The sequence below is a fragment of the uncultured Maribacter sp. genome (genome assembly GCF_947500405.1).
Lineage (GTDB): Bacteria > Bacteroidota > Bacteroidia > Flavobacteriales > Flavobacteriaceae > Maribacter_B.
The window spans coordinates 1-93,831 of record NZ_CANMRY010000012.1 but is presented as its reverse complement, the minus strand read 5'-3'; the positions used below and the strand labels follow the sequence as shown (position 1 = coordinate 93,831).

The 93,831-nt window shown below is 31.1% G+C and carries 92 protein-coding genes; 53 read left to right on the top strand and 39 right to left on the bottom strand.

Features of this window, described 5'->3' with window-relative positions; all coding sequences use genetic code 11:
- From Q0945_RS14930 to Q0945_RS14900, 7 genes are all read left to right on the top strand, one after another.
- On the top strand, positions 1 to 729 hold a 729-nt coding region (locus Q0945_RS14930), incomplete at its 5' end, for a hypothetical protein (protein ID WP_299436049.1).
- A gap of 32 nt (positions 730 to 761) precedes the next feature.
- On the top strand, positions 762 to 2,783 hold the full coding sequence (locus Q0945_RS14925; protein ID WP_299436046.1) for a gliding motility-associated C-terminal domain-containing protein: 2,022 nt from the start codon (positions 762 to 764) through the stop codon (positions 2,781 to 2,783).
- A gap of 60 nt (positions 2,784 to 2,843) precedes the next feature.
- Positions 2,844 to 3,746 carry a type IX secretion system membrane protein PorP/SprF gene (locus Q0945_RS14920; RefSeq protein ID WP_299436054.1) on the top strand — a complete coding sequence of 301 codons (903 nt, stop codon included), beginning with the start codon at positions 2,844 to 2,846 and terminating at the stop codon, positions 3,744 to 3,746.
- Positions 3,747 to 3,793: 47 nt separating this feature from the next.
- The gene (gene idi / locus Q0945_RS14915) at positions 3,794 to 4,327 is read left to right on the top strand and encodes an isopentenyl-diphosphate Delta-isomerase (protein WP_299436043.1); all 534 of its coding nucleotides are present in this window, start codon (positions 3,794 to 3,796) and stop codon (positions 4,325 to 4,327) included.
- Positions 4,324 to 4,731, top strand: coding sequence for a 6-carboxytetrahydropterin synthase (locus tag Q0945_RS14910; protein ID WP_299436040.1), 408 nt, complete (start codon positions 4,324 to 4,326; stop codon positions 4,729 to 4,731). The genes idi and Q0945_RS14910 overlap by 4 nt, the downstream gene beginning before the upstream one ends.
- 84 nt (positions 4,732 to 4,815) lie before the next feature.
- Positions 4,816 to 5,784: a type I phosphomannose isomerase catalytic subunit gene (locus Q0945_RS14905; protein ID WP_299436037.1), complete on the top strand. Its 969-nt coding sequence runs from the start codon at positions 4,816 to 4,818 to the stop codon at positions 5,782 to 5,784.
- 58 nt (positions 5,785 to 5,842) lie between these two features.
- On the top strand, positions 5,843 to 6,112 hold the full coding sequence (locus Q0945_RS14900) for a hypothetical protein (RefSeq protein WP_121069366.1): 270 nt from the start codon (positions 5,843 to 5,845) through the stop codon (positions 6,110 to 6,112).
- Positions 6,113 to 6,170: 58 nt separating this feature from the next.
- Here Q0945_RS14900 and Q0945_RS14895 read toward each other — a convergent pair whose 3' ends face one another.
- The 3 genes from Q0945_RS14895 to Q0945_RS14885 all read right to left on the bottom strand — a co-directional run bounded on the left by Q0945_RS14895 (position 6,171) and on the right by Q0945_RS14885 (position 9,113).
- Entirely contained in the window at positions 6,171 to 6,872 is a 702-nt protein-coding gene (locus Q0945_RS14895) for a DUF4369 domain-containing protein (protein ID WP_299436030.1), read from the bottom strand.
- Between the two features lie 90 nt (positions 6,873 to 6,962).
- Positions 6,963 to 8,279 (bottom strand): DUF819 family protein, encoded by a 1,317-nt coding sequence (locus tag Q0945_RS14890; RefSeq protein WP_299436027.1) that lies wholly within the window; start codon positions 8,277 to 8,279, stop codon positions 6,963 to 6,965.
- 36 nt (positions 8,280 to 8,315) lie between these two features.
- Positions 8,316 to 9,113, bottom strand: a complete 798-nt coding sequence (locus Q0945_RS14885) for an HAD family hydrolase (protein ID WP_299436024.1) — start codon at positions 9,111 to 9,113, stop codon at positions 8,316 to 8,318.
- 115 nt (positions 9,114 to 9,228) lie between these two features.
- Between Q0945_RS14885 and Q0945_RS14880 the strand changes: the two genes are divergently transcribed.
- Positions 9,229 to 9,999 (top strand): S1/P1 nuclease, encoded by a 771-nt coding sequence (locus Q0945_RS14880; RefSeq protein ID WP_299436021.1) that lies wholly within the window; start codon positions 9,229 to 9,231, stop codon positions 9,997 to 9,999.
- Between the two features lie 132 nt (positions 10,000 to 10,131).
- Here the strand turns inward: Q0945_RS14880 and Q0945_RS14875 are convergent, their stop codons facing one another.
- Complete coding sequence (locus tag Q0945_RS14875) at positions 10,132 to 11,004, bottom strand: AraC family transcriptional regulator (RefSeq protein WP_298487262.1); 873 nt, start codon at positions 11,002 to 11,004, stop codon at positions 10,132 to 10,134.
- 211 nt (positions 11,005 to 11,215) lie between these two features.
- Between Q0945_RS14875 and Q0945_RS14870 the strand changes: the two genes are divergently transcribed.
- Together Q0945_RS14870 and Q0945_RS14865 are read left to right on the top strand one after the other, a co-directional pair.
- Positions 11,216 to 11,800, top strand: coding sequence for a hypothetical protein (locus Q0945_RS14870; RefSeq protein WP_299436017.1), 585 nt, complete (start codon positions 11,216 to 11,218; stop codon positions 11,798 to 11,800).
- Between the two features lie 391 nt (positions 11,801 to 12,191).
- Positions 12,192 to 12,776: a hypothetical protein gene (locus tag Q0945_RS14865; RefSeq protein WP_299436015.1), complete on the top strand. Its 585-nt coding sequence runs from the start codon at positions 12,192 to 12,194 to the stop codon at positions 12,774 to 12,776.
- A 68-nt stretch (positions 12,777 to 12,844) separates the two neighbouring features.
- Here Q0945_RS14865 and Q0945_RS14860 read toward each other — a convergent pair whose 3' ends face one another.
- Together Q0945_RS14860 and htpG are read right to left on the bottom strand one after the other, a co-directional pair.
- Positions 12,845 to 13,477: an MOSC domain-containing protein gene (locus Q0945_RS14860; RefSeq protein WP_299436012.1), complete on the bottom strand. Its 633-nt coding sequence runs from the start codon at positions 13,475 to 13,477 to the stop codon at positions 12,845 to 12,847.
- A gap of 92 nt (positions 13,478 to 13,569) precedes the next feature.
- On the bottom strand, positions 13,570 to 15,456 hold the full coding sequence (gene htpG / locus Q0945_RS14855) for a molecular chaperone HtpG (RefSeq protein WP_299436009.1): 1,887 nt from the start codon (positions 15,454 to 15,456) through the stop codon (positions 13,570 to 13,572).
- Positions 15,457 to 15,713: 257 nt separating this feature from the next.
- Here htpG and Q0945_RS14850 point away from each other — a divergent pair, with 257 nt between their 5' ends.
- On the top strand, positions 15,714 to 16,721 hold the full coding sequence (locus Q0945_RS14850; protein WP_299436006.1) for a beta-ketoacyl-ACP synthase III: 1,008 nt from the start codon (positions 15,714 to 15,716) through the stop codon (positions 16,719 to 16,721).
- 93 nt (positions 16,722 to 16,814) lie between these two features.
- Here Q0945_RS14850 and Q0945_RS14845 read toward each other — a convergent pair whose 3' ends face one another.
- Positions 16,815 to 19,259, bottom strand: a complete 2,445-nt coding sequence (locus Q0945_RS14845) for an outer membrane beta-barrel family protein (protein WP_299436003.1) — start codon at positions 19,257 to 19,259, stop codon at positions 16,815 to 16,817.
- Positions 19,260 to 19,620: 361 nt separating this feature from the next.
- On the opposite strand from Q0945_RS14845, the gene Q0945_RS14840 reads away from it, so the two are divergent.
- Positions 19,621 to 19,980 (top strand): CoA-binding protein, encoded by a 360-nt coding sequence (locus Q0945_RS14840; RefSeq protein WP_299436000.1) that lies wholly within the window; start codon positions 19,621 to 19,623, stop codon positions 19,978 to 19,980.
- On the opposite strand, the gene Q0945_RS14835 is transcribed toward Q0945_RS14840, so the two are convergent.
- The gene (locus Q0945_RS14835; RefSeq protein ID WP_299435997.1) at positions 19,977 to 21,437 is read right to left on the bottom strand and encodes a sodium:solute symporter; all 1,461 of its coding nucleotides are present in this window, start codon (positions 21,435 to 21,437) and stop codon (positions 19,977 to 19,979) included. The genes Q0945_RS14840 and Q0945_RS14835 overlap by 4 nt on opposite strands.
- Before the next feature lie 58 nt (positions 21,438 to 21,495).
- Between Q0945_RS14835 and recR the strand changes: the two genes are divergently transcribed.
- The 11 genes from recR (at position 21,496) to ftsY (ending at position 29,249) form a co-directional block, all read left to right on the top strand.
- A complete protein-coding gene (gene recR / locus Q0945_RS14830) occupies positions 21,496 to 22,116 on the top strand; it encodes a recombination mediator RecR (RefSeq protein ID WP_299435994.1) in 621 nt (206 codons plus the stop codon).
- 90 nt (positions 22,117 to 22,206) lie between these two features.
- The gene (locus Q0945_RS14825; protein ID WP_299435990.1) at positions 22,207 to 23,565 is read left to right on the top strand and encodes a dihydrolipoamide acetyltransferase family protein; all 1,359 of its coding nucleotides are present in this window, start codon (positions 22,207 to 22,209) and stop codon (positions 23,563 to 23,565) included.
- A gap of 75 nt (positions 23,566 to 23,640) precedes the next feature.
- On the top strand, positions 23,641 to 24,417 hold the full coding sequence (locus Q0945_RS14820) for a 3'-5' exonuclease (RefSeq protein ID WP_299435987.1): 777 nt from the start codon (positions 23,641 to 23,643) through the stop codon (positions 24,415 to 24,417).
- A gap of 3 nt (positions 24,418 to 24,420) precedes the next feature.
- Positions 24,421 to 25,326 (top strand): carboxypeptidase-like regulatory domain-containing protein, encoded by a 906-nt coding sequence (locus Q0945_RS14815; protein ID WP_299435984.1) that lies wholly within the window; start codon positions 24,421 to 24,423, stop codon positions 25,324 to 25,326.
- A 5-nt stretch (positions 25,327 to 25,331) separates the two neighbouring features.
- Entirely contained in the window at positions 25,332 to 25,943 is a 612-nt protein-coding gene (locus Q0945_RS14810; protein WP_299435981.1) for a fumarylacetoacetate hydrolase family protein, read from the top strand.
- Between the two features lie 5 nt (positions 25,944 to 25,948).
- Positions 25,949 to 26,287 carry an Hpt domain-containing protein gene (locus tag Q0945_RS14805; protein WP_298487235.1) on the top strand — a complete coding sequence of 113 codons (339 nt, stop codon included), beginning with the start codon at positions 25,949 to 25,951 and terminating at the stop codon, positions 26,285 to 26,287.
- Entirely contained in the window at positions 26,287 to 27,537 is a 1,251-nt protein-coding gene (locus Q0945_RS14800) for a competence/damage-inducible protein A (RefSeq protein WP_299435978.1), read from the top strand. Before Q0945_RS14805 ends, Q0945_RS14800 begins: the two co-directional genes overlap by 1 nt.
- Positions 27,538 to 27,606: 69 nt before the next feature.
- Positions 27,607 to 27,843, top strand: a complete 237-nt coding sequence (rpmB, locus tag Q0945_RS14795) for a 50S ribosomal protein L28 (protein ID WP_121069345.1) — start codon at positions 27,607 to 27,609, stop codon at positions 27,841 to 27,843.
- A gap of 18 nt (positions 27,844 to 27,861) precedes the next feature.
- The gene (gene rpmG / locus Q0945_RS14790) at positions 27,862 to 28,044 is read left to right on the top strand and encodes a 50S ribosomal protein L33 (protein ID WP_099574372.1); all 183 of its coding nucleotides are present in this window, start codon (positions 27,862 to 27,864) and stop codon (positions 28,042 to 28,044) included.
- A gap of 6 nt (positions 28,045 to 28,050) precedes the next feature.
- Positions 28,051 to 28,203 (top strand): DUF4295 domain-containing protein, encoded by a 153-nt coding sequence (locus Q0945_RS14785; RefSeq protein WP_299435974.1) that lies wholly within the window; start codon positions 28,051 to 28,053, stop codon positions 28,201 to 28,203.
- 86 nt (positions 28,204 to 28,289) lie between these two features.
- Entirely contained in the window at positions 28,290 to 29,249 is a 960-nt protein-coding gene (gene ftsY, locus Q0945_RS14780) for a signal recognition particle-docking protein FtsY (protein WP_299435971.1), read from the top strand.
- A gap of 96 nt (positions 29,250 to 29,345) precedes the next feature.
- On the opposite strand, the gene Q0945_RS14775 is transcribed toward ftsY, so the two are convergent.
- Positions 29,346 to 30,446, bottom strand: coding sequence for a serine hydrolase (locus Q0945_RS14775; protein WP_299435968.1), 1,101 nt, complete (start codon positions 30,444 to 30,446; stop codon positions 29,346 to 29,348).
- A 131-nt stretch (positions 30,447 to 30,577) separates the two neighbouring features.
- On the opposite strand from Q0945_RS14775, the gene rimO reads away from it, so the two are divergent.
- Positions 30,578 to 31,903, top strand: a complete 1,326-nt coding sequence (rimO, locus tag Q0945_RS14770; RefSeq protein ID WP_299435965.1) for a 30S ribosomal protein S12 methylthiotransferase RimO — start codon at positions 30,578 to 30,580, stop codon at positions 31,901 to 31,903.
- 20 nt (positions 31,904 to 31,923) lie between these two features.
- On the opposite strand, the gene Q0945_RS14765 is transcribed toward rimO, so the two are convergent.
- Positions 31,924 to 34,377 carry a M14 family zinc carboxypeptidase gene (locus Q0945_RS14765; RefSeq protein ID WP_299435962.1) on the bottom strand — a complete coding sequence of 818 codons (2,454 nt, stop codon included), beginning with the start codon at positions 34,375 to 34,377 and terminating at the stop codon, positions 31,924 to 31,926.
- 169 nt (positions 34,378 to 34,546) lie between these two features.
- On the opposite strand from Q0945_RS14765, the gene bshC reads away from it, so the two are divergent.
- From bshC to Q0945_RS14750, 3 genes are all read left to right on the top strand, one after another.
- Positions 34,547 to 36,151: a bacillithiol biosynthesis cysteine-adding enzyme BshC gene (bshC, locus tag Q0945_RS14760; protein WP_299435959.1), complete on the top strand. Its 1,605-nt coding sequence runs from the start codon at positions 34,547 to 34,549 to the stop codon at positions 36,149 to 36,151.
- 9 nt (positions 36,152 to 36,160) lie between these two features.
- Positions 36,161 to 37,540, top strand: a complete 1,380-nt coding sequence (locus tag Q0945_RS14755) for a glycosyltransferase family 39 protein (protein WP_299435957.1) — start codon at positions 36,161 to 36,163, stop codon at positions 37,538 to 37,540.
- A gap of 74 nt (positions 37,541 to 37,614) precedes the next feature.
- A complete protein-coding gene (locus Q0945_RS14750) occupies positions 37,615 to 38,985 on the top strand; it encodes an aminotransferase class V-fold PLP-dependent enzyme (protein ID WP_299435955.1) in 1,371 nt (456 codons plus the stop codon).
- A gap of 1 nt (position 38,986) precedes the next feature.
- On the opposite strand, the gene Q0945_RS14745 is transcribed toward Q0945_RS14750, so the two are convergent.
- Positions 38,987 to 39,532: a pyridoxamine 5'-phosphate oxidase family protein gene (locus tag Q0945_RS14745; RefSeq protein WP_299435952.1), complete on the bottom strand. Its 546-nt coding sequence runs from the start codon at positions 39,530 to 39,532 to the stop codon at positions 38,987 to 38,989.
- 290 nt (positions 39,533 to 39,822) lie between these two features.
- On the opposite strand from Q0945_RS14745, the gene guaA reads away from it, so the two are divergent.
- Genes guaA through Q0945_RS14730 form a run of 3 tightly spaced genes read left to right on the top strand, consistent with a single transcriptional unit; the run spans position 39,823 to position 44,073 of the window.
- Positions 39,823 to 41,355, top strand: a complete 1,533-nt coding sequence (gene guaA / locus Q0945_RS14740; protein ID WP_299435950.1) for a glutamine-hydrolyzing GMP synthase — start codon at positions 39,823 to 39,825, stop codon at positions 41,353 to 41,355.
- Between the two features lie 2 nt (positions 41,356 to 41,357).
- Entirely contained in the window at positions 41,358 to 43,523 is a 2,166-nt protein-coding gene (locus Q0945_RS14735) for a LysM peptidoglycan-binding domain-containing protein (protein ID WP_299435948.1), read from the top strand.
- Positions 43,524 to 43,548: 25 nt separating this feature from the next.
- Positions 43,549 to 44,073 carry a DUF922 domain-containing protein gene (locus Q0945_RS14730; protein ID WP_299435946.1) on the top strand — a complete coding sequence of 175 codons (525 nt, stop codon included), beginning with the start codon at positions 43,549 to 43,551 and terminating at the stop codon, positions 44,071 to 44,073.
- A gap of 2 nt (positions 44,074 to 44,075) precedes the next feature.
- Here Q0945_RS14730 and Q0945_RS14725 read toward each other — a convergent pair whose 3' ends face one another.
- Genes Q0945_RS14725 through Q0945_RS14710 form a run of 4 tightly spaced genes read right to left on the bottom strand, consistent with a single transcriptional unit; the run spans position 44,076 to position 46,686 of the window.
- Positions 44,076 to 45,302 (bottom strand): PQQ-binding-like beta-propeller repeat protein, encoded by a 1,227-nt coding sequence (locus Q0945_RS14725; RefSeq protein WP_299435944.1) that lies wholly within the window; start codon positions 45,300 to 45,302, stop codon positions 44,076 to 44,078.
- Between the two features lie 49 nt (positions 45,303 to 45,351).
- Positions 45,352 to 45,873, bottom strand: coding sequence for a hypothetical protein (locus tag Q0945_RS14720; protein WP_299435942.1), 522 nt, complete (start codon positions 45,871 to 45,873; stop codon positions 45,352 to 45,354).
- 11 nt (positions 45,874 to 45,884) lie between these two features.
- Positions 45,885 to 46,151 carry a hypothetical protein gene (locus Q0945_RS14715; protein ID WP_299435940.1) on the bottom strand — a complete coding sequence of 89 codons (267 nt, stop codon included), beginning with the start codon at positions 46,149 to 46,151 and terminating at the stop codon, positions 45,885 to 45,887.
- A 25-nt stretch (positions 46,152 to 46,176) separates the two neighbouring features.
- The gene (locus Q0945_RS14710) at positions 46,177 to 46,686 is read right to left on the bottom strand and encodes a hypothetical protein (RefSeq protein WP_299435938.1); all 510 of its coding nucleotides are present in this window, start codon (positions 46,684 to 46,686) and stop codon (positions 46,177 to 46,179) included.
- A gap of 256 nt (positions 46,687 to 46,942) precedes the next feature.
- Here Q0945_RS14710 and Q0945_RS14705 point away from each other — a divergent pair, with 256 nt between their 5' ends.
- Positions 46,943 to 49,009, top strand: coding sequence for a tetratricopeptide repeat protein (locus Q0945_RS14705; protein ID WP_299435936.1), 2,067 nt, complete (start codon positions 46,943 to 46,945; stop codon positions 49,007 to 49,009).
- A 4-nt stretch (positions 49,010 to 49,013) separates the two neighbouring features.
- Positions 49,014 to 49,766 carry a response regulator transcription factor gene (locus Q0945_RS14700; protein ID WP_299435934.1) on the top strand — a complete coding sequence of 251 codons (753 nt, stop codon included), beginning with the start codon at positions 49,014 to 49,016 and terminating at the stop codon, positions 49,764 to 49,766.
- A gap of 88 nt (positions 49,767 to 49,854) precedes the next feature.
- Here Q0945_RS14700 and Q0945_RS14695 read toward each other — a convergent pair whose 3' ends face one another.
- Positions 49,855 to 50,055 (bottom strand): hypothetical protein, encoded by a 201-nt coding sequence (locus Q0945_RS14695; RefSeq protein WP_299435932.1) that lies wholly within the window; start codon positions 50,053 to 50,055, stop codon positions 49,855 to 49,857.
- Positions 50,056 to 50,069: 14 nt separating this feature from the next.
- Positions 50,070 to 50,936 (bottom strand): TIM barrel protein, encoded by an 867-nt coding sequence (locus tag Q0945_RS14690; RefSeq protein WP_299435930.1) that lies wholly within the window; start codon positions 50,934 to 50,936, stop codon positions 50,070 to 50,072.
- A gap of 94 nt (positions 50,937 to 51,030) precedes the next feature.
- On the opposite strand from Q0945_RS14690, the gene Q0945_RS14685 reads away from it, so the two are divergent.
- The 3 genes from Q0945_RS14685 (at position 51,031) to yidC (ending at position 54,896) form a co-directional block, all read left to right on the top strand.
- Positions 51,031 to 51,273, top strand: coding sequence for a DUF3820 family protein (locus tag Q0945_RS14685; protein ID WP_299435928.1), 243 nt, complete (start codon positions 51,031 to 51,033; stop codon positions 51,271 to 51,273).
- A 54-nt stretch (positions 51,274 to 51,327) separates the two neighbouring features.
- Positions 51,328 to 52,944 (top strand): CTP synthase, encoded by a 1,617-nt coding sequence (locus Q0945_RS14680; RefSeq protein WP_299435926.1) that lies wholly within the window; start codon positions 51,328 to 51,330, stop codon positions 52,942 to 52,944.
- Positions 52,945 to 53,033: 89 nt separating this feature from the next.
- Positions 53,034 to 54,896 (top strand): membrane protein insertase YidC, encoded by a 1,863-nt coding sequence (gene yidC, locus Q0945_RS14675; protein ID WP_299435924.1) that lies wholly within the window; start codon positions 53,034 to 53,036, stop codon positions 54,894 to 54,896.
- 328 nt (positions 54,897 to 55,224) lie between these two features.
- Here yidC and Q0945_RS14670 read toward each other — a convergent pair whose 3' ends face one another.
- Complete coding sequence (locus tag Q0945_RS14670; RefSeq protein ID WP_299435922.1) at positions 55,225 to 57,216, bottom strand: fasciclin domain-containing protein; 1,992 nt, start codon at positions 57,214 to 57,216, stop codon at positions 55,225 to 55,227.
- 232 nt (positions 57,217 to 57,448) lie between these two features.
- On the opposite strand from Q0945_RS14670, the gene mnmA reads away from it, so the two are divergent.
- A complete protein-coding gene (gene mnmA / locus Q0945_RS14665; RefSeq protein ID WP_299435919.1) occupies positions 57,449 to 58,639 on the top strand; it encodes a tRNA 2-thiouridine(34) synthase MnmA in 1,191 nt (396 codons plus the stop codon).
- A 23-nt stretch (positions 58,640 to 58,662) separates the two neighbouring features.
- Positions 58,663 to 59,604, top strand: a complete 942-nt coding sequence (locus Q0945_RS14660) for a nitronate monooxygenase (protein ID WP_299435916.1) — start codon at positions 58,663 to 58,665, stop codon at positions 59,602 to 59,604.
- Here Q0945_RS14660 and Q0945_RS14655 read toward each other — a convergent pair.
- From Q0945_RS14655 to Q0945_RS14615, 9 genes are all read right to left on the bottom strand, one after another.
- Positions 59,601 to 60,845 carry a GAF domain-containing sensor histidine kinase gene (locus tag Q0945_RS14655; protein ID WP_299435913.1) on the bottom strand — a complete coding sequence of 415 codons (1,245 nt, stop codon included), beginning with the start codon at positions 60,843 to 60,845 and terminating at the stop codon, positions 59,601 to 59,603. The two genes, Q0945_RS14660 and Q0945_RS14655, sit on opposite strands and share 4 nt — an antisense overlap.
- 212 nt (positions 60,846 to 61,057) lie before the next feature.
- Positions 61,058 to 62,257 carry a GAF domain-containing sensor histidine kinase gene (locus Q0945_RS14650; protein ID WP_299435910.1) on the bottom strand — a complete coding sequence of 400 codons (1,200 nt, stop codon included), beginning with the start codon at positions 62,255 to 62,257 and terminating at the stop codon, positions 61,058 to 61,060.
- 140 nt (positions 62,258 to 62,397) lie between these two features.
- Positions 62,398 to 63,429, bottom strand: coding sequence for an ACR3 family arsenite efflux transporter (arsB, locus tag Q0945_RS14645; RefSeq protein WP_299435907.1), 1,032 nt, complete (start codon positions 63,427 to 63,429; stop codon positions 62,398 to 62,400).
- A gap of 2 nt (positions 63,430 to 63,431) precedes the next feature.
- The gene (locus Q0945_RS14640) at positions 63,432 to 64,043 is read right to left on the bottom strand and encodes a protein-tyrosine-phosphatase (RefSeq protein WP_299435904.1); all 612 of its coding nucleotides are present in this window, start codon (positions 64,041 to 64,043) and stop codon (positions 63,432 to 63,434) included.
- A gap of 20 nt (positions 64,044 to 64,063) precedes the next feature.
- On the bottom strand, positions 64,064 to 64,534 hold the full coding sequence (locus Q0945_RS14635) for a DUF6428 family protein (protein ID WP_299435901.1): 471 nt from the start codon (positions 64,532 to 64,534) through the stop codon (positions 64,064 to 64,066).
- 47 nt (positions 64,535 to 64,581) lie between these two features.
- Positions 64,582 to 64,914, bottom strand: a complete 333-nt coding sequence (locus tag Q0945_RS14630; protein ID WP_299435898.1) for a metalloregulator ArsR/SmtB family transcription factor — start codon at positions 64,912 to 64,914, stop codon at positions 64,582 to 64,584.
- Positions 64,915 to 64,988: 74 nt separating this feature from the next.
- A complete protein-coding gene (locus Q0945_RS14625; protein WP_299435895.1) occupies positions 64,989 to 65,441 on the bottom strand; it encodes a MepB family protein in 453 nt (150 codons plus the stop codon).
- A gap of 15 nt (positions 65,442 to 65,456) precedes the next feature.
- Entirely contained in the window at positions 65,457 to 66,167 is a 711-nt protein-coding gene (locus Q0945_RS14620; RefSeq protein ID WP_299435892.1) for a YafY family protein, read from the bottom strand.
- 52 nt (positions 66,168 to 66,219) lie between these two features.
- A complete protein-coding gene (locus Q0945_RS14615) occupies positions 66,220 to 66,594 on the bottom strand; it encodes a VOC family protein (protein ID WP_299435889.1) in 375 nt (124 codons plus the stop codon).
- A 145-nt stretch (positions 66,595 to 66,739) separates the two neighbouring features.
- Between Q0945_RS14615 and Q0945_RS14610 the strand changes: the two genes are divergently transcribed.
- Both Q0945_RS14610 and Q0945_RS14605 read left to right on the top strand, forming a co-directional pair.
- Complete coding sequence (locus Q0945_RS14610) at positions 66,740 to 67,207, top strand: hypothetical protein (protein WP_299435886.1); 468 nt, start codon at positions 66,740 to 66,742, stop codon at positions 67,205 to 67,207.
- A 27-nt stretch (positions 67,208 to 67,234) separates the two neighbouring features.
- Complete coding sequence (locus tag Q0945_RS14605) at positions 67,235 to 67,840, top strand: trimeric intracellular cation channel family protein (RefSeq protein WP_299435883.1); 606 nt, start codon at positions 67,235 to 67,237, stop codon at positions 67,838 to 67,840.
- 10 nt (positions 67,841 to 67,850) lie between these two features.
- Here Q0945_RS14605 and Q0945_RS14600 read toward each other — a convergent pair whose 3' ends face one another.
- On the bottom strand, positions 67,851 to 68,561 hold the full coding sequence (locus tag Q0945_RS14600; RefSeq protein ID WP_299435880.1) for a peptidylprolyl isomerase: 711 nt from the start codon (positions 68,559 to 68,561) through the stop codon (positions 67,851 to 67,853).
- On the opposite strand from Q0945_RS14600, the gene Q0945_RS14595 reads away from it, so the two are divergent.
- Positions 68,560 to 69,201 carry a CoA pyrophosphatase gene (locus Q0945_RS14595; protein ID WP_299435877.1) on the top strand — a complete coding sequence of 214 codons (642 nt, stop codon included), beginning with the start codon at positions 68,560 to 68,562 and terminating at the stop codon, positions 69,199 to 69,201. The two genes, Q0945_RS14600 and Q0945_RS14595, sit on opposite strands and share 2 nt — an antisense overlap.
- 26 nt (positions 69,202 to 69,227) lie before the next feature.
- The gene (locus tag Q0945_RS14590; protein WP_299435874.1) at positions 69,228 to 70,025 is read left to right on the top strand and encodes a lysophospholipid acyltransferase family protein; all 798 of its coding nucleotides are present in this window, start codon (positions 69,228 to 69,230) and stop codon (positions 70,023 to 70,025) included.
- Here Q0945_RS14590 and Q0945_RS14585 read toward each other — a convergent pair.
- Entirely contained in the window at positions 70,022 to 70,672 is a 651-nt protein-coding gene (locus Q0945_RS14585; RefSeq protein WP_299435871.1) for a hypothetical protein, read from the bottom strand. The two genes, Q0945_RS14590 and Q0945_RS14585, sit on opposite strands and share 4 nt — an antisense overlap.
- A 3-nt stretch (positions 70,673 to 70,675) precedes the next feature.
- Positions 70,676 to 71,170, bottom strand: coding sequence for a sigma-70 family RNA polymerase sigma factor (locus Q0945_RS14580; RefSeq protein WP_299435868.1), 495 nt, complete (start codon positions 71,168 to 71,170; stop codon positions 70,676 to 70,678).
- Positions 71,171 to 71,365: 195 nt separating this feature from the next.
- Here Q0945_RS14580 and Q0945_RS14575 point away from each other — a divergent pair, with 195 nt between their 5' ends.
- Together Q0945_RS14575 and Q0945_RS14570 are read left to right on the top strand one after the other, a co-directional pair.
- Positions 71,366 to 72,658 (top strand): NAD(P)/FAD-dependent oxidoreductase, encoded by a 1,293-nt coding sequence (locus Q0945_RS14575; RefSeq protein WP_299435865.1) that lies wholly within the window; start codon positions 71,366 to 71,368, stop codon positions 72,656 to 72,658.
- 83 nt (positions 72,659 to 72,741) lie between these two features.
- Positions 72,742 to 73,218: a hypothetical protein gene (locus Q0945_RS14570; protein ID WP_299435862.1), complete on the top strand. Its 477-nt coding sequence runs from the start codon at positions 72,742 to 72,744 to the stop codon at positions 73,216 to 73,218.
- Here Q0945_RS14570 and xerD read toward each other — a convergent pair.
- Positions 73,215 to 74,111, bottom strand: a complete 897-nt coding sequence (xerD, locus tag Q0945_RS14565; RefSeq protein ID WP_299435859.1) for a site-specific tyrosine recombinase XerD — start codon at positions 74,109 to 74,111, stop codon at positions 73,215 to 73,217. The two genes, Q0945_RS14570 and xerD, sit on opposite strands and share 4 nt — an antisense overlap.
- Positions 74,112 to 74,289: 178 nt before the next feature.
- On the opposite strand from xerD, the gene Q0945_RS14560 reads away from it, so the two are divergent.
- From Q0945_RS14560 to Q0945_RS14540, 5 genes are all read left to right on the top strand, one after another.
- Positions 74,290 to 74,889, top strand: coding sequence for a porin family protein (locus tag Q0945_RS14560; protein ID WP_299435856.1), 600 nt, complete (start codon positions 74,290 to 74,292; stop codon positions 74,887 to 74,889).
- 176 nt (positions 74,890 to 75,065) lie between these two features.
- Positions 75,066 to 75,590, top strand: coding sequence for a hypothetical protein (locus tag Q0945_RS14555; protein ID WP_299435853.1), 525 nt, complete (start codon positions 75,066 to 75,068; stop codon positions 75,588 to 75,590).
- Positions 75,591 to 75,660: 70 nt separating this feature from the next.
- On the top strand, positions 75,661 to 76,074 hold the full coding sequence (aroQ, locus tag Q0945_RS14550; RefSeq protein WP_298487146.1) for a type II 3-dehydroquinate dehydratase: 414 nt from the start codon (positions 75,661 to 75,663) through the stop codon (positions 76,072 to 76,074).
- The gene (locus Q0945_RS14545) at positions 76,075 to 76,797 is read left to right on the top strand and encodes a diphthine--ammonia ligase (RefSeq protein WP_299435849.1); all 723 of its coding nucleotides are present in this window, start codon (positions 76,075 to 76,077) and stop codon (positions 76,795 to 76,797) included.
- A gap of 20 nt (positions 76,798 to 76,817) precedes the next feature.
- On the top strand, positions 76,818 to 77,264 hold the full coding sequence (locus tag Q0945_RS14540; RefSeq protein WP_299435846.1) for a GNAT family N-acetyltransferase: 447 nt from the start codon (positions 76,818 to 76,820) through the stop codon (positions 77,262 to 77,264).
- Between the two features lie 9 nt (positions 77,265 to 77,273).
- On the opposite strand, the gene Q0945_RS14535 is transcribed toward Q0945_RS14540, so the two are convergent.
- From Q0945_RS14535 to Q0945_RS14520, 4 genes are all read right to left on the bottom strand, one after another.
- Positions 77,274 to 77,558, bottom strand: a complete 285-nt coding sequence (locus tag Q0945_RS14535) for a DUF3817 domain-containing protein (protein WP_299435843.1) — start codon at positions 77,556 to 77,558, stop codon at positions 77,274 to 77,276.
- Between the two features lie 64 nt (positions 77,559 to 77,622).
- A complete protein-coding gene (lpdA, locus tag Q0945_RS14530; RefSeq protein ID WP_299435840.1) occupies positions 77,623 to 79,014 on the bottom strand; it encodes a dihydrolipoyl dehydrogenase in 1,392 nt (463 codons plus the stop codon).
- 176 nt (positions 79,015 to 79,190) lie between these two features.
- Entirely contained in the window at positions 79,191 to 79,670 is a 480-nt protein-coding gene (gene msrB / locus Q0945_RS14525; protein WP_299435837.1) for a peptide-methionine (R)-S-oxide reductase MsrB, read from the bottom strand.
- A 154-nt stretch (positions 79,671 to 79,824) separates the two neighbouring features.
- Positions 79,825 to 80,397 carry a collagen-like protein gene (locus tag Q0945_RS14520; RefSeq protein ID WP_299435834.1) on the bottom strand — a complete coding sequence of 191 codons (573 nt, stop codon included), beginning with the start codon at positions 80,395 to 80,397 and terminating at the stop codon, positions 79,825 to 79,827.
- Between the two features lie 163 nt (positions 80,398 to 80,560).
- On the opposite strand from Q0945_RS14520, the gene glgB reads away from it, so the two are divergent.
- The 4 genes from glgB (at position 80,561) to Q0945_RS14500 (ending at position 87,263) form a co-directional block, all read left to right on the top strand.
- A complete protein-coding gene (glgB, locus tag Q0945_RS14515; RefSeq protein WP_299435831.1) occupies positions 80,561 to 82,456 on the top strand; it encodes a 1,4-alpha-glucan branching protein GlgB in 1,896 nt (631 codons plus the stop codon).
- 99 nt (positions 82,457 to 82,555) lie between these two features.
- Positions 82,556 to 84,955 carry a glycoside hydrolase family 31 protein gene (locus tag Q0945_RS14510; protein ID WP_299435828.1) on the top strand — a complete coding sequence of 800 codons (2,400 nt, stop codon included), beginning with the start codon at positions 82,556 to 82,558 and terminating at the stop codon, positions 84,953 to 84,955.
- A gap of 38 nt (positions 84,956 to 84,993) precedes the next feature.
- The gene (locus tag Q0945_RS14505) at positions 84,994 to 85,803 is read left to right on the top strand and encodes a M48 family metallopeptidase (RefSeq protein ID WP_299435826.1); all 810 of its coding nucleotides are present in this window, start codon (positions 84,994 to 84,996) and stop codon (positions 85,801 to 85,803) included.
- A gap of 71 nt (positions 85,804 to 85,874) precedes the next feature.
- A complete protein-coding gene (locus tag Q0945_RS14500) occupies positions 85,875 to 87,263 on the top strand; it encodes an MFS transporter (protein ID WP_299435824.1) in 1,389 nt (462 codons plus the stop codon).
- A 49-nt stretch (positions 87,264 to 87,312) separates the two neighbouring features.
- On the opposite strand, the gene Q0945_RS14495 is transcribed toward Q0945_RS14500, so the two are convergent.
- Genes Q0945_RS14495 through Q0945_RS14480 form a run of 4 tightly spaced genes read right to left on the bottom strand, consistent with a single transcriptional unit; the run spans position 87,313 to position 90,256 of the window.
- On the bottom strand, positions 87,313 to 88,038 hold the full coding sequence (locus Q0945_RS14495) for a head GIN domain-containing protein (protein WP_299435822.1): 726 nt from the start codon (positions 88,036 to 88,038) through the stop codon (positions 87,313 to 87,315).
- Positions 88,039 to 88,060: 22 nt separating this feature from the next.
- Positions 88,061 to 89,161, bottom strand: coding sequence for a hypothetical protein (locus tag Q0945_RS14490; RefSeq protein WP_299436051.1), 1,101 nt, complete (start codon positions 89,159 to 89,161; stop codon positions 88,061 to 88,063).
- A complete protein-coding gene (locus Q0945_RS14485) occupies positions 89,142 to 89,702 on the bottom strand; it encodes a hypothetical protein (RefSeq protein WP_299435820.1) in 561 nt (186 codons plus the stop codon). The genes Q0945_RS14490 and Q0945_RS14485 overlap by 20 nt, the downstream gene beginning before the upstream one ends.
- A 2-nt stretch (positions 89,703 to 89,704) precedes the next feature.
- Positions 89,705 to 90,256 carry an RNA polymerase sigma factor gene (locus Q0945_RS14480; protein ID WP_299435818.1) on the bottom strand — a complete coding sequence of 184 codons (552 nt, stop codon included), beginning with the start codon at positions 90,254 to 90,256 and terminating at the stop codon, positions 89,705 to 89,707.
- Between the two features lie 261 nt (positions 90,257 to 90,517).
- Here Q0945_RS14480 and Q0945_RS14475 point away from each other — a divergent pair.
- On the top strand, positions 90,518 to 93,831 hold a 3,314-nt coding region (locus tag Q0945_RS14475; RefSeq protein ID WP_299435816.1), incomplete at its 3' end, for a galactose oxidase-like domain-containing protein.

Genomic DNA, 93,831 nt, shown 5'->3' with positions numbered 1-93,831 from the left:
AGTGAATTAGCAATATCTTTAGAAGATGATGCAGAAGTTCCAGTAACTGTAGATTTAAGTGCATTAGCAGTAGACACAGATGATCAAACATTATCAACAAATGGAAACCCTGGTCATATAGCGATATCAGAAGGTAACAATATTACTCTTAATGTTAATGATGCCGATTCAAATATTGGAAATGAATACAATACAGCTTTTGGAATAGTTGGTAATAATTTAAGATTATCAGATGGTGGTGGAGACAGAGATGTACCATTAGCTTCTTTAGGTTCGGACGATCAATTTGATGATGAAGTAGAATTAAGAGCTCCTATTGATGTAGATGATGCAGGAAAATCTGCAGCACAAGGATTTACAACAGAAACTAATGTTCAAGAAGTTATACAGGCAATAGCACCAATTACTTCTAAAGCAGCTAGAATATTTTATCCACCATCAATTGCAGTAGATGCATCAACAAATGGTACAGGAAGAACAATTAATTTATATACACAATATACAGCGCAATATGGAAGCCCTATGGTAGTGAGTGGTACAGGAGCAAGCCAAGCACCAGCAGCAATACCAACTTATGCGAATACAGAGTTGTATTACTATATAACGTATTATGATACTAGTGTTTTTGCTAATGTATCTGTAAATGAATTTGGTGTAATGACTTATGATGTTATAAACCAACCAGCAGATTATAATTCATTAATTAATGTTGTATTTGTTGTAAAATAATACAATTTACAAACATAAAGTCCCAACTAAGTTTGAAAGAAACCTACACATATAAAAAAATATTCCTCAGTTTTACATTGGTATTACTGGGGATTGTAGCATCTAATGCACAATATGTATTACAAGCTCCTAATACTACCGATGAAACTAATTATCGCTGGTATGAGGCTTCGGATACAAGTACGGTATTAGGAACAGATTCTTTTTTAGAAGTAACAGAAAGAGGGGTTTATTTTGCAACCTATGATGGTACTATTTGTGGATCTAACGCAACAGGTTATTTTATTGTAACCAACTGTAACTCTCCTTTTAATGAGGTTACTTTAGATGTTTCTAATAATGTTTCGCCAAATGCTACAATAAGTTGGAGTCCGCCATTACCAGGAGATCAAAATAGACCAACAGTAATTGCAACACAGACAGTAGAAAAATATACAGCAATAATTACAAAAGCAGGTAATGATAGCGCATTACCAAATTTTACAGTAGTGTGTATTAATGAAGCAGCCAATTTAGTAGATGATGTTGTAAGTACAGATGAAGACCAATCGGTAATAGTTCCTATCTATGATAATGATTCGGACTTACCAACAACAGGAAATTTAACAATAAGTACAGAACCTACTAACGGAACTGTTGCCATAAATAATAATGGCACGCCTAATGATCCATTGGATGATATAGTTACCTATACACCCAATGCAGATTATAATGGACCAGATACTTTTAACTATACGGTTTGTAACACTTTTGGAGATTGTAGCACAGCAACTGTAGATATAACAGTGCTGCCAATAGTAGATGCAATAGATGATTCTATTGCTACAGAAGAAAATACACCAGTAGCTATTGCTATACTAGATAATGATAATGATTTACCTAGTATTGGTACATTAACTATTGCTACACCGCCAACGAATGGCACTGTAGTAATAAATGATAATGGTACGCCTAACGATCCATCAGACGATACGGTAACCTATACTCCAAATGCAGATTATGTTGGTAATGATACTTTTGATTATACGCTGTGTGATAACGCAGGAAATTGTAGTACAGCTACAGTTACAGTATTAGTAACAGATGCTACCGATTTAGATGCCGATAACGATGGAATTTTAGACAGTTTTGAAGATTTAAATGTTGATGGCGATAATGATCCGGCAACAAACCCAACAGATACGGATAATGATGGTTTTGCAGATTATTTAGATATAGATGCAGATAATGACGGTATTCCAGATAATTTAGAAGCACAAACTACAGCAGATTATATTGCGCCTAGTGGTGTAGATGCAAATGCAAATGGTGTAGATGATGCGTATGAACAAAACGGAAATCTAGGTATTATACCAGAAGATACGGATGGCGATTTAATCCCAGATTATGTAGATGAAGATAGTGATAATGATAATGTCCCAGATTATATAGAGGGTAATGATCACGATCATGATGGTATACCAGATGTAGTATTAATTGGTTCTGATAAAGATGATGATGGTTTAGATGATGGTTTTGAAGGAGCATCTACCATAGATTTAGATGTAAATGATGAATTAGATGATCCATATAATGATTTACCAAATACAGATGGCGATGCAGAGTCTGATTATAGAGATACTGATGATGATGATGATGGTATAGAAACTATAGACGAAGATTTAAATGGTGATGGAGACTATGCCAATGATGATAGTGATGGCGATGGTACCCCTAATTACTTACAACCAGATTTAATAGTTAATGAAAATGAAGTAGAAGTATTTAATGTACTTACACCAAATGGCGATGGAGTGCACGATGTGTTAACTATTTCTGGGTTAGAAAATTTCCCAAATAATTCTATTCGAATTTATAATAGATGGGGTGTATTAGTGTACAGTACAAATGCATATAATACCGAAGGAAATATTTTTGATGGTACATCATCAGGTAGAGTTACTGTTAATGTAGATAATAAACTACCAGTAGGTACTTACTTCTACATATTAGATTATGAACAAGCCACTGGAAATATGAAATCTCTGTCAGGTTACATATATATAAACAGATAAATGATATTTATGAAAAATATCCATAAAGAAATTAAAATTCCTCTCTGGATTGTTAGGGGTATGGTGGTGTTAGTATTTTTGGTTACAGGAATGTTACAATCACAACAAGATGCGCAGTATACACAGTATATGTATAATACGGTAAGTGTAAATCCGGCTTATGCAGGATCTAGAGGGCAAATGAGTATTGCGGCTTTGTATAGAGCACAGTGGGTTGGTCTAGAAGGGGCACCTACTACACAAACTTTAAATGCACATTCTCCTATTGGATATAGAGGAGTAGGTTTGGGGGTATCTATTGTAAATGATAAGATAGGACCAACCTCAGAAACCAATTTTGATGTAGATTTTTCATATACCGTATGGACATCTACAGAAGGCAGGTTAAGTTTTGGACTTAAAGCAAGTGCAAATTTATTAGATGTTCGTTTTTCAGAATTAAATCAATTTACTACAGATCCTAATTTACAACAAAATATAGATAATAGATTTTCACCTAATATTGGTGCAGGAGTATACTATCATACCCAAAAGTTTTATGCAGGTTTATCTGTTCCACGTTTTTTACAAACCTCTCATTTTGATGAGTCTACCTTATCAACAGCAAAGGAGCAAATGAATTTTTATTTAATTACAGGATATGTTTGGGACTTAAATCCCAATTTAAAATTTAAACCAACAATACTAGCAAAATTAGTGCAAGGAGCTCCATTACAAGTAGATTTATCGGCAAATTTTATGCTAGTAGATAAGTTTATTGTAGGTGCTGCATACCGTTGGGATGCTGCTTTTAGTGGTATGTTAGGATTTAATTTGTCTAACAAATTTCTTATAGGATTGGCGTACGATCGTGAGGTAACTGAGTTGGGAAATGCAGCCTTTAATGATGGCTCTTTTGAAGTTATTTTAAGGTACGACTTTATTCATACAAAGGATAATTTAAAATCTCCAAGATTCTTTTAAAAAGCATATTCTCTTTATATATTCTGTAAAGATGTTATTTTTACAAAATGAAAGAGGAAGAAGTTATATTAGTGAATACTAATGATGAGCCAATTGGTACTATGCCAAAAATGGAAGCGCATGAAAAAGCGGTTTTACATAGAGCATTTTCTGTTTTTATTATGAATAAAAATGGAGAAACAATGCTCCAACAACGTGCCGCGCATAAATACCACTCTCCTTTGCTATGGACAAACACATGTTGTAGTCACCAAAGAGTAGGAGAAAGTAATATACAAGCAGGAAAAAGAAGATTACAAGAAGAAATGGGGTTTTCTGCAGAACTACAAGAAGTAACTTCTTTTATATACAAAGCACCTTTTGATAATGGTTTAACAGAACATGAACTTGATCATGTTATGATAGGTAGTTATAATGGAGAACCAAAAATAAATCTTGATGAAGTAGAAAGCTGGAAATGGATGAAGCCAGTTGATATTAAAAAAGATATTGCAATTAACCCAGAAATTTATACGGTGTGGTTTAAGATTATTTTTGAGAAATTTTACACGCATATAAATCAAAATAGAGAAGGACTATGAAAGTTAAAGTGAGTAGAAAAGCACATTTTAATGCTGCACATAGACTTTATAGAAAAGATTGGGACAATGCAAAAAATGCCGAAGTATTTGGTAAGTGTAATAACCCTAATTTTCATGGTCATAATTATGAATTGGTGGTAAGTGTATATGGAGAAATTGACCCAGAAACAGGATTTGTAATGGATATGAAGGTTCTAAAAAGCCTTATAAAATTACACATTGAAGACGCTTTAGACCACAAAAATTTAAATATTGAAATTGCCGCTTTTAAGGAGGTAAACCCAACCGCAGAGAATATAGCTGTTTTTATTTGGAAAACTTTAAGACCTTTTATAGATAAGGATAAAGATTTAGAGGTGGTTTTATATGAAACGCCTAGAAATTACGTTACTTTTTGTGGATAGTATTAAAATTTTAATTTAAAGTTCTCAATACTATTTTGTAAGAAAAATCGTTCATTTTAAGACAAAATAAATATAATTGTAATTATGAAACTTTACCCTTTAAAATTCCAGCCAATATTAAAAGAACGTCTTTGGGGCGGAACAAAGCTAAAAGATGTTTTAGGGAAACCTAGTGAGAGCGAAATTACTGGAGAAAGCTGGGAACTTTCTGGGGTGCCTGGAGATATCTCACAAGTGTCTAATGGAGAGTTACAGGGAGTTTCTTTGCAAGAGTTAATTAACGATTACCCAGAAGAGTTATTAGGTAAGAGTGTTGTGCAACGTTTTGGTAAAGAATTTCCTATTCTTATTAAGTTTATAGATGCTAAACAAGATTTGTCTATACAATTACATCCAAATGATGCTTTGGCAAAAGAACGCCATAATTCCTTCGGGAAAACAGAAATGTGGTATGTTATGGATGCAGATAAAGAAGCTAACTTAATTGTTGGTTTTAATAAAGATGTAACCAAAGAGGAGTATAGCAAAAGCTTAGAAGATAATACTTTATTAGATTTATTAAATTACGAGGATGTATCAGAAGGGGATACGTTCTTTATAAATACTGGAAAAATTCATGCTATAGGAGCAGGAGTTTTACTTGCTGAGATACAGCAAACATCTGATGTTACGTATAGGGTCTTTGATTTTAATAGAAAAGACAAAGAAGGTAATTTAAGGGAATTACATACAGAAATGGCTTTAGATGCTATGGATTATAAGAAGAAAGATGATTTTATTGTAAATTATCCTACCCAAAGTAACCAAATAAATACCATGGTAGATTGTCCGTATTTTAAAACTAATTTTATTGAAATAACGGAAGATTTAACCCAAGAAGTAACGCAAAGAGATTCTTTTACAATATATATGTGTGTTGGCGGAAAAGTTGAAGTAACTACACAGGCAGGTTCTGCTATAATAGAAAAAGGAGAAACAGTATTAGTGCCAGCAAGAACTAACATGATAACCTTGAGTGGTTCTAATGCTAAATTATTAGAAGTAACTATTTAAGATACTCTTTTATATAGATTTATTCTAAAACCTTTACTTTTGCTAAAAAAATAGAATAATGGCAAGTATTAAAGATTTAAAAAAAGATATTAATTACGTTTTAGGAGATATTATAGAAGCTGTTTATATAGTAGAAGCTGCAAATAATAAGCAAGATTCTAAAGAAGGAGCTTCAATAATAGATGGTGCAATTGCTACTTTTGATGATTTAATTGCAAAAGTAAACAAAAGAGGTGTTGAGGATAGAAAAGCACATCTTAAAGCTGTAAAAGAAGAATTAGAAACTAAAGCAAAAGGTTTAGTTGAAGAACTAAACAAATTGGGTTAGTAAGAAAAATTGATATTAATTAAAAAGTCCACCATTGGTGGACTTTTTTTTATGTTTTTTATTTAGGCAATTTGTCTAAGTGCTTTTTTAAGGCATTACCGTATTTTGAGGAAGACACTTCTGGAGTTAAAGAGTTATAGATAGAATCTAAATATATTCTATTTGCATCAGGAACTTCATATAACGCTACATATGGAGCTACTGTAGAATTTGTATTTGTAAGAGCAAAGTTAATGGCATAAGCATAACTCTTTTTTATTGTTTTATCGCTTAGTTTCTGTACAGAGTCTATTTGTAAGGAATCTAAAGCAACTTTAGAGTTTTGCGCATTTTGTATGATTTCAATGTTTTTAATACTAAAATTAGACATGATTTTTCGGTATTCGTTATACTTTATATTACTCTCAGAACCAGTAATTTTAGCGTTGCGATCAAAAGTGTCCCAAGAAGTATTAATAGTTATTACTCCGGGTTCGCCAAAAAAAGTAATGCGATCATTGAATTCATTCAAATCTTCTTTTTTTAAATATAAATTGTATATTTCTGGGCTTTCTACTTCGGTTTTAAAAGTAAAAGAACCGTTACCATCAACCTTTAAAGAATCTAAAGTAATTAGTAAGGTATCTTTAAATTTTTGAAGATATAAATTCCCTTTTTTTAAACCTTTTACATTCCCAGTTACGGTCATTGTATTTTGCGTGTCGCCACCACAAGAAATTAAGAATACGGTTAAAGTAATTGCAAGTGCTATTTTTTTCATGAAGTAATTTTATTGCGGCAAATATCTTTATTTTTTTTTATTTGCACTTATTAAAGGATAGAAATTAAGAATATAAAATGGTGTTTTTCTTTAGAGGGTAGATGCTATTTCCATAAGGTAAGCACATAAAAGTGCTCCGCCAGTACCCACTACATAACCAAAAACAGCAAGTAATACACCTACCGATGTTAAGGAAGGATGAAATTCTGCTGCAACAACAGGAGCAGAAGCTGCACCACCAACATTGGCTTGGCTACCTACCGCTAAGAAAAAATATGGCGCTTTAATTAGTTTTGCAGCTGCTATTAATAATATTGCATGTATACTAATCCAAATAAAGCCTATAGCTATAAGTCCAGGATTTTCTAGAACCCGACCTAAATCTACCTTCATGCCAATTGTAGTAACCAGAATGTATATGAACATTCCGCCAATTTTACTGGCCCCAGCTCCTTCATAATTTTTAGCTTTTGTAAAAGATAATACTATACCAACAGCAGTAGCAATTACTACCATCCAAAAGAAACTAGAACCAAGAAAGGATAAAAAATTAGTTGCATCTGCAATTGCAGAGACATTTTCTTTAAGATAAGTACTTATATTACCTCCAAAAAAATGTGCAATACCCACTCCTGTAAAAGCTAAACCTAACATAATCATATAATCTCCTAAAGTTGGTACTCGTGTAATTTTTTCTGTAAACTCTGTTACTTTAATTTTTAGTTTTTCAATAGCTGAAGTATCTGCCTTAAGCCATGCATCAATTTTTTTAGTCTTACCAACACCTAATAATAGTATAGCCATCCATACATTGGCAACAAAAATATCTACCAATACCATACCACCGTATTTTTCTGGTGTATACTTAAATATTTCATACATAGCAGCTTGGTTGGCACTACCGCCAATCCAACTTCCTGCAATAGTAGAAAGTCCTCTCCAAATAGCATCAAAATTATTACCTCCTACAGATTCTGGTGAAAATATAGAAACAATTAAAATAGCTAATGGTCCGCCTATAATTATACCAGCACTACCAGTTAAGAACATGATTAAGGCTTTAGAACCTAGGTTGCTAATAGCTTTTAGGTCAATACTTAAAGTCATTAGTACTAATGCCGCAGGTAATAAATATCTACTGGCCATATAATATAATCTAGAATTATGCTCACTAAGATTTCCTAACGTATCTACTATATGCCATTTTTCGGCAATTACACCAAAAGAGGATAATAGAGCAGGTAATAGGTAGCACATTAGCACAGCAGGAATGATTGAATAAAATTTTTTCCAAAATCCTGTTTTTATAGAAGAGGTATAGAAAACAAAACCTAAGCATAAAGCAAGTAAACCAAATGTAACAGTATCCTCTGTAATAAGTGGTTGGGGTAATAACTTTTGAGTCATAAATAAAGAATTACATCTTTTTCAAATATAACCAAATTAAAGATGTTGTTTTATATAGTGTGCTACACCATTTTCTGTATTTTTTAAAGTAGTTACATTTGCTATTCTTTTTACCTCTTCCCGGGCGTTACCTACAGCAACACCGAAGCCAGTATGCTGTAACATATCTATATCATTATAATTATCTCCAAAAGAAATAACATTTTCTAGAGTCTCATTTTTTTTCAGAAGTTCTTTTATAGCCGATAGTTTAGAAACTGATTTAGGAGAAAGTTCTATTAGTGTATCATTAGATTGGTATATGTTTAGTTCCTTAGAAAAAGATTTTTGTAATTGAGAAAAAGCAATATCTGTGCTTTCTTTTGTTCCCATTAGCATTACTTTATGCGCTCCTACATCCTTTTTTTTCCACTCCTTAAGAACAGTGTTTATATTTTTAAAAAGAGGATCTACTTTAGTATGTTTTTTTTCTTTTTGCACACGTTCAGAATCCTCCTCTACATACCATTCATCTTTATAATAAAGGCCTAGTTTTATTTGGTGTTTTTTGGCTAAGTTGTAGATGGCTTCTAATTGACTGGTAGTTATTATTGTAGAAGAAATTTCTATATTGCCCTTTAAAATTAAAGCACCATTATAACAGATAATAGGTTCTTGTATAATACCAAGGTCTTTTTGAATATACCGCATAGCTTTTGGCATACGAGCAGAAACAAGAATAATTTGGGTTTTATCTTTTATTCTTTCTATTTCTGAAATAGTTATTTTTGATACATCACTTTTTGTTGTAAGTAAAGTACCATCTAAATCGGAACATAATATGGTATAGGTCATATATTTTATATCTGTTAAAATACAAATTTATACTATATAGAACAGCAAACCTATTAAGGTTAAATAGTAACAATGCCTTAATCTTGTAATTCTTAATTTTGATAAAATTTATAAAATGAGAAAAATTACAATTCTATTCTTTTTTATAGTTCAGCTTTCTTTTGGAAATTCTATTTTTTGGTCAAAAAAAGGGCATAGAGTAGTAGGGGAAGTAGCTCAGAAGTACCTAACAAGAAAGGCAAGAAAAGAGATAAGTAAATTATTAGATGGTCAAAGTTTAGCTTCTGTTGCCAATTATGCAGATTTTATAAAGGCGGATAAAAAATTTAGAGAGTTTAGTGCTTGGCATTATGTTAATTTTCCGGAAGAAAAAAAATATACCGATGTAGAGCCTAGTAAATATGGGGATGTAATACAGGGAATAGAAAAGTGTGTATCTATTATAAAGAATAAAAAAAGAAGTAAAGAGGATAGAGCGTTTTATTTAAAACTACTAGTTCATTTTATTGGAGATTTGCACCAACCACTACATGTTGGTAGGCTAGAAGATAAAGGAGGTAATGACATACAAGTGCAATGGTTTTCTAAAGAAAGTAATTTGCATAAAATTTGGGATACTAATATGATAGAAGATCATGGTATGAGTTATACCGAGCTTGCAAGTTCTTTACCTAAAATTAATAAAGAAAAAAGGAAAGCTATACAAGAAGGTACTATTTATGATTGGGTAGAAGAATCTCAAGACCTAGCAAATAAGATTTATGAATCTGTAGAGATAGGTGAAAAACTAAGTTACAAGTATAGTTATGTATGGTGGACAACAGTAGAGAAACAATTACAAGTGGGTGGTGTTAGGCTTGCCAAGGTTCTAAATAACTTGTTTTAAAATTTTGGCATGAGGTTTGATTTATAGTATATAAATAGTCTTACATGAGAATATTAATAGGATATACCTAGCTATTAAAGATAGTGTTTGGTTATTATAAGGTATAAAAATCGGTTCCCACGGCCGATTTTTTTAATGTAGTAACGTTTTTAATTCATTTCTATAATCAGAAGGGCTTTGACCAGTAAACGCTTTGAACGATTTATTAAAATGTGAAAAGTTATTAAAACCACATTCAAAACAAACCTCAGTAATACTTAATGGTTTTTCTGCAAGTAATTTAGAGGCATGTACCAAACGATATTCGTTTACAAACTGGGTAAACGTTTTATTAGTTATTTTTTTAAAATATCTACAAAAAGAAGGAACCGTCATACTAACCATATTAGATATTTGGTCTAAGGTAATTTCTTCGGTAAAATTATTTTTTACGTGATTAAAAACGATATTAATACGGTCATTGTCTTTAACATCTGTCTGTAAAGAAAAGCCTTCTGCATTTAAAAATATAGTTTCTGTAGAGTTTGCTAATTGATTTAATATACTAAGGATAGATAATAATCTTTGAAAATCTGTTTGGTATTCTAAGACTTCAATTTTTTCTCCAAGTTGTTTTTTTGTTTTTCCAGAAAAAGCAATACCACCATTTGATGCATCAAAAAGGCTCTTTATTTTTTTCATTTCTGGAATTTTAAAAAAATCATTTCCTAAAAAATCTAACTTCATTTGCACAACGGTTTCACTAGTATTGCCAGTTAAACTATCTGTAAGTCCGCAATGTGGTAAATTACTACCTATTAATATTAAGTCGCCATCCGAGTAATAAGATACATGACTTCCTATTTGCCTTTTTCCAGAACCACCGTTAACATATACCAATTCTATTTCTGGGTGGTAATGCCAAGAAGTATTATTATTTACATGATCTTCATCAAACTTCTGGTAGGTAAAAGAGTTCCCAAAATTAGGTTCTATAGCTTCAAAAGCAGGTTTTTGTGTAAACATTTTATTTTATTTGCTAGTGTAAATATAAGTAACTAAAAACAACAATTGTTTACTAAATTAACTATAAAATATGGTAAATTACCTCTTAACTATAAATTAACTTATTAGACGGGTAAAATAAGACATAAATTGGAAAAATGAGTTGTAGTGTATGGGGTAAAGCTGGTGTATGTTTGTAGTGTCGTTAATTAGTAATTTAAAATTAGACATTATGAAAGCACTTTTAAAAATCACAACCGTAGTTGCCTTTATGTTTATTGCAGCAATAAGCATGGCAAAAGAGCCAAAATTAATTTTGACAGCTTACAGTGAAACTAAAATGTTAGTGTTAGAATTAGAGAATGTATCTAATAATACCTACATTAAGTTTAAAGATGCGCAGGACAATGTCATTTACGCAGAGAGCGTATCTGATGATTTGTATTTTAAGAAATTTAATCTTGAAAAGTTAACAGATGGCACCTATTTCTTTGAAACAGATGGAGAGTTTAAATCTACTATTTATTCCATTAAGCTAGAGGGTAATAAATTAATTATTCTTGATAAAAAAGAAATAGTAAAGCCATTTTTTAGAGAAAAAGACTCACGAATTTTTCTTAACCTATTAAATTTAGATAAGAAAGATGTAATGATAAAAATCTATGATGAAGAAAGTAGATTGGTTTTCGAAGAAAAAGTAAAAGAAAAAATGATAGTGGAAAAAACTTTTAATTTTTCTAAAGCTTATGAAGGTAACTATAGAATATCTGTTTTACACGGAGATAAAAGTTATAATAAAAACTTCGTAGTTAATTAAGACTTAATTATATTAATTTTATAGAGGAGGCCCTATGGCCTCCTTTTTTTGCTAAAAAATTTAGTTTTATTAATACCTCCTTTATTATTGGTATTAAATATTGTTTTAGACAGGTTAAAAAGTATGGTTTAAAGAGTAGTAGTAAATAGTAATTTATAAATTTTATTTAATAGATAATAATATCTATGAAATTACCTTTTTACTATGTAACCTCTTAATAGTGTAAATAGGGGCTAAATCCTTTAATTGTTTGGTAAATTGCCTGTTAACATTAAATTAACCTACTACTAGGGTAATATAGCACATAAATAAGAAAAATGTGTTGTAGTATAGGGTATAAAGCTACTGTATGTTTGTAGTGTCTTTAATAAGTAATTAAAATTTAGAAATTATGAAAGCATTTTTAAAAACCACAACCGTAGTTGCCTTTATGTTTATTGCAGCAATAAGCATGGCAAAAGAGCCAAAATTAATTTTGACAGCTTACAGTGAAGCTAAAACTTTAGTATTAGAGTTAGAGAATGCATCTAAGAATACATACATAAAGCTTAAAGATAATCAGGGGAATGTTATTTATACAGAAAGTGTATCTAATGATTTGTACTCTAAGAAATTTAATCTAAAAAATTTAGAAGATGGTGTATATTTCTTTGAAACAGAAGGCGATTTTAAATCAACTACTTACTCCATTAAAGTAGAAGATAATAAGTTGGTAATTCTTGATAAAAAAGAAATTCTAAAACCATTTTTTAAAGAAACAAAAGAAAGCGTTTCTATTAATCTTTTAAATCTAAATAAAGAAGACGTAATGATAAAAATCTATGATGAAGATAATAGATTAGTTTTTGAAGAAGATGTAAAAGATAAAATGGTAGTAGAAAAATCTTTTGATTTCTCAGGAGCATACAAAGGTAATTACACATTATCTGTTACATACGGAGAAAAGAGTTACGAAAAATATTTTTTAGTTAATTAAGTTGGTTTAAGTTAATTTTTTTGGGAGGCTGGAGAGCCTCCCTTTTTTTGTTTTTTATATAATATGCGCTAAAGATATTTCTTTAGCTTTTCTCTTTTATGTTCAGGAAGAGTAGAATTAGTAATTGCTGTTTTAATAATTTCTTCATCTTTAACTTTAGCATATAATAAATTATAATACTGTTGTATGGTTAAAGAATTATCTGATTCTTCCATTAACTCAAAACTATCTCCAGTTTTTACATTACCTTCTTTTAAAACTTTAATGTAGGTTCCAGGAAATTGGTGTTCAATAAATTCTTTTAAAACTTTTTGAGTACCAAATCTAATACCAAGTTTATAGCAAGGCTCTCTTGGTTGCGTAATTTGTACTTTGCATTCTCCTACTGTATAAATATTTCCAATTCTTAAAGTAGATTCATTTAACCCCTCTACGGTAATGTTTTCTCCAAACATACCCCAGTTCCAATCTAAATTAGGGTATAGATTTTTCCAATACTCATAATTATCGGCAGAAAATAAATAGCAGGCTTTATCTATACCACCATGGTGTTTTCTATCTATAACAGTGTCCTTTTCAACATCAGACTTTCCTAAAAAAATAGGTTCATTTACAGGATATTTATAAATACCTGTTTGTTCTTCTTTACCATTCCAAACAATAGTAGTGGGTTTAGATATATTTGTTGCAATTACTTTCATATATTAAAGATAAAAAACCCCTTAGAATTATTATTATTCTAAGGGGTTTTATTTTTACTAGATAATCGAGATTTATTTACTGAAGAAATAGCTTATTTTACCATATCATAACTTCGTTTTATAAACTCGGTTAATTCGGCACCTTTTAATAAACCTTTAGATAGTTTCGCTAAATCTAAAGATTGATTAATTAAACGTTCTTTTTTCTTAGCCGTTTTAGTGTTTAGAATTTCGCTTACCAGTTCATGGTTAGTATTTACTACTAAGTTGTACATTTCGGGCATGTTACCCATTCCAAACATACCGCCACCACCAGTTTGTTGCATCTCTTTCATTCTACGCATAAATTCTGGCTCTGTAATAATAAAAGGAGAGGCAGAACTATCCATAGCTTCTAATTGAATAGTATAACTTTTACTTTCAATGGTTTTTTCTAGATCGGTCTTTAAAGTTTCTTTTTCCTCATCAGAAAGCTTAGAAATTTGATTATCCTCTTTTTTAATTAGATTATCTACATGATCAGAATCTACTCTAACAAAAGTGATATTCTCTTTAGAGCCTTCTAATTTTTGCATTAAGTGCGCAATAATAGGAGAATCCATTAAAAGAACTTCATACCCTTTAGTTTTTGCAGCTTCAATATAACTGTGCTGTGCTTCTTTGTCTGATGCGTAAAGGATAACTAATTTATCATCCTTATCAGTTTGGTTAGCTTTAATTTTCTCTTGTAACTCTTCAAAAGTAAAGAAAGATTCATCTACAGTTGGGTAAAGAGCAAACTTGTCTGCTTTGTCAAAGAACTTGTCTTCAGAAAGCATACCGTACTCGATAACAATTTTAATATCGTTCCATTTTGCTTCAAAATCTTCTCTATTATTTTTGAATAAAGAAGAAAGTTTATCAGCAACTTTTCTAGTAATGTAAGAGGATATTTTCTTTACTGCGCCATCTGCCTGTAAATAAGACCTAGATACATTTAAAGGAATATCTGGAGAATCTATAACACCACGTAACATGGTTAAAAATTCTGGAACAATACCTTCTACATTATCCGTAACAAATACCTGGTTTTGGTACAGTTGAATTTTATCTTTCTGAACGTTAAGATCGTTCGTTAATTTTGGAAAATAAAGAATACCAGTTAAGTTAAATGGGTAGTCTACATTTAAATGAATATGAAATAAAGGCTCATCAAACTGCATAGGATACAATTCTCTATAAAAACCTTTATAATCCTCATCTTCTATGTCTGCAGGTTGTTTTGTCCATGCAGGGTTAGGATTGTTTATAATATTATCTACCTCTTGTGTAGGTGCTTCATCTTCTTCTTTAGCACCTTCAGGCTTTGGTAAAGTTTCTGTCTTAGTTCCAAATTTTATTGGGACAGGCATAAACTTATTATATTTATTAAGTAACTCCGTAATTCTACCTTCTTCTAAAAACTCAGTAGAATCTTCTGCAACGTGTAATATTATTTCGGTTCCGCGATCTTCTTTTTTACTTTCTTCTAAAGTAAAGTTTGGAGACCCATCACAAGACCAGTGTGCAGCAGGTTCATCTTTAAAACTTTTAGTTATAATTTCTACTTTTTCTGCAACCATAAAAGCAGAGTAAAAACCAAGACCAAAATGACCAATTATACCTGTATCTTTTGCACCGTCTTCATATTTATTTAAAAACTCTTCTGCACCAGAGAAAGCAACTTGGTTTATATATTTTTCCACTTCATCAGAAGTCATACCTAAACCTTGGTCAATAATATGAATCTTTTTCCCTTCTTTATCTACTTTTATTTCAATCTTAGGATTGCCATATTCTACTTTAGCTTCCCCAATAGAGGTTAGGTGTTTTAATTTTAAAGTAGCATCTGTTGCGTTAGATATTAATTCACGTAAAAATATTTCGTGATCACTATATAAGAACTTCTTTATAAGTGGAAATATATTTTCTACGGATACATTAATTTTACCTTGTGACATTTCTATATCTCATTTTAATTGTTAATGATAGTTTATATTCAAAAAAAATACCATTATAACTTACGGTGACAAACTGACACATTTTTTGTCAGTATAAGAGGTTTATTTCTTTTTTAATCTGAATTGGAAAGCGTTTTATGCCTTTGTATTTATAATATCCTTATAAAATAGGTATATTAGAGAGATTATAGTTTTAACAATAGTTACTAACTTGCAATTTTTTAACACAAAAAATTACTCAAAATACAATATAATTTATGTTTAATTCTAAAATTACTGGGTTAGGATATTACGTTCCAGATAATGTAGTAACTAATGACGATTTATCTAAGGTAATGGATACGAATGATACCTGGATACAAGAAAGAACAGGCATACAAGAACGCAGACATGTAGTTTCTAAAGAAGATACAACAACTTCAATGGGGGTTAAAGCTGCTAAAATAGCTATTAAAAGGGCTGGAATAGATAAGGATGATATTGATTTTATTGTTTTTGCTACTCTAAGCCCCGATTATTACTTCCCTGGTCCTGGGGTTTTGGTACAGAGAGATTTGGGAATAAAAACGGTAGGAGCTTTAGATGTTAGAAACCAATGTTCTGGTTTTGTTTATGGTATTTCTGTAGCAGACCAATATATAAAAAGTGGTATGTATAAAAATATTCTAGTTATTGGTTCCGAAGTACACTCTCGAGGTTTAGATATGACAACAAGAGGCAGAAGTGTTTCTGTAATATTTGGAGACGGAGCCGGAGCAGCAATTTTAAGCAGAGAAGAAGATACTACTAAAGGAATACTTTCTACGCATTTACATTCTGAAGGACAGCATGCAGAAGAACTGGCATTACTTGCACCAGGAATGGGAAAAAGATGGGTAACAGATATTATTAAAGATAATAACATGGATGATGTATCTTATTTTCCTTATATGAATGGACAGTTTGTGTTTAAAAATGCGGTAGTTCGTTTTAGTGAAGTAATAATGGAAGGCTTATCTAAAAATAATTTAGAGGCAACAGATATTGATATGTTAGTACCCCACCAAGCTAATCTTAGAATAGCACAATTTATACAGAAAAAATTTAAATTGAAGGATGATCAGGTATTTAATAATATTATGAAGTACGGTAATACAACAGCAGCTTCTATTCCAATAGCTTTAACAGAGGCATGGGAACAAGGTAAAGTTAAAAAAGGAGACCTTGTTGTACTAGCCGCTTTTGGTAGTGGCTTTACTTGGGGAAGTGTAATAATAAAATGGTAAAAACAAAACCCGAGACTACTGTCTCGGGTTTCTTATATTAATTAACTATAAGAGAAAACCAACCAAATTCTATTATTTGCTAATCAATATATTTTAAAGTAGTCCACCTCCACCTTGTTTGGTATTACTATCTCTTCTTTTTCTTTTCGAAGCCCTATTTTTTCCACTTCCAAACATATAAGAAAGTCCAACATACGCAGACCTGCTTTCCCAATTAAATTGTCCGTTTTGAGTAAAAGGAGTTTCACTATCAAAGGCAAAGCGCATAGTATTAAAAATATCATTATAATTAAAACTTAAGGTGCCTTTACCTTCTGCAAAACTATACCTAGCTCCAGTATTTACAAAGTACATAGGCTTTACCTTAAACTGAATATTCTCATTTGCTCCACGGTAGAAACCGAAGACCTGAAAGGTTAATTTTTTTGTGGCTTTAAAACTGTTGCTTAAACGTGCATTCCAAGCCGTATTCTTTATCTCAACTTTGTCTACAATAATATCATCTATTGTAGCTGTGCTGTTGCTGCCCAGTAAGCGCTCTGTGATGCCTCGTTGTGTTTGAGAGTATAAATCAAAGCTACCATTTAGGCTCCACCATTTGGTGGCTTTGTAATTTGCAGAAATTTCTAATCCATAGGAAGAAGTGTCATCAAAATTATTAAAAGATAAAATCATTTTATTTAAGTCTAGTCTATCTATAGAAACAGCTCTACTTATTTCATCTTTTATAGCTCTATAAAAAAGACCAGTAGTAATACTTCCTTTACCTAATCTTCGAGTATAATTTATTTCATAAGAATTAGTGAATTGAGGTTTTAATGATGGGTTTCCTAAGGAGGAAATTAAAGGCGTAGACCATTCTCTTATTGGGTTTACTTGTCCTAATCCTGGGCGATCTATTCTTCTACTATAACTTAACTGAAATTGGTTTTTGTCTGTAGGAGAATATTTTAAAAAGCCAGAAGGATAAAATTCGGTGTATTTGTCAGTAAAAGAGCGTACAGTATTCGTGTCTGCTTTTACTTCTACATCTTCTACACGTAAACCTACTTGATAAGACCATTTATTATAGTTTTGACCAAAAGTGGCATAAGCAGAATATATGTCCATACCATAAATAAAATCTGCATCTGGAGTTGGTCTTAGGTTCCCATTTTGGTTGAATGTTACACCAGTAGAGTTATAGCCTACATTGGTTTCAAAAACTCTAGCTTCTATACCTAGTTCTAATTTAGAAATAGAATCTATAGGATTTACATAATCTAGATTTGCAATTTTTTGCGTTCTCCTAGTATTTACAAAATCTTTATAGTTTGGTGTAATACTATTTCCACTGAAGTTAAAATCGGCATCTTCATCATTGTTATATTCATTGTAATCTACTTCTAATTCAATATTATGCCCTTCTTTTTTAAAATCTAACTTATAATCAAAATTATATTGTTCGCTTAAGTTATCCTTACTGTTACTAAATAATTGTGCGGTATTTCTATTTAAGTCATCATAATAGATAATATCAGTAGCTCCGCTATCTTTACCATCATACTTGTTCTGATTGGTAAAGAGGGAAATAGTGTTCTTATCGTTTAAGTAAAAATCTACTCCAATTTTATATAGGTGAGATTTATTATTGTTGAAAAATTTAAATAGTTGTTCTGAATTTTCTTCATGTCTGTATAAAAACCCTCTATTGTTGTTTTTGCCTATATTATTTCCATAATTACCGTATAAATTGAATTTTCCGTTTCTGTAGTTTAAATCTACAGAGCTATTAAATTTAGCATTTCTTCCTTTATTTAGACCTAAATTTAAAGTTCCATTGAATCCAATATTTGCGTTTTTATGAAGAACTATATTGATAATTCCGCTCATTCCCTCAGGGTTGTATTTTGCAGAAGGATTGGTAATTAACTCTATAGATTTTATAGATGTTGATGGAATTTGTTTTAATAATTGTGCTACAGGAACGTTAGATAATTTACCGTCTACCATAACGCGAACATTAGAATTTCCTCGTAAACTAAGTTCACCAGATTGAGAATCTACATTGACAGAAGGAATATTATTCATGATGTCAGATGCAGATGCGCCAGCAGTAGTGAGGTCTTTACCTACATTAATAACTTTACGATCAATTTTCTGTTCAATTGTGGTTCGTTCTGCTACTACTTCCACACCAGTTAATTGTTGCGATTCTTCTTCTAAAGTAATAATTCCTAAATTAATTTTCTTGTTTTTTTTAGAAATTGTAATCTGTGTAGTGTAAGTTTTATACCCTATGTATTGAACTTCTAAATTATAGGTGCCTTCTATAATTTTTTTAATTTCAAAACTTCCATTGTCTTCTGTGATTCCTCCAGTTATTGTATTACTACCATCTGAAGATTTAATAACAATAGCTGCATAGGCTATAGGAGAATTTTGTAGTTGGTCAGTTACTTTTCCAGAAACACTTCCTGTTGTAAGATCTGGATTTGCATTTTTGGCCGAAATTGTACTATATAAAAATATAGCAAAAAGAAAAATTACTTTTTTCATTATACTGTTGTTTTTTGATTGATGATACCTACAAGACGATGAATATGGTAAAGTGTTACGTGAAGATTTTATTTTAACACATTTTAACGCTTCGGAATACTTTTTGAATTATATAGGCCTTGATTTGTAAATAAGTATCGAAAATAAAGAATTTTAAAAATTCGAAACCCCAACATTGCTGTTGGGGTTTCTTCGCTGATAGACTATACTAAACACTAACCATTAACTATAAACATATAGCGTAATCAACGACATAGCTTTTATTTTTAAACAATCCAGGTATTAATTAACTAATTAGACGCTTTTTTATCGAAAACGTTACAATTTAACAAATGTTTAACTCTCTAATAAAATTCCTTCCATGAAGAAAACATTAGTAATAGGAGCGTCATTAAATTCTAACCGCTATAGTAATATAGCTATTCATCGTTTAGTTAAAAATGGAACTTCAACTGAAGCCTTCGGTTTAAAACTTGGGACTGTTTCTGGTGTCCAAATTAAGACTAAATTTATTCATTTTCAAAATATTAACACTATAACTTTGTATTTAAATCCAAAACGGCAAGAAGCGTACTACAAAAACATAGTTGATTTACGCCCAGAACGTGTAATTTTCAGCCCAGGAACTGAGAACCCTGTGTTTTACTCTATCTTAGAAGAAAATGGTATAAAAGGAGAAGTTGCTTGCATCTTAGTATTGTTAGTTACAAATCAGCACTAATTAAAACTTTTTTTTCTAATAAACCATAACCCAATAAAAGTTAAAAGACCGTTTATTGGCAAAAGTTCATACCCAACTTTATAACCTCCTAAATTTTCTGAAGGAATATTGGAAAAACTATAAATTAGAACTACAGATAGTATAGCAACTAGCCAAACATATTTGTCTTTTACTTGGTAATTAGTGAAAATACCAAAAGAAAATAAACCTAATAATGGGCCGTATGTATATGCAGCTACTTGTAAAAGACCATCTATTACATTAGTGTCTAATACATGTTTAAAAATTATAACCACTATAATTAATAAAACACTCATTCCAACGTGTACAAGCTTTCTTGTTTTTTTTTGATTTTCTTTCTTTTCTATTTCTAAAAAATCTACACAAAAAGAAGTAGTTAATGAGGTTAATGCGCTATCTGCGCTACTGTAAGCTGCAGCAATGAGCCCCAGCATAAAAGTAATGCCTATTACAGAGCCTAGACCACTATTTAAAGCAATTTCAGGGAAAAGTAAGTCGGTTTTAGCTTTGCCGTCTAAAAGAGGTACGGCAATATTCATTTTGCTAGCATAAATAAATAAGAGAGCGCCCAAAAGAAGAAATATAAAATTTACAACAACAAGAACTATACTAAAAGAAACTACATTTTTTTGCGCATCTTTTAAAGATTTGCAAGTTAAGTTCTTTTGCATCATGTCTTGGTCTAAACCAGTCATACATATTGCAATAAATAAACCTCCTAAGAAAGATTTTATAAAATGATTTTTACTATAAAAATCTTCTGAGAATATAATTTTATTATAGTTTGTTAACTCTTCGGAGTTTAAAAAGTCTATAAAACTCCAGTTTAGTTTATCTGTAATAAAGTAGATAGATAAAATCACAGAAGTAAGCATAAAAAGAGTTTGTAAAGTATCAGTCCAAACAATAGTTTTAATTCCTCCTTTAAAGGTATATACCCAAATTAATAAAACAGAAAGTGCTACAGTAATTTCAAATGGAATATTTAAATCATCAAAAACAAATTGCTGTAAAACAAGAGCCACTAAGAATAAACGAAAAGAAGCTCCTAGTACTCTAGAAATAAAGAAGGAGATTGCGCCTACTTTATAACTGGTAGCACCAAAACGCTGATTTAAATATTCATAAATAGAGGTTACGTTTAATTTATAATAAATAGGGAGAAGAACGTAAGCAATTACAAAATACCCTACAAAATACCCAAAAACAACTTGCATATAGCTAAATTCTGAAGCAGCTACCCACCCAGGAACAGAAATAAATGTGACGCCAGAAAGAGAAGCCCCAATCATGCCAAAAGCAACTAAATACCAAGGGGATTGTTTACCTGCTTTAAAAAAATCGGTATTAGTATCATTTTTACCAGTGAAATAGGAAATTACTAAAAGAAATAAAAAGTAAATTGTAATTAGAATAAGTATATAGGAGGCGGTCATAGAAATAAATTTCCAATGCAAAGTACAAAAAGTAAAAATAGTATGTAATTTTGTACGTATGGATTTTTCTTCTAAACTTTTAGAGAATGCGGTGTATGAAATGTCTCAATTGCCAGGAATAGGTAAGCGCACAGCATTACGTTTGGTTTTACATTTGTTAAAACAACCAGATCAAAGAACAGAGAATTTAGCTAGTTCTTTATTAGATTTAAAAGAAAAGATACAGTTTTGTAGTAATTGCCATAATATATCAGATACATTGGTATGTGAAATTTGTGCAAATACAAAAAGAGATTCCTCATTAGTTTGCGTGGTGGAAGATATTAGAGATGTAATGGCAATAGAGAATACAGGTCAGTTTAGAGGAACTTACCATGTTCTTGGTGGTAAAATATCTCCAATGGAAGGAGTAGGGCCGCAAGATTTAACAATAAACTCATTAGTTACTAAAGTTAAAAAAGGAGAAATAAAAGAACTCATTTTTGCGTTAAGTTCTACAATGGAAGGGGATACCACTAATTTTTATATTTATAAACAAATTTCGGGATTAGGAGTAAGAACCTCTACAATTGCAAGAGGTATAGCAGTAGGAGATGAGTTGGAATATGCAGATGAGGTAACTTTAGGAAGAAGTATACTTAATAGAGTGCCTTTTGAAGGTTCTTTAAAGTCTAATTAATAGGTTAAATATATTAAAAACTCAGTTTTTTGCTTTAATTTTTGTTATTTTTGCAAAAAATTTACCTAAATAAGCTTAGTAGATAGGAATATGGCAAAGTTTGAATTAAAGTTACCTAAAATGGGAGAGAGTGTTGCAGAGGCAACATTAACAACTTGGTTAAAGGAGGTAGGAGATGAAATTGAAATGGATGAAGCTGTTTTTGAAATAGCTACAGATAAAGTAGATTCTGAAGTACCAAGTGAGGTAGATGGTATTTTAGTGGAGAAACTTTTTAATGTAGATGATGTTGTTAAGGTAGGACAAACAGTTGCAATAATTAGTACGGATGGTGATGCTTCTGAAGAGGTTTTTATAAAAGAAGAAGCAGAAGAACAAATAGAAGCATCTGTACAAGAAGTAGAAGAAACTATTGTGGTTGCTAAAGATGCTGTGCAAACACCAGTGCTAGGGCAAAGTTCTACAGATCGCTTTTATTCTCCGTTAGTTAAAAATATAGCTAAGCAAGAGGGTGTTACAATTGAAGAATTAGACGCAATTTCTGGAACAGGTAAAGAAGGAAGGGTTTCTAAAAATGATATAATTAATTATGTAGCATCTAGAAAAACTAAAAATAAAGCTCCTGAAGTTGTTTTAGAAAAAGTTTCAGTCAAAAGTACAGAGTCTATTCCTGTTTCTAAACCACTAGCTAATGTTGTTAAGCCGGCGGCAGTAGAAACTAATAAAATAGAAAGCTCTAGCGGACATGAGGTTATAGAAATGTCTAGAATGGGGAAACTTATAGCTAAGCACATGGTAGATAGTGTTTCTACATCTGCACATGTTCAAAGTTTTATAGAGGTAGATGTTACAAATCTTGTAAACTGGCGTAATAATGCTAAAAAAGCTTTTGAAGAACAAGAAGGAGAAAAATTAACCTTTACGCCAATATTTTTAGAGGCAGTAGCAAAAGCTCTTAAAAAATATCCTTTAATGAATATTTCTGTTCAAGGCGATACTGTTATAAAAAAGAAAAATATTAATATAGGTATGGCAGCTGCTTTGCCAGATGGTAATTTAATTGTGCCAGTAATTAAAAATGCAGATCAATTAAATTTAGTTGGTATGGCAAAGGTTGTAAACGATCTTGCAATACGTTCTAGGAATAATACTTTAAAGCCAGATGAGGTTCAAGAAGGCACGTACACAGTAACAAACGTAGGAACTTTTGGTAGCGTTTTTGGAACACCAATTATAAACCAGCCTCAAGTTGGTATTTTGGCATTGGGTGCAATACGTAAAATGCCATCTGTTATAGAAACCTCAGAAGGAGATTATATAGGTATACGTAGTAAAATGTATTTATCGCATAGCTATGACCATAGAGTAGTTAACGGTGCGTTGGGTAGTATGTTTGTAAAGGCTGTTGCAGATTATTTAGAGGCTTGGGATGTAAATAGAGATTTTTAAATTGCAATTAATTATAGGTTTCCATTTTACTTAATCTTTCTAACATGTATCTTTGTTAAAATTTTAAACAAAACCATGGAGTTAAAGCTAACAAGACCTATTTGTTTTTTTGATTTAGAAACAACGGGAGTAAATGTTGCAAAAGATAGAATAGTAGAAATTGCAATTCTTAAAATTTTTCCAAACGGAAATAAAGAAAGTAAAACTTGGTTAGTTAATCCAGAAATGACTATTCCTGCTAATGTAGTCGAGGTTCATGGTATAACTAATGAAAAAGTTGCTAATGAACCTACATTTAAAGAACTTTCCAAAGAAATTTATAATATGATAAAGGATAGCGATTTAGGTGGGTTTAATTCTGATCGTTTTGATATTCCTTTATTGGCAGAAGAATTATTACGTGCCGATATAGATTTTGATATGAAAAACACAGTTTCTGTAGATGTGCAAACTATTTTTCATAAAATGGAAAAAAGAACTTTAGAGGCTGCATATAAGTTCTATTGTGATAAAAATTTAATGGATGCACATAGTGCCGAAGCAGATACAAATGCTACCTATGAGGTGTTATTGTCGCAATTAGATAGGTATCCAGAATTAGAAAATAATATTAAAAAACTTTCAGAATTTTCAAGAAGAAAACAATCTGTAGATTTTGCGGGTTTTATTGCTTTAGATGAAAACGGAGAAGAAATTTTCTCCTTTGGAAAGCACAAAGGAAAAAAAGTACATGATGTTCTGGAAAAAGAGCCTGGTTATTTTGGTTGGATTTTAAATGCAGACTTTCCATTGTATACTAAAAAGGTTCTTACGCAAATTAAACTTAGTAAGTTAAATAATAAGTTAGGTTAACAAATGCGATACTTAGTATTATTACTTACTGTTTTTCAATTACAAGCGCAAGAGGTTTTGTTTGAAGGTAATGTGTATGATCATAAAACAAAAGAGCCTATTCCGTATGTAAACCTTAGTTTCTTAAATACTTTAAAAGGAACCTCTACAGATGATGATGGTCACTTTTATATAGATGTTCCTAAACCATATTTAGAAAAACAACTGCATATTTCATCCTTAGGATATAAGGATACAATTGTAGTAGCAAATGATATTTATAAAACAAAAAAGTTTCATTTAATAGAAGAGTCTTTTGAGTTAGATGAGGTGGTTGTTACACAATCCTTAGGCAACTCAGATGTCTTAAATCCGGTAAGTAGTTACAGTTTAACAAGCGGGTTCTCATCTTCATCAACCCCTTGGGTATTGGCTTTGTATTTTCCAAATATTGGAGCACAAAAGAAATTTGTAAATAAGGTAACTGTATTTTTTCAAAAAAATAAAAACTTTAAAAGACCAAGCTCTAAATTTAGAATACGAATATACGGTGTGGATAGTAAGACTAAAAAGCCAAGTATAGATTTATTAAGAAAAAGTATCGTTTTGGAAACGCAAACAGATAAAGATTATGTTTCTATAGATTTAAAAGCATTAAACATAAAAGTGCCTAAAGAAGGAATTTATGTTGGCTTAGAATGGTTATTTGTGCCTTACAATTGGTATACTACAACTACAATTCATCCGTTAACTAATAAGAAAATTGTAGAAGATCGTTTTGCTCCAACCTTTGGAGGAGTGTATAATAAGAATCAGAATTATAAGGCAATGGTATATGGAATGGGGAATTGGACAGATTTTACTGTAAAATCTAAAGACAAGTCTAAGAATTTTATCCCAGCTATTAGTCTTAAGGTTTCTAAAGAATAATTATTATGAAAATAATATGTATTGGTCGTAATTATACTGCACATATAGAGGAACTTAAAAATGAAAGGCCAGAAGATCCGGTAGTTTTTATTAAACCAGACTCTGCAGTTTTACCTAAGGAACAAGATTTTTATATTCCAGAATTTTCTAATGATGTGCATTATGAAGTGGAAGTACTAGTAAAAATTAAAAAAGTAGGAAAACATATTCAACAAAAATTTGCACACAAATATTACGATGAAATTGGTTTAGGGATAGACTTTACGGCAAGAGATTTGCAGTCTAAATTAAAAGAAAAAGGGTTGCCATGGGAAAAAGCAAAAGGTTTTGATGGTGCAGCTGTTATTGGTAATTGGCTTCCAGTAAATACTTTTAAGGATATAAATGCAATAAATTTTGAATTACAAAAGAATAATGAGATAGTCCAAAAAGGAAATACAAGTTTAATGTTGTGGAAAATAGACGAACTAATAGCTTATGTATCTCAATATTTTATGTTAAAAAAAGGAGATATAATTTTTACGGGTACACCTTCGGGTGTTGGTAAAGTAGAGCCAAATGATTATCTTACGGGAGCAATTGAAGGTAAAGAACTTTTTTCTTTAAAAATTAAATAATAATAATGATATATAGTTTAGATAAAATAAATGAAATGGCAGAAGGAGATGAGGAATTTATTGTTTCTGTAATATCTGTTTTTTTAGAAGAAGTCCCAGTAGATTTAGAAGCTTTAGAAAAAGCTCTAACAGAGATGAATTATGAACAAGTATACCAATTAGCGCATAAAATAAAACCTAATGTAGATTTATTAGGAATGGAACAAACAAGAGCTGCTGCTTTAGAAATAGAAACTCTTGGTAAAAATGAAGCTAATATGGAAGAAATAAAAAAAGTATTTCCAATACTTAAAACGGATGTAACACAGGTAGTTTCTGAACTTAAAAAAGATTTTAATCTTTAATGAATGCAGAAATAATTACTATTGGTGATGAAATTCTCATTGGTCAAATAGTAGATACTAACTCTGTTTTTATTGCTAAAGAGCTTAATAAAATTGGAGTATCGGTATATCAGATAACATCTATACAAGATGATAAAGAGCATATTCTTACCGCTCTTAAAGAAGCAAAAAGTAGAGCAAAAATTGTAATAATTACCGGAGGTTTAGGTCCTACAAAAGATGATATTACAAAACATACTTTGTGTGAGTTTCTAGAAGATACCCTCATAGAAAATAAACAAGTTTTAAAGCATGTAGAAGGGTTATTTGCTAAATATTATAAAGATAAGCCGCTTAGTCAAATTAATAAGAACCAGGCATTAGTACCGTCTAAGGCAGAGGTATTACAAAATGATTTTGGAACAGCGCCAGGAATGTGGATGGTAAACGGGGAAACTGTTTTTGTTTCTCTTCCTGGAGTACCTTTTGAAATGAAAAATCTTATTACAACTAAGGTGCTTCCAAAAATTATAAACCAATTTAAGTGTCCCTATATAATCCACAAAACCATTATAACTTATGGTATTGGAGAAAGTGCTTTAGCAGAGAGGTTAGAAGATTGGGAAATGAATTTACCAAACTTTGTTAAGTTAGCATACCTTCCAAGTTTAGGTAAGGTTCGTTTGCGATTAAGTGCAAAGGGAGAAAATAAACAAGAGCTAATAGATGCTATAGACGAGGAGTGTGCTAAACTTAATCGTTTAATTAGCGATGTTGTTTATGGGATGGAGGATGAAGAAAGTATAGAAATGGTTATAGCATCATTATTAACAAATAAAAAAAGGTCTTTAGCAACAGCGGAAAGTTTTACAGGAGGAAAAATAGCTAATGTAGTAACCTCTGTACCAGGGGCATCTTCCTATTTTAAAGGAAGCGTTGTTAGTTATGCTACAGAAGCAAAAGAAAATGTTTTACGCGTACCTAAAGAGGTTATAGAAAAACACTCTGTAGTTAGTGAAGCAGTGGCAAAAGAAATGGCTTTAGTTGCTAAAAAAATGTTTAATTCAGATTTTGCAATTGCAACAACAGGAAATGCTGGGCCTACTAAAGGAGATTCTAATGCGGAAGTAGGAACTGTTTTTATAGCCATTGCTACACCTAAAGAAGTAGTTTGTGAAGAATTTATGATGGGAGCTCAACGAGAAAGGGTGGTAGAGAAGTCTGTAAATAAGGCTTTTGAGATGCTGCAAAAAGAAATTTTAAATTTCTGAAAAAGAAGTTTGTCAGTACCATAAAAAAGATATAAATTTGCACCCTGTTTAAAAGAAAAATTCTGCGCAATGTCAAAAGTTTGTGAAATTACTGGAAAAAGGGCTATGTTTGGGAACAACGTATCGTTCTCAATTAATAAGACCAGAAGAAGATTTAATGTAAACCTTTCCAAGAAAAGATTTTACATTCCTGAAGAAGATCGTTGGGTAACCTTAAAGGTTTCCGCTAAAGCGTTGAAAATTATCAACAAAAAAGGTATTTCGGCTGTTTTAAAAGACGCCAAAGCTAATGGATTAGTTAAGTAATCCTAAAATTCAACAAAAATGGCAAAAAAAGGCAATAGAATTCAGGTTATATTGGAGTGTACAGAGCATAAAGAGTCTGGACAACCAGGTACATCTAGATACATAACAACAAAGAACAAAAAGAATACTCCGGAAAGGATGGAAATTAAAAAATTCAACCCTATCCTTAAGAGAATGACAGTTCATAAAGAAATAAAATAATAAGTCATGGCAAAGAAGACGGTAGCAAGTTTACAAACAAGTTCTAAGAGATTGACTAAAGCCATTAAAATGGTAAGGTCCCCTAAGACAGGAGCATATACTTTTGTAGAATCTGTTATGGCACCAGAATTGGTGAACGAATGGATTGCTAAAAAGTAACTAACTAACTTAAATTATTTTTTAAAGCCTCTTTCTTATGAAAGAGGCTTTTTAATTTTTTATATTTGAGTAACTATAGGTAAGATATGAGTTTATTTAAAAAAATATTTTCTTCTAAAAAGAAAGAAACCCTAGATAAAGGGTTAGAAAAGAGTAAAACTACTTTTTTTTCTAAATTAGGAAAAGCGGTTGCAGGTAAATCTAAGGTAGATGATGATGTTTTAGATAATTTAGAAGAAGTTTTAGTTTCTTCGGATGTAGGTGTAGATACTACATTAAAAATAATTGATAGAATTGAAGCTCGTGTTTCTAAAGACAAATATTTAGGAACAGATGAATTAAATGTAATTTTAAGAGAAGAAATTGCAGGACTATTATCAGAAACTCACTTAGGAGAAGAAATAGAATATAGTATTCCGAAAGATAAGAAACCATATGTAATCATGGTTGTAGGAGTTAATGGGGCTGGTAAAACTACTACTATTGGAAAACTAGCACATCAATTTAAAAAACAAGGATTAAAAGTTGTTTTAGGTGCAGCAGATACGTTTAGAGCAGCAGCAATAGACCAATTGCAGGTTTGGGCAGATAGGGTAGATGTTCCAATTGTAAGACAAGATATGGGGAGCGACCCTGCTTCTGTAGCTTTTGACACCTTAAGTTCCGCAGTAACACAAGATGCAGATGTTGTAATTATAGATACCGCTGGGCGTTTACATAATAAGGTGAACTTAATGAATGAGTTAACTAAAGTAAAACGTGTTATGCAAAAAGTTGTAGCCGACACTCCTAATGAAGTGCTTTTGGTTTTAGATGGTTCTACTGGGCAAAATGCTTTTGAACAAGCTAAGCAGTTTACAAAAGCAACAGAGGTTACTTCTTTAGCAATTACAAAATTAGACGGTACAGCGAAAGGCGGTGTTGTTATAGGTATATCGGATCAATTTAAAATTCCAGTAAAATATATTGGTGTTGGAGAAGGAATAGAGGATTTGCAAGTCTTTAATAAATATGAATTTGTAGATTCTTTCTTTAATTTAAAGTAACTTTCCTAAACGAATACTATAAAAGCCCTCTAAAATAGTACTATTTTAGAGGGCTTTATTAAATATAAATAAAATTTGTTTTTTGCTAACAGCTAACTACTCAATCACTGCATTAATTTTAATCCATAATTCATTGTCAAAACTAGAAGGGCCTAATTGCATTTCTTCTGCGCTATCTCCACATCGTACAATAACTAAATCTTGGCTTGGAATAACATATATTTTTTGGTCATCTGCACCTAAAGCAGCAAACATATCCTTTGGGGCGCTAGGAACCAAAGAACCTGAAATTACTGCTTGTGAGGCGGTTCCCATGTAACTTTCTTTCCCGTTTAGCCACCATAAATAACCGTAAGATTTATTTATGTTTTGAGAAGTATTTACCATTGCATCATAATAACTTTTATTAATAATAGTTTCGGAGTCCCAAACGCCTTCATTTTCAATTAGTAAACCCCAACGTGCCATACTTCTGGTATCACTAGCATAAAGAGTTAGTAAGGTTAGTTCGTTCCAAGAGCCAGTCATGCCTATTTTATCCCTTATTTTAGAATAGAAATAGGTGTTAAAGTCTGTACCTGTAGCATTGGTTACAACATCTTTTAATTTTGTATAAGCGCCTTGGTGGTATGCCCATCTAGTGCCAGCATTTGCTTCATAATCAAAACAGGAAGGAGAAGTGCAAATCCACTTTAGAGTTTGCTCTACATAATCATTTAAACCAGTAGACATACTAAGGTGGTTTTTTACGGTAATTAAGTCTTGTTGCGCAGTGGTTAAACTAGACCAGTTAGCACCTAAGTAATCGGAAGATGTATCATTAATAGATAAAAAACCTTCTTCCTGTGCAATACCAATAGTACTAGAGACTAATGTTTTTCCGGCAGAATACCAGTTCCATTCCTCATTTTTAGAATGACCATTAAAGTATTTCTCAATTACAATCCTTCCGTTTTTTAATACTATAAATCCTTTCGAATTTTTAGTTTCTAAGTAATCATATAAATCTTGTAAATTTTCTTTTTTCCAGTTTAATTGTTCTGGAGTAATAGTTTCCCAAGTAGTACTACCTATTTCTGGAAAATATATCCCTGTAGGAATTACCTCTTTCTCCTCTTCTTTACTTTCAGTGTTTTTTGAACAGCCCCAAAAAAGAATGCTAGTTGCTATGAGTAGCAGAAATATATATTTTGTCATCGTAATAATCTGTTTTAGTATAGTTTAGACTGGTTTTTATACTTATTGGTTTAACGTTCTAGGGTAAGAAATCGTATAAAAACAATAATGTTCGTTATGCTTATTGTATTTTTGCGCACTATTTTATAGTTATGAGAACAAAATCACTTAAAAAGAACAAAATCAATGTAGTAACTTTAGGTTGCTCTAAGAATGTATACGACTCTGAAGTGTTAATGGGGCAACTTCGTGCTAATGATAAAGAGGTAGTTCATGAAGAAGAGGGTAACATTGTAGTTATTAATACTTGTGGTTTTATTGCAAATGCAAAAGAAGAAAGTGTAAATACTATTTTGGAGTATGTAGAAAAGAAAAATGCAGGTGATGTAGATAAGGTTTTTGTCACTGGGTGTTTAAGTGAGAGATATAAGCCAGACTTAAAAAAAGAAATTCCGAATGTAGATGAGTTTTTTGGAACAAGTGAGTTGCCTAGTTTGTTAAAAGCTTTAGAAGCAGATTATAAGCACGAGTTAATAGGAGAACGATTAACTACAACTCCAAAAAATTATGCTTATTTAAAGATTGCAGAAGGTTGTGATCGTCCTTGTTCTTTTTGTGCTATTCCAATAATGAGAGGAAAGCATAAAAGTACTCCTATTGAAGATTTAGTGGTAGAGGCAGAAAAGTTAGCTTCAAAAGGAGTAAAAGAATTAGTTTTAATAGCTCAGGATCTTACGTATTATGGATTAGATTTATATAAGAAAAGAAACTTAGCTGAGTTATTAAAAGCGTTAGTAAAAGTTGAAGGAATAGAATGGATTCGGTTACATTATGCATTTCCGACTGGTTTTCCTATGGATGTTTTAGATGTAATGAATGTGGAGCCTAAGGTTTGTAATTATTTAGATATTCCTTTACAGCACATATCGGATTCTGTTTTAAAAAGTATGCGTAGGGGAACTACGCATGCTAAAACAACGCAGTTAATTAAAGATTTTAGAGCAGCGGTACCGAATATGACTATAAGAACAACGCTTATTGTTGGATACCCAGGAGAGACAGAAGAAGACTTTTTAGAGCTTAAAAATTGGGTTGAAGAAATGCGTTTTGAGCGTTTAGGTTGCTTTACTTATAGCCATGAAGAAAATACACATGCTTATACTTTAGAGGATAATGTTCCTGAAGATGTGAAGCAAGATCGTGCAAACCAAATAATGGAAATACAATCTCAAATTTCATGGGAGTTAAACCAGCAGAAAATAGGAGAAACTTTTCGTTGTATTATAGACCGTAAAGAAGGAAATTATTTTATTGGTAGAACGGAGTTTGATTCTCCAGATGTAGATAATGAAGTACTTATTGATGCTACAAAATACTATGTTAAACATGGTGAATTTGTAGATGTAAAAGTAAATGAAGCTGCCGATTTTGATTTGTATGGTGAGCCTGTACAGCAATCAAACTTTATTAGAGAATAAAGGGTGGGCTAATTATTTTTTTAGTTCACCATAAAGATTGCATTTGCAAAAAATAGTTTCCCATTTTCCCAAAAACCTCTAAATAAAGGGTTGTCTACCATATAAGTTATATTTCCCTTTTTTAAGGATTGTGTGCCATAAATTAGCGTGTTTTGTACTTTTTTCTGAGCATTACTACCCGCAAATCCAGATACAGGTTTTGTATTTTGTTTTTCTAAATATACAGCATTCCCTTCATCTAAATATTCATAGGCGTCATTGCCTAATTTAAGGGTAAAGTAAGTGTTATTATACCCATAAGAAAGTGGGTGCGTAGGGTCTACTTTTGTTTTAAAAATAGCTCCGGTAATTGCATTTTTAATTTTTTCTCTTTCATTTCTTTCGTAAGATTTAGGATTGATAATGCTATCCTTCACTATTGTTTTTTTCTTTATTTTAAAATCCTGTTTGTTAATAAAGCTTTGCAAAGCTTTTCCCATTACAATAAGGTTACCACCATTTTCTACCCAGTTATGTATTGCAGTTACTCTTTTGCTAGTCATAAAGGAAGAATAATTAGAGCCGCTAGGTAAAATTAATATATTGTAATTAGATAAATTGACCGCGTCAAAATAATCGGCATCCAGAACAGATATGGGGTAATTAATTTGTTCTTCAAAAAAGTGCCATATTTCTCCAAAACGTAAGGTAGAATTTGGCTTTCCAGAAAGAATAGCAACTTTAGTATCGGAGATTATTTGCACCGAGTTAGAACCAAAATCTTTTCCAGAATCTACAAAACCAGTTTTAGTAGCAAAAAGTTTTTTCTCATGGGTATTAGCAATTTTACCAAGTTTATCTGCAAAACTCTTATGGTTAGAGTTGTCTAATTTAGTAATTATTAAACTTCCGCGATTATACGTTTTTCCTTCAATCTTAAAAGGGTTTTTACTATACCTAACTTTAATTTTTTCTTGTAAAATGGCAGCTAAAAATTTTGCATCTTTTATGCTGTTCCAATCTGTTATGTAGGCGTATGCATTGGGATCTATAGAATTGGTTTTTAAATTACTTTTTTCATAAGTTTTACTTGGGGCTATAGCAGTGGTAGCTACAGCATTTAAGCCATACGCATAAGGTAAAGACCATGCCGTAATATCATACGTTAAAGAGTCAGTTAATTTTGTTTTTGGCTCAAACAAAACTTTAACTAGTGTACTTTTAGGCTGATTTGTAGAAACTACTAAACTGTTAGTAGTACTTTTAAAAGTTCCTGTTTTACTGCTATTAAAAAGGTATCCCTTTAAATTTGCATTTTGCCCTTGTTGGTATTGTATTTGGTGTTGGTCTAATAATTTTGTTAGGGCTGTAATTTTATCTTCTGAGCCATTTAAAACATAGCTATTATATTTGTAATTTTTAGTTTCGTAAAACTTCTTAAATTCTTCATTAAGTTTTTTTTCGTTTTTTGATGCAACCTCAATAGTAGATATTCCTGTAGTTAAATGATGGTTATAACGGTCTTGTAACGTTAATATGTCTCCAGCGTATGTTTTTATAGCTAAGCCAGCTCTTCCGCTGCCACCTTGTTCGTAGGTCATTCCAATACTGCCATTATAGGTAGGGTAGGTGTCTCCATAGCTAGGATATAATAAGTCAAAAACTTCTTTTGTAAAATATAGCCATCCATTTTTGTTAAAATATTTTGCGTGGTTTTTTCCAATGGTGGTTTGAAAGTCTCTTTGAAACTTTGTTATAGCTTCATGATAAGGTTCTGCAGCAGGAGCAAAATAATAAGGACTATCCACGCCTTGTTCATGAAAATCTACATGTATATGCGGTAGCCATTTATTGTAAAATTTTAGTCGCTGTATGCTTTCAACTTGCGTTAGCCAAGCCCAGTCTCTATTTAAATCAAACATATAATGGTTGCTTCTACCGTTCCACCAGTCTTCATGGTGCTCTTTACTGTTAGGATCTATGGTTATGTATTTATTTTTATATTGGTTATACCAATTTACATACCTATCCCTTCCATCTGGGTTAACACAAGGGTCCAAAATAATTATGGTATTTTCTAAGTAAGTTTTTTTGGAGGTAAGTAGTTCGTATATGGTTTGCATTGCAGCCTCTGTGCCAACACTTTCGTTTCCATGAACATTGTAACTTAACCAAACAATAGCTTTATTATTGGTGCCACTTCCAGTTGTTTTTTTTAAATGTTCTAAACGTATGTTATCTAAATTTTCAATATTTTCTTTGGAAGATATGTATGCTAAAACTAAGGGTCTTTTTTCGTTAGTTTTGCCATACTCTACTAATTTTACATTAGAAGCCGCAGCAGTAGAAACATGTTTAAAATAATCTATTACTTGATGGTGTCTAGAAAAATGAGAGCCAATTTTATAGCCTAAAAAGTTAGATGGGGATTGTAGTTTTTGAGCAAAAGAAAAAGTAGAAAAGAATAATATTAAGGCAAGTAAAAGCTTTTTCATTAACAGTTAGTTTAAGTACTAAAAAATCAAATCTAGCAAATATTAATGAATAAGGGGGGTCGTTATTATTGATTTTATAAATGTGTCTTTTTTAAAACCTGTGTAATTAACTTATTTTTAGGAACTGTAAAATAGTAGAGTTTTATCTTTACAAGATATTTTTTTATGTATGGATGTAGATTGTATTTCTTTTAGAAGCACAGGTTTTTTTTCAAAATTAATTTTAGATTACTTAGATCAGGAAGAATTTGTAGCGAGTTTGTATTCTAATTTTCCTAATTTAGATGGAATAAAAAATCAAATAAAAGAAAAAGAAAATCATTTTCCTGCTGCAAATAGAGAGGTGTTGTCTTGTGTTTTAGAAAAACAATATAAAAACATAAAAGCATCCAAAAGCACTATGCAAAATATAGATGCTTTAAAAGAAACTAAAACGTTTACAATTGTTACAGGGCATCAATTAAACTTATTTACGGGACCATTGTATTTCTTATATAAGATTATATCTACCATAAATCTTGCCAAGAAAATAGAAGAAGAAAATCCTGGATATAAAATTGTTCCCGTATACTGGATGGCAACTGAAGACCATGATTTTGAAGAAATAAATTATTTTAATTTTCGAGGTAAAAAAATACAATGGAATAAGGAGGCAAGTGGAGCTGTTGGGAAGCTAAATACAGATGGATTAGAAGAGGTGTTTGCAATTTTAGAAAAAGAATTAGGAACTAGTAAAAATGCAAGTTATTTAAAAGAAGTTTTTAAAAATGCGTATTTAAAACAGGATACCCTTACAGAGGCTACAAGATATTTAGTAAATGAGTTTTTTAAGGAATATGGTTTGGTAATTGTAGACGGAGATTCTAAAGAACTAAAACAAAATTTAATACCGTATGCTAAAAAAGATATATTAGATACTATAGCTTTTAAAGAGGTATCTAAAACTATAGAACATATTCAACAAACTTCTAATCAGTATACTATACAAGTAAACCCAAGAGAGATAAATTATTTTTATTTGTTAGAAGGTGTTAGAGAACGAATTATTGAAAAAGAAGGGCTTTTTTATATAAATAATACAGAGTTACTATTTAGTAAAGAGGAATTAGAAAAAGAATTAAATACATACCCAGAAAGGTTTTCTCCAAATGTAATTGCAAGGCCATTATACCAAGAAGTAATTTTGCCTAACCTTTGTTATATTGGAGGAGGAGGAGAAATAGCATATTGGTTAGAACTAAAAAATATGTTTAAGGCAATGGAGGTGCCTTTTCCTACACTATTACTTCGTAACTCTGTCTTACTCATGAAAGGGAAACAAAAGAACAAAATGGATAAGATGAATTTGTCTATTCCAGATTTATTTTTAAAACAGAATAGCTTAATCAATAAGAAAATAAGAGAAATATCTAATATTAATATAGACTTTACAGAACAACGCAACCATTTGCAAGAGCAGTTTGCTAATATGTATAGTTTGGCAGAACAAACAGATAAATCTTTCTTAGGAGCAGTAAAAGCACAAGAAATTAAGCAATTAAAAGGGTTAGATGCATTGGAGAAACGTCTTTTAAAAGCACAGAAAATTAAATTAAAGGATCATGTAATTAGAATGTCTGATTTGCAAAATGAACTTTTTCCAAACCATTCTTTGCAAGAGCGTAATGCCAATTTCTCAGAATTTTATTTAGAATACGGGGAAGAACTTATTCCTAAACTAATAAGTAAACTTAACCCATTATTGGGAAATTTTTCAGTTCTTGTAATGGATTAATAGTAAAAAATGCAAACCTACAATGTGTCTAAGAAGATTGTAATACTGGCTTTATTAAGTGGATTAGCAATTATTTGTATTAGTTACATGAAAGCTGCATTAGAGTTAGAAGATGCAGAACAGGCATTTTATTCCCAATGGTGGCGATTAACCTATGATGATCAACCACCTGTATATACATGGCTTCAAATATTAGTAAATAAAGGACTTGGGGTTACCAAACTTTCATTTTCATTTTTACGCGCTTTATTATTTAGTGGTACAATAGGCAGTGTGTATTTTTTTGGAAAGCAATATCTAAAAAATAAAGAACAAGCAGCTTTAGCTGTTATTCTATTAACTTTAGTGCCGGTATTTATAGACTTTACATTTAGAAGGTTATCACATACATCACTATTGTGTTTATCCGTTGTATTGACTTTTATTTTTATACAACGTTTAATTACTAATAAATCTACTTTTAACTATGTGCTATTAGGATTAGTAATTAGTTTAGGAATCTTAACAAAGTATAATTATTTTTTAATGTTAGGGGCATTGCTATTTGCTATTCCTTTTAGTAATTCTTTAAAAAAAATAATTTTAAATAAAAGAATAATAGGAACTATTGTCTTAATAGTTGTTCTTATTTTTCCTCACTTTTATGACTTGCTTTCTAGTTCTTATTTTGTTGATGAGTTATATAAAAGTGTTGCTCTAAAAACAAATACAGACATAGAAAACACTGTACCTATAATTTCAAGTTTTTTAGCTTTTTTTAATAGCATATTTAATTTAATTCTGCCTCTGCTTTTATTTTTTGGAATCCTTTTTTGGAGAAAAAAAGTTGTGGTGGGTACCGTTAAGAGTAGTTGGTTAAAGCATGTATTTATAGCACAAGTTGTAGTTCTATTGGTAGTATTTGTAAGTGCGAGTATAGTTAAGGTACATACCAGATGGCTCTTGCCTTTATTTATTCCTTATGTAGTTCTTTTGTTATCTCTAGTTAAAGTAAAGAGTCTTACTAAATATGTAAACTATGGTTTCCTCTTTTTTCTTTTTATAATTTTTGCGCAAACAATAAGAACTCCAATAGAAAAAGTTTTGAAAATACCTTCATCAGTGCATTACAGCTTTAATAGAGTTTCGGAAGATTTAAATGCTAATTTTAAGGAAAAGCAATGGGTTTTGCCAGATGTTACCTATGCAGGTAATATTAGATTTTTAAACCCAGAAAGAGAAGTTTTGTCTTTAGATGATTTTACGTTGCCAATATCTAAAGAGAAAAAAGGACAACGTGTTGTGGTTAAAATTAATTCAGATTCTTTAAAATCTATAGATATAAAAGAAGTTCATAGAATTTATAAGTTTGGAAAAGAAAAAGAGAATCTAAGTTTTTATTTAGATTAAGAACAGTTTTATTTTTTGTTAGCCCACGGAATGGTCTAGCCAATAGATTAACTTTGAGTTGTTAAATTAAAAATATGCATAATATAGATATTGGTTTAGTTGAAATGACATTGGATGTTGTAAAGTATGCTATAGATAGGATAGCAAAAACAAATCCAGAGTTTGGGAAGCCCAAAAAAGAAGAGGAATTAAGGGAAATAGTAGGAGAAACCATAACACCTGAAGGAATAGGGGGAGAAAATGCATTTAATTTATTTAAAGATGTTTTAATTAAAGCTACGGTTCCTATAGATCACCCTAGACATTTAGCATTTGTTCCAGCCGCGCCAACAAGAGCGGCCATTATGTTTGATCTAGTCACATCGGCATCTAGTATACATGGCGCTTATTGGATGGAAGGAGCTGGCGGTATTTTTGCAGAAAACGAAGCTATGAAGTGGTTGGTTTCCTTGACAGGGTTACCAGATAAAGCTTTTGGTGTGTTTACAAGTGGTGGTACTGCGGCTAATTTATCTGCAATGGTAGCAGCTAGAGAAAACTGGCGTAAAGACGTTCAGAATTTAAATAAAAAAGGGTTAATAATAACTTCTATAGGAGCACATTCTTCTATAAAAGCTATGGCAAAAGTTATAGATGTAGATGTTTTTTTAGTCCCTACGGAGGATTTAATGTCTAGGCATGATTTAGAAAAGGCTATAAATAGTTTAGATAATGTAGATCGTAAAAGGCTTTTTTCTGTAGTAGCTACAGGAGGAACAACAAACGCAGGAATTATAGATGATCTAAGTGGAATAGCAGATATTTGTGAGAAGGAAAGTCTTTGGTTTCATGTAGATGCGGCATATGGCGGTGGAGCTTTAGCGGCAGACTCTGTTCGTCATTTATTTAATGGCATAGAAAAAGCAGATAGTATTACGATTGACCCTCACAAATGGTTGTTTTCTCCTTATGATTGTGGTGCTGTAATATATAAAAACCCAGAATTAGCAAAAGAAGCGCATTCGCAAGAAGGAAGTTATTTAGATATTTATAAAGACGGAGGAGCTCATGGTTTTAATCCATCTGACTATCAAATTCAATTAACAAGAAGAGTAAGGGGGTTGCCTCTGTGGTTTTCTTTAGCAATGCATGGAACAAATTTGTATAAATCTGCAGTAGAACAAGGTATTGAACTAGCTAATTTAGCTGGAGAAATAATTACAAAAAATCCAATAGTAGAATTAGTTAGGGAACCTAGTTTGTCCTGCGTTTTATTTAGGAGAAAAGGTTGGTCTCCTAATGATTATAGAGATTGGACCTATAAAAACTATAAAGAAGGCTTTGCTCTTGTAACCCCAACAAAATGGAAAGTAGGAAATACTTTCGAGACAGTATCCCGTTTTTGTTTTATAAACCCAGATACTACAGAGGAAGATATAAATGCTATTTTAAAAACTATGGAGTAGTTTAAGGAACAAGAAATTCACTAACCCAGCCATTTATATCTTTATGAAATTGAACTTTAAAATGGCTTGTTTCTTTTAGTTTTAGATATTCTATTGTTTCAGCTTTTATTTCTATACTAGAAAAAAAGTTTTTTTCTTTAAGGTATGTTATTTCTTCAGGACTGTTTATTTTACTGCCAGGAGCAAACATTGTAGTATAGTCTCTTTTTGCTTTTTCATTTATTTTTAACCATTGTTCTTTTAATAAACCACAGTCTTTAACAACGTTAGCAATTCCTTCAATTTTTATTTGTAATTTTTTTACAGGATGATAAAATAATAAACTAACATTATAATTTTTTGTTATTTGAGATACTTTGGCAGAACGCCTATCGGTATATAAAGTAAAACTAAAATCATCCGTGAACTTTCTAAGTCCAATGATTCTTAATTGAGGAGTATTTTCTGAACCAATAGTACCAAGAACACAAAATTTTAGGGGATGGTTTTTTTTTGTTAATGCTAATTTTAGCTCAGACTTAATTTCTTGTAAATAGAGATTAGTCATAATATGTTTTAAGTTAACATAAAGGTAAGAAAAATCTCATAAAGTAGGGTTTTTATTTTTTCAGTTGTTATATATAAAAATTCCTATGAAAAAGAATTTTATATAAAATCTTTATGGTTTTATGTGTTTAGGTTGGTTTTTAATTTCGATGTAAAGCTTAGGGTGGTTCCTAAGCTTTTTTTATTATAAATGACTTTTTTAATTACGTCTCTTTTGATAAATTTTAAAATACTTGAATAAATATCTTTTGAAGATGCTTTCTTAAAATTTTCAAATTACTATTTTTGCGCATGCAAAATAACGTCCTAATACTAGATTTTGGTTCTCAGTACACACAACTTATCGCCAGACGAGTTAGAGAACTAAATATTTTCTGTGAAATAAAACCTTATAACAACCTTCCAAAAGACCTTTCTGGATATAAAGCGGTAATACTCTCAGGTTCTCCCTTTTCGGTGAGAGCAGAAGATGCGCCACATCCAGACTTATCTGAGATTAGAGGAAAAAAACCGCTTTTAGCAGTGTGTTATGGTGCCCAATATTTAGCACATTTTGGAGGTGGTAATGTAGCGCCATCAAACACAAGAGAATATGGTAGAGCAAATTTATCTTTTGTAGAAAAGGGTGAGCTTTTTTTAGAAAATATATCAGAAGGAAGCCAAGTTTGGATGAGTCATAGTGATACAATTAAGGAGTTGCCTACAAATGCAAAGAAATTAGCAAGTACACATGATGTGGAAAATGCAGCATATAAAATTGAAGATGAAGATACATATGCTATTCAATTTCACCCAGAGGTATACCATTCTAAAGATGGTAAATTGTTACTAGAGAATTTTTTAGTTAAAATAGCAGGATTAACGCAAACTTGGACTCCAGATGCTTTTGTAGATACAACTGTTTCAGAACTAAAAGAAAAAATAGGAGAAGATAAAGTAATTTTAGGGTTATCTGGAGGAGTAGATTCTACTGTAGCAGCTGTTCTTTTACATAAAGCAATAGGAAAAAACTTGTATTGTATTTTTGTAGATAATGGTCTTTTACGTAAAAATGAGTTCCAAAGTGTATTAGCACAGTACGAAGGTATGGGACTAAATGTAAAGGGAGTAAACGCTTCGGCACGCTTTTTGGATGAACTAGCAGGGGAGAGTGATCCAGAAAAGAAAAGGAAAATTATAGGAAGAGTCTTTATAGAGGTTTTTGATGATGAATCTCATCTTGTAGAAGATGCTAAATGGTTAGCTCAAGGAACTATTTATCCAGATGTAATAGAATCTGTATCTGCAACTGGAGGGCCATCAGCAACTATAAAAAGTCATCATAATGTAGGTGGTTTACCAGATTATATGAAGTTAGATGTGGTAGAGCCATTACGAATGTTATTTAAAGATGAGGTTCGTAGAGTAGGTGCTAGTATGGGGATAGACCCTGAACTATTAGGAAGACACCCTTTTCCAGGCCCTGGATTAGCAATTCGTATACTTGGAGATATAACTCCAGAAAAAGTTTCTATCTTACAAGAAGTAGACGCTATTTTTGTAAACGGATTAAAAGAATGGGGTTTGTATGATAAAGTTTGGCAGGCAGGAGCAATGCTTTTACCTGTAAATAGTGTAGGTGTTATGGGAGATGAACGTACCTATGAAAAATGTGTAGCTTTACGTGCTGTAGAAAGCACAGATGGTATGACGGCAGATTGGGTAAATTTACCGTATGAATTTTTACAAAAAACATCTAACGATATAATAAATAAAGTAAGAGGTGTAAATAGAGTTGTTTATGATATTAGCTCTAAACCACCAGCAACTATAGAATGGGAATAAATATGAAATTAATACTTAAAAACATTTTTTTTGCAGTTCTTTTTGTTTTCATAAGCAATACTATTAATGCTCAGAAATTTACAACTCATGCTGTAAAAAGCGGGCAGACTTTAGAAGCTATTGCTAAACAATATAAAGTTTCGCAAGAAGATATTCTTACTTATAATAAAGAATTAAAAAAGAATAAGCCACTTATAAAAAGTACTATTCTAGTTATTCCTTTAGATCCAAAAAAAGTACAAGAAGTTGTAAAAACAAAACCAAGAACTACTACCGAAAAAGAAGAAAGTTCTGCTCAAGAAGAGCCAATAGGTTTTACTAGCTATAAAGTTCGTAAGAAAGAAACTTTATATGGCATTGCTAAAAGGTTTCATATTACAGAAGAACTTATAAAAAAATATAACCCTTCACTTTATGCCTCTACCTTAAAAAAGAAAATGGTTTTACGTATTCCAAAATACAAAAGAGTAAAACAAACCGAAATTGAAATTAATGAGGATGATTATGAGACTTACCTTGTTTCTACAAAAGATACACGTTGGAGTATAGCTCATAAGTATGGTATTACTATAGATAGTTTACTAGTTTTAAATCCTAGGCTTTCTAAAAATAATACGCATTTAGCAGAAGGAAGTGAGCTAAAGCTTCCTAAAATAGCTGGTAGTAGTGTAGGGGAACAGCAAGTACAATTGTATACGTCTTATACCGTTCCTCCTGGACAAACTTTTTATAGTTTAGAGAAGAAATTTGGTTATACCTCAAAAGAATTAATAGAATTAAACCCAGAGATTAAAAAACGAGGAGGGTTAAAAGAAGGGATGATTCTTCGTATTCCTGAAAAGAAGGAAGATACTGGCGTTGTTAATACCGATAATTTTAATTTTTATGTTGTAAAGCCAAAACAAACCGAATTCTCTTTAACTCGCAAACTAGGAGTTAGTTATAGAGAATTACTACGTTTAAACCCAGATCTAAAAGACGGGTTAAAAGCTGGTATGGTATTAAAGCTACCTAAAAGTCAAACTGGAGATTTTGAAGTAAAGAATTCGTTAGTTTTAGATAAAATGAATCTTATGGATAGTATTGCTGTGGGTAATACTTCTAAAATTTTATTTCTTTTGCCTTTTAGGTTAGATAAGGTAGACGTGTCTAATAAACAAGATGCAATTAAGAAAATTAGCTCTAGAAATGATTTAAAGTACAGTTTAGGGTTATATTCTGGAGCACTTGTTGCGTTAGATTCTTTAAAGAAATTAGGGCTGACTGTAGATGTGAAAACCCTAGATAATCAGTTAGATTTACAAAAAACAAAAGATATTTTAAATGCAGAAAATTTGGGAGATTATTCTGCAGTTATTGGCCCTATAGATGGAGCTTCATTAAGAGAGGTTTGCAGCCAGGCTAATAGAAGTAATGTTCCAGTAGTAGCTCCTTTTCCAGTTAAAAAAAATATGGGACATAACAATGTTTTCTTTTCTTATCCTTCTGATGAAGTTCAGAGGGAGCGTATGCTTACTTACTTAGAAAATAGAGTTGAAGATGAAAATATAATTATAATAGCAGATGGTGATAATAAACCTATAGAAGATAAAATAGCAGCAAGATTTTCAGAAGCTAAAATTGTTGAAATAAAAGAGGAAAAGAAAAATGTTGCAATTAATTTGGAAAAGCTTACAGCTTTATTCTCACAAGAGGTGGTAAATTGGGTATTTGTAGAAACTGCTAATCCTAAATTAATATCTAGTGTAAGCTCAATCTTAAATTCAATAAATACAAAAGATGTAGTTGTAAAAATGTTTACTACAAATAGAAATAAAGGATTTGAAAATGATGTTATTTCTAATGTACATTTATCTAATTTGAATTTTACATACCCTTCTGCTTATAAAGAAGTGTCTAATAATTCTTTTGTAAAACAGTATAGAAAAAGATTTGGAGATACTCCAGATAAATATGCGGTAAGAGGATTTGATTTAACGTATGATATATTGTTAAAATTAGCCTATAAGAATAATTTATTTGCAGTCTCAAAGGTTATTGGGTCTACAGAGTATAACGGTAATGGTTTTAATTATATTAAGAAAGGAAATCAAGGCTATTATAACAACGCATCTTATATTATGAGTTATGATGACATGCAAATAAAACAAATTAAAGAAGAGGAATAGTTTGCAATAAAAACAGCATATTTAATTGGGTACACTAAGATTTTTTATTCTATTATTTTTTAGTGTATCTATAGTAAGTGCGCAAGAGTATTCTACAATACTGTGGAAAGCACAAGATAAGTTAACTTGGAAAGATTTTAGAGGAAGGGTTCCTGTACCCAGTAGAGCAGCTGCTACAACCGCAAGTGGTTTTACTTATAAGTATTCTGCTCAAAGAATAAGAGGAGAACTAAAAGTAAGTTTTGCTGTTAGCACTTATTTTTATCCTGAAAAATCTTGGTACAACCCTTCATTGTGCGATTCTATTATTTTGAGTCATGAGCAATTACATTTTGATATTTCAGAACTTTATGCTCGAAAATTAAAGAAAAAACTAGACTCTAAAACCTTTACCCATGGTAGTCTAAAAAAAGAAGTAAAGTTTATCTATAATGCGGTTATGAAAGAGCTTAATGATTATCAAAACCTTTATGATAAAGAAACTAATTTTTCTAGAGACCTAGAAGAGCAGTTACGTTGGAATAAAAAAATAAGAGAAGCTTTGAAGTAGTTTTATTCTAGTCTTGCAGATACTACGGTACTTTTTTCTGTAGTATAGTAAATTTCATCACCAAATACTCTAAAATATTCTTCACCATAACTATCTTCTAGTCTATTAACTGCATAAGAAACAGTAGCAATTTCAAAAGGGAGCAGAACCTTTATTTCTTTTTCTGAAATAGTATTACCATTTTCTGTGTTAAGCTCATATAGATTATTGTTTTTACTATACAAAAACAGTCTATTAGAGACTAAGAATAGTTGGCCAACTTCTCTATTTTGTATTTCAGATTCCCAAATTATAGTCTTAGTAAACCAATTAAAAGCAACTACTTTTCCAGTAATATTATCATGAAAAAATAAGACACTTTTATTTTTGTCATGAAGCATGTGTGTTATTTTAAGATTATTAGTAGCATCTAACGGAAATTTAAACTCAGCTTCACCGGTAATGGGAGAGCGAATAATAAAATAACTTGCACCTGTGCTTAAAATTTTGGAACCTAAATCTATTGCGAAAGAAAAATAATTAAGGTGTCCGTAGTTTGCTTCATCCCCTTCTTGAATTTCCCAAAAAATACCGCAAGTATTTGGGTTTATAGAGAGTAGGCTTCTCGATCCTCTTCTAACATCCATTAAGACTAATTTATCCTCTTTAACAAGAAAGTTTCTAATATTATCAACCCTAAATTCATCGCAAACTGCAATATCATTTCCTGTTTCTAGTTCCATATTATATAGCACGGTAGATTTTTTTCTTAATCCAAACCAAGAGTTGTTAGATACAATCGAAGGATATACACCAGATTTTCTCGAGAATAATACAGAGCCATTTTCAGGATTTATTTTTAAAATTGTAGGGTCGTTTATATCAAAAGCTAATACCCATAAATAATTACCAATTTTTTTTAACGCATAAGGAGGAACAGAAGTTTCGTCTTTTAAAGTCCATAAACTTGCACCATTTTCCTTATTAAGTCTTAAGAATCCATTTTCTCCTACGGGATTATAATAATATAAACCATGGTCTGATACATGAAGAAAACTCCTAAAAGCGTGCTGTATTTGCTGTTTGGTTCTATTTATAGACCATTTAACTTTAAAGGGAAGTCTAGAGGTATCTTCCAGTTCCTGCTCTTCTAACTCTCTTTCCTGTTCTTCTTCAATATTTGTAATTTCACTGCAATTCTGAAAGGAAATTGAAATTAGTAAACATAAAAGAGTTGTTATTTTTTTCATTTTCTATCTAAAAAAGAACAGGTTGTTTTTAGTAATAAATTCAAATAGTTTAGAATCTTATAGATGCTCCAAGGTTTAAATATGCAACACCATACCCAGCTTCAGCAAAAGCAGCAAAAGTTTTGGAAAAATACCACCTACCACCAGCAAAAGCTGTACCGCTAGGTTTACTTCCAAAATTTCCAGAAGATCCTTTATAAGAAAGTATATTATAAGAGAACATTGCTCCTGCGTATATATCTAAATTTTTTATTTCTAAACCATTATAATGGTATGCACCTCTAATACCAATTATAGTATAATTCCATTTATCATTTCCAAAGGTGTAATTATATTTATAAGTTTTAGTACCTAAATATGCTCCTAAGCTTACGACTCCTGGTCCTGGAACTTCCCAAATACCTCTTTCATAGGCAACACTATAGCTAGGACTTTGGGAAGAGGTGGTGTAATTTCCAAAATTACCACCAAAACCTATTCCGGCATTAATAACATTAGTTCCTATGTTAAATTCTTGTGCGTAACTTTGAGAAGCAATAATAAAGAATAGTATGTAAATTATTTTTTTCATGATTATGTACTTTAGTTTGCTTCACAAGATTCTCTTAATTCTACAATGCTTTTTTTACTTTCTTCAGACAAAAAGCTGCCGCAAGAATTTTCTAATTCATTAATTAGTTTTAATAGTTCAGTACAGTCATCAGAATCATCATCAATTATTTTAGATAATTTATTTGCACACTCTATAGCTTCTAAACTATCAAGAACACCAAGAGGGTCTTTTTTAGAGCAGTTGGTGAAAATAAAACTTACCGCGATGAACGCAATAATTGTAAAAGGTTTTTTCATGATTTTTAGTGGTTTTAGTGATTGGTTAATTGTCCTCATAAAATTGAACAACGATATTATTGTCGGAGATTTCTACCATTTTAAATGATTTTCGTTCTTGCTTAGGAATGCTTTGCCATAACATATCTGCAGTTTCTTTGTAATTGACTGTTATCAGTGCTGTTCCTTTACTAAATTTTTTAATTGGTTTTTTAACTCCTTTACTTTTTGTAATACGGTTGTATAAGGAATTTAGTTGCTCCGTATCATAACTAACCTGCTGCACAGTTATAAGAACAATGTCTTCACTTTTTTTATTTTCTTTGTTCTTTTTAGAGCCAAAAAGGGAGCCGATAGTTGCTATAGTTTCTTTAGAACTATCGACAGTATTTTTTACGGACTGGTTTGTGCTTTTTATAGAAGAGTTTGCATTTTCTATGGTTTTGTTGGCATTATCAATCTCTTTTATTCCGTTAGTATTTGTATTGTCTTGGCTATGTACTAACCCTATATTTAAAAACATGCATAACAGAGCGTATAGTGGTAGAACTCTCATTTTCCGTATTTTTTTAGTTGTAATTCAAAAATAGTGTTCCTTCTATGAGAAACAGATGCACGTTTGTTAAATGCGTTCATTTGGAAGATTAGTGTATGGAAATCAATTATAACTGTTTTATTGACTGATTTTAAGGAGGTTATTTTTTTATTGTTTTAATTGAATTTTATTAAATAGTAAGTGTTTATGTAAAAGTTATGGCGCAAAACTATTACATTTGAAAAACTACCTCCCCCTACATATTCTGATATAATTTATGAAAACAAGTTTTTTCACTTCCATTTTCTTTTCTTTCATTTTTTTGGGATTTAGTCAGCAGAAAAAAATTGATTCATTAGAGCTTTTTTTAAAAAATTATCATCCGCAAGATTCTGTAAAACTTAATGCATTAAATGAGTTAGGGTATTTTTATTATGCGATTAATCCGGAAAAGGGTATAGAGGTTTCAAAGGAGGCTATTTCACTGGCTAAAGAAATAAAAGATTTTTCAAAATTAGCAACTGCTTATTCTCATAAAGGCCATAATCATAGCGCAAAAGGAGAAGATTCTATAGCTATTAAGTTATACGATAAGGCTATTGAAATCCATAATCAAGAAAATAATAAAAAAGCAGTTGCCAGATTAGTGTATAATAAAGGATTGGTATATTTTAATCAATCAAATTATATAAAAGCTATTGAAAATAATAGGAAAGCTTATGAGGTATTTAAAGAAGAAAAGGATAGTCTTTTAATGGCGAAAATGCTTAATAGTATTGGTGTTAATCAAATGTACCTCTCAGCATATCCAGATGCGGTGGATAGTTATTTAGAAGCGTCTGAAATTTATGAAAATTTGGGTTTGTCGAATGACATGAGTTATGCTAATATGTGTAATAACATTGGTTTGTTATATACTAGGCTTAATAAGTTAAGCCTGTCGATGGAATATTATGAAAAGGCAAAAAAAATCTATGCAAAAATAGATTTTTCTGAAGGTTTGGCTAATACATTGGCTAATATTGGTTCAATATATAAGGAGAAAGGAAATAAGAAAAAAGCAATAGAGCAGTTTAAGTCGGCTTTTGAGATAATGAAGAAAATAAATAATGAAAGAGGGGTTGCTAATGCGCTTACGAATATTGGAGGGGTCTATGCAGATGATTTAGAATATAGTAAAGCACTTCCTTACTTTTTGCAAACTAAAACTATTTATGAGAAATTTAAGAATAGTAATAATTTGTCTGAGGTGCATAATTATTTAGGTCTATGTTACTTAAATATTAATAAAGATTCTGTTTTAGCAGAATCTCATTATCAAAAAGCTTTAACGTATGCAGAACAAGTAAATAATATTGAAGCGCAGTATAGAGCTTTAGAAAAAATTTCTAAGATTAATGCAAGTGTAGGTCGTTATAAAAAAGCTTATGAAACTAAAATCAAAGCATTTGTAATGAGAGATAGTTTCTATTCTGTGGAGAAAAAGGAAGAAATTGCTCGTATAGAAACAACGTATAAGTATAGAAAAGAAAAAGATTCACTTAAAGCTATTTATAATCAAAAAGAGATTATTTCTAAGGCTAAAATTGAAAAAGAAATACTAATCAAAAATGTATTCTTTTTAGTTTCATTTGGGGTGTTTTTAGTGTCTATAATTGGTTATTTTTTATACAAAAGAAAAAGAGATGCAATGGAGCAAAAAAGCATTGCGGAATTCAAAGCTAAGGTTGCTGAAACAGAATTGAAAGCTTTGCAATCTCAAATGAACCCTCATTTTATTTTTAACGCCATGAACTCTATAGGAGATTATATGGCAAAAAATGATATAGAAACGGCGAGTGAATATCTAATAAAATTTTCAAAATTAGTACGTGCGATTCTGGAAAGTTCAGAGAAGAAACGAATAAGCTTAGAAGAGGATTTAGAGTTAACTCGGTTGTATATAGAAATAGAGTCTTTAAGATTGAAAGAAAGAATAAAATGTGTATTTCACATAGATAAAGATATTGATTTGGAAAATACAATGTTGCCTCCTCTTATTTTACAACCATTTATAGAAAATAGTATTTGGCATGGAATAGCCCCAAAAAAAGGAGAAGGAAATATACAAATAGATTTTTGTAAACAAGGTGAGGTAGTTATTTGTAGTGTTGATGATGATGGAGTAGGAAGAAAAAATATGCTTGGTAAATTATCAAGCCACACATCAATGGGGGTGAAAATCGCAAAAAATAGATTAGCTATTCTTAATCAACTTAAAAGTTCTAAAAGTAGTGTTGCAATTGTAGATAAAGAAGAGGGTGTAAGGGTTGAAGTAAAATTACCATTAGAGTTAAGATTTTAAATATATGATAAGAGCAATTATTGTTGATGATGAGCAACATTGTATCGATAGACTTTTAAAACTACTTTTAAAGTATGTTAATAGTATTACTGTAGTTAAAGTAGTCACTACGGTGGAAGAAGCGAAGATTAGTATTGAAGAGGAATTGCCAGATGTAGTTTTTTTAGATGTCCAGATTTATGAGCAAACTGGATTCGATTTATTAAGACAGCTTTCTGCTATAAATTTTGAGATTATTTTTACAACTGCTTATAATAATTATGCGATAGAAGCATTTAAATTTTCAGCTTTAGATTATCTGTTAAAGCCAATAGATAAAGAAGAGTTTGGTAAAGCTATTGAAAAGTTAAAGCAAAAATCTTCTCTAAAAGAACTATCTAAAAAAATGGAAGTATTGTTTCATAATTTAGAAGAGAAAAAGAATAGTGGTTTAAAGAAAATTGCTGTGCCTACAGTAGAAGGTTTAACGCTCATTGATATTTTGAATATAATCCGATGTCAATCGGATACTAGTTATACCCACATATATCTTAAAGGGAATAAAAAAATAACAGTAGCAAAAAGCCTTAAATATTTTGAAAATCTTTTAGAATTACATAATTTTTTTAGAACACATCATTCTCATTTAATTAATTTATTGATGGTAGATAAATATGTAAAGGGCAAGGGAGGGTATGCTATAATGAAAGAAGGTGCTTATGTAGAAGTCGCAGTACGCAGAAAAGAAGAGTTTCTTAGGAGGCTATCAGATATTTAGTAATATGCTTTTAATAAAAGTTTCAAGTATATGGTTGAAAAAAACAAGCGCATATAATAATGGATATAAGCGCTTGTTAGTTTAAATTTTAAGCTCCACCAGCACATAAACGAATTCCTCCTGAACTGGCATTTGTTGTGTTTTTTATTTCAGAAGAAATATCGTGCTCTTTTTTATCTTTATTATTGGAATTAGTAGTTTCCTCATAAAAACTAGTATCTTCTTGTTCGCATGCTGTCAAAATACATACAGCAAAACAAATCAGCATTATTTTTGTAATTGATTTCATAATCATTGTATAAGTTAAACATCGCAAATTAAAAACCCTTGTTTTAAGGAGTCTAATTTACCTTCCCTAGCAGGAATAAATTCTTGCGCAACATATCCTTTATAACCAGTAGCTAAAATGGCTTTCATAATTGCAGGGTAATATAATTCCTGACTTTCATCTATCTCATGTCTTCCAGGAACGCCAGCAGTATGGTAGTGGCCAAAATATTGGTGATTGTCTTGTATAGAACGTATAATATCGCCTTCCTGAATTTGCATATGGTAAATGTCATAAAGTAATTTAAAACTTTCAGAACCTAATGCTTTACATAGTTCTATACCCCAAGCAGAAGTATCGCACATATAATCTGGATGATTAATTTGATTAAAAAGCTCCATTTGTAGAACTACACCATGTTTTTCAGCCAAGGGCATTATTTGTTGTAACCCGTTAACACAGTTTTGTAAACCAGTGTTATCGTCCATTCCTTCTCTATTTCCGCTAAAGCAAATAAGATTTGTGTAACCTGCCTCAGCTACTTTAGGGATAATATCTGTATAGTTTTTAATTAATGTTTTATGATATTTAGGGTTGTTCCAACCTTTTGTAAGTCCTATTTCGGCACCATTACACATGGCACTATGAATATTATATTTTTTTAATAACGGCCATTTCTCAGGCCCCATTAAATCTACAGCAGTAACGCCAAGTATATTTAAAGTTTTTAAAAAATCTTCTAAAGGAATATCTTTAAAGCACCAATGGCAAACACTGTGTTTAATGTTATTTTTAAGTTTAAATCCTATATCTTGCTCTTTTTGTTGCACATTAGCGGTTTTGCAAGCAACTAATCCAATAGATGCAGCGGCAGATGTGCCAATAAATGTTCTTCTTTTCATGTTGTTAATTTGCTGGTTTATAGTTTTTTACATGTAATGTAATTATAATGAATTTATTAGACACGTGAATAAAGTTATGGTAATAAATAAGAAAATGAAAATAGAACCAGATAAAAAGAAACTTATAGAATTGGCTCATTATAGAATGCCTTACGGAAAATATAAAGGACGTTATTTGGTAGATATACCAGAACCATATTATACATGGTTTCATCAAAAAGGCTTTCCAGAAGGAAAATTAGGAAACTTACTTAGTGCTATGCATGAAATTAAAGTAAACGGTCTAGAATCTCTAATTCATAAAATACAGAAAGATTTTCCTAAGGATTATCTTTAATTTCCTTTAGCAATTTGTATTTTTGCTCGCGTTAAGAAATCAACCTAACGCTTCATGTCACAGACTAAATATATTTTTGTAACCGGTGGGGTTACATCTTCTCTAGGAAAAGGAATAATAGCAGCTTCTCTTGCAAAGTTATTGCAGGCTCGCGGTTATAGGACTACAATCCAAAAGTTAGATCCATACATTAATGTAGATCCTGGAACACTTAATCCCTATGAACACGGAGAATGTTATGTTACCGATGATGGTGCAGAAACAGATTTAGACCTTGGGCATTACGAACGTTTTTTAAATGTTAGAACCTCACAAGCTAATAATGTAACTACTGGTAGAATTTACCAAAGTGTAATAGAAAAGGAAAGAAGAGGAGAGTTTTTAGGGAAAACAGTACAGGTAGTACCTCATATTACAAATGAAATTAAACACCGTATCCAGCTTTTAGGAAAATCTGGAGACTACGATATTGTAATTACGGAAATTGGAGGTACTGTTGGTGATATAGAGTCTTTGCCATATATAGAAGCTGTAAGGCAGTTGTTGTGGGAATTAGGAGATGATAATGGTATTGTAATACACTTAACACTAGTGCCTTATCTTTCTGCAGCTGGTGAATTAAAGACGAAGCCTACACAGCACTCTGTTAAAACATTAATGGAAAGTGGTATTAAGGCAGATATTCTTGTTTGTAGAACTGAACATGAAATATCGGACGATATAAAAAAGAAACTTGCACTTTTTTGCAACGTTAAAAGAGAAGCCGTTATACAATCTATAGATGCCTCTACAATTTATGATGTTCCTATTTTAATGCAGCAAGAAGGCTTAGATACAGTAACTTTGAAAAGATTAGCCTTACCAGATACAGTAGAGCCAGACTTAGGTACTTGGAAAGATTTTTTAAGAAAACACAAGAATCCGCAAAATGAAGTAACTGTAGGTTTAATTGGTAAATATGTAGAATTACAAGATTCTTATAAATCTATCTTAGAGGCTTTTATACATGCGGGAGCAGTGAATGAAGTTCGTGTTAATGTAAAATCTATACACTCGGAGTATTTAACCAAAAGTAATTTTGAAAGTAAATTAACTGGGTTAGATGGTATTTTGGTAGCACCAGGCTTTGGGGAAAGAGGTATAGAAGGTAAAGTTAAAGCCGTCCAGTATGCAAGAGAAAAAGGAATTCCATTTTTAGGGATTTGTCTTGGAATGCAAATGGCGGTTATAGAATATTCTAGAAATGTTTTAGGTCTTGCCGATGCTAATTCTACAGAAATGGAAGAAAACACATCAGACCCTGTTATTAATTTAATGGAAGAGCAAAAAACAATAACTAATAAAGGTGGTACTATGCGTTTAGGTGCTTGGGATTGTCATTTAGTAGAAAATAGCCTTGTTTCTAAAGCTTATGATAATCAGTTAGACATTACAGAAAGACACCGTCATAGATATGAGTTTAATAATGATTACAAAGAACAATTAGAAGCTGCAGGTTTAATAGCATCAGGTATTAATAAAGAAACAGGATTAGTAGAAATTGTAGAAATTGCTAGCCATCCTTGGTTTATAGGTGTGCAATACCACCCAGAATACAAAAGTACGGTTGCAAATCCACACCCTTTATTTGTTGGGTTTGTTAAAGCAGCTTTACGTCATAAAAAAGAATAATAGTGCCACAATGGCATGAAAAAACAAATGGGCTTATTTTTGCTCAAGTTTTAACTAATAAATTACCGAATTATAATTAGGTTATCCTTATGGAAGAAAAAAAACTAGATGTAAAATCTATTATTGGCTTTGTGCTTATTTTTGGAATTCTCCTTTTCATGTTTTATCAAAACAAGCCAACTCCAGAAGAGGTAGAGGCTCAGAAAGCCAAACAAGAACTTTTAGAAGCCAAAGAGGCATCAGAAAATCAGAATCCTCAAATAGCAGAGGAAAATAAAACTCCTGTACTAAATTTACAAGATTCTACAGCAGTTGCTAATTATAAAAGTACAATAGGTGCTTTTGGTTATACTTCCCCTTCTGAGGGTATTACAGAAATACAAAATGATTTAGTTTATTTAAAAGTTAGTAATAAAGGCGGTCAAATTATAGAAGCAAAGATGAAAACCTTTGTTACCTATGACTCTATTCCGGTTTATTTGGTAAAAGATGGTAATGCTTCTTTTGGAATAAATTTTTCTACATCAGATAATAGAGTTTTAAATACACAAGATTTATATTTTGAACCTACTTTAACAGAGAATAACGGTAACTCTGTACTTTCTATGAAAGCTAAGGTTTCGGCAAATCAGTTTTTAGAGTATCGTTATGAAATGAAGCAGGGAGATTATTTAATAGATTTTTCTGTAAAATCGCAAGGTTTAAATGGGGTAATTAATACAAGTCAACCTGTAAAATTATCATGGAAACTAAAAGGGATACGTCATTCTAAAAGTATACAATATGAAAACAGATATACTAGGTTAACCTATAATCATGAAGATGGTAAAATAAGTAAACTTTCTGAAAGTAGTGATGATGATGAGAAAGAGGAAGATGTGAAATGGTTATCCTATAGACAGCATTTCTTTAGCTCAATCTTAGCAAATGATAATTCTTTTAAAAGCGCAGACTTAGCTTCTGTAAATTTAGTAGAAGAAGAAAATAAAACAGACAAGTTTACCAAAGAATATAGTTCTGTAGTGCCTTTAGAGATTAAAGGAGGTGAAATTTCTGAAAATTTAAATTGGTATTATGGCCCTACAGATGTAAAAGTTTTATCGGAGTATAAAGAATTAGGCTTAGAGGATTCTATACCTTTTGGGTGGGGTATTTTTGGATGGATAAATAGATATGTATTTACGCCATTTTACTCTTTATTAAGCTCTTTCTTACCTTATGGTATTGCAATTGTTGTTATGACTATTTTAGTTCGTTTGGCAATGTCTCCTGTAACGTATAAATCTTACTTATCGCAAGCCAAAATGAAGGTGCTAAAACCAGAAATTACAGAGCTTGGAGAAAAGTATAAGGACAATGCAATGAAAAAGCAGCAAGAAACTATGAAGCTGTATAATAAAGCAGGAGTAAGCCCTATGAGTGGCTGTATACCAGCATTTATACAAATGCCAATTTTTTATGCATTATTCATGTTTTTTCCAACGTCTTTTGCGCTTAGGCAAAAATCTTTTTTATGGGCAGATGACCTTTCTTCTTTTGATACTATTTTTGAATGGTCGCAGCATATTCCAGTAATATCAACTTTTTATGGCAATCATATTAGTTTATTTCCAATATTAGCATCTATAGCAATATTCTTTTATATGCAAATGACTACTGGGCAAAACATGCCACAACAACCGGGTATGCCTAACATGAAATTTATTATGTATTTAATGCCTTTTATGATGTTGTTTTTCTTTAATAATTATGCCAGTGGATTAAGTTTGTATTATTTTGTATCTAACTTAATTACAATAGGGATTATGTTGGTTATAAAGAAGTTTATTTTAGATGACGCTAAAATTCATGCGCAAATACAAGAAAATAAAACCAAACCTAAAAAGGAAAACAAATTCCAAAAGAAAATGCGCGAAATGATGGAACAAGCAGAAGCGCAGAAAAAGAAATAATAAGACAGTAGAACATAAAAAAGAGGCTCCTATTTTAATAGGAGCCTTTTTTTGTTAAAAGTCTATGGTAAGATTTGGGATTTCAAAGATGCAACCCTTTTAAAGTTTTAAAAAGTATTAGTTGTCAAATAGGTGATTTTGTATGCTAAAGGTTCTTGATATGTTGTTTAACTTTTTTAAGAAAAAAAAATTAAATTATTATAGAAAGTTTTTTCTTACGTTTTTACTTTTTAAACAAAAATAATCCCTCACAAAACTATAGAATAGTAATGAAAAGGGATTCAAAAAGCGAAATAGAAACTATACTTAATTAATATCTCGGGGATTTTTAGTGTCCTAAAGCATCTAATGCTTCTTGCGGTAATAATACTTTGTCTATTATATGAACAATACCATTACTTGTCATAACATCCGCTGTAGTAACATTTGCGTCCGTTGCTGTTTTATCTCTTAATCCTACACCATGGCCAACTAATGCAAAAATTGATTCTCCTTGTATAGGAATTATTTCTTGGTGGTTAGTTAAACTTGAGGATTCTACAGCAGTACCAGAAACAACATGATAGGTAAGTATTTTGGCTAATAAAGCTTTTTCTTCTTCCGTATCAAAATCTGCTAAACTATTATAATTATTGCCTAAAATGTCTAAAAGACTTGCAAAAGCAGCATTAGTTGGAGCAAATACTGTAAATGGCCCATCTCCACTTAGAGTTTCAACTAAACCAGCATCAGCTTGTATAAGAGCTTCCACCAAAAGGCTTAAATCTGAAACACTTTGTGCTGTTCCTACAATATTTGGATTAAGTATATTTAAAACTTCTTGTGGCAACAAAACTTTATCAATGATATGAACAACACCGTTACTAGCAATAGCATCTGCAGCTGTTACTTGTGCGGGAGTATCCGTTGCGTCAGTAATATAAACTCCACCTGTTAAACTAATTGTAATTTTTTCAGATTGTAGAGTTGTAATTTCTTGGTGGTCAAATAAATCGGTAGATAAGGCAGTAGTGTTACCAATTACATGATAGGTAAGTATTTTAACAAGTAAAGTTTTTTCTTCTTCTGTATCAAAATCGCTTACAGCATTATATTCATCTCCTAAGCTTTCTAATAGTGCAACAAAAGCATCATTTGTTGGTGCAAAAACTGTAAATGGCCCATCTCCAGACAAGGTTTCAACTAGACCAGCATCTGCTTGTTGCAAAGTGCTAACAAGAACACTTAAGTCGTTAGTAGCAACAGCTAATTCTACTATTGTTTTTAGATTTAAGCTTGTAACAAAATCTATAGCTGCTTGCGGTAAAAGGACTTTGTCTATGGTGTGTGCTACTCCGTTTGAAGCTATAATATCTGTGCCAGTTATATTTGTATTAACATCAGATGCATCTCCTATAACAAAAGTTCCTTGGTTATCTATAATACTAATAGAGTTGTTTGTGAATGCAGTTCCTACTTCTCCTGCAGTTAAATCTCCTGCTTTTACTGTAGCATTTGGTATTACATGAAAAAGAAGAATGTTTTTTAATAAATTAATTTCTTCTGCAGTGTCAAAATCATCTAAACTATTATAATCATCCCCAAGAACATCTAATAGTGCTACAAAAGCATCATTTGTTGGTGCAAATACAGTGAAAGGGCCTTCGCTAGATAAAGTTTCTACTAAATCAGCTTTTATAACAGCATCTTTTAATAGGGAAAGTGGCTCTGTTTCTATTACAATACTAACTAAGTTACCGGGAGAGTTAATGGCATCAATAACTGCCTGTGGCAAAAGTACTTTATCTATAAGGTGTACAACGCCATTGGTTGCAATTACATCTGCTGCAGTAACAGTAGCTTCTGTCGTTGTTTTATCTTTTATCTTAACTGAAGAGGATTCTAGAGCAATAGTTACATCTTCCTCTTGCAATGTAGTAATCATTTGTCCATCACTTAGATCTGTAGATTTTGCAGCAATATCAGCAATAACATGATATTTAAGAATTTGAGTAAGTAAAGCTTTTTCTTCTTCTGTGTCAAAATCTTCTAAAGAATCAAAATCATCTAAATTTCCTAGTAGAGCAGTAAAAGCGTCATTAGTTGGAGCAAAAACAGTAAAGGTGGCATTTTCATTGGCTAGAGCTTCAACTAAGCCTGCATCGGCCTGTACTAGAGCAGCAACTAAAGAGCTTAGAGATTCTGTTGCTTGTGCTGTTGCAGTAATGTTAAGTTCGGTTGATTTTTCTTCTGTTATATCATCGTTTTTATCACAAGAAAAAAGTGTAATACAAAAACAGGAGAGTAATAAGAAACGCTTCATTTTTAATAGTTTTTCCATGGCTTAAATTTTAATTAATTTGTTTAATTTTTATATTAAATTAATAAACAATAGTTAGTGTTGTGTTTTATAAGTTATTGTATATTAACAATCTATGCTATATGTAAATACATATTTTTTGTTTAACAAATATATAAAAAATTTAAACAAAATATAATTTTTGAAGAGAAATTTGAATTTGAAGCTGCTAACAAGGTAATTTTGTACTTTTGTAGGCTATATAATTTTTAGAATGAAAAAAGTAGTTGTAGGCCTTTCTGGTGGAGTAGATTCAAGTGTTGCTGCATACCTTCTTAAGAAGCAGGGATATGATGTTATAGGCCTTTTTATGAAAAATTGGCATGATGATTCTGTTACAATATCAGAAGAATGCCCATGGTTAGAAGACAGTAATGATGCATTAATAGTTGCGGAGAAGTTAGGAATACCTTTTCAGACAGTAGATTTAAGTAAAGAGTATAAGGAGCGTATTGTAGATTATATGTTTAGAGAGTATGAAATGGGTAGAACACCAAACCCAGATGTACTTTGTAATAGAGAAATTAAGTTTGATGTTTTTATGAAAATAGCAATGCAACTTGGAGCAGACTATGTTGCTACAGGCCATTATTGTAGAAAAGGAACTATAAAAAATGATAATGGTACAGAAACATATCAACTTTTAGCAGGGGAGGATCAAAATAAAGACCAATCTTATTTTTTATGTCAATTATCTCAAGAACAATTATCTAAGACATTGTTTCCTATAGGAGAGTTGCAAAAGCCTGAGGTTAGAGAAATTGCTGCAAAAATGAATTTAATTACAGCGGATAAAAAAGATTCCCAAGGACTATGTTTTATAGGTAAAGTAAGATTACCTGATTTTTTACAACAAAAGTTAAAGCCTAAAAAAGGAATTATTGTAGAAATACCAAATACGCATCCTTTTTATACGCGAAAAGTTACAGGTTTTAATAGTCAGGAAGATAAACTGTATTTTTCTTCAGAAAAGCCAATATATTCTATTTCTGAAGGGAAAAAAGTAGGGGAACACCAGGGAGCACATTATTTTACAAAAGGACAAAGGAAAGGTTTAAATGTAGGAGGAACAAAAGAACCATTATTTGTAATAGATACAGATGTAGAAGAAAATGTAATATATACTGGGCAAGGAAAAAGTCACCCAGGTTTATATAGAAATACTCTTTTTGTATCCAATGAAGAGACACATTGGATAAGGCCAGATTTGTCTTTAAAATCTGGGGAATCTTTAAAAGTTAAAGCCCGAATTAGGTATAGACAAGCTTTAGAAGATGCTACTGTTGTTAAAACTAGAAATGGTTTATACGTAGACTTTAGAGAACCCCAATCTGCAATTACTGAAGGGCAATTTGTAGCTTGGTATGTGGAAGATGAGTTGCTAGGTTCTGGAGTTATAGCATAATTTTAATATGCTTATTTTGGGATATGAAAAATAAAATATTAAAGTTACTTGGAATAGAACATCCTATTATTCAGGGCGGAATGATATGGGCAAGTGGTTGGCGATTAGCATCTGCAGTATCTAATGCAGGTGGTTTAGGAGTTATTGGGGCGGGTAGTATGTATCCTAATGTGTTAAGAGAACACATTCTTAAGTGCCAAGAGGCTACCAATAAACCATTTGCGGTTAATATTCCTATGTTATACCCAGATTTAGAGGAAATAATAAATATAGTAATAGAACTTGGAGTTAAGATTGTAATTACCTCTGCTGGGAATCCTAAAGTTTGGACGTCAAAACTTAAATCTCAAGGTATAATAGTAGTACATGTTGTAAGTAGCTTAAAATTTGCTTTAAAAGCAGAAGAAGCTGGGGTAGATGCTATTGTTGCAGAAGGTTTTGAGGCAGGTGGTCATAATGGAAGGGACGAATCTACTACATTAACATTAATTCCTTTAATTAAGCAACATATAAAAATACCAATTATAGCTGCAGGAGGTATAGCTACCGGAAATGCAATGTTAGCAGTTATGGTTTTAGGGGCAGATGCTGTGCAGATAGGAAGTAGGTTTGTCGCATCTACAGAAGCTTCTTCTCATACGCGTTTTAAAGAAATGGTAGTAAATGCTAAGGAAGGTGATACTAAGTTGACTTTAAAAGAATTAGCTCCTGTTCGTTTATTAAATAATAAGTTTTATCAGGATATTCAAAATGCCTATAAATCTGGTGCTTCAGTTGAGGAACTTAAAAAACTATTAGGAAGGGCAAGAGCCAAAAAAGGAATGTTTGAAGGGAATATGGATGAGGGAGAATTAGAGATAGGGCAAGTATCTGCTTTAATTTCAGATATAAAACCTGCAAAAGAAATTATAGAAGATATGATGCAACAATTTAAGGAGACAAAATCTAAAGTCTCTACATATTAAAGAGCAACTTCTTTTACTAACGGAATATTTGGAATTGTATCTTTTAAAATATTAAAAATGAATTTTGCACCTTTACCTTCTTCTGATTCAACAGAAATTGTTCCTCCTAGTTTTTCAACTATTTTCTTTACGGTAGCTAAACCTATTCCAGTTCCTTGTTGGCCATATTTATCTTTTACACCTACAGTTTTAAAAATTTCAAATATTTTGTCATGTAGGTTAAGAGCTATACCAGGACCATTATCTTGTACATAAAAATGATAATTTTCTTTGCTTTCAGAAACTCCTATTATTATTTCTAAATCGTCTTTATTACCGTATTTTATTGCATTACCTACTAAATTAATTAAAATTTGATCTAGCGCAGTTTTATTAATAGTTATGGTTTTTAAATCAGTTTTTACTAATAAATTTACAGAGCTTTCAAAGGCATATAAAGTTTGTAAGTCTTCTACTATCGTAGTAATATTAACAGTTGTACGTTCTGAGTGTAATAGGGAAGAGGTTTTACTGTAATTTAATAAACCATCAATCAATTTTTTTAATTTATCAGAAGATGTTTTAATATAACCAAGCATTATAGAACCATCTTCCTCTAGTTTGTTCGAATAGCTTTCTATAACTAGTTCAGACATGGAAGAAATATTATTTAATGGAGCCTTTAAATCATGAGCAGTTGTGGAAGCAAAATTTTCTAATTCAGAATTCTTTAAAGCTAATTCTTTATTAGAATTTTCCAATAAGATTTTATTTTTTCTAAGCTCTAAAAGATTCATGACATGTTTAGACAAAGCTGTTAATGAATCTTTTTGCGTTTGAGTTAAAGTTCTTGGTCTATGATCTATAACGCATAGAGTTCCAAGAGGAAGCCCCTTATCATTAGTAAGAGGAACACCTGCATAGAAAATTACATTTGGGTCGTTAATAACTAAAGGGTTGTCTTTAAACCTTTCATCTTCTCTAGCATCTTTTATATTAAAAATTTTGTCCTTAGAATTTATGGCATGAGCGCAAAATGCTAATTCTCTAGGGGTTTCTGTAGCATCTATACCATGTCTAGATTTAAACCATTGTCTGGTTTCATCTAATAGGCTTACTAAAGAGATAGGAGTGCCACAAATTTGAGCAGCAATCTTGGTTAGATTGTCATAGTCTTCTTCAGGAAGCGTGTCTAAAACGTCGTAAGATTTTAAAGCATTTACACGCTCTTTTTCATATAAATGTTCTTTTGGTGCTATCATTACCCTTATTTTTTTAACTATAAAATGTAAGAAATACATTACGTATTAGCATATAACGACAATTTTTAGGATAAAGTATTTTTATAATGTTAATAGAAATAACTCACTTATTTTTAGTCAAATTTTTATAGTATATAGTGCCATCTAACCTTTACAAGAGATTGAGGGGTACTGTGTTAGGATAAGGAAAAAAGTGCTAAATACGAGTAGCTTTATTTTAATATTTTATTAAAACTAAAAACAAATTTACTGCCAATTTCTTTGGTAGATTCTAAGGATATTTCACCATCCATTTGTTGTATTAATTTTTTTACGGTAGCCAAGCCAATACCATGGCCGGAATTTCCATATTTATCTTTGCTTGTTGCTGTTTGAAAAATGTTAAATATTTTTTTTTGTTTACTAGGTGTAATGCCAGGACCGTTATCCTTAACATAAAAATGATATTTTTCTTTATCTTCATTAATACCAATTTTAATTTTAACGGTGTCTTTATCGTTATACTTTATAGCATTGTCTATAAGGTTTTGTAAAATTTGATTTACAGCTGTGTAATTTGTGTTAATGCTTGTTAAGTCAGATTCAATTTTTAAAGAGATAGATTTGTCAATACAAAATAAATCTACTAATTCATTTTGTAAGTTAAGGATGTTAATATTAGAACAACTATTTTTTAAAATCGAAGAATCTTTACTGTAGTCTAAAACGTCATTAATTAACTTTTTTAAGTTATTAGATGAGTTTATAATATGATTTACAATTGTAACTCCTTCTTTTCCTAATTTATCGGTATACATATCAGCCAATATACAAGATAAAGAATATATGTTATTTAGTGGAGATTTTAAATCATGTGCAGCTACATAAGCAAATTTTTCTAGTTCTACATTTTTTTCTTCTAGTTCTTTTTTTATTCTTCTGTTTTTATGGCACTCTAATAAATTCATTGCTTGGTTTGCAAGAACTTTAATTAAGTTAAGTTGTATTTTTGTAAGTTCTCTCGGTATAGTATCTACAACGCAAAGGTTACCAATGGCTATGCCTTTTTTATTAGTTATAGGGTATGAAGCGTAGAAAACTATATTAGGAAAATTAAGTACAAAGGGATTGTTTTTAAAGCGTTTATCTTTAGTAGCATCAGGAATAACAAATACACCATTTTTAAAATCAATTACATGAGTACAAAATGTGTCTGCTCTTGGAGCTTCTGTTACTTCTAACCCATAATTAGATTTTGACCATACTCTATCTTTATCAACAAAGTTTATAAAAGAAATAGGGGTTTCACATATTTCTGCGGCTATTTGGGTAAGACTATCATACTGTACTTCTTTAGGGGTATCTAGTATTTTATATGACCTTAAAGTTTTTAGTCTTTCTTCTTCATTAACATGGTTAGGAGCTGTTATCATTCGTAAACTTTAAGACTTATTAATACTATTTAGATAAGTTTTTTTGTCTTTTCTTATCTTTTTTTTGGAGATAATATGTACAAAGTTATTGTAATAATCTCTTTTAAGTTACAAAAAAATAAATTAAGAAAAAGAATAACTTAGGAGTATACTCTTTTTCTTAATTTATATGCCACTTTTACAAGTAAAATTAATGCAGGAACTTCTATTAAAGGGCCAATAACTCCTGTAAATGCTTGGCCAGAATTTAGACCAAAAACAGCAATTGCAACGGCTATAGCAAGTTCAAAGTTATTACCAGCAGCGGTAAAGGAAATAGCTGCATTTTTAGAATAATTAGCACCAACAAGCTTACTCGCAAAAAAAGCTATACCAAACATTAATACAAAATAAATAACTAACGGTACGGCTATGCGTAACACATCTAAAGGAATTTCTACTATTAATTCTCCTTTTAAAGAAAACATAAGAACTATAGTAAACAATAGAGAAATTAATGTTAATGGGGAAATTGTAGGAATAAACTTTTCTGTATACCATTTTTCTCCTTTAAGTTTTACAAGTAATACTCTACTTAGTATCCCTAATGTAAAAGGTATTCCTAAATATATAGCAACACTTTCTGCTATTGTAGTAATAGATATGTCTACAATAGCACCTTTAAAACCAAAATAGGGAGGAAGTATTGTTATAAATAACCAAGCATAAAAGCTGTAAGCAAAAACTTGGAAAATACTATTTAAAGCAACTAAACCAGCTCCGTATTCACTACTACCTTCTGCTAAATCATTCCAAACTAATACCATGGCAATACACCTTGCTAATCCAATTAGTATAAGGCCAATCATATATTCTGGATAATCTTTTAAAAAAGTAATTGCAAGAAAAAACATTAAAGTAGGGCCTATAACCCAGTTTAATAGTAATGATATAGATAATACCTTAACATCTTTAAATACTTTTGGTAAAAGTTTATAATTAACCTTAGCTAAAGGAGGGTACATCATAAGAATTAGCCCTATTGCTATAGGAACATTTGTAGTTCCTGAACTTGCTGCATTTATATATTTAGGTAATTGTGGAAAAAAATTTCCAAAAGCCACACCTAAAATCATGGCTATAAAAATCCATAATGTTAATTTACTATCAAGAAAGCTTAATTTTTTTGCCATTTTTAATTGATTTTTGAAAATACAAAGTATAATTCTGTTGCTATTTGAATGCTTCTTTCTAGATACTTTTCTTCTTGTTGCGGTGTATTATCAAAAGCTTTTGGATCCTCATAAGTTATAGGAATTCTTTTTTCCGCACCGGCAATAAAAGGGCAGCCTTGATCTGCACTAGAACAGGTTAAAATAGCAGCAAATTTAGAGGTTGGATTAAAACTATCGTCATACTTTTTAGAGAAGCCAATAATTGGGTGGTTGTTGTCTCCATTTTTTATACTGTATACTGGATTTTTTTCGTTAGAGATAGTTTCAATTTTAAAGCCAGAGGTTAATAAGGCTTTTGCAGCCATTGGAAAAAGAGCAGTAGCTTCTGTGCCTCCAGAATAACAAAAAACGTTTTTTATATTAAAATAAGCAGCAATAGTTTGTGCCCAAACTTGAGATAAGTGACTGCGTCTTGAGTTATGCGTGCAAATAAAATTTATTCTAATATCTTCTTCTGCTTCTTTTTTACTTTTTATAAAATCTATTAACGGGCTTACTATTAATTTTCTTTCTTCAGAAATAGTTGCGGTATCTAAAGATTCTATTTGCGTGATTATATCTTTGTATAACATTGAACAAGGTTTTTAAAAATTTAACAACAACCTGAGTTTGGAGCGCAAGAGTTTCCGGTATTCTGTAACTCTTTTAGTTGAATTTTTTGTTTTTTTTCTGGTACGCCACAATTGTCTTTTGCAAGGCAATCTGTTTGTTTCCCAGTTAATAAAAAGCTAGTGCCATCAAAATCTAATCCAAATTTTTCTATAGTTTTTCCTTGATATTCTACTTCAATTTCTAAATCTCCAATATGTAAAATTTTCTCAGAAAGTTCTATAATATGCACTAATTTTTCTGGGTGTAACCTATGGTCATAGTCGTTTGCATTCCATAATTGAAAATTAACTACTTCTTCATTTCTTACTGTGCCACCACAATCAATAAAATTCTTTGTTATTTTACCAACTTCTGTTACATGAAAATGGCTAGGAACTAATTCTCCATTAGGAAGCTTAAATGAAATATTCTCTAATTTGTTTAAATGTTGTTTAATTTCTGATAGTTTCATAGTGTATTGTTTTATTGCAATATTATAATTAATGTGATTAAATTTTTTTAACAACAATCTGTGTTACAATTTATATCTTGATTTAGAAATTCGTTAATTGTAGCTTTCATTGCTGTCCAGTTTTCTTTGTGTATACAATAACATACACTAGTACCTTCTACATTGCCTTTTATAAGGCCAATATTTTTTAATTCTTTTAAATGCTGAGAAATAGTAGGTTGTGCTAGTCCAATAACATCTACTAAGTCGCCACAAATGCAAGAATTAATGGCAAATAAATGTTCTAAAATAGCAACTCTTGCAGGATGCCCAAACACTTTAGCATAAGAAGAAATTAAATTTTGTTTATCCGTAAACATTTCGGATTTGGCTAATCCCATAGTTTGTATTTTATAATATTGCAATATTACGATAAATAAAAATAAAAGCTATTTTTTTATTAAAAAAATAGCTTTTATTTTTCTGTGGCGAGTTCTAAAAAATAGTTAATTTGCCATTTTTGAGTGTTTTTTGCAGTTCTATTTGTTGGACAATCCCAAGAGGGATACAATCTAAACCCTCTTTTTCCATCTTCTTTATCTTTAGAAATTATTTTATGTTGAATTAGTATTTGCTTTGGAAATATGAAAACACCAGTATTTTCTTCTCTTTTGCAAAAAATGATTATAAAATCAAAATTGTCTTTATGGTTAAAAGGGGTGGTTATATTTTTTTTGTTTCTTTTCCATACGGTTACAAACTGGCCAATTTTTTTTGGAGTAACTTTTGCTTTTCTACTTATAACTTTAAAAAAGTTTAAATTATAAGTACATGCTTCATACTCTAAACTTTCTTTTTCAAAAATAAGATTGGTAATATTTAAATTTAATTTAGAAAATAAAGGTATAAGTTTATCTAAATGTTGCATATAAGGGATAGAAAATTATTTGTTTTTTCCATTATTTTTAATCGCATAAGGGTCATTTTGAAAAAAGGTTTTTATACTAAACTTTCGATCTTCAAAAGTTTCCGGTAATATTTTAAAATGTTGTATTCTATCTATACGGAATGCTCTATATTCTATTCGCATATAACACCAAGCAATTAAAATCCATTTATTTTCTGTCGAAAAAATGGCATATGGCTCTATTTTTCTAAAAGAAATATTGTTGTCATTTGCTTTCTTATAATTTATTTCTACGTAATTATAATTTGTAATAGCTAATTGAATTTCAGAAAGAGCATTACTTGCAATGTTTTTCTCTCGAGTATCAAAAACATGTATTTTATCACTAAGGTGTTCGCTTTTTTCTAAAATGGATGATTTAAAAACAGATTTTATTTTAATAAGAGCATCTTTATAATCAGTTACAAAAGAGCTATCATTACTTTTGGTTACTAGGTGTTGTGCAGTTATTAAAGCATTAGCTTCTTTTTCTGTAAATTGTACAGGGGCTATGGTATAACCATCCATTAGGGTATACCCTTTTCCCTCAATAGTAACAACAGGAACGCCAGCATCTATTAGTTTTTTTATATCTCTATAAACTGTTCTAACGGTAATATTGTATTTATTAGACAGTTCTGTTGCAGTTAAAATTCGTTTAGATTTTAAGAGGGTAAGAATGGCTATAAGTCTAGATAGTTGCGTCATTAGAATCAAAGATAGTGAACCATCATTTAGGCTCACTATCTTATTTTTTTAATTATTCCATGGAATGTAAAGCAACTTTATTCCCTTCTGTATCTATAAAATGAGCAATAAAGCCATTTTCGTCAATATCCGTTTTTGGCATAACTATTTTTCCACCTGCTGGTTCAACCTTAGCTAAGGCAACACTTAAATCATCACTACCATTTAAGTATACTAAAGAACCTTCCATAGATGGTTTGTAATCCTCGGCTTTAATAATTGCTCCTCCAACGCAATTGCTTTCTGCATTATAAGAAAAAACACCATAGTTACCAGGCATAGGCATAGGATGGTCTGTAATAGTAGCTCCTAAAATTGTTTCATAAAACTTTTTAGCTCTTTCGTAATTGTCTACAGGAATTTCAAACCAGTTAATTGCATTTGTCATAATTGTTGTTTTTTTAGATTATTGAATTACAAACTTAATTTTAGGGAGTGACACAATGTGTCAGGGGTTAAAAAAATAGTGAGTACTGAAATTGTTTTTTTTGCGTTCTATTTGTTGAAATTATGTTTTCCCCAATTGATAAACTATGAGAGCCTTTTTTTTAGTTGTTTTATTAATCTTGTTTTTTAAAAGCAATGCACAAATTGCAGATAGTAGTAGCCCTAAACATTTTGCTGCAGGAGTAGCTATAGGGGCTGTAGGTGGATATACTGCAAATAAAATATTTAAAGGCAATAGAAAATGGACATGGGCTGGGGCTGTAGGAAGTGCTTTGGCAGCAGGTGTAATTAAAGAAGCTATGGACAAAGCCGGTTATGGTGTTTGGGATAATAGCGATGTAGCTTATACAACCCTTGGTGGTATTGTATCTGGATTAGCATTGGAATTTTTATTAAATTCTAATAGAAGAAGGGGTAGAGGTAAACCATGTAGTTGTTATGCTATTAATTTTAAAAAGCCAAATTTTTCTTCTAATTTAAAAATTACTTATACTAATACAGGCTCTCGTAGTTTGTCTTCTACAATACAAGCACAATATTTTTTAAGTAAATAATATATAAATAAGCACTAGTTTTACACAATGTTTTATTTAGCTATAGATATTTTGGGAACCATAGCTTTTGCTATTTCTGGTGTGCTTATTGCAATGGAGAAAAAACTAGATTTATTTGGAGTTTTTATAATGGGTTTTGTTACTGCTGTTGGTGGTGGCACTGTAAGAGATTTACTAATAGGTAGTGTGCCTGTTACTTGGATTAAAGAGCCTGTTTATATGGTAACAATTGCAGTTACTGTTATTGTTGCTATTTTGTTTGTTAATAAACTTAAATACATTAGAAAATCACTTTTTTTGTTTGATACTATAGGAATAGGTTTTTATACATTAATTGGTATAGAAAAAGGAATATCTGCAGAGCTAACCCCTATAATGTGTATTGCTTTAGGAACTATTACAGCAAGTTTTGGAGGAGTAATTAGAGATATTTTGTGTAATGAAATCCCAGTTATTTTTAGAAAAGAAATATATGCAACAGTTTGTATTTTGGGCGGAACCGTATATTTTTTACTTCTATTAACACCTTTAAAAGCAGATTATGCTTTTGTTGTGTCTATTATTTCAATAATTTCTTTACGAATTTTAGCAGTAAAATATGAAATTTCGTTACCCAATATTTATAGATCATAATAATTTAATATTATTCTATAACTTCAGCTTTTGTAATATAAATGTTAGATGATGGCCAATCTCCTTTACCAACTTTTTGGTTGTTTATTTTATCTACAATATCCATTCCTTGAATAACTTTTCCAAAAGGGGTATATTCTCCGTCTAAGTGGTAAGAACCTGGTTTTGTTACTACTATAAAAAATTCGTATGGAGATGCTAACATATGTGGATTGTTTATTTCGCTACTAGGCATAGAAACTACTCCTCTATGGTGTTTATGTCCTTTCCTGGTGTCTGGAGGTAACAAGTACCTACCAATTTCTTTTCTTTTTTTGGAAGTAGCTAAGTCGTCCGAGTTTCCTCCTTGAATAATAAAGTTTTTTACAACTCTATGAAATTGAGTATTGTTAAAATATCCTTTTTTAGTTAAGTAAATAAAATTAGCTTTATGATAAGGAACGTTTGCGAATAATTGAACTGTAAAACTGCCTAAATTAGTGGTTATCTTTACTTTGTTTTCAGTTAGTGTCTTATTGTAATTAAAGAAGAAATTTATTGCGTTATCTTCTGTAAGTTCAAATTTTTCTTCTTTAGCTTTTATTTTGGAAGAATCAGTAACAACAGAATCTATAACAATTTCTTTCGTAGTATTATTAGTAACATTATTTTTTGATTTCTCATTACATCCTATTAAAAAAAGAAGCAAGGTAAGTAGAGAAATATATTTTTTAGATAACATGGATTATAAAATTTTTAAACAACAAGTTTCAAAAATAAAAGATTTAACTCTTCCAGGAGAATCTTCTCATTATAAAATGATGCCTGCAACAAGGTTAGAGGAGTTAAAAAAAGAGAATTTAGAAAAAAGAGAGCCTAGAAAGGCAGGTGTAATGGCTCTTTTTTATCCAAATTCTAAAGGGCAAACTTTTATCCTTTTAATATTAAGGAAAACTTACAAAGGGGTGCACTCTAACCAAATAGCATTTCCTGGTGGTAAAGAAGAAAAAGAAGATGCTACAATTTTAGATACTGCTTTACGGGAAACCTATGAAGAAGTTGGGGTTCCTGAAGATAAAATTGAAGTAGTAAAACCTATAACCAAAGTATACATACCTCCAAGTAATTTTCAAGTGCAACCTTTTATTGGTTTGTATGAAAACGAGGAGCCTTTTGTTTTACAAGAATCTGAAGTAGAAGAAGTAGTAGAGGTTTCTCTTACAGATTTTATGGATGACACTAAAATAGTGGAAGAAGATTTACGTACTTCTTATGCTAAAATTATTAGGGTACCTGCCTTTAAATTAAATGGTTATGTAGTTTGGGGAGCTACTGCAATGATGCTTTCGGAGATTAAAGAGCTCTTAAAAAAGGTGTTGTAAGAGCTTATTTTGTAATTTTGCTTTCTATGAGTTTATTTAAGAGAAACCCTTTTGGGCACATATTATTTATAAAAAAGTGGCTTATTCGTATAATGGCGCTAATTACGCACCAAAGATATAAGCGCTTTAATAAATTAGAAATAGAGGGTTCTGATATTATAAGAAACTTACCAAGCAAGAATGTTTTGTTTGTCAGTAATCATCAAACTTACTTTGCAGATGTTGTTGCTATGTTTCATGTTTTTAACGCTAGTTTAAGTGGTAGAGAAAATACTATTAAAAATTTAGGGTACATCTGGAAACCTAAATTAAACATGTATTACATTGCCGCAGCAGAAACCATGAAGAAAAACCTAATGACTAAGGTTTTTGCTTACGCAGGTTCTATTAGTGTAGAAAGAACATGGAGATCCGAAGGAAAGGATGTTAATAGACAAGTTAAAATGAGCGATATTTCTAGTATAGGAAAAGCTTTAGATGATGGTTGGGTAATAACTTTTCCGCAAGGGACAACAACACCTTGGAAGCCTCTACGTAAAGGAACATCACATATCATAAAAAAATATAAACCAATCGTAGTCCCTGTGGTTATTGATGGGTTTAGACGCTCTTTTGATAAAAAGGGGTTACGAATAAAAAAGAAAGGGATTTTACAATCTATGGTAATAAAAGAACCTTTAGAGATAGACTATGAGAACGAATCTTTTGATTCTATTATAGAAAAATTAGAATACGCAATAGAGCAGCATCCTTCCTTTTTAAAGGTAATTTCTAAAAAAGAATTAATGGCAATAGAAGAAGAAAATAAACAACGTGAGTTTTAAACTTCTAATCTTTTTAATTTGTTGTAATTTTTCTTTAGCTTTTTTAGCAGTCTTCCATAAAGTAGAAAATAAATAGCACCCATAAAAAGGGTAAGCAGGGTTCCAAAGATTCCGATACTTACCATTAAAGCAATTTTAATTTTTTCTGGAGGTAAATCACTTTTGGTATTATTAAATTCAGATATAGTTTGTAAAAAGTCTTCACTAATATAAATACCAATTATCATTAATAGTACCGTAAATAATATCATAGAAAGAGAAAAAATGACATAATTCTTAACTGTTTTTCTGGTTTTAATTATTTTTTGCATTAAAACTTTTGCATTCTCTAAAACAGAAATCTCTTTATATCTTTTATAAAACTGATAAATAAAATATATAATTACAGTATACTGTACTGCAGAAATTATGTAAAAATATTTTTTAAAGCCTAACGTATCGTAAATACTCATACTATCCTGAAAAGCAGGAATAAGTAACAGTAAATGGGGCAATGTAAATTCTAAAATACTTATGATTAATATCCATTTAACAATAGAGGAAGATTTTTTCCATGTCATGTTATGTATATCTTCATAAGACAGTTGGGGAATATCTTTATCCCTCTTTTGCCAGTCTTTTTTTAATAGTTCCAGTTCGTCCATCATCATCTAGGGGTTCAATATGGTTCTTAATTTTTTCTTTATTCTGTTCATTTTTACTCTTGCATTTACTTCAGAAATACCAAGAGTTTCAGAAATTTCTTTATAATCTTTATCTTCTAAATACATAAAAACTAATGCCTTGTCAATATCTCCAAGTTGCTTTACAGCTTTATACATTAATTTTAGTTGTTCTTCCTCTGTCGCATCATATTCATCTGCTTTTATTTTAAAAATAATAGAATCATAATCTTGTGTTTTAATGGTTCTTTTAGATTTTCTATAGAGTGTAATAGCAGTGTTTAAAGCAACTCTATACATCCAGGTACTAAATTTAGCTTCACCTCTAAATTTTGGATAAGCTTTCCACAATTGTATAGTTATTTCTTGGAAAAGGTCATTGTGTGCGTCTTTATTACTTGTATATAACGTACAAACTTTGTGAACAATGTTTTGATTGTTCTGTAAATCCGTCACAAATTGGTGTTCCAATTCTTTATTCACTCTTAAGTTGGTAGGTTGTTTTAGTATAAGTATGTACTAGTATTAATTTGTTACAAGATAAATTTAAAATAGTATTCATTACAAATATTATTATAGAGTAGTATACTTGTTTATGTAATTAAAAATAGAAAATGCATACATTGTTTTTTGGTTTTCTATTCGGTTAATCCTTAATTTTACATTATATCTTTATCTATGAATGTTCCTAAGTTAAGTTGTCCTAGAATAGTAATTATAGGAGGAGGTTTTGGTGGTTTATCACTAGCGCAAAAATTAAGTAAAAAAGATGTTCAAGTAGTTCTTTTAGATAAGCATAATTACCATACATTCCAGCCCTTATTATACCAAGTATCTACAGGAGGGTTAGAGCCAGATTCCATTGCGTACCCAATACGTAAAGTTTTAAAAGACTATTCTAATTTTTATTTTAGGTTGGCAGAAGTACAAGAAATATTGCCCGAAGAAAAATCTATTATAACAACAATAGGAAATTTAACGTATGATTATTTGGTTATTGCGACAGGTTCTGAGACTAATTTTTTTGGTAATAAAGAGATAGAGAAAAATGCAATGGCTATGAAGAGCATTCCTCAATCCTTAAATTTAAGGAGTTTAATTCTTGAAAATTTTGAACAAGCTTTATTAACAGATGAATTGCATGAGAGAGATGCATTAATGAATTTTGTTATTGTTGGTGGTGGTCCTACAGGAGTAGAGCTTGCCGGTGCATTAGCAGAAATTAAAAAAGGGGTTCTACCAAAAGATTATCCAGATTTAGATACCAGAAGAGCGCAAATAAATTTAGTGCAAAGTGGTAATTGTATTTTGCCAGGTATGAGTAAAAAGGCCTCTGAAAAAGCAGAAGAGTTTTTAGAAAAACTAGGTGTAGAAATTTGGACAAATACTAGAGTAACTAGTTATGATGGTAAGATGGTGACTACAAAAACAGACCTTATTTTTAATAGTGCAACGGTTGTTTGGGCAGCAGGAGTAATGGGGTCTACCATAAAAGGGATAGACGCGGAAGAATTATTAGCTCACGGTAATAGAATACGCGTAAATGAATTTAACCAAATACCAAGTTATCCAGAAATTTTTGCAATAGGAGATGTTGCATGTATAGAAAATAAAGATACGCCTAGAGGGCACCCAATGATGGCGCAGCCAGCAATACAACAAGGGAAAAACTTAGGAGAAAATTTAGTGCGTTTATTAGATGGGGAAGATTTAAAACCTTTTGCCTATAAAGATAAAGGCAGTATGGCTACTATAGGAAGAAATAAAGCTGTGGCAGACACTAAAAATTTTAAATTCCAAGGAATATTTGCTTGGTTTGTATGGATGTTTGTTCATTTGTTTTTTTTAATAGGATTTAGAAACAGAGCCATTGTATTTATAAATTGGGTGTATAACTATATTCGTTTTGATCGTGAAGCTCGTTTAATAATTAGACCATATAATAGAGACTACAGTCAGTTTAAAGATTAATGTTAAACATCTTGTTAAAGTAGTTGAATGTTTTATTTTTTGTAAGTGGTTACGTTATATTTGGTGACCAATAAGCATATTATATGAAATATTTTTTAAGCTTTACCTTGTTCCTTATTTCATTTTTATCCTATTCTCAAGAAAAAGAACTTAATAAAAAAAAAGTTAGTTTGCATAGTTGGTCTTATCCTTCGCTCCCCAATGGAGATACACATTCTTATTTTGATTTAGATTACAAAATAGATTCTCGTTTACAAATAGAACTTAGAGGATTTTATGATACCTATATATTAGCTAATGTTTCTAAATTTGATATAACTGCAAAAAAGTATATTACAAATAAGAGTTATGCATTTACAGGGCTAGGAATAATAATGGAAGAATCTAAAATGGGGCAAAAGAGCCCTAAACTTATTTCTAATTATTCTTATGGAGTAGGGGTAGATGTACATGAGAATTTGTTTTTAGAAGCAAGGCAACAAATACAAACTAATACTAATGTTCAGGGAGTTTATACTATACCTAAATTGTTTACATTAGGTGGTAAATTTAAGTTTTAATTCCTTGGATGAAACTTATGCATAACCTCTGCTAAATGGCTGCGGTCTACATGCATATATATTTCAGTTGTAGTAATACTTTCATGGCCAAGCATTTGCTGTATAGCTCTTAAATCTGCACCATTTTCTAATAAATGTGTAGCAAAAGAATGTCTAAACGTATGCGGACTTATATTTTTATGCAGCCCTATTTTTTCTGCTAATTGTTTTACTATAGTAAATATCATAGCTCTAGTTAGTTGCCTACCTCTACGGTTTAAAAACAAAGTATCTTCAAAGCCTTTTTTTATATCTAAGTGGGTTCGTATTTCTTTTTTATAAATAGATATGTATTTTTTATTTATAGCACTAATAGGTACAAAGCGTTGTTTATTACCTTTACCAGTAACTTTAATAAAATCTTCATCAAAATATAAATCAGAAATTTTTAAATCTACCAATTCAGTAACTCGTAATCCACAGCCATAGAGAGTTTCAATGATTGCTCGGTTACGTTCTCCTTCTGGTTTACTTAAATCTATAGCACCTATTAAGTGGTTTATTTCTTCTTCAGATAAAGTATCTGGTAATTTTCTTCCAATTTTTGGAGACTCTATTAAATCCATAGGATTGTCATCTCTATAATCCTCGAAAACTAAATAATTAAAAAAACTTTTTAGACCAGATATTATTCTTGCTTGTGATCTAGGATTTACCACTTTGGCAACTTCATAAACAAATTGTTGTATGGTTTCTTTGTTTATATTTAATGGCAGTGCTTTTAAGTTATATGAGGTAAGAAAAAGAGTTAGTTTTTCTACATCTAAAATGTAATTTTTAATAGAATTAGCAGATAAGCCTCTTTCTAGCTTAAGATAATGTTCAAAATCTTGTAAGGCCTGTTTCCAATTCATAAAAGTAAAGATAGTAATCCACTTTTTATTCTGCTATTTATTGCACTTAACCTACTATTTTTTTATAATGTTAAGAATGCCACATTTATTTGTAATTAAGTAATACATATTTTAAAGTACTTTTTTATTCAAATGCGTATAATTATGTACATTTGAGGCTCATTAAAACACTAATTTTATGAAAAAAAGTATTTATGTATTAGTAGCATTTTTAAGTTTAGGACTTATGCAAATGAATGCTCAAGTAATTCAAGGAACAACATCATCTTCTTCTAGCGATATTAGATTTGGAGGTAAAGTAGGTCTTAATATTTCTTCTTTAGGAGGGGATTCTAGGTATAGTTATGATTCTAAGCCAGGTTTTCATTTAGGAGCTGTATTAGAAGTTCCTTTTAGTGATAAGATAATTATACAACCAGAAGCTTTAGTTTCTTTACAAGGTAGTGGAGGTTTTTTTGAGGACGACTTAAATTTTTGGTATTTAACAGTACCTGTTATGGCAAAGTATAATGTTTGGGATGAATTATATATAGAAGCAGGACCTCATATAGGAGTTTTATTTGCAGATAATTTAGATGGTAATAGCTTTGGCGGTGGTGGTACAAACACCTTTTTAGAATCTAATACAATAGATTTTGGTTTAGGTGCTGGAGCAGGATACCGTTTAGATGACAATTTTTATTTTCAATTAAGATTTAGTGCTGGTTTTATAAATGCTATAAAGGACACAAAATCTAAAAATAGAGTATTACAAGTATCTGCGGTATACTTTTTGTAAATAAAAAGCAATAAATTATTAATTAAGCAGGAGTTTTCTCCTGCTTTTTTTGTGCTTTAAAATAAATATAAACTACTTAGTTTGTAGTTCTACCACTATATTTTTAACACTCACAACAAAAATGAGGTAATAGGGTATGTTGCAATTATATTTACGGCACTATAAATAAACCAATCATGAAAAAAAATGTATTTATCTTATTATTCACTTTTGTAACAGTAACATTAAGTGCGCAACGAAATGTAGATCGAACAAATTTTAGAGCAGGCCTAAATGGAGGAGTGGTAATAGGAGACTTTTCTGAAGATTATAGTTTTGGATTAGGTGTAGATATGTACCATCATTGGGGTGTTTCTAAAGCATTAGATATTGGAGTTACAACAGGTTTTTTTAATGCCTTTGGAGAGAAAGAAGTACCTAGTGGAAGCGTATCTATAGAATCAGGATTTGATAATCTTCAATACATACCATTAGGAGCTTCATTAAGAATATATCCTGGAAAAAATGTAGGTTTTAAATTTGGAAGTGATATTGGTTATGCAATAGGTATTGACAAAGGAAATGAAGGAGCACTTTATTTTAGACCTTCTTTAGGTATGGATCTTAGAGATGGTACTAATGAGGTTAATATTTCGTATTTTGTTGTTAATGATGATGTTCAATTTTCTTCAGTTATTTTAGAATATCTATTTCTTTTTTAATTTTCAATATTATTAAATAATGATGTAGTTTCTCTTCATTGCAAGGCATAATTATTTGTATTTTTATGTTATGAAAATTCTTATACTTAATGGGCCTAATTTAAACTTATTAGGAAAGCGTGAACCTGAGGTTTATGGTAAGCAAACTTTTGAAGAATATTTTAAGGTTTTACAATCTAAATTTACTACTGTTCAATTAGAGTATTATCAATCTAATATAGAAGGAGAGCTCATAGGAAAAATACAAGAAGTAGGTTTTTCTTATGACGGTATAGTTTTAAATGCAGCAGCTTATACGCATACATCTGTAGGCATAGGCGACGCTGTTAAGGCTGTGGAAACTCCTGTTATAGAAGTACACATATCTAACACACATAAAAGAGAAGATTTTAGGCATGTTTCCTATATATCTTCAGGAGCAAAAGGAGTAATTCTAGGGTTTGGACTTCAGAGTTATGATTTAGCAATCCAGAGTTTTTTGTAATTGAAAAAGGCTTATTTTAATTGGAGTAGTGGTAAAGATGCTATGCTTGCTTTAGACGAAGTTTTGGCAAGTAAGGAATATATAATATCTAAACTTGTAACTACTGTAAATACAGATTTTAATAGAGTTTCAATGCATGGCTTGTCTATAGATTTGTTAGAACAACAAGCAAAAGCTATAAGTATTCCCTTAGAAAAAATAGAATTAGCTGGTAATGTTAGTTTGCAAAGTTATAATAGCGCCATGAAAAAAGTTATGGAGAACCTAACTAGTCAAGGTTTTAAATATGCATTTTTTGGAGATATTTTTTTAGAAGATTTACGTGCATATAGAGAAGAAAAATTAGCCGAAGTAGGTGTAGAGGCTATATTTCCATTGTGGAAAAAAGATACAAAAAAGCTATTGCAGGAATTTTTAAAGAGAGGTTATAAAGCAATTACAGTTTGCGTTAATGCAAAATTATTAGACGTTTCTTTTTGTGGTAGAATTGTAGATGAAAGTTTTATTAATGATTTGCCAGAAAATGTAGATTTTTGTGGCGAAAATGGAGAGTTTCATACTTTTGTATACGATGGCCCAATTTTTAAAAACCCAATAGACTTTGCTATAGGAGAAAAAGTTCTTAAAAACTACACCTCTTCAAAGAATGATGATGATTGTTTTGTAGAAGACCCTTCCTGGGATACTTCTTTCTGGTATTGCGATTTAGTTTTGGTACAGTAAGCATGGGTATTTAATTAAAAATGAAATATCAATTAAAATACATCGATAAAAATCACAGATTCTATAAGCAAGCAGTAGAAATTAGAATTGCATGCTTTTTTAGAGGAATGCAAAATAGCACGGATTTAATAAATGATGCATTTGAGGAAAAAGGTTCTCATTTAATATATCTTAATGACCAAGACCAGGTATTAGGAACAGGTAGGTTAAATATAAAAAATACCAAGGCAATTATTTCTCAGATGGCAATTGATTTTCCTAGCCAGAAAAAAGGAATAGGTAAGCTTATTTTATTAGAGCTTTTACAAAAATGTAAGGAAAAGGAAGTTGCTGTAATAGAATTAAGTGCTCGTAAAACTGCAATTGCGTTTTATGAAAAATATGGCTTTAAGGTAGATGGAAAAGAATATGCATCTAAAAAGACAGGAATTATACATCAAAGAATGTTAAGAACCTCCCTTTTGTAGTAGCAAACTTTATTGCCCTTCGTTTTTTAAATACTTTTTATCAACATAAAAAGTAGCAAAAGGTAGTAGAGATGCTATTAGTAATATAAATAAGCGTTTTATACTCCATTTTTTTTCGAACCAAAAAATAATAGCTAATATAACGTAAGCTATAAAAAGAAAGCCATGGGCGTAACCTACAAGTTTATTAGGTTCTGGAATGTTTGCTAAATATTTAAGAGGCATGGTTAGTCCAAATAAAAGTAAATAAGAGACACCTTCTAAAATGGCTGTAAGTCTAAATATTTTAAGCATAAGTATATTGTATAAAAAAGCAGCAATAACAAAAAGGTATTGCTGCTCTGAATTTATTTTAATTTTATAAATGTATTACTTCGTCATAAGCATCCGCTACGGCTTCCATAACAGCTTCACTCATAGTTGGGTGTGGGTGTACAGCTTTTAAAATTTCGTGGCCAGTAGTTTCTAATTTACGTGCAACAACTGCTTCCGCAATCATATCGGTAACGCCTGCACCAATCATATGGCAACCTAGCCATTCGCCATATTTAGCATCAAAAATTACTTTTACAAAACCATCTGGAGTACCAGAAGCTTTTGCTTTACCACTTGCTGTAAAAGGGAATTTACCAACTTTAATATCTAAGCCTTGTTCTTTAGCAGCTTTTTCTGTTAAACCTACAGAGGCAATTTCTGGAGAACAGTATGTACAACCAGGAATATTGCTATAATCTAAAGCTTCAATATGCATTCCTGCAATTTTTTCTACACAAAGAATACCTTCAGCAGAAGCAACATGTGCTAAAGCTGGACCAGGAGTAATATCTCCAATAGCAAAGTAACCAGGAATGTTTGTTTGGTAAAAATCGTTTACTAAAATCTTATCTCTATCGGTAGCAATACCAACCTCTTCTAATCCTATATTTTCTATATTGGTTTTAATACCAACAGCAGAAAGAACTATATCGGCCTCTAAAACTTGTTCTCCTTTAGCAGTCTTAATAGTTGCTTTTACACCTTTTCCAGAAGTGTCTACAGATGTAACTTCGGCAGATGTCATTACTTTTATACCAGATTTTTTAAGACTACGTGCTAATTGCTTTGAAACATCTTCATCCTCTACAGGTACAATATTTGGTAAGTATTCTACAACAGTAACTTTAGTTCCCATAGCATTATAGAAATAAGCAAACTCAACTCCAATAGCACCACTACCAACAACTATCATTTCTTTAGGTTGCTTGTCTAGGCTTAGCGCTTGTCTGTATCCTATTATTTTTTTACCATCTTGTGGTAAGCTAGGTAGTTCTCTACTACGAGCACCAGTGGCAATAATAATATTTTGCGCAGCATACTCAGTAACTGAGCCATCTTCTGCAGTAACATCAATTTTTTTACCTGGTTTTAATTTCCCAAAACCATTAATTACTTCAATTTTGTTCTTTTTCATCAAGAATTGAACCCCTTTGCTCATTCCATCTGCAACATTTCTACTACGTTTTATAACAGCATCAAAATCTTTATCAATATTATCCGCTTTAAGTCCGTAATCTTCTGCATGTTTAAGATACTCAAATACTTGAGCAGATTTAATTAAAGCTTTAGTAGGTATACAACCCCAGTTTAAACAAATGCCACCAAGATTTTCTTTTTCTATAATAGCAGTTTTAAGCCCTAATTGAGAGGCTCTAATTGCAGCTACATAACCTCCAGGTCCACTACCTAAAACAATAACATCAAAAGTGCTCATATATCTATTTTTTTATATAAAATTTGAATAGCAAAAGTACGAAACCAATCTGAAAAGATATAATTCAAAATTAAATTAATATGTGTTACGTAGCACAAAGAGAAATGGGAATTAAAAAAACACCTATAGTAAGTTTAAATAGTATCTTGCTATAGGTGCTTTTATTTTTTACTAAATTATTTTTTTGGAACAAATTTTAAAGCCTCTCCATTTATACAATGTCTTTTTCCGGTAGTGTTTTTTGGTCCATCATTAAAAACATGTCCTAAATGTCCGCCACAGGTAGCGCAATGCTCCTCTGTTCTTTCATATCCAATTTTATAGTCTACATCAAAAGCTACATTTCCGTTAATTTCAGCATCAAAACTAGGCCATCCTGTTCCAGAATTAAATTTATTTTCACTTTTAAATAGAGGAGTGCTACAAGCTGCACATACATAAACGCCTTCTTTTTTGTTGTGTAGAAGTTTACTTGTGCCAGCAGGTTCAGTTCCCGCTTGCCTAAGAATATAGTATTGCATATCTGTAAGTTCTTTTCTCCATTCTGCATCCGTTTTAGAAACTTTAAAAGTCTCTTTTTTACCCTCTTTGTTTTGAGAAATTCCTTTGCAGCTGGTGGCTACAAAAAATAATACAACTATTATTTTTATATACATAATTTCTTTTCTATTAATAGACGTGTATAAACTACAAACCTTTCAGAGGAAAAGAGGCCAGTTTATATTAAATTTATTTTAATCCAAATTTTTCAACTTCATTTTCTTCTATTCCAATATTTTGTAATAAGTGTTTATATCTATTTAAGAGTTTTTATGGTACTTTTTTAATATCAGCTTCCTTTATATTTAAAGTACTTAAAACTGCTTCTAAATTAGAAGTGTCTAACTTGGAAACTTCCAATGCACTATTAGGTATAAACACAACTCTAAATAATTGATTATCTGTAAATTCTGTGCTGATATTGGCTAAGTTGAAATTTCCGTCAATAAAAATTTGAACATCTTTAGAGGTATGAGAATTTGTATATTGTATTGTTCCTTCATTTACAAAGAATGATTGTGGAATTAAACTCCATGCATCTTCGGAACTGCCATCTGCGAAATCTACAGTTCCATCATATCTATAAACTAATACAGCATCTCGAGAGAGAACCTCGAATTGATTATCATTAAAAAAATCAGAAAATGTTATTATTGTATCAAATATATTAGCATCAGAATCATAATTAAAATTTACATTGTCAATTTCAAACACTCTATTTTGTTCAGCATCAATCCCATCTTCACCGTCAAAGCCATCAAAACCAGGAGGTCCTTGTGGGCCCTCACAGGCAATCGTAATTAAACTTAAAATAACAATAATGTAGGCACCTATTTTTTTCATAATACTTTTTTTTAATTAGTAATCTAATTTCTTTTGTTTATTTTGTTAAAATAAATATATCAAAAAGCATTCCAACTTAAAAAACATAATTGTTTAACATTCAGTTTAAATACTGCGTTATTTGTTTAAAGTTGCTTAGCTTTACGATAAATACTACATAATTATGCCAAATGTTATTGCACATAGCTTGTTTTCAGATTTTGATATTAATTTATTTAAATCTGGAAAGCATTATAGATTATATGAAAAATTAGGATCTCATGTTATTGAGGTAAATGGTGTAAAGGGTACTTATTTTGCAGTTTGGGCGCCTACAGCAAGAACAGTATCTGTAGTGGGTAATTTTAACAATTGGAGTGATGGAGTACACGAATTAAATGTACGTTGGGATCAAAGTGGTATTTGGGAAGGATTTATCCCAAATGTTAATCATGGAGAAATATATAAGTATAAAATATTTTCTAATAATCATGGCGCAGTTACAGAAAAAGCCGACCCATTTGCTCGTTACTGTGAGCATCCACCAAGAACCGCATCTGTAGTTTGGGACAAGAAGTATACCTGGCAAGATAAAAAGTGGATGGGGTATAGAAAAGAAAAAAATAGTTTAGATAAACCTTATTCTGTTTACGAAGTACATTTAGGTTCTTGGAAAAAGAAAGCAGAAAATAAGTTTTTATCCTATGAAGAATTAGCAGATGATTTAGTGTCTTATGTTAAAGAAATGGGATTTACGCATGTAGAATTTATGCCTATAATGGAATACCCGTATGATCCTTCTTGGGGATATCAACTTACGGGTTATTTTGCACCAACTTCTAGATTTGGAGAACCAGAAGGTTTTAAATTATTAATAGATAAATTTCATCAAAATGATATAGGAGTAATTCTAGATTGGGTACCCTCACATTTTCCTGAAGATGCACATGGATTGGGCTTTTTTGATGGTTCTCATCTATACGAACATCCAGATAGAAGAAAGGGGTATCATCCAGATTGGAAAAGCTTAATTTTTAATTATGGAAGAAATGAAGTACGAGCATTTTTAATTAGTAATGCTCTTTTTTGGCTAGATCAATTTCATGCAGATGCTCTAAGGGTAGATGCTGTAGCTTCTATGATATATTTAGATTATTCTAGAGAAGAAGGGGAATGGGAACCAAATATGTATGGTAATAATGAGAATTTAGAAGCATTATCTTTTATAAGAGAATTAAACCAAACTGTTTATGAGAACTATGAAGGAGTACAAACAATAGCAGAAGAGTCTACCGCATTTACAGGTGTTTCTAAACCTGTTAACTATGGAGGTTTAGGTTTTGGAATGAAATGGATGATGGGTTGGATGCATGATACGCTTGAGTATTTTAAAAAAGAACCTGTTTATAGAAAACACCATCAGAATGATTTGTCTTTTAGCATGACTTATGCTTTTACAGAAAATTTTATGTTACCATTTTCTCATGATGAGGTTGTTTATGGCAAACAATCATTACTATATCGTATGCCAGGAGATGAGTGGCAGCGTTTTGCAAATCTAAGATTACTGTTTGGATATATGTATACGCACCCTGGGACAAATTTAATATTTATGGGTGGAGAATTTGGGCAATCTTCTGAATGGAATTTTCAGCAAAGTTTAGACTGGCATTTATTACAATATGATGTGCATTCCGGTGTGCAAAGTTTTGTGAAAGACTTAAATAAAATTTATAAAGAATGTCCAGCACTTTATGAGAAGCAGTTTAGTCCCGAGGGTTTCCAATGGATAGATTATGGGGATCACGAGAACTCAATACTTACGTATATAAGAAAAGGACATGATACAAAGAACGATATTTTTATCGCTTGTAATTTTACCCCAATTACTAGAGAGAATTATAGAATAGGAATTCCAAAGAAGGGTAAAATAAAAGAAATTTTTAACAGTGATGCAAAAAAGTATGGCGGTAGCGGTATTAAAAATGATGAAGTGAAAATCCAGAAAAAGAAGTGGCATGCTCATGAACAATCCATAGAAATAACTATTCCTCCTTTAGGAATCGTTATTTTTCAATAAAAAAAATGATTATATCGTTATAGTTAAAAAAAGGTAATAATAAGTTGTTATTATTAAGCGTTAAAGTCTTTTTTTTGTCAGTATTAAAATAGAATTGCTATGATTACAAATACAGAATTAGAATACAAAGGAAATTTATATCCAAATAAAATTGTATCTCTAAAACAAGATGCAGATAAGGTGTTTTTTACATCTGAAAATGGTGTGGTATTACAAATTACTGTTTTAAGAGACAGCGTGTTAAGATTTAGATACGCAACAGATTATATTTTTGAGCCCGATTTTTCATACGCAATAAGTGAAGATGCTAATAAAGGATATAATGTTTTAGAGGTAAGAGAGCAAGATACGGAGTATATTATTGAAACTGAAAAGTTAAAGGTTTTAGTAGATAAAAATACCATGCGAACTCAAATTTCAGATTTAGAAGGTAATATTATAAACGAAGATGAAATTGGTTTTCATTGGGAAGAAAATTATGAGTACGGTGGTAATGTCGTGAAAATGAGTAAAATTACCCAAAGTTCTGAGAGCTTCTATGGTATGGGAGATAAAGCTACGCATTCTAACTTAAAAGGGAAAAGAGTACATAATTGGGTTACCGATCAATACGCTTATGGAAAAGACCAAGATCCATTATATAAAGCAATACCGTTTTATATAGGGCTACATAATAACAAGGCATACGGAATATTTTTTGACAATACATTTAAATCCTATTTTGATTTTTCTCATGAAAGGAGAAATACTACTAGTTTTTGGGCAGATGGAGGAGAAATGAATTATTATTTTTTCTATGGGCCAGATATGCCTAAAGTAGTACGCGGCTATACAGATTTAACTGGAACCCCAGAGTTACCACCTTTATGGGCATTAGGGTACCACCAATCTAAATGGAGTTATTATCCAGAAAGTAGAGTTAAAGAAGTAGCTAAAAGTTTTAGAGATTTGCGTATCCCTTGTGATGCTATTTATTTAGATATAGATTATATGGATGGGTTTAGATGTTTTACTTGGGATAAAACAAAATTTCCTGACCCAAAACGTATGGTTGATGAATTATATGAAGACGGATTTAAAACCGTAACAATGATAGATCCAGGAATTAAGGTAGATCCAAATTATTGGGTATACCAAGAAGCTATGGAGAAAGATTATTTTTGTAAAAGAGCAGATGGTCCTTATATGAATGGTAAGGTATGGCCTGGTAAATGTAATTTTCCAGACTTTACTAATCCTGAAGTAAGAGAATGGTGGGCAGAATTGTATAAAGAAATGATGTCTGAAGTAGGAGTTCATGGAATGTGGAATGATATGAATGAACCTGCTATAATGGAAGTACCAGGGAAAACAGCACCTTTAGATATGAGACATGATTATGATGGAAACCCTTGTAGCCATAGAAAAGCACATAATATTTATGGAATGCAAATGGTTAGAGCTACTTACGAAGGTGTTAAAAAACATGTTTATCCAAAACGTCCCTTTGTAATAACTAGAGCAGCTTATTCTGGAACGCAAAGATATTCTTCTACTTGGACAGGAGATAATGTTGCAACATGGGAACACCTATGGATTGCAAATGTCCAAATGCAACGTATGTGTTTAAGTGGTATGTCTTTTGTAGGGTCAGATATAGGTGGTTTTGCAGAACAGCCAAATGGAGAACTTTTTGCTAGATGGATTCAATTAGGAGTGTTTCACCCTTTTTGCAGAGTGCATTCTAGTGGAGATCATGGAGATCAGGAACCTTGGTCTTTTGATCCAGAGGTTACAGATATTGTGCGTAAGTTTATAGAGTTAAGATATCAATTACTGCCATATTTGTATACCATGTTTTGGAAATATTCTAAAGAGAAAATGCCAATGTTAAAATCTCTGGCATACTTTGATCAAGAAGATTCGCAAACGCATTTTAGAACAGATGAGTTTATATTTGGAGAACATATTCTAGTTTGTCCAGTGCAAGAACCAAATGCAAAAGGAAGAAGAATGTATATTCCTAGAGGTAAATGGTTTAATTTTTGGACAGAAGAGATAGTTGATGGAGGTACAGAAAAATGGGTTGCAGCAGATATTGATAAAATACCACTATTTATAAAAGAAGGGGCTATGATTCCTAAATACCCAGTACAACAATATGTTGGGGAAAAAGAAATTAAGGAATTAGTGATAGATGTATATTATAAACTTGGTACGGAGAATTCTACGGTTTATGAAGATGCACAAGATGGGTATGATTATGCAAAAGGGAGGTACAGCCTTAGAAACTTTAAATTAGTTGGTAAAGAAACTCAATTAAGTATACAGCAATTTAAAAGTGGTACTTATATAACATCTTATGAGACTATTAAGTTAAATTTACATGGTTTACCTTTTAAAATAAAGGAAGTATCCATAGACAATGAAAAAGTTTTTCTGAACGATATAAAACATAATGAAACCAATTCTATTATAATTAGTAAAGATTTTACTGGGTTGAATATTAAGGGAAAATAATTTTTTTGTATTTTCCCAAATACTAAACACTACATATCATGAAAAAAATAATTTTAATTCTTGTTGTTTTCTTAGGAGTAACAGCATGTAAAACAAACCCTTTTACAGGTAAAAAAGTCTTAAACTTTTATCCTAATAGTCAAATATTTCCTACTGCTTTTGCGCAATATGATAGTTTTTTAGGAGAAAATAAGGTTATTAAAGGTACTGCAGATGCCAATACTATAACCAAAGTTGGGCAGCGTATTTCTTCTGCTGCAGAACGTTGGCTAACTGCAAACGGATACCCAGGTTATTTACAAGATTATAAATGGGAGTATAATTTGGTTGATGATGCAACAGTAAATGCATGGTGTATGCCAGGTGGTAAAATAGTTTTTTACACAGGGATTTTACCAATTACGCAATCGGAAAGAGGAATCGCTGTTGTAATGGGGCATGAAGTTGCCCATGCTTTGGCTGATCATGGAGCGCAACGTATGAGTGCTGGAGCAATACAACAAGGTGTTGCAGTTGCGGGTAATATTGCAATACAAGATGAACAAAAAAGAAATATGTTTAATCAAGCATACGGGATTGGTTCTCAGTTAGGAGTTATGTTGCCATTTAGTAGAAGTCATGAAACAGAAGCAGATAGAATAGGTTTGCAAATAATGGCAATTGCTGGTTATGACCCATCAGAGGCAGCAGATTTATGGAGAAGAATGAAAGCAAATAGTGGAGGGGAAGCACCACCAGAATTTATGAGTACGCACCCATCTAACGATACAAGAATAGCTAATTTAACAGAGTGGGCGCCCTTAGCAAAGCAAGAAGCAGCTAAATTTGGAGTAGTAACATTTAGGTAAAAAAATAGTATTTTAATTGTATATTTAAAGACCGTTCTAAAAAAGAATGGTCTTTTTTTTTTAGACTAGATATGGCAAAAACAATAGCATTGAAAGGGAGTAAAAAATTATTAAATGCATGGGCTTTTTATGACTGGGCTAATTCTGTTTATAGTCTAGTAATTTCTTCAGCAGTATTTCCCATTTTTTATGGCACCCTGTTTAGGATGGAAGGTATAGAAAAAGTTGGTGTTTTTGGTGGGGAAATTGCTAGAGCACCATTAATTAGCTACACAACATCTGCTGCATTTGTTTTTATAACAATTATAATTCCTTTGCTTTCAGGAGTAGCAGACTATTTAGGGAATAAAAAAATATTCATGAAATTCTTCTGCTACCTTGGGGGAATATCATGTATGGGTTTATATTGGTTTTCTTTAGAAAATATATATATAGGCTTAGCATGTTATTTTTTTGGATTAGTTGGTTTTTGGGTAAGTTTTGCAATTAATAATTCTTATTTACCAGATGTTGCATATGAGGAGCAGCAAGATGCTATTAGTGCAAAAGGCTTCTCTTTAGGGTATATAGGAAGTGTTTTATTGCTAATAGTGAATTTAGCTATGGTAATGCAACCCAGTTTTTTTGGGTTCGATTTAAGTATACCAGAGAGTGTAATGCAAGGAGGGGTAGAGTCCAAGATAAACGCAGCAAAAGAATTAGCAAAAAATAATGCTTCTATAGAAGCTATGAAAGTATCTTTTTTAAGTGTGGGTATTTGGTGGATAATTTTTGCGCAGTATACTTTTTATCATCTTCCAACGGGGAATAAAAAAGAAGGAGAGAAGAAAAATATTATTTTTAACGGGTTTAAAGAATTAAAATTAGTTTGGCATCAATTAGGAAATGAGGTAAAATTAAAGCGGTATCTATTTGCTTTTTTTGTGTACAGTATGGCAGTACAAACAGTAATGCTTATTGCTACTTATTTTGGAGAAGAAGAAATTAATTGGGGGACAGATGCAGAGCGTACTATAGGGTTAATTGTTAGTATTCTTGTAATACAAATAGTAGCTATTTTAGGAGCAACATTAACGGCTAGAGCATCCAAAGTATTTGGGAATATAAAAACTTTAATTGTAGTAAATGCATTATGGGTTCTAATATGTATTTATGCATATTTTGTTATTACTCCTATGAACTTTTATATTGCAGCTGGGTGTGTAGGTATGGTAATGGGAGGTATACAGGCATTATCTAGATCTACCTATTCTAAGTTTATTCCGGAAACAACAGATACAGCATCTTTTTTTAGTTTTTATGATGTGGCAGAAAAAATAGGAATTGTAATTGGAACCTTCCTTTATGGTTTTGTAGCACAATACACAGGGAGTATGCGTAATGCTATAATCTTTTTAGGAATTTTCTTTTTAGCAGGAATGCTATTATTAACTAAAGTTGAAAAAGTAAAAAACCTCTAATGAAGAGGTTTTTGGATTTGATTATAGATGTTGATTGTGAATAAACTCCTTATTCTTTAGTGATATCTCCTGAACCAGAAACTTTAGTATCAATTTTTACTGGATTGCCTTTGTAATTTATATCTCCAGAGCCAGATACTCTAGCTTTAAGTTTTTGTTTTGCGGTTACTTTAATATCAGCAGAACCAGAAATAGTAGCGTTTACATTATCAGCAATTAGATCAAAGGCTTTTATGTCACCGCTTCCAGATATGGTTGCGTCAAAATTAGTAGTGCTACCACTTAAATTAATATCTCCAGAGCCAGACATGGAGGCATTTATAGTGCTGCTGTTAATGTCTAATGTAATATCTCCGGAACCAGACATAGCTGTATTAAAGTTGGTTGTATTTATAGTTGTTTTGCCAATAATATCTCCAGAACCAGATAAGCTAACAGCATTAATAGTCTTTACAGGTACTGTAATTACTATACCATCATTCCATGAAGATGGTTTTAAATTAATCCCTTTTTCTACTTTAATAACTAGTTTGTTATTCTTTACTTCTGTTTTAATGTATTCTAATAAATTTTCTTCTCCTTTTATGGTAATTTCACCTTCGTTACCATCTACTATATTTACGTCGAACCAACCAGAAACAGCAATAGCATCATAATCACTTGTAGTTCTGTTTATTCTGGTTACATTCCCATTCCCTTTAATTCTTTTTTCCCATTGCGCTACACATGAAGTACACATTAAAACTGTTAAACTTAAAATTGCTATTTTTTTCATTTTTAATTGATTTTTGATTGATTTAATTTGTTTTCTTTATAAATGAAATACCACCATATTCACTGTTAATAGATACTTTGTTTCCACTATTATTGCTACCGTAATACCCTTTGTAATATTTCTTGGAAGATTTTTTAGTACTTATGCTAATTTCAAAATTTTCTTTTCCGCTAACACCTGCATATTCGGTGGAGATTTCAAAATCAAAATAATATTGTGGGTTGTAACCAATTTTTATACCAGTATAGTCACTATTAATAGAAAGGTTCCCTGCATCTTTTGCCATTTCTTTAATTTGTATAGCTCCATAATCTGAAGTTAATTTTACATTGCCATGAATAGTTCCAAGTTTTACGTTTATATAATCTCCATTACCTTGAACATTATTTGCTTCACCAATATCTATTTTTCCATAATCACTTGAATATTCTAAGTTTTTCATAGAGTTGACAGTGGAATTTGTATAATCGGCCTTTATAATAAGGTTGCCGGCTTTCTGAATAGTGAAACCTGAGTAGTCTGCTGTAATAGTGCCACTATTAATATAATCGAAAGTAGATTTAGATGTATAATCAAAATTTAAAACATTATTTCTTCCATGAAGTTCACCTATATCTAATCTTCCGTAATCACAATAAATTTTAGCGTGTCCATCAATCCTATCAAGTATTATGTTTCCATAGTCATTAGAAAGGTTTACACTATTTTTAATAGGTAATTTAATAGTGTAGTTAATTTGCATGTTAACATTATTGTTGTTTCCCCAATTCCAACCCCAACTACTATTTTTAGAACTATTGAATATGGTTTTTGCAGACACTATACTAGAACTGGTATCAAAATCAACAGTAATTGATTCTAGCTTCTTTTGAACCTTTTCTTCGTTATTGCCATTTGTCTTAATATGGATTTCTATAAGAACTCGATTTTCATTCCAAGAAGTAATATTAAGATTGCCATAACTATTGTCAACCTTTAATAAAGCATCAGAATTAACAGTAAATTCTTTTTTTATGGTTTTTTCTTTGGAGTATTTTCCTTTAGGTTTTTTATGCTTCCCCAAGCATAAAACAGGAGCTAATAAAAAAATAAGAGTTGTATATTTAAATAGTAAAGTTTTCATCATATGTATTTTTTAATTTTTTTGCGGTCTCAACTTGATTAAGAACATCATTTAATAAATCTATTCTTGTTTGAAAATTAGTAATCATAGCACTTAATATAAGTTTGCTATTACCTCCATTTATTAAATCTTGTTCTAGTTGAGCATAATTTTTCTGTAGTTTGTTTAATTGAAAAAGAGTGTCTTCAATTATCTTTTTTGTTTCTGGTGTATTTTCTTTTTCTAATTCTTTTATTTGTTCTTCAATTAAACTGGTAAAGTATATTTGTGATTTAGAAACTTCTGGAGAAATCTTTGCTACTTGTTCCTCTATAGTAGTTTCATTATTTAATCCAGTAATAGCAAGAAAGCTTATTAGAGCAATGGATGCAGCTATAGATAAAGGTTTCCAGAAAGATATATTCTTTTTAGAACTGGTTATAACAGATTCTTTTTCTTGTAATTTGTCTAAAAACCTATTTTGATGTCCTTCTTGTGGTTCATTTATATCAAAAGCACCTTCAAGATTAGTAAATAATTTATTTATACTGTCTTTTTCCATTATTAAGCAATTAACATTTTTTGTCTTAAACTTTCTTTAGCTCTTGAAATTGTTGTTCTACAGTTTGCATAGCTTAAATTCATTATTTCTCCAATTTCATCATAATCATATCCTTCTATTAAATGTAAGGTCAAAGAAATTCTGTAATTGTCTTTTAGTTTTTTCATGGTTTCCAACACTTTCTGAGCCTTTAGTTCTGTAAACACATGATCAGAAGAAATTCCATTATTATCCTCGACCTTGTACATTGTATCTTCAAAAGCAACTTCTTTATTTTTTTGTTGCTTTCTATAATGATAAATACTTTTGTTAATTACAATTCTCTTTAACCAAGAACCAAAGCTTACTTCTGCTTTAAATGTATGTAATTTCGTAAACGCGTTCAAAAACGACTCTTGCATAATATCTTCAGCTTCTGCACTATGTTTTACAATTCTAAGAGCAGTGTTGTACATTGCCTTGTAATAGAGGTTGTAAACTTCTAGTTGCGCACTTTGCTTACCTTCTAAGCATAATAGCAATAGATTATCAATATTTTCTCTTTTTTGGCTCAAAAAGTGATTGGTTTATTTAAAAGATGTTGCAAATTATATTTTGTTACAGTTTAGTGAAAAAGATTTTTTAATTATAAAATTTAAATACTTATTAGATAATCAATTTTTTTTATAACTACTTGTTGATGTGTATTTTATCGATTATTTATGAAAATTGTCGATAAAATGTACTACTTCATCGAAGTATCAATCTTTCAATATACATTAGCCATATCTAAAAAAAGGACCTCACTATTTTGTTATTTTAAAAGTTGTTTTAATATGGGAAACCTTTTCGTTCCTAGAATTTTATTTTTTTTTATACTATTCAACATTACACTAGTAGTAGCTCAGTCACCCAATCAAGATGGTCAATGGAGTGAGCCTATTTCTTTTGGGATTGTACCTGTTGCTGTTGCAAATTTACCAGACGGTAAGTTAATAACTTGGTCTTCTCAATTTAGGAATACATTTATAGAAACTGGAGACGGTATGACGTATACTGAGATTTTTGATCCTTTTTTAGGGCAAAATGGTCAAGCTTTGGGAGAAACAGTTACTAATACGAATCATGATATGTTTTGTCCAGGGATAAATAATTTACCAGACGGTAGGATTCTATCTGCAGGAGGAACAAGTAGTGAACGTACCAGTATTTATAATCCTATTACAGGATTATGGAGTGTCGGGCAGGATATGAATATTCCAAGGGGTTATCAAGGAAATACAACACTTTCAGATGGATCTGTTTTTACTATTGGCGGATCTTGGAGTGAAGGGGATACTGTGAACGGAGGAAAAGATGCAGAGCTTTGGTCTCCGTCTACTGGGTGGGTTTTACTTCCCGGACTGAAAAATGAAATACTTTGGAATTCTAATGATCTGTTACAAGAAAGTAGAGGTTTTTATAGAGTAGATAATCATGTTTGGCTATGGGCTGCACCAAATGGTAAAATTTTTCATGCAGGACCAGGGGAAAGAATGCATTGGATTGATGTTTCTAATGGAGGTTCTTTTTTGGATGCTGGTAAAAGAGGTACGGATACATATTCCATGAAAGGAACTACTGTAATGTTTGACATTGGAAAAATTTTAAAAGTTGGTGGCTCTGAATCTTATGATAGTAATACCCCAGCAAAAGATAATTCTTATGTAATTGATATTAATACAATAACACCAGTAGTTACACCTACAGCAAATACCCTTGCTTATTCTAGAACCATGCATAATAGTACGGTTCTTCCTAATGGGGAGGTTTTTGTTACAGGAGGATTGGATGAAGCTATTGTTTTTTCTGACTCAGGAGCCCGCCTTACGGCAGAAATATATAACCCTCAAACTAATTCTTGGAGAAGTGTATCAGATATGGCTATACCTAGAACGTATCATAGTGTTGCTATACTTATGACAGATGGAAGAGTTTTTGTAGGAGGAGGAGGCCTATGCGATGATACTGAAGGATGTAATAACCATTTTAATGCAGAAATATATAGCCCACCTTATTTATTTAATACTAATGGGAACTTAGCAGTTAGACCCATAATTAGTGCACCAGATGAAGCGAATTATAATGCTAATATTTCTGTTACGGGAAGTTCTGATGTGCAATCTTTTAATTTAATTCGATTTTCAGCTGCTACCCATAGTACAAATAATGAACAAAGAAGGATCCCTGTTACTCATACAGGTTCCAATGGTTCTTATTCTATTTCTATACCTGGAAGAAATTTATTGCCTCCAGGTTATTATATGCTTTTTGGAATAGATAGTAATGGAGTGCCTAGTATAGCAGAAACTGTTAAAATAGGCGATGCTATTCCTTTGGATATTCCCAATTCTAATTTAGTTCTTGATTTAAATTTCGATGAAACTTCTGGAACTGTTGTATCAGATGCATCTATATATGGGAATCATGCATCTATTGTTGAAAAAGATAATAATGGAAATTTTGTAACTCCTGGACAATATTCTTGGGATTCAGGTTTAATTAATGGAGCACTTTCTTTTAATGGATTAGAGTTTAATAGTAATAGTTTAATTGATATTCCAAACACTGCCTCATTAAATACAATAGAAGAAGAAATTACTGTTATGGCTTGGGTTTATAGAAATTCTTCAGGAAGTATAATCCCTCAAACTGGAAAAGTTGCTAATGCTGGAATATTTAGTCACGATTATACAAACACACTTTTTTTTGGATTTCATAATACTCTTTATAAATGGGCTTTTATCACGGAGAATGGAGCTGTGGATTTGTACGCTGGTTACTCACCTTTAAATAGTTGGGTACATATTGCAGCTACTTATAACGGGGAAACTGCAGTTTTATATGCGAACGGAGAAGAGATTGCTAAAAAAAATATAACAGGAAAAATATCCTTATTAAAGGACGGAAGCTTAAAGTCTAGATATACATCTTCTGGATTTCATGATGATAGGTTAGCGTCAGAAAAACCTTTTTATGCTAACAATAGCAATATTACGGATGAAATAAATGGTAAAATAGATGAACTTAAGGTATATAATAAAGCCTTAGGGCAAGAGGAAATAAGAAATATTTTTAAAGAAGGACAATTAACTGGAAATTCAACGATAGCTAATTGTCCTGAAGGAGTAATAATCGCTCAATTTAGAATTGGTGCTACTGGGGCATGGCAAACAGGTAATAATATTAATGTCTTAGAAGGTGAAGAGGTGTATATAAGAGCTTTAACTACCAATAATGAGTATTTTGTTACAACACCTCAGATAGATGGCCCTACTTTTAATTCTAATGGGAATCCTAATTTTATTTACAAAATAGATACAGGCGTTCATGATTTTGGAAACCCGGAACGTAATAATGGCTTAGTCGATTATAGTAACAAGGGGCAGTTTGTTTTAACTACGGCTCAGGGGTGCGCAACAGTTGTTAACTTAAATGTTACAGGAACTTGCGATATTGATGATACACAAATAATTACTGAATATCAAGTAAATGGCACTTGGTTTAGTGGAGAAGAAACACTTACTATAAATGAGGGCGATGCATTAGTTTTAAGTGCGTTACCAAATGCGGTAGAAGGTAACCCGTTAAATATTAGTATTACATTACCAAATGGAACAATAGTAAGTGATAATTATTATTTGGAAAATGTAGAATTAAATAACCAAGGCTCTTATGTGTTATCTTCTGAAGAAGGTTGTTCAGTAATTTTAGATTTGATTATTGTTTCACAAATTTGCTCTACATATAATGTAACTTATCAAGTAAACGGAACAGGTGATTTTATTGAAGCACAGCCTAATGTAACATTGGAGGATGGAGAAGAAATTAGTCTAGGGTTAAATACTGGTTTTGTTGACTTTTCTATCAGTGGGCCAAATGGAAATATAAAACCAATGAACACGCAGAATTTAGATATTGAAAATATTACGAGTGCTGATAGTGGTACTTATATTTTTACTACAGTTGAAGGGTGCATTTATAATTTTGAGGTTCAGGTTAACGCTCCTGGTACTTGTAATAATAGTTTAAAAAACGATAATAATTCAATAATTTTATTGTCGGGTAGTAATGTATCAGGATTAGATGAGGTTATAGGAACTTCAATTAA

Excerpts from the sequence above, each read along its gene's own strand:
- guaA (WP_299435950.1), top strand. The coding sequence starts at position 39,823 with ATGCAAAATAACGTCCTAATACTAGATTTTGGTTCTCAGTACACACAA.
- Q0945_RS14505 (WP_299435826.1), top strand. The coding sequence starts at position 84,994 with ATGAAAAAAATAATTTTAATTCTTGTTGTTTTCTTAGGAGTAACAGCA.
- Q0945_RS14720 (WP_299435942.1), bottom strand. The coding sequence starts at position 45,873 with ATGAAAAAAATAATTTACATACTATTCTTTATTATTGCTTCTCAAAGT.
- Q0945_RS14490 (WP_299436051.1), bottom strand. The coding sequence starts at position 89,161 with ATGAAAACTTTACTATTTAAATATACAACTCTTATTTTTTTATTAGCT.
- Q0945_RS14885 (WP_299436024.1), bottom strand. The coding sequence starts at position 9,113 with ATGACCTATACCATATTATGTTCCGATTTAGATGGTACTTTACTTACA.
- Q0945_RS14540 (WP_299435846.1), top strand. The coding sequence starts at position 76,818 with ATGAAATATCAATTAAAATACATCGATAAAAATCACAGATTCTATAAG.
- Q0945_RS14870 (WP_299436017.1), top strand. The coding sequence starts at position 11,216 with ATGAAAGCACTTTTAAAAATCACAACCGTAGTTGCCTTTATGTTTATT.
- Q0945_RS14685 (WP_299435928.1), top strand. The coding sequence starts at position 51,031 with ATGAAAATAGAACCAGATAAAAAGAAACTTATAGAATTGGCTCATTAT.
- Q0945_RS14635 (WP_299435901.1), bottom strand. The coding sequence starts at position 64,534 with ATGAAACTATCAGAAATTAAACAACATTTAAACAAATTAGAGAATATT.
- Q0945_RS14880 (WP_299436021.1), top strand. The coding sequence starts at position 9,229 with ATGAGAAAAATTACAATTCTATTCTTTTTTATAGTTCAGCTTTCTTTT.
- Q0945_RS14875 (WP_298487262.1), bottom strand. The coding sequence starts at position 11,004 with ATGTTTACACAAAAACCTGCTTTTGAAGCTATAGAACCTAATTTTGGG.
- arsB (WP_299435907.1), bottom strand. The coding sequence starts at position 63,429 with ATGGCAAAAAAATTAAGCTTTCTTGATAGTAAATTAACATTATGGATT.
- lpdA (WP_299435840.1), bottom strand. The coding sequence starts at position 79,014 with ATGAGCACTTTTGATGTTATTGTTTTAGGTAGTGGACCTGGAGGTTAT.
- Q0945_RS14750 (WP_299435955.1), top strand. The coding sequence starts at position 37,615 with ATGCATAATATAGATATTGGTTTAGTTGAAATGACATTGGATGTTGTA.
- Q0945_RS14765 (WP_299435962.1), bottom strand. The coding sequence starts at position 34,377 with ATGAAAAAGCTTTTACTTGCCTTAATATTATTCTTTTCTACTTTTTCT.
- Q0945_RS14900 (WP_121069366.1), top strand. The coding sequence starts at position 5,843 with ATGGCAAGTATTAAAGATTTAAAAAAAGATATTAATTACGTTTTAGGA.
- msrB (WP_299435837.1), bottom strand. The coding sequence starts at position 79,670 with ATGTATATAAAAATAATAGTTGTATTATTTTTTGTAGCCACCAGCTGC.
- Q0945_RS14805 (WP_298487235.1), top strand. The coding sequence starts at position 25,949 with ATGATATATAGTTTAGATAAAATAAATGAAATGGCAGAAGGAGATGAG.
- Q0945_RS14710 (WP_299435938.1), bottom strand. The coding sequence starts at position 46,686 with ATGAGAGTTCTACCACTATACGCTCTGTTATGCATGTTTTTAAATATA.
- Q0945_RS14700 (WP_299435934.1), top strand. The coding sequence starts at position 49,014 with ATGATAAGAGCAATTATTGTTGATGATGAGCAACATTGTATCGATAGA.
- Q0945_RS14840 (WP_299436000.1), top strand. The coding sequence starts at position 19,621 with ATGAAGAAAACATTAGTAATAGGAGCGTCATTAAATTCTAACCGCTAT.
- Q0945_RS14610 (WP_299435886.1), top strand. The coding sequence starts at position 66,740 with ATGAGAGCCTTTTTTTTAGTTGTTTTATTAATCTTGTTTTTTAAAAGC.
- Q0945_RS14620 (WP_299435892.1), bottom strand. The coding sequence starts at position 66,167 with ATGACGCAACTATCTAGACTTATAGCCATTCTTACCCTCTTAAAATCT.
- Q0945_RS14495 (WP_299435822.1), bottom strand. The coding sequence starts at position 88,038 with ATGAAAAAAATAGCAATTTTAAGTTTAACAGTTTTAATGTGTACTTCA.
- Q0945_RS14575 (WP_299435865.1), top strand. The coding sequence starts at position 71,366 with ATGAATGTTCCTAAGTTAAGTTGTCCTAGAATAGTAATTATAGGAGGA.
- idi (WP_299436043.1), top strand. The coding sequence starts at position 3,794 with ATGAAAGAGGAAGAAGTTATATTAGTGAATACTAATGATGAGCCAATT.
- Q0945_RS14590 (WP_299435874.1), top strand. The coding sequence starts at position 69,228 with ATGAGTTTATTTAAGAGAAACCCTTTTGGGCACATATTATTTATAAAA.
- Q0945_RS14535 (WP_299435843.1), bottom strand. The coding sequence starts at position 77,558 with ATGCTTAAAATATTTAGACTTACAGCCATTTTAGAAGGTGTCTCTTAT.
- Q0945_RS14850 (WP_299436006.1), top strand. The coding sequence starts at position 15,714 with ATGTTTAATTCTAAAATTACTGGGTTAGGATATTACGTTCCAGATAAT.
- ftsY (WP_299435971.1), top strand. The coding sequence starts at position 28,290 with ATGAGTTTATTTAAAAAAATATTTTCTTCTAAAAAGAAAGAAACCCTA.
- Q0945_RS14715 (WP_299435940.1), bottom strand. The coding sequence starts at position 46,151 with ATGAAAAAACCTTTTACAATTATTGCGTTCATCGCGGTAAGTTTTATT.
- Q0945_RS14820 (WP_299435987.1), top strand. The coding sequence starts at position 23,641 with ATGGAGTTAAAGCTAACAAGACCTATTTGTTTTTTTGATTTAGAAACA.
- Q0945_RS14735 (WP_299435948.1), top strand. The coding sequence starts at position 41,358 with ATGAAATTAATACTTAAAAACATTTTTTTTGCAGTTCTTTTTGTTTTC.
- Q0945_RS14825 (WP_299435990.1), top strand. The coding sequence starts at position 22,207 with ATGGCAAAGTTTGAATTAAAGTTACCTAAAATGGGAGAGAGTGTTGCA.
- Q0945_RS14655 (WP_299435913.1), bottom strand. The coding sequence starts at position 60,845 with ATGATAGCACCAAAAGAACATTTATATGAAAAAGAGCGTGTAAATGCT.
- Q0945_RS14680 (WP_299435926.1), top strand. The coding sequence starts at position 51,328 with ATGTCACAGACTAAATATATTTTTGTAACCGGTGGGGTTACATCTTCT.
- Q0945_RS14510 (WP_299435828.1), top strand. The coding sequence starts at position 82,556 with ATGATTACAAATACAGAATTAGAATACAAAGGAAATTTATATCCAAAT.
- bshC (WP_299435959.1), top strand. The coding sequence starts at position 34,547 with ATGGATGTAGATTGTATTTCTTTTAGAAGCACAGGTTTTTTTTCAAAA.
- rpmG (WP_099574372.1), top strand. The coding sequence starts at position 27,862 with ATGGCAAAAAAAGGCAATAGAATTCAGGTTATATTGGAGTGTACAGAG.
- Q0945_RS14800 (WP_299435978.1), top strand. The coding sequence starts at position 26,287 with ATGAATGCAGAAATAATTACTATTGGTGATGAAATTCTCATTGGTCAA.
- Q0945_RS14810 (WP_299435981.1), top strand. The coding sequence starts at position 25,332 with ATGAAAATAATATGTATTGGTCGTAATTATACTGCACATATAGAGGAA.
- Q0945_RS14650 (WP_299435910.1), bottom strand. The coding sequence starts at position 62,257 with ATGATAACAGCTCCTAACCATGTTAATGAAGAAGAAAGACTAAAAACT.
- Q0945_RS14625 (WP_299435895.1), bottom strand. The coding sequence starts at position 65,441 with ATGCAACATTTAGATAAACTTATACCTTTATTTTCTAAATTAAATTTA.
- Q0945_RS14745 (WP_299435952.1), bottom strand. The coding sequence starts at position 39,532 with ATGACTAATCTCTATTTACAAGAAATTAAGTCTGAGCTAAAATTAGCA.
- rimO (WP_299435965.1), top strand. The coding sequence starts at position 30,578 with ATGAGAACAAAATCACTTAAAAAGAACAAAATCAATGTAGTAACTTTA.
- Q0945_RS14570 (WP_299435862.1), top strand. The coding sequence starts at position 72,742 with ATGAAATATTTTTTAAGCTTTACCTTGTTCCTTATTTCATTTTTATCC.
- Q0945_RS14890 (WP_299436027.1), bottom strand. The coding sequence starts at position 8,279 with ATGACTCAAAAGTTATTACCCCAACCACTTATTACAGAGGATACTGTT.
- yidC (WP_299435924.1), top strand. The coding sequence starts at position 53,034 with ATGGAAGAAAAAAAACTAGATGTAAAATCTATTATTGGCTTTGTGCTT.
- aroQ (WP_298487146.1), top strand. The coding sequence starts at position 75,661 with ATGAAAATTCTTATACTTAATGGGCCTAATTTAAACTTATTAGGAAAG.
- Q0945_RS14785 (WP_299435974.1), top strand. The coding sequence starts at position 28,051 with ATGGCAAAGAAGACGGTAGCAAGTTTACAAACAAGTTCTAAGAGATTG.
- Q0945_RS14600 (WP_299435880.1), bottom strand. The coding sequence starts at position 68,561 with ATGTTATCTAAAAAATATATTTCTCTACTTACCTTGCTTCTTTTTTTA.
- Q0945_RS14895 (WP_299436030.1), bottom strand. The coding sequence starts at position 6,872 with ATGAAAAAAATAGCACTTGCAATTACTTTAACCGTATTCTTAATTTCT.
- recR (WP_299435994.1), top strand. The coding sequence starts at position 21,496 with ATGGATTTTTCTTCTAAACTTTTAGAGAATGCGGTGTATGAAATGTCT.
- Q0945_RS14835 (WP_299435997.1), bottom strand. The coding sequence starts at position 21,437 with ATGACCGCCTCCTATATACTTATTCTAATTACAATTTACTTTTTATTT.
- Q0945_RS14845 (WP_299436003.1), bottom strand. The coding sequence starts at position 19,259 with ATGAAAAAAGTAATTTTTCTTTTTGCTATATTTTTATATAGTACAATT.
- Q0945_RS14815 (WP_299435984.1), top strand. The coding sequence starts at position 24,421 with ATGCGATACTTAGTATTATTACTTACTGTTTTTCAATTACAAGCGCAA.
- Q0945_RS14615 (WP_299435889.1), bottom strand. The coding sequence starts at position 66,594 with ATGACAAATGCAATTAACTGGTTTGAAATTCCTGTAGACAATTACGAA.
- Q0945_RS14920 (WP_299436054.1), top strand. The coding sequence starts at position 2,844 with ATGGTGGTGTTAGTATTTTTGGTTACAGGAATGTTACAATCACAACAA.
- Q0945_RS14755 (WP_299435957.1), top strand. The coding sequence starts at position 36,161 with ATGCAAACCTACAATGTGTCTAAGAAGATTGTAATACTGGCTTTATTA.
- Q0945_RS14910 (WP_299436040.1), top strand. The coding sequence starts at position 4,324 with ATGAAAGTTAAAGTGAGTAGAAAAGCACATTTTAATGCTGCACATAGA.
- Q0945_RS14605 (WP_299435883.1), top strand. The coding sequence starts at position 67,235 with ATGTTTTATTTAGCTATAGATATTTTGGGAACCATAGCTTTTGCTATT.
- Q0945_RS14630 (WP_299435898.1), bottom strand. The coding sequence starts at position 64,914 with ATGGGATTAGCCAAATCCGAAATGTTTACGGATAAACAAAATTTAATT.
- Q0945_RS14485 (WP_299435820.1), bottom strand. The coding sequence starts at position 89,702 with ATGGAAAAAGACAGTATAAATAAATTATTTACTAATCTTGAAGGTGCT.
- Q0945_RS14555 (WP_299435853.1), top strand. The coding sequence starts at position 75,066 with ATGAAAAAAAATGTATTTATCTTATTATTCACTTTTGTAACAGTAACA.
- Q0945_RS14865 (WP_299436015.1), top strand. The coding sequence starts at position 12,192 with ATGAAAGCATTTTTAAAAACCACAACCGTAGTTGCCTTTATGTTTATT.
- Q0945_RS14775 (WP_299435968.1), bottom strand. The coding sequence starts at position 30,446 with ATGACAAAATATATATTTCTGCTACTCATAGCAACTAGCATTCTTTTT.
- xerD (WP_299435859.1), bottom strand. The coding sequence starts at position 74,111 with ATGAATTGGAAACAGGCCTTACAAGATTTTGAACATTATCTTAAGCTA.
- Q0945_RS14670 (WP_299435922.1), bottom strand. The coding sequence starts at position 57,216 with ATGGAAAAACTATTAAAAATGAAGCGTTTCTTATTACTCTCCTGTTTT.
- Q0945_RS14690 (WP_299435930.1), bottom strand. The coding sequence starts at position 50,936 with ATGAAAAGAAGAACATTTATTGGCACATCTGCCGCTGCATCTATTGGA.
- mnmA (WP_299435919.1), top strand. The coding sequence starts at position 57,449 with ATGAAAAAAGTAGTTGTAGGCCTTTCTGGTGGAGTAGATTCAAGTGTT.
- Q0945_RS14595 (WP_299435877.1), top strand. The coding sequence starts at position 68,560 with ATGGATTATAAAATTTTTAAACAACAAGTTTCAAAAATAAAAGATTTA.
- Q0945_RS14705 (WP_299435936.1), top strand. The coding sequence starts at position 46,943 with ATGAAAACAAGTTTTTTCACTTCCATTTTCTTTTCTTTCATTTTTTTG.
- Q0945_RS14500 (WP_299435824.1), top strand. The coding sequence starts at position 85,875 with ATGGCAAAAACAATAGCATTGAAAGGGAGTAAAAAATTATTAAATGCA.
- Q0945_RS14860 (WP_299436012.1), bottom strand. The coding sequence starts at position 13,477 with ATGAAAGTAATTGCAACAAATATATCTAAACCCACTACTATTGTTTGG.
- Q0945_RS14640 (WP_299435904.1), bottom strand. The coding sequence starts at position 64,043 with ATGTTATACAAAGATATAATCACGCAAATAGAATCTTTAGATACCGCA.
- Q0945_RS14695 (WP_299435932.1), bottom strand. The coding sequence starts at position 50,055 with ATGAAATCAATTACAAAAATAATGCTGATTTGTTTTGCTGTATGTATT.
- rpmB (WP_121069345.1), top strand. The coding sequence starts at position 27,607 with ATGTCAAAAGTTTGTGAAATTACTGGAAAAAGGGCTATGTTTGGGAAC.
- Q0945_RS14585 (WP_299435871.1), bottom strand. The coding sequence starts at position 70,672 with ATGATGGACGAACTGGAACTATTAAAAAAAGACTGGCAAAAGAGGGAT.
- Q0945_RS14660 (WP_299435916.1), top strand. The coding sequence starts at position 58,663 with ATGAAAAATAAAATATTAAAGTTACTTGGAATAGAACATCCTATTATT.
- Q0945_RS14560 (WP_299435856.1), top strand. The coding sequence starts at position 74,290 with ATGAAAAAAAGTATTTATGTATTAGTAGCATTTTTAAGTTTAGGACTT.
- Q0945_RS14725 (WP_299435944.1), bottom strand. The coding sequence starts at position 45,302 with ATGAAAAAAATAACAACTCTTTTATGTTTACTAATTTCAATTTCCTTT.
- glgB (WP_299435831.1), top strand. The coding sequence starts at position 80,561 with ATGCCAAATGTTATTGCACATAGCTTGTTTTCAGATTTTGATATTAAT.
- Q0945_RS14520 (WP_299435834.1), bottom strand. The coding sequence starts at position 80,397 with ATGAAAAAAATAGGTGCCTACATTATTGTTATTTTAAGTTTAATTACG.
- Q0945_RS14905 (WP_299436037.1), top strand. The coding sequence starts at position 4,816 with ATGAAACTTTACCCTTTAAAATTCCAGCCAATATTAAAAGAACGTCTT.
- htpG (WP_299436009.1), bottom strand. The coding sequence starts at position 15,456 with ATGTCACAAGGTAAAATTAATGTATCCGTAGAAAATATATTTCCACTT.